General features: G+C 68.4%; 111 protein-coding genes and 1 tRNA gene (1 of these 112 running past the window's edge). 83 read left to right on the top strand and 29 right to left on the bottom strand.

The genetic code is table 11. The annotated features are described in order from the left end of the window. A protein-coding gene (locus FXO18_RS09740; protein WP_149360930.1) for a PH domain-containing protein crosses the window boundary here: on the bottom strand, positions 1–48 show its 5' end (the start). It extends 450 nt beyond the left edge of the window; the window shows 48 of its 498 coding nt (coding positions 1–48); the start codon lies at positions 46–48; its stop codon lies beyond the left edge, outside the window. A 68-nt stretch (positions 49–116) separates the two neighbouring features. Between FXO18_RS09740 and FXO18_RS09735 the strand changes: the two genes are divergently transcribed. From FXO18_RS09735 to FXO18_RS09715, 5 genes are all read left to right on the top strand, one after another. Next, positions 117–2,708 (top strand): bifunctional FO biosynthesis protein CofGH, encoded by a 2,592-nt coding sequence (locus tag FXO18_RS09735; protein WP_235900586.1) that lies wholly within the window; start codon positions 117–119, stop codon positions 2,706–2,708. Between the two features lie 226 nt (positions 2,709–2,934). Next, positions 2,935–3,258, top strand: coding sequence for a ferredoxin (gene fdxA, locus FXO18_RS09730; protein ID WP_149360928.1), 324 nt, complete (start codon positions 2,935–2,937; stop codon positions 3,256–3,258). Position 3,259: 1 nt separating this feature from the next. Continuing rightward, the gene (gene dapC, locus FXO18_RS09725) at positions 3,260–4,363 is read left to right on the top strand and encodes a succinyldiaminopimelate transaminase (protein ID WP_149360927.1); all 1,104 of its coding nucleotides are present in this window, start codon (positions 3,260–3,262) and stop codon (positions 4,361–4,363) included. A gap of 63 nt (positions 4,364–4,426) precedes the next feature. Next, positions 4,427–4,792, top strand: a complete 366-nt coding sequence (locus FXO18_RS09720; protein ID WP_149360926.1) for a hypothetical protein — start codon at positions 4,427–4,429, stop codon at positions 4,790–4,792. Positions 4,793–4,801: 9 nt separating this feature from the next. After that, a complete protein-coding gene (locus tag FXO18_RS09715) occupies positions 4,802–6,211 on the top strand; it encodes an acyl-CoA synthetase (RefSeq protein ID WP_149360925.1) in 1,410 nt (469 codons plus the stop codon). Between the two features lie 208 nt (positions 6,212–6,419). Here the strand turns inward: FXO18_RS09715 and FXO18_RS09710 are convergent, their stop codons facing one another. Then, complete coding sequence (locus FXO18_RS09710) at positions 6,420–7,790, bottom strand: amino acid permease (RefSeq protein ID WP_149360924.1); 1,371 nt, start codon at positions 7,788–7,790, stop codon at positions 6,420–6,422. A 67-nt stretch (positions 7,791–7,857) separates the two neighbouring features. Beyond that, positions 7,858–8,835 carry a 2,3,4,5-tetrahydropyridine-2,6-dicarboxylate N-succinyltransferase gene (gene dapD, locus FXO18_RS09705; protein ID WP_187774290.1) on the bottom strand — a complete coding sequence of 326 codons (978 nt, stop codon included), beginning with the start codon at positions 8,833–8,835 and terminating at the stop codon, positions 7,858–7,860. A gap of 116 nt (positions 8,836–8,951) precedes the next feature. Here dapD and dapE point away from each other — a divergent pair, with 116 nt between their 5' ends. Beyond that, on the top strand, positions 8,952–10,016 hold the full coding sequence (gene dapE / locus FXO18_RS09700) for a succinyl-diaminopimelate desuccinylase (protein WP_149360923.1): 1,065 nt from the start codon (positions 8,952–8,954) through the stop codon (positions 10,014–10,016). On the opposite strand, the gene FXO18_RS09695 is transcribed toward dapE, so the two are convergent. Beyond that, a complete protein-coding gene (locus FXO18_RS09695) occupies positions 10,001–12,181 on the bottom strand; it encodes an MMPL family transporter (protein ID WP_149360922.1) in 2,181 nt (726 codons plus the stop codon). The two genes, dapE and FXO18_RS09695, sit on opposite strands and share 16 nt — an antisense overlap. Before the next feature lie 48 nt (positions 12,182–12,229). On the opposite strand from FXO18_RS09695, the gene FXO18_RS09690 reads away from it, so the two are divergent. The 10 genes from FXO18_RS09690 (at position 12,230) to glgC (ending at position 20,376) form a co-directional block, all read left to right on the top strand. Then, the gene (locus FXO18_RS09690) at positions 12,230–12,667 is read left to right on the top strand and encodes a MarR family winged helix-turn-helix transcriptional regulator (RefSeq protein WP_149360921.1); all 438 of its coding nucleotides are present in this window, start codon (positions 12,230–12,232) and stop codon (positions 12,665–12,667) included. A 48-nt stretch (positions 12,668–12,715) separates the two neighbouring features. After that, positions 12,716–13,582 carry an LOG family protein gene (locus FXO18_RS09685; RefSeq protein ID WP_149360920.1) on the top strand — a complete coding sequence of 289 codons (867 nt, stop codon included), beginning with the start codon at positions 12,716–12,718 and terminating at the stop codon, positions 13,580–13,582. Between the two features lie 20 nt (positions 13,583–13,602). Continuing rightward, positions 13,603–14,127, top strand: coding sequence for an LOG family protein (locus tag FXO18_RS09680; protein WP_149361281.1), 525 nt, complete (start codon positions 13,603–13,605; stop codon positions 14,125–14,127). Positions 14,128–14,180: 53 nt separating this feature from the next. After that, positions 14,181–15,056 carry a dihydropteroate synthase gene (gene folP / locus FXO18_RS09675; protein ID WP_149360919.1) on the top strand — a complete coding sequence of 292 codons (876 nt, stop codon included), beginning with the start codon at positions 14,181–14,183 and terminating at the stop codon, positions 15,054–15,056. Then, positions 15,053–16,006, top strand: a complete 954-nt coding sequence (locus tag FXO18_RS09670; protein WP_149360918.1) for a glucosyl-3-phosphoglycerate synthase — start codon at positions 15,053–15,055, stop codon at positions 16,004–16,006. The genes folP and FXO18_RS09670 overlap by 4 nt, the downstream gene beginning before the upstream one ends. After that, positions 16,003–16,302: a DivIVA domain-containing protein gene (locus FXO18_RS09665; RefSeq protein ID WP_149360917.1), complete on the top strand. Its 300-nt coding sequence runs from the start codon at positions 16,003–16,005 to the stop codon at positions 16,300–16,302. Before FXO18_RS09670 ends, FXO18_RS09665 begins: the two co-directional genes overlap by 4 nt. Before the next feature lie 210 nt (positions 16,303–16,512). Continuing rightward, positions 16,513–16,680 carry a DUF3117 domain-containing protein gene (locus FXO18_RS09660; RefSeq protein ID WP_149360916.1) on the top strand — a complete coding sequence of 56 codons (168 nt, stop codon included), beginning with the start codon at positions 16,513–16,515 and terminating at the stop codon, positions 16,678–16,680. A 133-nt stretch (positions 16,681–16,813) separates the two neighbouring features. Further along, positions 16,814–18,226, top strand: coding sequence for a leucyl aminopeptidase family protein (locus FXO18_RS09655; RefSeq protein ID WP_149360915.1), 1,413 nt, complete (start codon positions 16,814–16,816; stop codon positions 18,224–18,226). Next, entirely contained in the window at positions 18,223–19,128 is a 906-nt protein-coding gene (locus FXO18_RS09650) for a putative RNA methyltransferase (RefSeq protein ID WP_149360914.1), read from the top strand. The genes FXO18_RS09655 and FXO18_RS09650 overlap by 4 nt, the downstream gene beginning before the upstream one ends. A 33-nt stretch (positions 19,129–19,161) precedes the next feature. Then, entirely contained in the window at positions 19,162–20,376 is a 1,215-nt protein-coding gene (glgC, locus tag FXO18_RS09645) for a glucose-1-phosphate adenylyltransferase (RefSeq protein WP_149360913.1), read from the top strand. An 18-nt stretch (positions 20,377–20,394) separates the two neighbouring features. Here the strand turns inward: glgC and FXO18_RS09640 are convergent, their stop codons facing one another. Continuing rightward, on the bottom strand, positions 20,395–21,006 hold the full coding sequence (locus tag FXO18_RS09640) for an O-methyltransferase (protein ID WP_187774330.1): 612 nt from the start codon (positions 21,004–21,006) through the stop codon (positions 20,395–20,397). Positions 21,007–21,290: 284 nt separating this feature from the next. Between FXO18_RS09640 and sigE the strand changes: the two genes are divergently transcribed. The 4 genes from sigE to tatB all read left to right on the top strand — a co-directional run bounded on the left by sigE (position 21,291) and on the right by tatB (position 24,548). After that, entirely contained in the window at positions 21,291–21,962 is a 672-nt protein-coding gene (gene sigE, locus FXO18_RS09635; protein ID WP_149360911.1) for an RNA polymerase sigma factor SigE, read from the top strand. 146 nt (positions 21,963–22,108) lie between these two features. After that, positions 22,109–22,564, top strand: a complete 456-nt coding sequence (locus FXO18_RS09630) for a cupin domain-containing protein (protein ID WP_235900584.1) — start codon at positions 22,109–22,111, stop codon at positions 22,562–22,564. After that, on the top strand, positions 22,561–24,036 hold the full coding sequence (locus tag FXO18_RS09625; protein ID WP_149360910.1) for a S1C family serine protease: 1,476 nt from the start codon (positions 22,561–22,563) through the stop codon (positions 24,034–24,036). Before FXO18_RS09630 ends, FXO18_RS09625 begins: the two co-directional genes overlap by 4 nt. 89 nt (positions 24,037–24,125) lie before the next feature. Beyond that, positions 24,126–24,548, top strand: a complete 423-nt coding sequence (gene tatB, locus FXO18_RS09620) for a Sec-independent protein translocase protein TatB (RefSeq protein WP_149360909.1) — start codon at positions 24,126–24,128, stop codon at positions 24,546–24,548. 420 nt (positions 24,549–24,968) lie between these two features. Here tatB and FXO18_RS09615 read toward each other — a convergent pair whose 3' ends face one another. Together FXO18_RS09615 and FXO18_RS09610 are read right to left on the bottom strand one after the other, a co-directional pair. After that, positions 24,969–26,108, bottom strand: coding sequence for an Mrp/NBP35 family ATP-binding protein (locus FXO18_RS09615; RefSeq protein WP_149360908.1), 1,140 nt, complete (start codon positions 26,106–26,108; stop codon positions 24,969–24,971). A 93-nt stretch (positions 26,109–26,201) separates the two neighbouring features. After that, positions 26,202–27,491, bottom strand: coding sequence for a lytic transglycosylase domain-containing protein (locus tag FXO18_RS09610; protein WP_149360907.1), 1,290 nt, complete (start codon positions 27,489–27,491; stop codon positions 26,202–26,204). A gap of 147 nt (positions 27,492–27,638) precedes the next feature. On the opposite strand from FXO18_RS09610, the gene FXO18_RS09605 reads away from it, so the two are divergent. Both FXO18_RS09605 and FXO18_RS09600 read left to right on the top strand, forming a co-directional pair. Next, the gene (locus FXO18_RS09605) at positions 27,639–28,586 is read left to right on the top strand and encodes an HpcH/HpaI aldolase/citrate lyase family protein (RefSeq protein ID WP_149360906.1); all 948 of its coding nucleotides are present in this window, start codon (positions 27,639–27,641) and stop codon (positions 28,584–28,586) included. A 46-nt stretch (positions 28,587–28,632) separates the two neighbouring features. After that, entirely contained in the window at positions 28,633–29,136 is a 504-nt protein-coding gene (locus FXO18_RS09600) for a DUF2567 domain-containing protein (protein ID WP_149360905.1), read from the top strand. Here the strand turns inward: FXO18_RS09600 and FXO18_RS09595 are convergent. Together FXO18_RS09595 and FXO18_RS09590 are read right to left on the bottom strand one after the other, a co-directional pair. Continuing rightward, entirely contained in the window at positions 29,121–29,774 is a 654-nt protein-coding gene (locus FXO18_RS09595) for a DUF2461 domain-containing protein (RefSeq protein ID WP_149360904.1), read from the bottom strand. The two genes, FXO18_RS09600 and FXO18_RS09595, sit on opposite strands and share 16 nt — an antisense overlap. Positions 29,775–29,892: 118 nt before the next feature. Continuing rightward, complete coding sequence (locus FXO18_RS09590) at positions 29,893–30,612, bottom strand: NUDIX hydrolase (protein WP_149360903.1); 720 nt, start codon at positions 30,610–30,612, stop codon at positions 29,893–29,895. Positions 30,613–30,719: 107 nt separating this feature from the next. Here FXO18_RS09590 and nadA point away from each other — a divergent pair, with 107 nt between their 5' ends. From nadA to FXO18_RS09465, 26 genes are all read left to right on the top strand, one after another. Further along, complete coding sequence (nadA, locus tag FXO18_RS09585) at positions 30,720–31,781, top strand: quinolinate synthase NadA (RefSeq protein ID WP_149360902.1); 1,062 nt, start codon at positions 30,720–30,722, stop codon at positions 31,779–31,781. Then, positions 31,778–33,358: an L-aspartate oxidase gene (gene nadB / locus FXO18_RS09580; RefSeq protein ID WP_149360901.1), complete on the top strand. Its 1,581-nt coding sequence runs from the start codon at positions 31,778–31,780 to the stop codon at positions 33,356–33,358. Before nadA ends, nadB begins: the two co-directional genes overlap by 4 nt. Then, on the top strand, positions 33,351–34,226 hold the full coding sequence (gene nadC / locus FXO18_RS09575) for a carboxylating nicotinate-nucleotide diphosphorylase (RefSeq protein ID WP_149360900.1): 876 nt from the start codon (positions 33,351–33,353) through the stop codon (positions 34,224–34,226). The genes nadB and nadC overlap by 8 nt, the downstream gene beginning before the upstream one ends. Positions 34,227–34,323: 97 nt before the next feature. Continuing rightward, positions 34,324–34,815 (top strand): limonene-1,2-epoxide hydrolase family protein, encoded by a 492-nt coding sequence (locus FXO18_RS09570; protein WP_149360899.1) that lies wholly within the window; start codon positions 34,324–34,326, stop codon positions 34,813–34,815. An 86-nt stretch (positions 34,816–34,901) separates the two neighbouring features. After that, positions 34,902–36,248, top strand: coding sequence for a histidinol dehydrogenase (gene hisD, locus FXO18_RS09565; protein WP_149360898.1), 1,347 nt, complete (start codon positions 34,902–34,904; stop codon positions 36,246–36,248). 8 nt (positions 36,249–36,256) lie between these two features. After that, positions 36,257–37,402: a histidinol-phosphate transaminase gene (locus FXO18_RS09560; protein WP_149360897.1), complete on the top strand. Its 1,146-nt coding sequence runs from the start codon at positions 36,257–36,259 to the stop codon at positions 37,400–37,402. Continuing rightward, positions 37,399–38,013 carry an imidazoleglycerol-phosphate dehydratase HisB gene (gene hisB, locus FXO18_RS09555; RefSeq protein ID WP_149360896.1) on the top strand — a complete coding sequence of 205 codons (615 nt, stop codon included), beginning with the start codon at positions 37,399–37,401 and terminating at the stop codon, positions 38,011–38,013. Before FXO18_RS09560 ends, hisB begins: the two co-directional genes overlap by 4 nt. 13 nt (positions 38,014–38,026) lie before the next feature. Then, the gene (locus FXO18_RS15935) at positions 38,027–38,188 is read left to right on the top strand and encodes a hypothetical protein (protein ID WP_187774289.1); all 162 of its coding nucleotides are present in this window, start codon (positions 38,027–38,029) and stop codon (positions 38,186–38,188) included. Beyond that, a complete protein-coding gene (hisH, locus tag FXO18_RS09550) occupies positions 38,185–38,826 on the top strand; it encodes an imidazole glycerol phosphate synthase subunit HisH (protein ID WP_149360895.1) in 642 nt (213 codons plus the stop codon). The genes FXO18_RS15935 and hisH overlap by 4 nt, the downstream gene beginning before the upstream one ends. Beyond that, positions 38,808–39,092: a hypothetical protein gene (locus FXO18_RS09545; RefSeq protein WP_235900583.1), complete on the top strand. Its 285-nt coding sequence runs from the start codon at positions 38,808–38,810 to the stop codon at positions 39,090–39,092. The genes hisH and FXO18_RS09545 overlap by 19 nt, the downstream gene beginning before the upstream one ends. 11 nt (positions 39,093–39,103) lie before the next feature. Continuing rightward, a complete protein-coding gene (gene priA / locus FXO18_RS09540; RefSeq protein ID WP_149360894.1) occupies positions 39,104–39,838 on the top strand; it encodes a bifunctional 1-(5-phosphoribosyl)-5-((5-phosphoribosylamino)methylideneamino)imidazole-4-carboxamide isomerase/phosphoribosylanthranilate isomerase PriA in 735 nt (244 codons plus the stop codon). An 11-nt stretch (positions 39,839–39,849) separates the two neighbouring features. Continuing rightward, a complete protein-coding gene (locus FXO18_RS09535; protein ID WP_149360893.1) occupies positions 39,850–40,659 on the top strand; it encodes an inositol monophosphatase family protein in 810 nt (269 codons plus the stop codon). A 66-nt stretch (positions 40,660–40,725) separates the two neighbouring features. Then, complete coding sequence (gene hisF / locus FXO18_RS09530) at positions 40,726–41,499, top strand: imidazole glycerol phosphate synthase subunit HisF (protein ID WP_149360892.1); 774 nt, start codon at positions 40,726–40,728, stop codon at positions 41,497–41,499. Further along, positions 41,496–41,876 carry a phosphoribosyl-AMP cyclohydrolase gene (gene hisI, locus FXO18_RS09525; protein ID WP_149360891.1) on the top strand — a complete coding sequence of 127 codons (381 nt, stop codon included), beginning with the start codon at positions 41,496–41,498 and terminating at the stop codon, positions 41,874–41,876. The genes hisF and hisI overlap by 4 nt, the downstream gene beginning before the upstream one ends. 48 nt (positions 41,877–41,924) lie before the next feature. Continuing rightward, entirely contained in the window at positions 41,925–42,104 is a 180-nt protein-coding gene (locus tag FXO18_RS09520; protein WP_149360890.1) for a tautomerase family protein, read from the top strand. A 105-nt stretch (positions 42,105–42,209) separates the two neighbouring features. After that, positions 42,210–42,977 carry a dioxygenase family protein gene (locus FXO18_RS09515; protein ID WP_149361278.1) on the top strand — a complete coding sequence of 256 codons (768 nt, stop codon included), beginning with the start codon at positions 42,210–42,212 and terminating at the stop codon, positions 42,975–42,977. Between the two features lie 78 nt (positions 42,978–43,055). Next, entirely contained in the window at positions 43,056–44,645 is a 1,590-nt protein-coding gene (locus tag FXO18_RS09510; RefSeq protein ID WP_235900582.1) for an anthranilate synthase component I, read from the top strand. Beyond that, the gene (locus FXO18_RS09505) at positions 44,642–45,295 is read left to right on the top strand and encodes a TIGR02234 family membrane protein (RefSeq protein ID WP_149360888.1); all 654 of its coding nucleotides are present in this window, start codon (positions 44,642–44,644) and stop codon (positions 45,293–45,295) included. The genes FXO18_RS09510 and FXO18_RS09505 overlap by 4 nt, the downstream gene beginning before the upstream one ends. 91 nt (positions 45,296–45,386) lie before the next feature. Beyond that, entirely contained in the window at positions 45,387–46,202 is an 816-nt protein-coding gene (trpC, locus tag FXO18_RS09500; protein WP_149360887.1) for an indole-3-glycerol phosphate synthase TrpC, read from the top strand. Between the two features lie 125 nt (positions 46,203–46,327). Further along, positions 46,328–47,590, top strand: a complete 1,263-nt coding sequence (trpB, locus tag FXO18_RS09495; RefSeq protein ID WP_149361277.1) for a tryptophan synthase subunit beta — start codon at positions 46,328–46,330, stop codon at positions 47,588–47,590. Beyond that, positions 47,587–48,417, top strand: coding sequence for a tryptophan synthase subunit alpha (gene trpA / locus FXO18_RS09490; RefSeq protein ID WP_407936458.1), 831 nt, complete (start codon positions 47,587–47,589; stop codon positions 48,415–48,417). Before trpB ends, trpA begins: the two co-directional genes overlap by 4 nt. A gap of 71 nt (positions 48,418–48,488) precedes the next feature. Then, on the top strand, positions 48,489–49,505 hold the full coding sequence (gene lgt, locus FXO18_RS09485; protein WP_149360885.1) for a prolipoprotein diacylglyceryl transferase: 1,017 nt from the start codon (positions 48,489–48,491) through the stop codon (positions 49,503–49,505). A gap of 29 nt (positions 49,506–49,534) precedes the next feature. Beyond that, positions 49,535–49,996, top strand: a complete 462-nt coding sequence (locus FXO18_RS09480; protein WP_149360884.1) for a DUF2752 domain-containing protein — start codon at positions 49,535–49,537, stop codon at positions 49,994–49,996. A gap of 127 nt (positions 49,997–50,123) precedes the next feature. Beyond that, positions 50,124–51,545, top strand: coding sequence for a pyruvate kinase (gene pyk, locus FXO18_RS09475; protein ID WP_149360883.1), 1,422 nt, complete (start codon positions 50,124–50,126; stop codon positions 51,543–51,545). Between the two features lie 229 nt (positions 51,546–51,774). Beyond that, on the top strand, positions 51,775–52,533 hold the full coding sequence (locus FXO18_RS09470) for a potassium channel family protein (RefSeq protein WP_149360882.1): 759 nt from the start codon (positions 51,775–51,777) through the stop codon (positions 52,531–52,533). Between the two features lie 319 nt (positions 52,534–52,852). Then, positions 52,853–53,779, top strand: coding sequence for a hypothetical protein (locus FXO18_RS09465; RefSeq protein ID WP_149360881.1), 927 nt, complete (start codon positions 52,853–52,855; stop codon positions 53,777–53,779). A 16-nt stretch (positions 53,780–53,795) separates the two neighbouring features. Here FXO18_RS09465 and FXO18_RS09460 read toward each other — a convergent pair whose 3' ends face one another. The 4 genes from FXO18_RS09460 to FXO18_RS15930 form a co-directional block, all read right to left on the bottom strand. Next, positions 53,796–54,536, bottom strand: coding sequence for a phage terminase large subunit family protein (locus FXO18_RS09460; protein ID WP_149360880.1), 741 nt, complete (start codon positions 54,534–54,536; stop codon positions 53,796–53,798). Positions 54,537–54,548: 12 nt separating this feature from the next. After that, positions 54,549–55,418, bottom strand: coding sequence for a hypothetical protein (locus FXO18_RS09455; RefSeq protein WP_149360879.1), 870 nt, complete (start codon positions 55,416–55,418; stop codon positions 54,549–54,551). Between the two features lie 833 nt (positions 55,419–56,251). Next, entirely contained in the window at positions 56,252–57,571 is a 1,320-nt protein-coding gene (locus FXO18_RS09450) for a DNA sulfur modification protein DndB (protein WP_187774287.1), read from the bottom strand. A gap of 14 nt (positions 57,572–57,585) precedes the next feature. Beyond that, positions 57,586–58,113: a hypothetical protein gene (locus tag FXO18_RS15930; RefSeq protein ID WP_187774286.1), complete on the bottom strand. Its 528-nt coding sequence runs from the start codon at positions 58,111–58,113 to the stop codon at positions 57,586–57,588. 931 nt (positions 58,114–59,044) lie between these two features. Here FXO18_RS15930 and FXO18_RS09445 point away from each other — a divergent pair. The 3 genes from FXO18_RS09445 to FXO18_RS09435 are packed head-to-tail and all read left to right on the top strand — an operon-like array spanning position 59,045 to position 60,444. After that, positions 59,045–59,233, top strand: coding sequence for a helix-turn-helix domain-containing protein (locus FXO18_RS09445; RefSeq protein WP_149360877.1), 189 nt, complete (start codon positions 59,045–59,047; stop codon positions 59,231–59,233). Further along, on the top strand, positions 59,230–60,102 hold the full coding sequence (locus FXO18_RS09440) for a tyrosine-type recombinase/integrase (protein WP_149360876.1): 873 nt from the start codon (positions 59,230–59,232) through the stop codon (positions 60,100–60,102). Before FXO18_RS09445 ends, FXO18_RS09440 begins: the two co-directional genes overlap by 4 nt. A gap of 21 nt (positions 60,103–60,123) precedes the next feature. Then, the gene (locus FXO18_RS09435) at positions 60,124–60,444 is read left to right on the top strand and encodes a tyrosine-type recombinase/integrase (protein WP_187774285.1); all 321 of its coding nucleotides are present in this window, start codon (positions 60,124–60,126) and stop codon (positions 60,442–60,444) included. Between the two features lie 192 nt (positions 60,445–60,636). Here FXO18_RS09435 and FXO18_RS09430 read toward each other — a convergent pair. Beyond that, positions 60,637–60,710 (bottom strand) — tRNA-Leu (locus FXO18_RS09430). Positions 60,711–60,934: 224 nt separating this feature from the next. Between FXO18_RS09430 and FXO18_RS09425 the strand changes: the two genes are divergently transcribed. Continuing rightward, a complete protein-coding gene (locus FXO18_RS09425) occupies positions 60,935–61,663 on the top strand; it encodes an ANTAR domain-containing response regulator (RefSeq protein ID WP_149360874.1) in 729 nt (242 codons plus the stop codon). 175 nt (positions 61,664–61,838) lie between these two features. After that, positions 61,839–63,149, top strand: coding sequence for an ABC transporter substrate-binding protein (locus FXO18_RS09420; RefSeq protein WP_149360873.1), 1,311 nt, complete (start codon positions 61,839–61,841; stop codon positions 63,147–63,149). A 216-nt stretch (positions 63,150–63,365) separates the two neighbouring features. Here FXO18_RS09420 and FXO18_RS09415 read toward each other — a convergent pair whose 3' ends face one another. From FXO18_RS09415 to FXO18_RS09400, 4 genes are read right to left on the bottom strand one after another with little or no spacing between them, the layout of a single operon-like run. Continuing rightward, positions 63,366–64,187, bottom strand: a complete 822-nt coding sequence (locus tag FXO18_RS09415; RefSeq protein WP_149360872.1) for an ABC transporter ATP-binding protein — start codon at positions 64,185–64,187, stop codon at positions 63,366–63,368. Beyond that, positions 64,184–65,152 (bottom strand): ABC transporter ATP-binding protein, encoded by a 969-nt coding sequence (locus FXO18_RS09410; RefSeq protein ID WP_149360871.1) that lies wholly within the window; start codon positions 65,150–65,152, stop codon positions 64,184–64,186. The genes FXO18_RS09415 and FXO18_RS09410 overlap by 4 nt, the downstream gene beginning before the upstream one ends. Beyond that, a complete protein-coding gene (locus tag FXO18_RS09405) occupies positions 65,145–66,146 on the bottom strand; it encodes a branched-chain amino acid ABC transporter permease (RefSeq protein ID WP_149360870.1) in 1,002 nt (333 codons plus the stop codon). Before FXO18_RS09405 ends, FXO18_RS09410 begins: the two co-directional genes overlap by 8 nt. A 7-nt stretch (positions 66,147–66,153) precedes the next feature. Further along, a complete protein-coding gene (locus FXO18_RS09400) occupies positions 66,154–67,524 on the bottom strand; it encodes a branched-chain amino acid ABC transporter permease (RefSeq protein ID WP_235900581.1) in 1,371 nt (456 codons plus the stop codon). Between the two features lie 248 nt (positions 67,525–67,772). Here FXO18_RS09400 and polA point away from each other — a divergent pair, with 248 nt between their 5' ends. Beyond that, positions 67,773–70,502: a DNA polymerase I gene (polA, locus tag FXO18_RS09395; protein WP_149361275.1), complete on the top strand. Its 2,730-nt coding sequence runs from the start codon at positions 67,773–67,775 to the stop codon at positions 70,500–70,502. A 1-nt stretch (position 70,503) separates the two neighbouring features. Then, a complete protein-coding gene (locus FXO18_RS09390) occupies positions 70,504–71,619 on the top strand; it encodes an NAD(P)/FAD-dependent oxidoreductase (protein ID WP_187774284.1) in 1,116 nt (371 codons plus the stop codon). Here the strand turns inward: FXO18_RS09390 and FXO18_RS09385 are convergent. Next, positions 71,576–72,640: a GlxA family transcriptional regulator gene (locus FXO18_RS09385; RefSeq protein ID WP_149360868.1), complete on the bottom strand. Its 1,065-nt coding sequence runs from the start codon at positions 72,638–72,640 to the stop codon at positions 71,576–71,578. The genes FXO18_RS09390 and FXO18_RS09385 overlap by 44 nt on opposite strands. Before the next feature lie 82 nt (positions 72,641–72,722). Between FXO18_RS09385 and FXO18_RS16170 the strand changes: the two genes are divergently transcribed. After that, the gene (locus FXO18_RS16170; protein WP_268884931.1) at positions 72,723–72,848 is read left to right on the top strand and encodes a hypothetical protein; all 126 of its coding nucleotides are present in this window, start codon (positions 72,723–72,725) and stop codon (positions 72,846–72,848) included. On the opposite strand, the gene FXO18_RS09380 is transcribed toward FXO18_RS16170, so the two are convergent. Further along, positions 72,829–73,488: a 2'-5' RNA ligase family protein gene (locus FXO18_RS09380; protein ID WP_149360867.1), complete on the bottom strand. Its 660-nt coding sequence runs from the start codon at positions 73,486–73,488 to the stop codon at positions 72,829–72,831. The two genes, FXO18_RS16170 and FXO18_RS09380, sit on opposite strands and share 20 nt — an antisense overlap. Here FXO18_RS09380 and FXO18_RS09375 point away from each other — a divergent pair. After that, the gene (locus FXO18_RS09375) at positions 73,459–74,532 is read left to right on the top strand and encodes an isocitrate/isopropylmalate dehydrogenase family protein (protein WP_149360866.1); all 1,074 of its coding nucleotides are present in this window, start codon (positions 73,459–73,461) and stop codon (positions 74,530–74,532) included. The two genes, FXO18_RS09380 and FXO18_RS09375, sit on opposite strands and share 30 nt — an antisense overlap. 90 nt (positions 74,533–74,622) lie before the next feature. Here the strand turns inward: FXO18_RS09375 and trxA are convergent, their stop codons facing one another. Further along, positions 74,623–75,009, bottom strand: coding sequence for a thioredoxin (gene trxA / locus FXO18_RS09370; RefSeq protein WP_149360865.1), 387 nt, complete (start codon positions 75,007–75,009; stop codon positions 74,623–74,625). 114 nt (positions 75,010–75,123) lie between these two features. Here trxA and FXO18_RS09365 point away from each other — a divergent pair, with 114 nt between their 5' ends. Both FXO18_RS09365 and FXO18_RS09360 read left to right on the top strand, forming a co-directional pair. Beyond that, complete coding sequence (locus FXO18_RS09365) at positions 75,124–75,798, top strand: alpha/beta hydrolase family protein (RefSeq protein ID WP_235900580.1); 675 nt, start codon at positions 75,124–75,126, stop codon at positions 75,796–75,798. Continuing rightward, on the top strand, positions 75,791–77,560 hold the full coding sequence (locus FXO18_RS09360; protein WP_149360864.1) for a hypothetical protein: 1,770 nt from the start codon (positions 75,791–75,793) through the stop codon (positions 77,558–77,560). Before FXO18_RS09365 ends, FXO18_RS09360 begins: the two co-directional genes overlap by 8 nt. Before the next feature lie 9 nt (positions 77,561–77,569). Here the strand turns inward: FXO18_RS09360 and FXO18_RS09355 are convergent, their stop codons facing one another. From FXO18_RS09355 to FXO18_RS09345, 3 genes are all read right to left on the bottom strand, one after another. Further along, positions 77,570–78,415 carry a class I SAM-dependent methyltransferase gene (locus FXO18_RS09355; protein WP_149360863.1) on the bottom strand — a complete coding sequence of 282 codons (846 nt, stop codon included), beginning with the start codon at positions 78,413–78,415 and terminating at the stop codon, positions 77,570–77,572. Positions 78,416–78,493: 78 nt separating this feature from the next. Then, positions 78,494–79,450, bottom strand: a complete 957-nt coding sequence (locus tag FXO18_RS09350; RefSeq protein ID WP_149360862.1) for a hypothetical protein — start codon at positions 79,448–79,450, stop codon at positions 78,494–78,496. Further along, positions 79,447–79,788 (bottom strand): PadR family transcriptional regulator, encoded by a 342-nt coding sequence (locus tag FXO18_RS09345; RefSeq protein WP_149360861.1) that lies wholly within the window; start codon positions 79,786–79,788, stop codon positions 79,447–79,449. Before FXO18_RS09345 ends, FXO18_RS09350 begins: the two co-directional genes overlap by 4 nt. Before the next feature lie 393 nt (positions 79,789–80,181). On the opposite strand from FXO18_RS09345, the gene rpsA reads away from it, so the two are divergent. Beyond that, positions 80,182–81,654, top strand: a complete 1,473-nt coding sequence (gene rpsA / locus FXO18_RS09340; protein WP_149360860.1) for a 30S ribosomal protein S1 — start codon at positions 80,182–80,184, stop codon at positions 81,652–81,654. 158 nt (positions 81,655–81,812) lie between these two features. Further along, on the top strand, positions 81,813–82,922 hold the full coding sequence (gene coaE, locus FXO18_RS09335) for a dephospho-CoA kinase (RefSeq protein ID WP_149360859.1): 1,110 nt from the start codon (positions 81,813–81,815) through the stop codon (positions 82,920–82,922). Here the strand turns inward: coaE and FXO18_RS09330 are convergent. Then, positions 82,915–83,457, bottom strand: a complete 543-nt coding sequence (locus FXO18_RS09330) for a DUF402 domain-containing protein (protein WP_149360858.1) — start codon at positions 83,455–83,457, stop codon at positions 82,915–82,917. The two genes, coaE and FXO18_RS09330, sit on opposite strands and share 8 nt — an antisense overlap. Positions 83,458–83,525: 68 nt before the next feature. On the opposite strand from FXO18_RS09330, the gene uvrB reads away from it, so the two are divergent. Next, the gene (uvrB, locus tag FXO18_RS09325) at positions 83,526–85,682 is read left to right on the top strand and encodes an excinuclease ABC subunit UvrB (protein WP_149360857.1); all 2,157 of its coding nucleotides are present in this window, start codon (positions 83,526–83,528) and stop codon (positions 85,680–85,682) included. Positions 85,683–85,872: 190 nt separating this feature from the next. Beyond that, entirely contained in the window at positions 85,873–86,325 is a 453-nt protein-coding gene (locus FXO18_RS09320) for a universal stress protein (protein WP_149360856.1), read from the top strand. A 344-nt stretch (positions 86,326–86,669) separates the two neighbouring features. Here the strand turns inward: FXO18_RS09320 and FXO18_RS09315 are convergent, their stop codons facing one another. The 3 genes from FXO18_RS09315 to FXO18_RS09305 form a co-directional block, all read right to left on the bottom strand. Continuing rightward, positions 86,670–88,922, bottom strand: a complete 2,253-nt coding sequence (locus tag FXO18_RS09315) for a HelD family protein (protein ID WP_149361273.1) — start codon at positions 88,920–88,922, stop codon at positions 86,670–86,672. A gap of 166 nt (positions 88,923–89,088) precedes the next feature. Continuing rightward, positions 89,089–89,895, bottom strand: coding sequence for a DoxX family protein (locus FXO18_RS09310; protein WP_149360855.1), 807 nt, complete (start codon positions 89,893–89,895; stop codon positions 89,089–89,091). 184 nt (positions 89,896–90,079) lie between these two features. After that, complete coding sequence (locus tag FXO18_RS09305) at positions 90,080–90,772, bottom strand: MBL fold metallo-hydrolase (protein ID WP_149360854.1); 693 nt, start codon at positions 90,770–90,772, stop codon at positions 90,080–90,082. 143 nt (positions 90,773–90,915) lie between these two features. Here FXO18_RS09305 and uvrA point away from each other — a divergent pair, with 143 nt between their 5' ends. Further along, on the top strand, positions 90,916–93,777 hold the full coding sequence (uvrA, locus tag FXO18_RS09300; RefSeq protein WP_187774283.1) for an excinuclease ABC subunit UvrA: 2,862 nt from the start codon (positions 90,916–90,918) through the stop codon (positions 93,775–93,777). Positions 93,778–93,936: 159 nt separating this feature from the next. Here the strand turns inward: uvrA and FXO18_RS09295 are convergent, their stop codons facing one another. Continuing rightward, positions 93,937–94,317: a DUF1844 domain-containing protein gene (locus FXO18_RS09295; protein WP_149360852.1), complete on the bottom strand. Its 381-nt coding sequence runs from the start codon at positions 94,315–94,317 to the stop codon at positions 93,937–93,939. Positions 94,318–94,571: 254 nt separating this feature from the next. Here FXO18_RS09295 and infC point away from each other — a divergent pair, with 254 nt between their 5' ends. The 19 genes from infC (at position 94,572) to tyrS (ending at position 115,067) form a co-directional block, all read left to right on the top strand. Continuing rightward, positions 94,572–95,222: a translation initiation factor IF-3 gene (gene infC, locus FXO18_RS09290; protein ID WP_235900621.1), complete on the top strand. Its 651-nt coding sequence runs from the start codon at positions 94,572–94,574 to the stop codon at positions 95,220–95,222. A gap of 146 nt (positions 95,223–95,368) precedes the next feature. Further along, positions 95,369–95,563 (top strand): 50S ribosomal protein L35, encoded by a 195-nt coding sequence (rpmI, locus tag FXO18_RS09285; RefSeq protein WP_149360851.1) that lies wholly within the window; start codon positions 95,369–95,371, stop codon positions 95,561–95,563. Positions 95,564–95,627: 64 nt separating this feature from the next. Beyond that, positions 95,628–96,017: a 50S ribosomal protein L20 gene (gene rplT / locus FXO18_RS09280; RefSeq protein WP_149360850.1), complete on the top strand. Its 390-nt coding sequence runs from the start codon at positions 95,628–95,630 to the stop codon at positions 96,015–96,017. Next, positions 96,014–96,862, top strand: a complete 849-nt coding sequence (locus FXO18_RS09275) for a TrmH family RNA methyltransferase (RefSeq protein WP_149360849.1) — start codon at positions 96,014–96,016, stop codon at positions 96,860–96,862. Before rplT ends, FXO18_RS09275 begins: the two co-directional genes overlap by 4 nt. 196 nt (positions 96,863–97,058) lie before the next feature. Next, on the top strand, positions 97,059–98,084 hold the full coding sequence (gene pheS, locus FXO18_RS09270) for a phenylalanine--tRNA ligase subunit alpha (protein WP_235900620.1): 1,026 nt from the start codon (positions 97,059–97,061) through the stop codon (positions 98,082–98,084). 59 nt (positions 98,085–98,143) lie between these two features. After that, positions 98,144–100,624 (top strand): phenylalanine--tRNA ligase subunit beta, encoded by a 2,481-nt coding sequence (pheT, locus tag FXO18_RS09265; protein WP_149360847.1) that lies wholly within the window; start codon positions 98,144–98,146, stop codon positions 100,622–100,624. A 69-nt stretch (positions 100,625–100,693) separates the two neighbouring features. Further along, positions 100,694–101,182 (top strand): hypothetical protein, encoded by a 489-nt coding sequence (locus FXO18_RS16075; protein ID WP_235900578.1) that lies wholly within the window; start codon positions 100,694–100,696, stop codon positions 101,180–101,182. A gap of 39 nt (positions 101,183–101,221) precedes the next feature. Beyond that, complete coding sequence (gene argC / locus FXO18_RS09255) at positions 101,222–102,259, top strand: N-acetyl-gamma-glutamyl-phosphate reductase (RefSeq protein ID WP_149360846.1); 1,038 nt, start codon at positions 101,222–101,224, stop codon at positions 102,257–102,259. Further along, on the top strand, positions 102,256–103,470 hold the full coding sequence (argJ, locus tag FXO18_RS09250; protein ID WP_149360845.1) for a bifunctional glutamate N-acetyltransferase/amino-acid acetyltransferase ArgJ: 1,215 nt from the start codon (positions 102,256–102,258) through the stop codon (positions 103,468–103,470). Before argC ends, argJ begins: the two co-directional genes overlap by 4 nt. 30 nt (positions 103,471–103,500) lie before the next feature. Beyond that, the gene (gene argB, locus FXO18_RS09245) at positions 103,501–104,463 is read left to right on the top strand and encodes an acetylglutamate kinase (RefSeq protein WP_149360844.1); all 963 of its coding nucleotides are present in this window, start codon (positions 103,501–103,503) and stop codon (positions 104,461–104,463) included. Continuing rightward, positions 104,460–105,653, top strand: a complete 1,194-nt coding sequence (locus FXO18_RS09240; RefSeq protein WP_149360843.1) for an acetylornithine transaminase — start codon at positions 104,460–104,462, stop codon at positions 105,651–105,653. Before argB ends, FXO18_RS09240 begins: the two co-directional genes overlap by 4 nt. Further along, the gene (gene argF, locus FXO18_RS09235) at positions 105,650–106,573 is read left to right on the top strand and encodes an ornithine carbamoyltransferase (RefSeq protein WP_149360842.1); all 924 of its coding nucleotides are present in this window, start codon (positions 105,650–105,652) and stop codon (positions 106,571–106,573) included. The genes FXO18_RS09240 and argF overlap by 4 nt, the downstream gene beginning before the upstream one ends. After that, positions 106,552–107,064: an arginine repressor gene (locus tag FXO18_RS09230; protein WP_149360841.1), complete on the top strand. Its 513-nt coding sequence runs from the start codon at positions 106,552–106,554 to the stop codon at positions 107,062–107,064. Before argF ends, FXO18_RS09230 begins: the two co-directional genes overlap by 22 nt. 78 nt (positions 107,065–107,142) lie before the next feature. Continuing rightward, positions 107,143–108,348, top strand: coding sequence for an argininosuccinate synthase (locus FXO18_RS09225; RefSeq protein ID WP_149360840.1), 1,206 nt, complete (start codon positions 107,143–107,145; stop codon positions 108,346–108,348). A 7-nt stretch (positions 108,349–108,355) separates the two neighbouring features. Beyond that, positions 108,356–109,780: an argininosuccinate lyase gene (gene argH / locus FXO18_RS09220; RefSeq protein ID WP_235900576.1), complete on the top strand. Its 1,425-nt coding sequence runs from the start codon at positions 108,356–108,358 to the stop codon at positions 109,778–109,780. 120 nt (positions 109,781–109,900) lie between these two features. Further along, positions 109,901–112,885: an alpha/beta fold hydrolase gene (locus tag FXO18_RS09215; RefSeq protein WP_149360838.1), complete on the top strand. Its 2,985-nt coding sequence runs from the start codon at positions 109,901–109,903 to the stop codon at positions 112,883–112,885. Between the two features lie 21 nt (positions 112,886–112,906). After that, entirely contained in the window at positions 112,907–113,119 is a 213-nt protein-coding gene (locus tag FXO18_RS09210; RefSeq protein WP_149360837.1) for a Trm112 family protein, read from the top strand. Further along, on the top strand, positions 113,082–113,762 hold the full coding sequence (locus FXO18_RS09205; RefSeq protein ID WP_149360836.1) for a DNA-3-methyladenine glycosylase: 681 nt from the start codon (positions 113,082–113,084) through the stop codon (positions 113,760–113,762). The genes FXO18_RS09210 and FXO18_RS09205 overlap by 38 nt, the downstream gene beginning before the upstream one ends. A gap of 33 nt (positions 113,763–113,795) precedes the next feature. Further along, positions 113,796–115,067 (top strand): tyrosine--tRNA ligase, encoded by a 1,272-nt coding sequence (gene tyrS / locus FXO18_RS09200; RefSeq protein WP_149360835.1) that lies wholly within the window; start codon positions 113,796–113,798, stop codon positions 115,065–115,067. Positions 115,068–115,343: the final 276 nt, after the last annotated feature.

Raw genomic sequence — 115,343 nt, 5'->3', positions numbered from 1 at the left:
GCTGGGCCGCCATGCCGGGTCGGCCAGCTTGCTCGTTGGATCATCCATACTGCGACTTTACGGACGGTAGGCGTTGCCCGCTGGTCGGCATGGCAGGTTTGGAGCATGATCGGGGGGTGACTTCCCACACCCCGAACGCTGTCCCCGCCTCCGCTGTCCGCCGCGTGCTGCGCCGGGCCCGCGACGGTGTGACCCTCAATGAGGCCGAGGCGACGGTCGCGCTGCAGGTGCGGGGTGCTGACCTCGAGGCGTTGTGCGTCGCGGCGGGGCGGGTGCGCGATGCTGGCCTGCGCGCGGCATTCCCCGGCTGGGATGGTCCGCTGCCTGTCTCGTACTCGCGGAAGGTGTTCATCCCGCTGACGCGCCTGTGCCGGGACCGCTGCCACTACTGCACGTTCGTGACGGTGCCAGGCAAGCTGCGCGCGGCGGGGGAAGGGATGTTCCTCGACCCGGACGAGGTGGTGGCGATCGCTCGTCGCGGCGCGGAGCAGGGCTGCAAGGAAGCGCTGTTCACGCTCGGGGATCGCCCCGAGGATCGATGGCCCGAGGCTCGGGAATGGCTCGAGTCGCGCGGCTACCGCTCCACGCTCGACTACGTGCGCGCCATGGCGATCCGGGTGCTCGAGGAGACGGGCCTGCTGCCGCACCTCAATCCCGGGGTGATGTCGTGGGACGAGATCGCGCGGCTCAAGCCGGTCGCGCCGTCGATGGGCATGATGCTCGAGACAACGGCACGCGCCTTGTTCGAGACTCCCGGCGCGTGCCATCACGGCAGCCCGGACAAAGACCCGCAGCGGCGGCTGCAAGTGCTGCGCGATGCTGGCCGCCATGCCGTGCCGTTCACCACGGGGATCCTCGTGGGCATCGGCGAGACCGTGGAGGACCGCGCCGAATCGCTGTTCGCCATCCGCTCGGTGCACCGCGAGCTCGGGCACATCCAGGAAGTGATCGTGCAGAACTTCCGCGCCAAGCCGGATACCGCGATGCGCGCCACCCCTGATGCCGACCTCGAGGAGTTCCTCGCTACCGTCGCGGTGGCCCGGCTCGTGCTTGGCCCCGGCATGCGCATCCAGGCCCCGCCGAACCTGGTCTCGCCCGAGGAGTCGCGGCGCCTGATCGCGGCCGGGATCGACGACTGGGGCGGAGTCTCCCCGGTCACCCCCGATCATGTGAATCCCGAGCGGCCGTGGCCCGAGCTCGAGGCCCTCGCCGCGATCACCTCCGACTGCGGGTACCAGCTCGTCGAGAGGCTGACCGCCCATCCCCGCTACGCGCGCGCCGGGCAGCCCTGGATCGACCCGCGCGTGCGCCCGCACGTCGCGGCGCTGCTCGACCAAGCCACCGGGCTCGCCCGCGACACTCGCCCCGCCGGGCTTCCCTGGCAGGAGCCCGACCCGGACTGGACGTCCTCGGGCCGTACCGATCTGCATGAGGACATCGATCTCGATGGTCGCCGCACGGAGCATCGCAGCGATCTCGACAGCGCTTTCGGTGACTGGGATGTCGTGCGGGGCCGTGCCGATACCAGCGAGGGGAGCAGCCAGGCGCCCGAGCGCCTCGAGGCCGCGGTGCTGCATGCCCTGCGCCGCGCCGAGAATGACCCCGCTGGGCTCTCCGACGATGAGTACCTCGCGCTCGCGCACGCCGATGGGCCAGCCCTGCGGGCGCTGGCCGAGCTCGCCGACGGGATCCGGCGCGACACCGTGGGCGATGAGGTCACCTACGTCGTCAACCGCAACATCAACTTCACCAACATCTGCTACACCGGCTGCCGGTTCTGCGCGTTCGCGCAGCGCAAGGGCGACGCCGATGCCTTCACCCTCTCCAGCGCCGAGGTCGCCGACCGTGCCTGGGAGGCGCATGTCGGCGGCGCCACCGAGGTGTGCATGCAGGGCGGCATTGACCCGGACCTCCCCGTCACCGCGTATGCCGACCTCGTCCGCGCCGTCATCGAGCGGGTCCCCGGGATGCACGTCCATGCCTTCAGCCCCATGGAGATCGTCAACGGCGTCGCGCGATCCGGGCAGCCGCTGCGCGAATGGCTCCGCGAGCTGCGCGCGGCGGGCCTGGGCACGATCCCCGGCACCGCTGCCGAGATCCTCGACGACGATGTCCGCTGGATCCTGACCAAGGGCAAGCTGCCCGCGAGCAGCTGGATCGAGGTCATCACCACCGCGCACGAGGAAGGGCTGCGGTCGAGCTCCACCATGATGTATGGGCACGTCGACAAGCCACGGCACTGGGTCGCCCACCTGCGGGTGCTCCGCGACATCCAGGACCGCACCGGCGGCTTCACCGAGTTCGTGCCCCTGCCGTTCGTGCATCACAGCGCTCCGCTCTACCTCGCCGGTGCTGCTCGTCCCGGGCCCACACCGCGGGAGAACCAGGCCGTGCACGCGCTGGCCCGCATCATGCTCCACGGCCGCATCGACAACATCCAGACCAGCTGGGTCAAGCTCGGCACCGAGGGCACCCGGCTGATGCTCCGCTCCGGCGCCAACGACCTGGGCGGGACCCTGATGGAGGAAACGATCTCCCGCATGGCCGGCTCGCAGCACGGCTCCGCCCGCACCGTCGCCGAGCTCGAGGACATCGCCCACGGCATCGGGCGGCCCCCCCGTCAACGCACCACCACCTACGGGACGGTCGAGCAGACCACGGTCGCGGTGGGCTCCCGGGATTTCGAGCGGGACGCTGGGTGCCGGTAGGCTAGGAAGTGCTTGCGGCCCTGGGCGGCGCGCGCCGGGGTGAGGGAACCCTGGCATGATCGGGTGCCCGCGGTTGCGTGATAATGATGCACGTGGGCCGTTCGGCATGGCTGATCGTGCTCGGCCCAGTGTTGCGCAGGCATCGCGTTCCGCACAGCCCGCGGGACGTGTCACCACAATGGCGGCCATACCATGACGGCCAGGCGAGTAGGACAGGAGAACTGCAGTGACGTATGTCATCGCAGAGCCGTGTGTCGACGTCCTCGACAAGGCATGCATCGAGGAATGCCCTGTCGACTGCATCTACGAGGGCGAGCGGATGCTCTACATCCACCCCGACGAGTGCGTGGATTGCGGCGCGTGCGAGCCTGTGTGCCCGGTCGAGGCGATCTTCTACGAGGATGACGTTCCCGATGAGTGGGACGACTACGTCGCGGCCAATGTTGACTTCTTCGACGAGCTCGGCTCGCCGGGCGGCGCGGCGAAGGTTGGCAAGAAGGCGTTCGATCCCGCGTTCATCAAGGAACTGCCCCCGATGAACGAGGAGTGACGTGCATCGCACTCCTGTGGCGCGCGTGCTTCCTGACTTCCCCTGGGACTCGCTCGCAGGCGCCAAGAAGCTCGCGCAATCCCACAGCGACGGCATCGTCGACCTGTCCGTCGGTACACCGGTGGATCCCGTAGCGCCGATGATCCAGGAGGCGCTCGCCTCGGTCGCCGCCCAGCCCGGATACCCCACCACGCACGGCACGGCCGAGTTCCGCGAGGCCGCGGCCGGATCGATGGCTCGGCGCTACGGCATCAGCGGCATCGATCCAGGCGCGGTGCTGCCCGCGATCGGGACGAAGGAACTGATCGCCTGGCTGCCCCGCCTGCTCGCCGTGGGCGCCGGGGATACCGTCGTCATCCCCGAGCTGGCCTACCCCACCTACGAGGTGGGCGCGCTGCTCGCCGGTGCCGGGGTGCTCCGCGCCGACAGCACCGTAGCGATCGGCCCGCAGCGCGTGCCGCTGCTATTCATCAACTCGCCCTCCAACCCGACCGGGCGCGTGCTCGGTGTGGATCACCTGCGCAAGGTCGTCGAGTGGGCACGGCAGCGCGGCACCATCGTGGCCTCGGACGAGTGCTACCTCGGCCTCGGCTGGGACGCCGAGCCCGTGTCGATCCTCGATGAGCGCGTGTGCGGCGGCAACCACGAGGGCCTGCTCGCGGTGCACTCGCTGTCGAAGACCTCCAACCTCGCCTCCTACCGGGCGGGCTTCATCACCGGGGATCCCGAGCTCGTGGGAGACCTCCTCGCGGTGCGCAAGCACGCAGGCATGATGGTGCCCCTGCCCATCCAGGCCGCCGCCTCAGCAGCGATGTCCTCGGACACCCATGAGCAGGAGCAGAAGGAGCGCTACCGGCAGCGTCGTGACGTGCTCCGTCCTGCTCTGCTCGCGGCAGGGTTCCGCATCGACCATTCCGAAGCAGGGCTGTACTTGTGGGCAACGCGCGGTGAACATGGTCGCGATACTGTCCAGTGGCTCGCCGAGCGCGGTATCCTTGCCGCGCCGGGTGAGTTCTACGGGCCGACAGGCACGCAGCATGTGCGGATCGCGCTGACAGCAACGGACGAGCGCATCGCGGCCGCAGCGCGGCGGCTAGCACCCTAGCCACCGCCAGCACGTGGCGGGCTCCAGCACCCAGTCGTGCCCAATGTGAGAGGAGAACCGCAGATGCCAATTCCACTAGTTCCGATCGCGGTCGGCGTGGGCGTCGCGGCGTTCGGAGCGGGCCGCAAGTTCCTGAAGAACCTCGAGGTCACCCGCGAGGCAGATGAGGCCAAGGCGCGAGCACGCGGCGCATACCTGCAGCTCGCCTTCGCCGTCGATACCATCCGCGCCGACAATGATGAGGTCGCTGCCGGGCACCTGGCCCAGGCCAAGGACAGCCTGGACAACGCGCGCGTGATGCTCAACGTCGCCACCACCGCTGAAGCCGCCGACGCGGCCGAGGAAGTCATCAACGAGGGCTTCGACCACATCGAGCGTGCCTGCACGGCACTGGGCATCGAGCCGCCCCAACGATTCTCCGATGTCTGACCGGCCCTGATGGCCCCCTCACTGCTTGCTTCTCTTCATGCCTCGCCCGCTAGCGAGGCAGTCTCGCCCGCGGTCACCATCGGCGGCACCACCTTCACGCGCGAATCCCTGATGGGTGCAGCGTCTGCTGTGGTTCCGCGCATCCGCGGTGCCCGGGTCGTCGCCGTGCATGCCCGGCCAAGCCTCGAGACGGTCGTGGCCGTCGTCGGCGCGCTGACCGCCGGGGTCACTGTGGTGCCGGTTCCGCCCGATGCCGGGCCGGACGAGATCACCCACATGCTCACCGACTCCGGGGCGCAAGCCTGGCTCGGCACCCCTCCCGAGCATGATGCCGCTGCGCGATTGCCGCGCATCCCTGTGCGGGTCCACGCCCGTGACTGGCACCATCATCCCGAGCCTGCCGCGCACAGCACCGCGTTCATCATCTACACCTCGGGCACCACCGGTCGGCCCAAGGGTGTCATCCTGAGCCGCCGCGCCATCGCTGCGGGGATCGACGCGCTCGCCGATGCCTGGGGCTGGACCGCCCGCGACACGCTGGTGCATGGCCTGCCCCTGTTCCACGTCCACGGGCTCGTCCTGGGCCTCATCGGCCCGCTGCGCATCGGCAGCCCCCTCATCCACACCGGCCGGCCCACTCCGCAGGCCTATGCGGAGGCCGCCGGAACCCTCTACTTCGGCGTTCCCACCGTGTGGCATCGCCTCGCGGGCGAGCCCGAGCACGCCCGCGCGCTCGCTAGCGCCCGCCTGCTCGTCTCCGGCAGCGCGCCCCTGCCCGCCACCGTGTTCGCGGCGATCAAGGAGCTCAGCGGCCACGAGATCGTCGAGCGCTACGGCATGACCGAGACCCTGATTACCCTCAGCGCGCGAGCGGCCGGGCCACGGCGACCCGGTCACGTAGGCACCCCCTTGCCGGGCCTGTCCACTCGCATCGTCGATAGCGCCGGTCACGAGCTGCCCCGGGACGGCGCCAGCATCGGGGTGCTCCATGTGCGCGGCCCCATGCTCGGCGACGGCTATCTCGGCAACGCGGCCGCCACGGCAGCGAGCTGGACCAGCGAAGGATGGTTCGTCACCGGGGACATCGCCGCCATCGAGCCGGACGGGACGCATCGCATCGTGGGCCGCGAATCCACCGACCTCATCAAGTCGGGCGGCTACCGCATCGGAGCGGGCGAGATCGAGAACATCCTGCTCGATCATCCTGCCGTTGATGAGGTCGCGGTGGTGGGCGTGCCCGATGATGACCTCGGGCAGCGCATCGTCGCGCACGTCGTGGGCAGTGACGCCGACCCCGACGAACTGATCGATTGGGTGGGTCAGCGGGTGTCCGCGCACAAGCGGCCCCGCGAGGTGCGGATCGTGCCCAGCCTTCCCCGCAATGCTATGGGCAAGGTGCAGAAGAAGCGGCTGGGCTAGTCGCGAGCCTCCGGCCGCGCGGAATCCGGCACCGCGATTTCGGCCTCCTGCCACCCTTGGCCGGTTCTGACCACCCTTGAGTGCTAGCGACCACCCAAATATCGGTGGCAGCTGTGCGTAGCCGTGGCAGGTGCTCGCGAAGGATGGCAGCTGCAACCCGACCGCCACATCCAGCCTCGGCGTGCCCAGCAACACGCCTTCCAGCGAGCTATGCCGCGCGCGCCCGCCGGTGGTTGAGCATGCCGAGCGCGGTGAGCAGCAGGCAGAAGATCGCTGTGGAGATCAACTGATCGCGGGCATCAGCATCGGTGAGCATCAGGACGATGAGTCCTGCCAGCATCGCTAGCGCCAGCCACGTCAGGTACGGGAACAGCCACATGCGCACGGCGAGCGGGCCCTGCGCCTCCAGCCGGCGGCGCAAGCGCAGCTGCGCGATCGCGATGAAGATCCAGATCACCAGCAACGAGGCGCCCACGGCGTTGAGCAGGATCCCGAGCAGGGTGCCCGGCAGCCACCAGATCAGCGCGACGCTGATGAAGCTGAGGAAGACCGACAGCAGGATCGCGAACAGGGGCACGTCGTTGCGGGTGAGGCGAGTAAGGATGCGGGGGCCATCGCCGCGGCTCGACAGCGAGTATGCCATCCGCGAGGTGGCGTACATCTGAGCGTTGTAGGCAGATAGCAGCGCCGCGACCACAACGAACTCCATGAACCCGGCCACGTACGGGATGTTGGCGAGGTTGAGCACCGAGACGAACGGGCTCTGCGCGATGGTCTCGGAGTCCCACGGCAGCAGCAGCACCATGATGGCCACGGACCCGATGTAGAACAGGCTGATGCGCCAGATGACGCTGCGCACCGCGAAGCCGATGCTGCGCTCCGGGTCGCGGGATTCGGCGGCGGCGATGGTGACGATCTCGATGCCGCCGAACGCGAACGCCACGATCAGCAGGCCCGCCGCGATGCCCCCGATGCCGTTGGGCAGGAATCCGCCGTGCTCGGTGAGGTTGACCAGGCCGACAGGATCGGTGCCAGGCAGCAGGCCGAGGACGAGTCCCGCGCCGAGGATGAGGAACGCCACGATGACGGCAACCTTGATCAGCGCGAACCAGAACTCGAACTCGCCGAAGTTGCCCACGCTCGAGAGGTTCACCGCCGCGAAGAAGGCCACGATCACCGCTGCGATCGCCCATTGCGGCACGTCGGGCAGCCACGAGTGGAGGATCGCCGATGCGCCGGTGATCTCCGCGCCGATGACCATGACGAGCAGCGACCAGTACAGCCAGCCCATCACGAATCCCGCGACCGGACCGATGCCGATGCGCGCGTAGTGGGAGAACGATCCGCTCGCAGGGATCGCGGCGCCCATCTCGCCGAGCATGCGCATCACCAGGATCACGATGAAGCCGGCGATGCAGTAGGAGACAAGGATGCCCGGGCCCGCCGTGGAGATGCCCGCGCCGGTGCCGAGGAACAGGCCCGCGCCGATGGCGGAGCCGAGGCCCATCATCGTGAGGTGGCGGACCTTCAGCCCATGGCCGAGGTTGCCGGACTCGGTGGCGGGCGATGCTGTGCTCATGGGCGCGGGCTTTCTGCGTGGACGCATCGCCCTGGGAAAAAAGCCAGGGCGATGCGGCAGGTGGTGGCTAGTCGTTCGCGTGCAGCGCGGCGTTGAGCTCGACGCCGGTGCCCTCGCGGGGAACGACCTCGACCGCGCCGGAGACCGAATTGCGGCGGAACAGCAGCCCGTTGCGGCCACTGAGCTCGCGCGCTTTGACGGTGGTGGACTGGCCCTCGGCGATCACGGTCACCTTCGTGCCCGCGGTGACGTAGAGCCCGGCCTCGATGACGCAATCATCGCCGAGGGAGATGCCGAGCCCGGCGTTGGCCCCGAGCAGGCAGCGCTCGCCGACGACGATGGTTTCCTTGCCGCCGCCGGAGAGGGTGCCCATGATCGAGGCGCCACCACCGACGTCGGATCCGTCGCCCACCACGACGCCGGCGGAGATGCGGCCCTCGACCATGGAGGAGCCGAGCGTTCCGGCGTTGAAGTTGACGAACCCCTCGTGCATCACGGTGGTGCCGGGGGCGAGGTGCGCGCCGAGGCGCACGCGGTCAGCGTCGGCGATGCGCACGCCGCGGGGCACGACGTAGTCGACCATGCGGGGGAACTTGTCGATGCTGTAGACGGTGACGGGGCCGTGGCGGCGCAGCAGCGCCCGCACCTTCTCGAAGCCGTCCACCGCGCAGGGACCGTAGTTGGTCCACACGACGTTGGCGAGCAGGCCGAACTGGCCGTCGAGGCTCAGCCCGTGCGGTGCGACCATGCAGTGCGACAGCAGATGCAGGCGCAGGTAGACGTCATGGGGATCGAGGGGGGCGTCGCTCAGCTTGGCGAGCGTGGTGCGCACGGCGACCTTGCGGACGCCACGGTCGTCATCGGCGCCGACGAGGCCGATCAGCTCGGAAGGGGTGTCAGCCGTGTTGAGCACCTCGGTGCCTGCCGGGCCGAAATCACCGAGCATCGGTTCGGGGAACCAGGTGTCGAGCACGGCCCCGTCGTTGGTGATGCTGGCGATGCCGACCGCTTGGGCGCCGGTGGAGGATTTCACTGGAGTACTCACGAGCACAAAGGTTACATTCCGGCGGGTCCCCGGTCACGGGCTCGTGCGGGTGAGAGATGGCGCACTGTCGCCGCAAACGGTCGAGGCGGTCCGGGGCGTGTGATTAACCTGGAAAAATGAGCCTCGACTTGCGCGCAGACCCGATCGATCTCACCGCCGCCCTCGTGGACGTCCCGAGCGAGTCCCACCACGAGAAGCGACTGACGGACATGGTGGAGATCGCGCTGCGCGAGCAGGCTCCCGCCTTCGAGATCGAGCGCACGGGCAACGTGGTGCTCGCGCGCACCAACCGGGGCATGGCGCAGCGGGTGATCCTCGCCGGGCACCTCGATACCGTGCCCATCGCCGACAACGTGCCCTCGCGACGGGAAGGCGGCATCCTGCATGGCTGCGGCACGGTGGACATGAAGTCCGGCGATGCGGTGTTCCTGCATCTTGCCGCGACGCTGGAGAACCCGCGGTTCGATCTGACGCTGATCTTCTACGACTGCGAGGAGATCGCGGCCGAGCACAATGGCCTCGCCCGGATCGAGCGGGACATGCCGGAATGGCTCGAGGCGGATGTGGCGATCCTCGGTGAGCCCACGGCCGGGGTGATCGAGGCTGGCTGCCAGGGCACGCTGCGGGTCAATCTCGCCGCCACGGGCACGCGCTCGCACACCGCGCGCGCCTGGATGGGGGAGAACGCCATCCATCGCCTCGCCCCGGTGCTGGAGCGGCTCGCGGCCTACGAGCCCCGGTCGGTCGACATCGATGGCTGTGTCTACCGCGAGGGCTTGTCGGCCGTGCGCATCGACGGTGGCGTCGCCGGCAACGTCGTGCCCGATGCGGCGTCGGTGGATGTGAACTTCCGGTTCGCCCCGGACCGCTCCGGCGAGCAGGCCCTCGACCATGTGCGCGAGGTGTTCGACGGCATCGACCTGGAATGGACGCTCACCGACATGTCCCCGGGCGCGCTGCCTGGCTTGTCCAATCCTGCTGCGGCTGAGCTGGTGCGGGCGGCGGGCTCGGTGCGCGCCAAGTACGGCTGGACCGATGTGTCCCGGTTCGCCGCGCGCGGCGTGCCCGCGGTGAACCTGGGACCCGGGGACCCGAACCTGGCGCACCGGCGCGACGAGCATGTGCCGGTGCACCAGATCACGGATGTGTGCGAGACGCTGCGGGCCTACTTGAGCAGCTGATCCACCGTCACCTTGTCGCTGCCCTCCTCGTAGCGGTGACGGCCGCCCTCGTGCCGGTCCGGGGAGCCCGGCCACCAGATCCGCGGCCCGGCCTCGCGCACCACGGCGGGCACGAGCAGCGAGCGCACGATCAGCGCGTCGAGCAGCACGCCGAACGCGACGATGAACGCGATCTGCGCGAGGAACAGCAAGGGGATCACCGAGAGCGCGGCGAACGTCGCGGCGAGCACGATGCCAGCTGAGGTGATGACGCCGCCGGTGACGACGAGCGCGCGCAGCACGCCGTCCCGGGTGCCGATGCGTCCTGCCTCCTCCCGCGCCCGGGTCATGAGGAAGATGTTGTAGTCGATGCCGAGCGCGACGAGGAACACGAACGCGAACAGCGGGATGGCGGGGTCGGCTCCCGGGAAGCCGAGCACGTGGTTGAACACCAGCGCGCTCGCGCCGAGCGTGGCGGCGAAGGACAGCACCACCGTGGCCATCAGGAACAACGGGGTGAGCAGCGAGCGCAGCAGCAGCGCGAGGATGACGAACACCACGAGGATCACCATCGGGATGATGACGGTGCGATCGCGGGCGGAGGTGTCGTTGGTGTCGAGCTGCAGTGCTGTCTGCCCTCCGACGAGCGTGTCCGCGCCGTCGACCTGCCCGAGCTCGGAGCGCAGGTCACGGACCGTGCTCTCGGCCGCCGCGGAATCCGCCGCGTCGATGAGGGTGGCCTCGATCCGCACGAGCCCGTCGCGGACCATCGGCTGGCCGGTCGCGGGGTCGGTGGTCGCGGAGGCGTCGGAGATGCCGTCGATGCGGGTGGCGGCGAGAACCGGATCGAAGGCCTCGGCATTGGCGATGATGATGACCGGGGATCCGGTTCCCGCGTCGAAGTGCTGCTCGAGCACCTCCTGGCCCTGCTGCGAGTCCACGGGAAGCAGGAAGAAGTCCGATTGCGCCACGCCATCGGCGCGCAGGGTGGGCAGGAACGCGGCGAGCGCGAGCAGGCCGATCAGCGGCACGACCCAGTAGCGGCGCGGGCGAGCTTCGATCCGGCGGGCCAGCTTCGCCCACACCGACCGGGACTCATCGCTTCCGCCAGCGGCGCTCGTGGGCTCGAGGCGTGGCCGGTAGGGCCAGAACGCCGAACGCCCGAGCAGGGCGAGGACAGCGGCGAGGAACGTCATGGTCGCGACGAACGAGGCGACGATGCCCAGAGCGGCAACGGGCCCGAGGCCGCGGTTGGAGTTGAGATCGGAAAGCAGCAGGCAGAGAACGCCAGCGATGACGGTGCCCGCGGACGCGGCGATCGGCGGCAGCGCGGCCTTCCAGGCCCGGGCCATCGCGGCGAACCGGTCCTCGTGGTGGTGCAGCTCCTCCCGGTAGCGGGCGACGAGCAGCAGCGCGTAGTCGGTCGCGGCGCCGAAGACGAGGATGAACAGGATGCCCTGGCTCTGCCCGTTGAGGGTGAGCGTCCCGGCATCCGCGAGCAGGTAGACGAGGAAGCTGGCGAGGCTCAGCGCGAGGATGGCGCTGGTGACCACGATGAAGGGCAGCAGCGGGCTGCGGTAGACGACGACGAGGATGATGATGACGACGATGGCGGCGACGCCGAGCAGCAGGCCATCGATGCCAGCGAACGCCTCGCCGAGGTCGGCGGCTTGCCCGCCGGGGCCGGTGACGAGGACGGTGAGGCCATCGGGCGCGCGGGCAAGGTTGTCGCGTAGCTGCTCGACGGTGTCGGCGACGTCGATGCTGGTGTCGAGGGGCACGATCACCTGCAATGCCTCGCCGTCCTGAGAGGGGATCGGGGGCGAGGGGGGAGCGGCGTAGCCGGGCTGCCCAGCGGCTCCAGCAGTGGTTTCCTGGAGGAAGGCGGTGTCCTCGGCAGTGATGCCGCTGGAGCGCTCGGCGATAATGATCGCGGGCAGGGCCTCGTTGTTGGTGAACAGGGCCTGGAGCTGCTGGACCTCGGTGGATTCGGCGGACGCAGGCAGGAAGGATGCGGAATCGTTGACCTGCACCTCGCTAAGCTTGCCCGCGAAGGGACCAGCGACTCCGCCGAGCGCGAGCCAGCCGATGAGGAGAAGCGCGGGCAAAAGCCACCGAGCGCGGCCGCGCGCGCGGGGCGAATCCGGTCCGGGGGGTTCTGGGGAGGGGGTGTCGGTGAGCGCCATGATCACATTATTGTTCAGCACGCTGAACAATGCACGGGGAGGAACGGAATGAACGACGACGATCTCGCTGACTGGCCCACTGGTCGGCTGCTCTCCGTCGCCGCGCGCCGCCTCGAGCACGCCTGGGAGCAGGTGCTCGCCGAGCATGGCCTCACCCATGCCGGGCTCATCGCGCTGCACTGCTTGGCCGATGAGCCGCAGTACCAGCGCGAGATCGCGCGCCGCTGCCGCGTCACCGACCAGACCATGAGCCGCACGCTCGACAGGCTCGCCGAGCTCGGCTGCATCACCCGCCACCGCGACGCCGCCGACCAGCGCCGCACCCAGGTGCGCATCACCGAGACCGGGCGGCAGCGGTACCAAGCGGTCGTGCAGCAGGAACGCAGCGACCCGCGGCTGATCGCGGGCCTCGACGATCAGAGCGAGCTGCGCCGCCACCTGCTCGCCCTCATCGCCCACCTCGAGCGCTCCGGTCCCAGCCACTGACGGGTCCCCGCCGTCGAGCGTTGCCGGGCGTCCCGATACTCTCGCCGCATGGCGCCCGACGACACGCGAGACGACGCACACCACCCCCGCCACACCTGGGACCAGCAGCGCGGGCCCGTCCGGCTGCGCCGCGACATCGACTGCGACGACTCCACGACCGACCAGCGACTCCTCGATCAGCGAGGCCCCAGCGACTGGGTGCACACCGATCCGTGGCGAGTGATGCGCATCCAGGCCGAGTTCGTCGAGGGCTTCGGCGCGCTCGCCGAGATGCCCCGCGCCGTATCCGTGTTCGGCTCGGCGCGCACCGCGCCAGGAACCGGCGAGTACGAGTCAGCCCGCCAGATCGGTGCAGCGCTCGCCGCCGCCGGCTATGCCGTGATCACCGGTGGCGGCCCGGGCGTGATGGAGGGCGCCAACAAGGGCGCGAGCGAGGCAGGGGGGCTCTCGGTCGGGCTGGGCATCGAGCTGCCGTTCGAGCAGGGCCTCAACGACTGGGTGGACCTCGGCATCGATTTCCGCTACTTCTTCGTCCGCAAGACGATGTTCGTCAAGTACGCGCAAGCCTTCATCTGCCTGCCGGGCGGCTTCGGCACGCTCGACGAGCTGTTCGAGGCTCTGACGCTGGTGCAGACCCGCAAGGTCACGAGGTTCCCGATCATCCTGTTCGGCACGCGCTTCTGGGGCGGCCTGGTGCAGTGGATCAAGGACCAGCTGCTCGAGAACGGCAAGATCTCGCCCCACGACGTGGCCCTGATCCACGTCACCGACAGCGTCGCCGAGGCGATCGCGATCATCGATGCGGCGCAGGACCACATCCATGAGGCCCTCGCCGCCCCGCGCGCCGCGAACGTGCCCGCCCCGCGCGCAGCGGATGGATCTGCCCCGCGCGCAGCGGATAGGCCGGTGCCGTGAGCGGGGCGCGGGGCCAGCGCATGGTCGCGGTGTATTGCGCCTCGGGCCCGGTGCCCGAGGAGCACCTGCAGCTTGCTTCCGAGGTCGGTGAGGCGCTCGGAGATCGCGGCTGGGGCCTCGTCTCGGGAGGCGGCAACGTGTCGATGATGGGTGCCGTCGCCACGGCGGCGCGGGCGGCAGGCGCCTGGACAGTGGGTGTCATCCCGAAGGCGCTGGTGCATCGCGAGGTCGCCGATACCGAGGCCGATGAGCTGATCGTCACCGACACGATGCGCCAGCGCAAGAAGCACATGGAGCAGCGCGCGGATGCCTTCCTGGTGCTTCCGGGCGGCATTGGCACGCTCGAGGAGTTCACCGAGGCATGGACGGCGGGCTATCTCGGCATGCATGACAAGCCCGTGGTCATCCTCGACCCGGGCGGTCACTACGACGGGTTCTTCGACTGGCTGGAGTCGCTGCGCCCGAGCGGCTTCGTCGGGGACGCCGCGCTCGCGCGGATCTCACGCGTCCGTTCTCTCGGGGAGGCTCTGGACCGCTGCGGATAGCTGTTCACCTGCCGGTACGGCATGCGTGGGAGAGATCGTGCCACGATGGAAGCATGCAAACCGGTGAGGCGTCGACGCTGTGTGGCCGGCCCGTGGCCGCGGATCGGGCCCTGGTCATGGCGATCGTCAACCGCACGCCCGACTCGTTCTACGACCGTGGCGCCCATTTCCGCGACGACGCCGCGATGAGCCTGGTGGATCGCGCGGTCGAGGAGGGCGCGGACATCATCGACATCGGTGGCGTCAAGGCTGGTCCCGGTTCGCTCGTCGATGCAACGGAGGAACGGCGGCGCGTGGTGCCCTTCGTCGAGGCCGTGCGGGCTGCCCACCCGGGAATCATCATCAGCGTCGACACCTGGCGGTCGGAGGTCGCGCGCGAGGCATGCGGGGCCGGTGCCGACCTGATCAACGACACCTGGGCCGGGCATGATCCAGGCCTGGTGCATGTCGCTGCGGAGCACGGCGCGGGCATCGTCTGCTCCCACACCGGCGGGGCACAGCCGCGAACGAGGCCGCACCGCGTGCGCTACCGCGATATCGTCGCCGAGGTGGCCGAGGAGCTGCAGCAGGCAGCGCAGCGGGCGAGCGCAGCGGGGGTGCGACCGGACGGCATCCTCATCGATCCGACGCACGATTTCGGCAAGAACACCTTCCACGGCCTCGCTTTGTTGCGTCGGCTAGACGTTCTCGTGAAGACTCCATGGCCTGTATTGATGGCGCTCAGCAACAAGGATTTCATTGGTGAAACCCTGGATGCGAGCCTCACGGAGCGATTGGAGGGCACGTTGGCCGCGACAGCTATAGCCGCATGGTCCGGCGCCCGGGTGTTCCGGGTGCATGAGGTGGCGCAGACCCGCCGCGTGCTCGACATGGTCGCCGCGATCGCAGGCACGAGGCAGCCCGCCCGCACGGTGAGGGGACTGGCGTGACCATCACCCCCCTGCGCCACGAATGGCTGCGCACCCATAGCTGGGACTCCATCCCATGGTCGATCCCCGAACTAGTGGCCGCCAAGCGGGGACGCACCATCTCGGTCGTGCTGCCCGCCCTCGACGAGGAAGCCACCGTGGGCTCGGTGGTCCGCTCGATCACACCGCTCCTCGGATCGCTCGTCGATGAGCTGATCGTGCTGGACTCCGGCTGCACCGATGCCACGGCAGCCCGGGCACGAGCCGCTGGCGCGACAGTCATCAGCCGCGAGGAGGCATTGCCGGGGATCGTGCCGGTCGCGGGCAAGGGCGAGGCGCTGTGGCGCGGCGTGGCAGCGAGCCGGGGCGATCTCATCGTTTTCGTTGACTCGGACCTGATCGATCCCGATCCCATGTTCGTCCCCGGCCTGGTCGGCCCGCTGCTGATGCGCCACGGCGTGGAACTCGTCAAGGGCTACTACCGCCGGCCCCTCAACGATGGCTCCGGGGTGGACGAGCACGGCGGCGGCCGGGTCACCGAGCTGGTGGCGCGCCCCCTGCTGACGGCGCTGCGCCCGGAGCTCGCCGCGGTCTTCCAGCCGCTCGGCGGCGAGTACGCCGGAACCCGTGACCTGCTGGCCGCCATCCCGTTCGCGCCCGGCTACGGCGTGGAGATCGGCATCCTGCTCGATGCGTACCAGCGCCACGGCATGCCAGGGATCGCGCAGGTCAACCTGGGTGTCAGGCAGCATCGCAACCGGCCACTGAGCGACCTCGGCTTCATGAGCCGCCAGATCCTCGCGACAGCGCTGGATCGGCTCGGCATCGCGGACTCGGGAACGCCACTCACCCAGTACATGCCGTCCCCCGAGGGCCTGCGCTCGCGCACCGAGCCGGTGCAGCTCGAGGACCGCCCGCCGCTCACCGGGCTCGCGAGCGGCGTGCTCGAGGAGGAGCGCAAGCGGGCATGATCACGTTGCTGCTGTATGTCCTGGGCATCGTCGGGGTGGCGGTGGTGCTGTTCGTCCTCGCCGCGCTGGCATTCGGGCGGGGCGAGGATGTACCACCGGTAGCACCGGGAACCACCCCCACCTGGCTGCCTCGTGACGAAGTGACCGGGGCGGACGTGCAGGCAGTACGGTTCCAGCAGGTGCTGCGTGGCTACAAGGCTGCCGAGGTCGATTGGGTGCTCGACAGGCTCGCGCGCGAGATCGATGAGCTCCGCGAGCAGGTGCGCGACCTTGAGCGGACAACCGGGAGGGGCTAGGGGCGGATCGCCCGGGCCCGTGGATACGCGGAAACTGGTGTCGTGGCCGGTGTTCGAGCGTGTCGCGGGGGATAATCGGAACGTGCTGCTTGGCGTGCCGCCCCTTGTGGGTGGATGGGACGGTCTGCCGTCGCGCGGACTAGACTGAGATGCCTGGCATCGGCAGCCCCGGATCCGCTGGGGCAGGCACGAGTTTTGGAGGGAGCAGAGATGGCGGCGATGAAGCCCCGGACTGGTGACGGTCCTCTCGAGGCAACCAAGGAGGGCCGCGGCATCGTGATGCGCGTGCCGCTCGAGGGGGGAGGGCGCCTCGTCGTGGAACTCACTCCGCAGGAAGCCGCTGATCTCGGCGATGCGCTGAAGGACGTCACGGGCTAGCGCGCGAGGGCGGCGGAGCATTCCCCGTCCGGCCCGGGCAACCGGGCGACCTCTGTACGATTCGAGCCCCGTGCGGGCCGACGACCTTCGGCCGTGGCAGCGCGGGGCTCGCCCCTGCACCGCAAGGAGCCACATGCCCCATCCCGCGATACCCACCAGACTGACCGCTGTCCGGCAGGGGCACGAGGATCTTTCCGAGTCGAGCCCCAATGTTGCCCGCGCGGTCATCGCTGATCGTGGGGCGTCGCGATGGCGGTGCCCGGTCGAGATCGATGCGCGGGACGGCACGCGGTGGACGGTGCGGGTAGATGAGCCGACCGACGACGAGGATAGCGGCAGGCGATGGCGCGCGGCCGGTGCGGCTCTCGCCCGGGCGGGCCGGGAGTGGGGAGCGGAGCTCGGCATCGATGTCGTGGCTGTCGAGCTGCCGCCCGGCACGACCGAGGGCGACGTTCACGCCCTGACGATCGGCATCGTCGCTGGTTCCCATGAGCTGACGCTTGCGAGCACGCCGACATCGCCGCTGTGCCAGGTCATCCTGCAGCATGATGAGGATGTCAGCGCGACGATCCGGCACGCGGAGGCGCTCGCCCGCGGAACCGCGCTCGCCCGGGATCTCGCGACGATGCCCTCCAACCTCAAGCCGCCGCGCGTCCTCGCGCGAATGATCGAGCAGGCCCTCCCTCCAGGCCTCGAAGTCACGATCAGGGACGAGAACTGGCTGCGCCAGCACGGGTTCGGCGGGGTCCTCGCCGTCGGCGGCGGGTCATGCGAGCCGCCCCGCCTCACCGAGATCCGTTGGCGGCCCGCCGGGGCGAGCGCTCATGTGGTGCTCGTCGGCAAGGGCATCACTTTCGATACCGGCGGAATCTCGGTCAAGCCGGCGGCGAACATGCACCTGATGAAGACCGACATGGCTGGAGCCGCGGCAGTGGCCGGCGCGATGGCGGCCATCGCGGAGCTCGGCCTTCCGATCGCGGTCACCGCGCTGCTGCCCTCGGCGGAGAACATGTTGTCTGGCAGCGCCTACCGGCCGGGCGACGTCGTCACCCACTACGGGGGCATAACCTCGGAGGTCACCAATACTGATGCGGAGGGCCGGATGGTCCTCGCGGACGCTCTCGCCTATGCCGTCGCCACCCTCGAGCCCGATCTCATCATCGACGCCGCCACGCTCACCGGTGCCATGAAGATCGCCCTCGGCATGCGTACTGGTGCCGTCCTCACGGAGTCCGACGACCTCGCGCAGCGCATCGCGCGGGCCGGGGCCACCGTGGGGGAGAAGTGGTGGCGGCTGCCACTGTCGGCCGAGTACCGCGATGCTGTCGAATCATCGATCGCTGATGTCCGGCAGGCACCCGCGGGCCCGGGCGCGATCACTGCGGCCCTGTTCCTGCGCGAGTTCGTCAGCGACGTCCCGTGGGCGCATCTCGATATCGCTGGCCCCGCGCGCGCCGACGAGGCCTACGACGAGGTGAATCCGGTGGCGTCGGGCTTCGCGGCGCGGACGCTCGCCACGGTCATCGAGCAGCTCGCGTCCCCATGATCGATCGCATCGTCGAATGGCTGCGCTGCCCGCAATGCGCCATGCCGCTGCAGCGGGCGGAGCAGTCGTTGCGATGCGACCGTGGGCATTCCTTCGATATCGCGCGGCAAGGCTACGTGTCGCTGCTGCGAGGAGGCCGCAATCCCATCCAGGGGGACGACGCGGGCATGATCGCCGCGCGGGAGGAACTGTTCGCCCGCGGCCATTATCGAGTGATCGAGCAGGCCATCGCGGGGATCGCTGCCCGGGCATGCCAGAGCCGGCGGGATCCGCTGATCGTCGACATCGGCGCGGGCATCGGCAACTACCTCGCAGCCGCTCTCGAGCATCTTCCCGCTGGTCTGGGCATCGGCATCGACGTGTCCAAGCCCGCCGCCCGGCGCCTAGGTCGCGCCCACCCTCGCGCTGGGGCAATCATCGCCGACGTGTGGTCGGGCCTCCCGCTCGCTGACCAATGCGCGGACGTCGCCCTGACCGTCTTCGCGCCGCGCAACGCCGCCGAGATCGCCCGCATCCTCCGGCCCGGGGGGACCTGGCTGATCGCGACGCCCGCCGCGCACCACCTCGCGGAGCTCGCGCGCATCGAGGGCGTGCTCAGCGTCGACGAGCGCAAGGGCGAGCGGCTCGCCGCGACCGTGGGGGAGAGCTTCGTCCAGCGAGAGAACCATCATGTGCGGGCCACCATCGAGGTGACGAAGGACGAGGCGGAACGGGTGCTCGCCATGGGCCCCACGGCCTGGCATCTCGACCGGGATCAGCGTGCCCGTGCCGTCGAGTCGGCGTTCGCGGCAGTGGAAGCCACCACCAGAATGCCCCTGACCCTGTCAGTGGACATCACCGAGTACCAGCTGGCGAGCTCGCCGGGGAGCGAACCGCGGAGCCAGGCACGGCCATTCGGCTAGCCGCCGGGGCCTGTCAACGATAGGTTGAGAACCGTGAGGAGTCAGCCACACGTACTCGGGATCGTGCTCGCCGGCGGGGAGGGCAAGCGCCTCCACCCCCTGACCGCGGACCGGGCCAAGCCCGCGGTTCCCTTCGGGGGCGCCTACCGGCTGATCGACTTCGTGCTCAGCAACCTCGTCAACGCCGGATACCTGAAGATCTGCGTGCTCACCCAGTACAAGTCACACTCGCTCGATCGCCACATCTCGCAGAGCTGGCGGCTCTCTGGCCTCGCGGGCGAGTACATCACCCCGGTCCCGGCCCAGCAGCGGCTCGGGCCGCGCTGGTACACCGGCAGCGCCGATGCGATCTTCCAATCCATGAACCTCATCGTCGATGAGGACCCCGAGTACATCGTCGTGTTCGGTGCCGACCATGTGTACCGGATGGATCCGCAGCAGATGGTCGAGCAGCACATCGAGTCCGGGGCGGGCGCGACGGTCGCGGGGATCCGGGTGCCCCGCCAGGAGGCCACCGCTTTCGGCTGCATCGACGCCGACGAGAACGGCAGGATCACCCAGTTCCTCGAGAAGCCCTCCGACCCGCCCGGCACCGCCGATGACCCCGAGGTAACGTTCGCCTCCATGGGCAACTACGTGTTCACTACCAAAGCACTGGTGGAGGCACTGCGGGAGGACGCGGCAAACCAGGACTCCGATCACGACATGGGTGGCGACATCATCCCCATGCTGGTCGCGCGCGGGGAGGCCAGCGTCTATGACTTCGACGACAATCACGTGCCGGGTGCCACGGAGCGCGACCGCGGCTACTGGCGCGACGTCGGCACGATCGACGCCTTCTACGAGGCGCACATGGATCTAGTATCGCCGCAGCCGGTATTCAACCTCTACAACCGCAAGTGGCCCATTCGCGGGGCTGTGGAGAACCTCGCGCCCGCCAAGTTCATCGAGGGTGGTCTCGCGCAGGAGTCCGTGGTGGGCGCGGGCAGCGTCATCTCGGGCGCGGTGGTCCGCCATTCGGTGATCAGCTCCAATGTGCTCGTCGATGCGGGAGCGACGGTGGAGGGCAGCGTGATCATGCCTGGTGCGCGAATCGGCCGTGGTGCGATCGTGCGGCATGCCATCCTCGACAAGAACGTGGTCGTCGGGGAGGGCGCGATGATCGGTGTCGATCCCGAGCAGGACCGCGAGCGCTTCGCGGTCAGCGCTGGCGGTGTCGTCTCGGTCGGCAAGGGAGTGTGGGTCTAGGCCGCCGGATCCGCGTGCTCAGGAGCGGATCGCGCAGAGCACGCCTTCGCCCAGTGGCACGATCAGCTCGGTCAGCGACTCATCCTCGGTGATCATTGCCGTGGCCTCGCGCGCGCTGAGGGCCGCCTGGTCCTGCTGGCTGTGATCGCTGGCCCGTCCGCCGAGCAGGGCCGCGTTGATGATGAGGACTCCGCCCTGCCGGAGCAGTCGCGTGCTCGCTGCGACATAGGACGGCTGATCGATGACGTTCGCATCGACGAAGATGAGGTCGTAGGCGCCGTCGGCGAGGCGGGGAAGCACCTCGAGGGCGCGGCCGTTGATCAGCCGGGTACGGGTGGTAGCCACTCCCGCATCCCGGAATGCCCGGCGGGCGGCGCGCAGGTGCTCGGTGTCGGTGTCGATGGTGGTGAGGACACCGTCCTGCGCCATCCCGCGCAGCAGGTAGAGGCCGCTCACCCCGGCTCCGGTGCCGATCTCCACCACCGCGCGGGCGGAGGCGAGCCGGGCGAGGAAGGCGAGCAGGGCACCGGTAGCGGGCGTGACCGCCCGGGCACCAAGATCGTCGGAGAACTCGCGGGCGGCGCGGAACGTATCGTCCTCCGCCACGGAGGTCTCGGAATGGGAAAGCATCAGGTCGGCATTGGCAAGCACAACTGCGAGGTTATCCTTCCACTGGGGCGCTTTGGCGTGAGGCACGCGGAAGGCGCTCTATGGCGTCCCTGGCATTCTCAGCAGAAACTCAGCGTGATCATAGTACCGGCACACTCGGATCAGCGACAGTAGAGATGCACGGAAGTACCGGTATGGCGTACCTGCCGAACGATAGCTGGGGGGGAATGTTCTTGCTCCCCACGGTGTTGCCACGAAGTGGATGTATCAGCAGGAGTCTTGACGGGGAGGCGGCACGAGGCTTGATGTGGTTCTCGGGACCAGAAACACGCGAGTCATTGCAGTCCAGCGGTGACGCGACCAGTAATGATGCCGCGATGACGACGATGAACGGGACCGCCGCGTTCGATACGAGTGACGGTGCTGTTCCGCTGCCCAGCTGGGACGAGATCGTCCGTGAGCACGCGGATCGCGTCTACCGCCTGGCCTATCGCTTGTCCGGCAACGCGCACGATGCCGAGGACCTGACGCAGGAGACCTTCATCCGGGTCTTCAAGTCCTTGTCGTCGTACCAGCCCGGCGTGTTCGAGGGCTGGCTGCATCGCATCACCACGAACCTGTTCCTCGATATGGTGCGGCGCCGCAGCCGGATCCGGATGGAAGCGTTGCCCGAGGACTATGACCGGGTACCGTCCGATACTCCGGACCCGCAGCAGGTCTATCACGACACCCACCTCGACCCGCACGTCCAGCGCGCCCTGGATTCCCTCGCCCCGGAGTACCGCGCCGCGGTGGTCCTGTGCGATATCGAGGGACTGTCCTACGAGGAGATAGCCGCGACGCTCGGCGTCAAGCTCGGCACGGTGCGCAGCCGCATCCACCGCGGCCGGCAGGCGCTGCGCGATAGCCTCGAGCGCATGGGAGTGCTCGGCTCCGGAGGCATCGAGCATGCCACGCCGGGCCATGCGGTCCGCTGAGCAGGCCGGTTCGAGCTCGCGCGCGGGATCTGGCACGGCCACCCGCGCCCCCGCGCCGGCCCCGGTAGACTCGTCAAGCGCGCCGCCTCTCGCGCAAGTGGCGTAGCGTGGAAACCGGTCAGATACGCAGCAGGGGAGGTGTGACGATGGTGTCGGGACGAGGTGGCGGCGGATGGCGGTTCGCGGCTTTCGGCGCGTGGAGCATCTTCCCGCATGGCACTGAGGACCGCGACAGCGTGTCCCGCGCGCAGCCAGCACCAGGAAACCTCGATGAGCGATTCCTGCCCGCCGGTCCGCGCCGGACATTCCCCTCCACCGAGCACTTGTCGCCGGAAGCGGTCGCCGCGTACGTCGACGGCGAGCTCGCGATGGGCCCGCACCTGCGGGCCAGCGCTCACATCGCGCAATGCTGCGAGTGCCGCGAGCAGATCAACGCGCAGGGCCAGGCCCGTGCCGCGCTGCGCCGCGCTGATCCGGTAGGAGCGCCTGCCTCGCTGCTGAGCGCGCTCGCCCGGATCCCCACGAACGATCAGGGCGCCGCGCCCGGGTTCCCGGTAGCGGCGCCGAGCCCGCAGAGGAAGCGACGCCGGAAGCGCCCGTGAACCACGAAGACCCCACAGGGCCGCCACGCCTCGAGCCCCGGCCCATCCAGCGACCCTCGATCGATGCCGCGACCTCCCGCGCGTTCGGTCGGCCACCGGGCATCGATGGCCCCTTCGCTAGCGACAGCCGCCATGAGGCCGGCAACGATCCACGGATCACCGTTCGCGAGCCCGATCCCATCCTCGCCGAGGCGTTCGGGCGCCCAGCCGGGTCGAGCGATGTGCTGCAGCGCGATCCCCGTGATGCGCAACGCTCCCCGCAGCCCGAAGCCGCGCCCGCGGACCCATGGCGGGATCCTGCGGCTCCGGTCACCCTCGGCGGCCCGGTAGAGGAAACCGCCGGGCCCGCCGCCGCGACGCCCACGACCGCGTTGCCCCCGCTGACGACCCGGGAGGTCCTGCTCGGTGGGCGTGTCTCGTGGCGGGCTCTCGCGACCCTCGGCCTCGTGGCCGTCCTGATCGGAGTCGCTGGTGGCCTCATCGGCCGCGTCACCGCCGAGGTCTACGAATCGCGGACCAGCACCGAGGTCACCGTCGCGCAGGTAGCGGGCGAGGACGGCGATGCGCCTCGCGGAGAGGTCGTCGAGGTGGCCCGCGCCGTTACGCCCGCGGTCGTGTCGATCCGCGTCCGCGTCGGCAACCAGGCCACCACGGGTTCCGGCGTCATCATCGATGAGGCCGGCTACATCGTCACCAACAACCACGTCATCTCGATCGGGGCGCGCAACTCCGATGCCGAGATCGAGCTGCTGTTCTTCGACGGATCCCGGGCCAGCGCCACCATCGTCGGCCGCGATACCCGCACGGACCTAGCGGTGCTGCGCACCGACGCCGACAACCTGACCGTGGCCGAGTTCGGCATGTCCAACGAGGTGCAGGTCGGTGAGGAAGTGATCGCCATCGGCGCGCCCCTCGGCCTCGACCGCACCGTCACCACCGGCATCGTCAGTGCCCTCAACCGGGCGGTGCCGCTGTCCGGCCCTGGCAGCGACACTGATGGGGTCATCGATGCCATCCAGACCGACGCCTCGATCAACCCGGGCAACTCTGGCGGCCCCCTCGTCGATCTCGCCGGCCGGATCATCGGCATCAACACCGCCATCCAGTCGAGCACCGGTGGCTCCATCGGGCTCGGCTTCGCCATCCCCTCGGATACCGCGGCGCGCATCGTGCAGGAACTCATCCAGAATGGCCGCGTCGACCACCCCGGCATCGGCGTCACCGCGCGCACTGTCGTCAACGAAGCGGTGGCGGGAGCCCAGATCGCCAATGTCGCCGCCGGCAGCCCAGCGGAGGAGGCAGGCCTGCGCGAGGGGGATGTGGTGACCAAGGTCGGGGACCGCGAGGTGTTCGGCAGCGACGAGCTCACGGTGGCGATCGGCGAGCTTCCCGTCGGCGAATCCGTGACGCTGGAGGTGCGGCGACAGGGCCGCCCCATCCAGATCCAGGTGACCCCCCGCAACCTGTCCTGAACGAGTTGCGGCGCATGCGCCGTGCGACACCGCGACGATGCGCGGGCCGACACTGTGCCGCCGACGGCGAATCAACGTAGTCTAATGGCGTGTTCAGCAACATCGGTTGGGGCGAGATCTTTGTTCTCATGGTCGCCGCGCTTGTCATCCTCGGGCCCGAGCGCCTGCCCGGCGCCGCCATGTGGCTTGGCCGGACTGCCCGGCAGGCCCGCGACTACGTCAGCGGAGCCAGCAAGCAGCTCCAGGATGAGTTCGGCGCCGATCTCGACGAGTTCCGCAAGCCGCTCTCCGAGCTGCAGAAGCTCCGGGGGATGAATCCGCGATCGGTGGTGACGAGGCACCTGCTCGACGGGGATGATTCGTTCTTCACCGGCAATTTTGATGATCAGCCTGGTCGCGGCGGTACCGGCTCGAGCGGCAGCGGAGCCAATCCGGGCCGCCCGCACCTCAACCCGGAGCGCGCGCCGCTGGGAATGGACGAGAAGCCCCCCATCGATCCCGACGCCACCTAGCCTGCTCGAGGACGCCACCTAGCCTGCTCGAGGACGCCACCTAGCCTGCTCGAGGACGAAGGAGGACAACGATGAACGATGGTGGACCCGACAAGATCATGATCGTCTGGGCGGTCCTTATCTCGCTGCTCGTGATCCTGTCGGTCGTGTCATTCTTCGTCAACAACTAGGCCGCTCATAGCGCCTGGCGCCGTGGGTTCGCTGGGGCGAGGCCAGCGTGAGCGACGCTGGGTGGCTCGCGCTCGCCGCTCGGGTGGCCGACGCTCGCCGCTAGGGCCAAAAGCACCGGAAACGGCCAAACGCGATAGAAGCTGCCCCGGATTCTCCGCAGCTTCTATCGCGTTTGCCGCTATGAACCTTGGGCTAGCCCCGCCAGAAGCCCCTGGCCCCGCCAGCCGCACGGCCGACTGCGGTCCAGTGCTAGCGCAGGTGGCGCGTGGTGTCGATGCCCAGTGACATCCCGGCGAGGCCGCGTTGCCGCACCGCGAGCTTGTCGGCGATGGCCGTCAAGGCTTGCGCGGCCGGGGATTCCGGGTTGGACAGCACGATCGGCATGCCCGCGTCGCCGCCCTCGCGGACGGTCGGGTCGAGCGGGACCTGGCCGAGCAGTGGAACGTCCGCACCGATCGACTTGGTGAGGCGATCCGCGACCACTGCGCCGCCGCCCTCGCCGAAGATGTCCATGCGGGTGCCGTCGGGCAGCTCGAGCCAGGACATGTTCTCGATGACACCGGCGACGCGCTGGCGGGTCTGCAGGGCGATCGCACCGGCACGCTCAGCGACCTCGGCCGCTGCCTGCTGCGGCGTGGTGACCACGAGGATCTCCGCGGTGGGGATCAGCTGCGCCACCGAGATGGCGATATCACCGGTGCCGGGCGGTAGGTCGAGGAGCAGGATGTCGAGATCGCCCCAGAACACGTCGGCGAGGAACTGCTGCAGCGCGCGGTGCAGCATGGGGCCGCGCCACACCACGGGAACGTTGCCCGTGGTGAATTGCGCGATGGAGATCAGCTTCACCTCGTGCGAGATAGGCGGCAGGATCATCCGGTCCACCTGCGTGGGCTTGGCATCGGTGCCGAGCATGCGGGGGATCGAGTGGCCGTAGATGTCGGCATCGAGCACGCCGACGCTCAGCCCGCGAGCGGCGAGCGAGGCCGCGAGGTTCACGGTCACGCTGGACTTGCCGACACCGCCCTTGCCGGACGCCACCGCGAAGACGCGGGTGAGCGAGCCGGGTTGCGCGAACGGGATGACAGGCTCGTTCGAGTCACCACGAAGCTTGGTGCGGAGCTCGGTGCGCTGCTCGTCATTCATCACATCGAGGGTGACGGTGACGGCGCCCGCTCCGGGCACGTCGGCCGCTGCGGCCTGCACCCGATCATGGATCTCGGTGCGCATCGGGCATCCCGACACCGTCAGGTAGATGGCGATGTCGACGTCGCCATTGTCGGCGATGTCGATGCTCTTCACCATGCCTAGCTCGGTGATGGGCTTGCGTATCTCTGGATCCTGGACGCGCGCGAGCGCGGACCGGATGGCTGACTCACTTGGTGCGGACATCACTGTCGATCATAGGCCCTGCGGCGAGCAGGCCACGAATCCCTCCCACGAGCAGGCCTTGTTGCCAGGTCAGCGCGTGGGAGGGGCCGGGTTCTAGAAGGGCAGCTGGATCTCGCCCACGCCAGGGATGACGATCGGCGGCGGGCCGCTCGGTGCCGGGGCTGGTTGCTCCGGGGAGGGAGCGGGTGCAGGCTGCTCGGGCGCGGGAGCCGGCTGGCCGGGCGGCGGGCAGAAGATCACGCACGGCAGGGTCGGCGGCGGCGGCAGCAGCTCGGCGAGATCGTCGAGCGGTGTGCGGGGCGCCTCGGGCTCGGTCGCTTCCTCGGCCGCATCGGTCTCGAGGCCTTCGCCCTCGCGCTGGGCGAGGAGCTCCGCGGCGAGGGTGCGCGCCGATTCATCGGTGTCGCTGCCGGGAGCGCCGGGGGCGGGAAGCTCCCAGGGCAGGATGCCGGCCGGGGGAAGGTCGGTCGGCGTGGGGAGCACCCCGGTGGCGTAGGCAGTGGCCCAGTTGCGGACATTGTGCAGGTAGCTGCGGGACTGGTTGTACCGCAGGATCGCCCGCTCCTGGTTCGCCGGGACAGTGAGGTCACCGCCGGCATCGCACAGGTACTTCGCTGCGGCGAGGGTCGCGTCGTAGACATTGTGGGGATCGGAGGTGCCATCGCCGTTGCCGTCCGAGGCGTACATCGCCCACGTGCTGGGGATGAACTGCATCGCTCCGATGGCCCGGTCGAACTGGTCATCACCGTCGATCTGGCCACCATCGGTGTCGCGGATGGTGGCGGTGTTTGGTGTGGTGCCGTCGAGGCGAGGACCAAGGATGGGGCGCAGCGTGCGGCCATTGATGTCGACGGCGCCGTTGCTGGCATGGCCGGACTCGACCCGGCCGATGCCCCCGAGCAGCGTCCAGGATAGCCCGCAGCCGGGACGGGTATCCACCATGTTCGCAGCGGCGCGCTTGTAGGCGTCGACCATCACTGCGGGCACGGAGAACGCGCCGAGGTTGACCGCGACGTTCTCCAGCGCGGAGCCGATGGCATGGTCTAGCTGGGTAAGCGCCTCGTCGGGATCGATCCCGGCCGCTCGGGCGGCATCGTCGACAGCGATGGAGCGCGCGCTGCGCAGTGGTGGCGGGGTGCGCAGTTCCGGGGTCACGATGCCCACGACGGCGGCCTCGTTCGTGGATGTCGCGGCATGGCGGATCGCTACATCAGCGAGGGCAGTGGCCTGCGCCTGCTCAGCGACGGTATCGGCATGCTCGAGGTCCGAGCCTGCGGCGATGCCGAACAATCCCACGGGGAGCAGTGCGGCCAGCGCGAGAATGCTGGTGGGGTTGTGGCCCGGTTGCGTCGACCGTGACCGGGTGCGGGGAAGCTTCGGCACTGGCTGGTTCCTCACCTTCGTCGTCAAAACGTGACTTACTTTACAGTCTTGTTGCAACCGCTCGCGTGCCGAATGGGTGGTATTGGAGCAGTGGCGCGGAAACTCTCAGGAAACGTCGGCGGGGATGAGCCGCCAAGGAGGCGCGGGATGACCAAGGAACGATCCGCTCGGCGCACCATTCTTGCTGTTCCGGGTAGCAATCCGCGGATGATCGACAAGGCGCGGGCCCTCCCGTGCGATGCGGTCCTGCTGGACCTCGAGGATGCTGTGGCGCAGGGCGCGAAGGAGTCCGCGCGCGGCCAGGTGGTCGAGGCGCTGGTGTCGGGCAGCTGGGGCGGCCGCGCGCGGACGGTGCGCGTCAACGCCTGGACGACGCCCTGGACGCATCGGGATGTCATCGACATCGTGGCGGGGGCGGGCAGCGAGGTCGACGCTCTGGTGCTGCCCAAGGCGGATCACCCTGGCCACGTCCACGCGCTGTCCCTGCTGCTCGATCAGCTCGAGGCCTTGCATGGGCTGCCGCCCGGCCGCATCGGCATCGAGGCGCAGATCGAGTCCGCGGCCGCGCTGCGGAGGGTCGACGAGATCGCTGCCGCCAGCCCTCGGCTGGTGTCCCTGGTCCTCGGCCCGGCGGACCTGATGGCCAGCCTGGGGATCCGGACCTTGAGGGTCGGTGACCAGCCGCCGGGCTACGCGCCTGGTGATGCCTACCATCACGCGCTGATGAGCATCCTCATCGCGGCCCGGGCCCACGGCTTGCAGGCCATCGATGGGCCGTTCGTCGATATCGGTGATCCCGAGGCGTTCGATCGGGCGGCGCGGCGGACCGCGGCACTGGGCTATGACGGCAAGTGGGTCATCCATCCCTCGCAGATCGAGCGCGGGAACGCGGCGTTCACGCCCTCCGGGGAGGAGCTCGAGCGGGCGCAGCGCCTGCTCGACGCATACGAGACGGCCACCTCTCTCGAGGGCGGCGCGCGCGGGGCGATCATGCTGGACGGGGAAATGGTGGACGAGGCGGGCCGCGCGCTCGCGCGGTCCATCGTGGCGCGCTCGGTGGTTTCCCGGGACGAGGGGGGCGAAGGCCGCTCCTAGTGGTGCTCGCGCGCGAAAATCTCGCCAGCTCGCGTACCGTGGGACCGTGGCACGAATCCTCTTCCTGGGCGTGATCGTTGGTCTCGGCTCGGCCGCCGTGTGGGCCGTGGTGGCGCCGTCGGTGCCGACGGTCGTCGCGGATCAGGGCACGGCGACCCTTCCGGGCGAGAGCACTACCGTCTTCGACGCCGTGATGTACTTCGCCGGCATCTCCGTGATCGCGGGGATCGTGCTGGGCGTCGGGGCGTGGCTGGTCGTTGCTGCGCGTGGTCCGCTCGCGGTGGTGATGCTGGCGGCGACGGCGGGCCTCGGCGCATGGATCACCGCGAGCCTGGGCACACTGCTCGCGGGCCTGCGGAGCCAGGATGCCGTGCCCCTCGAGGATCTGACACTGGTATCGGTGCCCCCGGAGATGTCACTGTGGCAGGCGCTGCTCATCCAGCCGATGGTCGCGGTGTTCGTGTATTTCATCGCGGCGGGGATGAGCGATGATCCCGGTCTTGGTGTGGAGGCGCGGTCGCAGCGCCGACGCGATCACGTGCGCGCGTGATCAGCGTGCCCGGTGTTGCGGGTGAGCCACTCGACGAGGGGCCGTAGCTCCCGCCATGTCCCGCGGACGCGGTCGAGTGCTTCGGGGGTGCTCAGCCATGCCGGGGATACATGACGCTGACCGACTGTGATCGATTTATGCCGTAGCAGCGCGATCCGCGGGTGGTCCGGCGCGAAGCCGCGTGGCTTGGTCTTGAGCTGTTCCCCGCCGATCTCGTAGTCCGCGCGCAGGCTGCCGATGATCGTCTCGAGCTCTGGTCCAGTCGTGGCATCGTCGACGGCGCGCCGGTATGCGGCGATCTCGGTGGCGGATCCACCGTAGAAGCCAGCACCGATGAAGATTCCCGCCGCGTCGATCTGGACGTACCAGCCGGCGCTCTGGCCCGAGCCCACGTACGCCCCCTGGTGCGTCTTGTACGGGGCTTTGTCCCGCGAGAAGCGCACGTCCCGGTAGGGCCGGAAGAGCTTCGCTGGGCCGAACTCCTCCTCGAGGAGGCCGAGCATCGCGAGCATCGGCCGTTTCACGGCTTCGTCATAGATGTGCTTGCTCGACGCCCAGAACTGTTTCGAGTTGTCGGCCTCGAGGTCCTCGTAGAAGTCCAGCGCGGCGACGGGGAAACCAGTGAACTCGTTCAACATCGGTCCTCGCGATCGGGGTTGTCGTCGGGGACGCCGCATTGCTGCCGCGCCGCATCATTGCCGCGACGTTCCCACGGTACCGCTGGCTCGATCGCGCGCGCTGTGATTCACCCGCTGGCTAGGAGGGCGGTCGAAGCGCCGCGAACTCATCGGTGACCCGGAAGTCGGTGTCGGCGTAGCGGTAGAGGGCAGCGGGACGCCCGCCCGTGCGCCCGGATCGCGCGGTGGTCCCGGTGGGGGTGATCACGCCGCGCCGACCGAGGACGCGCTGCAGGTTGGTCGCATCCACGGGGTAGCCGAGGGCCGCGCTGTAGATGGTGCGGAGCGTGGAGATGGTGAACTCGCCGGGCGCGAGGGCGAACCCGATATTGGTGTAGGACAGCTTGGCGGCGAGCCTGCTGCGCGCGTGATCGACCACGATGCGGTGGTCGAACGCCATCCCGGGCAAGCGCGCGACGGGATGCCAGCTGGTGTCGGCCGGAAGCTCGGGCTCGGACTGGCAGGGGATGAGCCCGAGGAACGTCGAGGCGATCACGCGTCGTCCGGGCACGCGGCACGGATCGCTGAAGACGGACAGCTGCTCGAGGTGGGCGAGCTCGCGGACGTCGACCTTCTCGGCAAGCTGGCGGCGGGCGGAGGTGGGCAGGTCCTCGTCATCGCGGAGCCTGCCGCCGGGCAGCGACCACGCACCAGGCATCGGGGGGAGCGCCCGCTGCCAGAGCAGGACGCACAGCTCGGGCGCCGCGGCCGATGGCCTCGTCTCCGGATGCCCCGGGCTGGGGCGCACCTGGAACACGGCTACCAGTACTTCGTGCGCGGTGATAGTATTGACATTCACGTTTTCGATTGTAAGTCGAAAACTGATGCGAGGGGGCGGACCACGCCGTTCCCGCGCAACGCTCCGGGCATCGGCCCCGGAAGAACCAGATCGTGAGGAGACCGGCCATGACGACCGCAGTGACAACGCCGCTGTATTTGACCGACACCACGGTGCGGCTGCTCGGCCAGCTCACCGACGGTCCCACCGGCTACGGCGGAGTAGCCGCAACCCCGGAATGGGCGCAGGAGGTCCGGCGCCTCGCGCGCGAGCGCAACGCCACCATTCTCGCGCACAACTACCAGCTGCCCGAGATCCAGGACGTCGCCGACCACGTCGGTGATTCCCTCGCGCTCTCGCGCCTCGCCGCCGAGGCCAGCGAGGGCACCATCGTCTTCTGCGGCGTGCACTTCATGGCGGAGACCGCCAAGATCCTCTCGCCGGAGAAGACCGTCCTCATCCCGGACCAGCGCGCGGGCTGCTCCCTCGCCGACTCCATCTCCGCCGATGATCTGCGCGAATGGAAGGCCGACCACCCCGAAGCGATGGTCGTCTCCTACGTCAACACCACCGCAGAGGTCAAGGCGCTCACCGACATCTGCTGCACCTCCTCCAACGCAGTGGACGTCGTCAACTCGATCGACCCCGGCACCGAGGTGCTCTTCCTTCCCGACCAGTTCCTTGGTGCGCACGTCAAGCGAGTCACCGGCCGCCAGAACATGCACATCTGGGCGGGGGAGTGCCACGTCCACGCCGGGATCAACGGCGACGAGCTCGCCGAGCAGGCGCGCAACCACCCGGATGCCGACCTGTACGTCCACCCGGAGTGCGGCTGCGCCACCTCGGCGCTGTACCTGGCCGGGGAGGGGGCCGTCCCGTCGGACCGCGTGAAGATCCTCTCCACCGGAGGCATGCTCGACGCTGCCCGATCGACAGGCAAGCGCGAGATCCTCGTCGCCACCGAGGTAGGCATGCTCCACCAGCTGCGCCGGGCCGCGCCCGACGTGGACTTCCGCGCCGTCAACGATCGCGCCTCGTGCAAGTACATGAAGATGATCACGCCCGCCGCGCTGCTGCGCAGCCTCGTCGAGGGCACCGATGAGGTGCACGTCGACCCAGAGATGGCGGCGGCCGGGCGCAAGTCCGTGCAGCGCATGATCGAGATCGGCAGCCCGGGCGGCGGCGAGTGAGGAACCACTCCGCGCAGGAGTGGGAATGCGCGGCGGATGTCGTCGTGGTGGGAGCGGGGATCGCCGGTCTCACCACGGCGCTCGGCCTGCGGGCGCGCGGCCTAAGGGTGATGGTCGTCGCGGCATCAACGCGCCTCACAGCCACGGCCCTCGCCCAGGGAGGCGTCGCCGTGGTCGACGGCGGCGACCCGCTCGATAGCCCGGCCCTGCACGTCGCGGACACCGTTGCTGCCGGTGCCGGGCTCGTCGAGCCCAGAGCGGCCCAGCTAGTGGTGGCCCACGGCGCTGCAGCCGTCGCGACCCTCATCCAGCGCGGTGCCCGCTTCGACCACGACGAGAACGGCACTCTCCGGCGGACCATGGAAGGCGGTCACTCCCGCCCGCGCATCATTCACGCCGGGGGCGACGCCACGGGCGCCGAGATCCAGCGCGCCCTCGTTCGCGCCGCCGGCCACGAGCACCCTGGCATCGTCGTGCTCGATGGCTCCACCGTCACGGATCTGGCCGTGCAGGCCGGCGCGGTGGTCGGCGCGCGGGTCATCGACGAGGCGGGCGCCACCGGGATCATCCACGCTCCTGCCGTCGTGCTCGCCACCGGTGGACTAGGGCAGCTGTACGAGGTGACCACTAACCCGGCTGGCGCGCGCGGCGACGGGATCGAGCTAGCGCTGCGCGCCGGAGCGACAGTGGCGGACATGGAGTTCGTGCAGTTCCACCCCACGATGCTCTACCTGCCGCATGCGAGCGGAACGAGTCCCTTGATCAGTGAAGCTGTTCGCGGCGAGGGAGCGATCCTGCTCGATCATGACGGCCAGCGCGTCACCGATCCGGGTGACGGCGGCGACCTCGCCCCCCGTGACATCGTTGCCCGTGCGATCGCTCGCCGCATGGCACGGGCTGGCACGAACCACGTCTACCTCGATGCCCGCCATCTCCCCGGCTTCGCGCAGCGGTTCCCCACGATCACCAGGCTGTGCCGGGCCGAAGGGATCGAGCCCGCTCATGACCTCATCCCCGTGGCACCCGGCGCGCACTATCACTGCGGTGGCATCAGCACCGACGCATGGGGGCGCACGACCGTGCCGGGCCTCTACGCGGTCGGGGAGGTAGCGCGCACCGGGCTGCACGGCGCGAACCGGCTCGCCTCCAACAGCCTCCTCGAGGCAGCGGTGATGGGGGACCGGGCCGCCCGTGCGATCACTGCGGACGACTGGCCGCGAAACCGGGCCAGCCTCGACCAGGACAGCTTCGATGCGCCCGCGCTCGAGCCGAGCGCGGTCCCGCGCGACGCTACCGAGGCGGACGACCTCCCGGGCCTCATGAGCCAGCACGCCGGCGTGGTGCGCGATGAGAGCGGCCTCGAGCGGCTAGCAGGCATCCTCGCGGGATCGTGGACAGGGCCCGCGCTGGTGGCTCGCGCTATCGTCCACGGTGCCCTGCACCGGCGCGAGACCCGCGGCTGCCACACCCGCACCGACCATCCCCGCAGCGATCCCGCGGCGGCGCGGAGCACGTCGCTCCGTCTTGCGCACGGCGCGCTCATCCCCGAGGACCTGGAGGTTCCCGTCCATGCCTGACACTGCCATCGCGCTCGCCCCCGAGGAGCGCGAGAACGCGCTCGCAGTGGTCCGCGCCGCGCTCGACGAGGATCTGCGCTACGGGCCCGACATCACCTCGGAGGCGACCATCGCCGCCGGGGCGCGCCTGCGCGCCGACATCACGACCCGCGCCCACGGCGTGATCGCCGGCACCGGGATCGCCGGGCTCGTGCTCGACGAGGTCATCGGCACGGGCAACTACGACCTCGATATCCGCGCTGGCGATGGGGCACGCGTCGCGCCCGGTGACATCGTCCTCTCCATCGAGGCGCCCGCGCGCGGGCTGCTCACCGCCGAGCGCACCATGCTCAACCTGATCTGCCACCTGTCGGGCATCGCCACCGAGACCGCCCGCTGGGTCGACGCCATCGAGGGCACCAGCGCGCGGATCCGCGATACCCGCAAGACCCTGCCCGGCCTCAGGCTGCTGCAGAAGTACGCCGTCCGGGCCGGAGGCGGCGAGAACCACCGCATGGGACTCGGCGACGCCGCATTGATCAAGGACAATCACGTCGCAGCGACGGGATCGGTCGTCGCGGCTCTCGACGCGGTCCGCGCGCGCTATCCCGGCGTGCCGTGCGAGGTGGAAGTCGATTCGCTCGACCAGCTCGACGAGGTCCTCGCGGCAGGCGCGGAGCTCGTGCTGCTCGATAACTTCCCCGTCTGGCAGACGCAGATCGCCGTGCAGCGCCGCGACCGCAGCGCCCCCGCCACCAAGCTCGAGTCCTCCGGTGGCCTGAGCATCGACGTGGCCCGCGACTACGCCGGGACCGGGGTCGACTACCTCGCCATCGGCGCGCTCACCCACTCGGTATCGGTCCTCGACCTCGGGCTCGACATCCCCTGATCCGGCGATGCCCGGATCATGGCCTTGGTCACGTTGAGGGCCCCGGAGCGGGCTGGCCCCTTGTCGCTCCCGTTGCCGAGGGGTACCTTCCGCAGGCATGGACACTTCACGCCGCGCCAGTCGCCTGCCCCAGCTGCGAGGCACGAGCGTGCCCGCGGTCGCTGGGGATGACGCCATCGCGGTGGTGCGCGCCTTCCTCGGCGCGCTCGAGCGTGGCGATGTCGATGCGGCGGCCCAGGGCTTGCACCCCCAGGTCGAGCTGCGCATCGTGCCGTTCCGGCCCATCGAGGGGATCGCGCCAGTGCTCCGGCAGCTCCGCAAGGCTGCCTCGCTGATCAGCAGCATGGACATCACGATCCACAGCATCGCTGCCAATGGCGAGACCGTGCTCACCGAGCGCACCCATCGCATCGCGCTCCTCGGTTCCATCGAGCTCGAGTTCTGGATGTGCGGGACCTTCGAGCTCGCGGACGGCGCCATCGCGGTGTGGCGCGACCGCTTCGATCTCGCCGAGATGACAGCCTCGATGATCCGTGGCGTCGGCACCGCGCTGTCCCGCCTGCAGATCGAGCAATCACCCCGGAGGTAGGCAGCGCCTGGCCCTGCCACGATTGCCGCCGGACTGCTAGGTACCCGTATCCTGGTGGGGTAAGCGACCCTTCAGGAAGGACCCGCATGTCACCCCGTGCCGATCTGCGCCGCGTTGATCTCCGTGGCCGGATGCCCTCCACCGTCGAGCTGCGCGCGGCCCTGCCGCGCGGGGGCGTGGACGTGGACGCGGTGCTCCATCAGGTCCGGCCAGTGGTCGACGATGTGCGTGCCCGGGGCGTCGAGGCCGCGCTGGAGCTGAGCGAGAAGTTCGATCGCGTGCGCCCGGATCAGGTAAGGGTTCCAGGCGCGGAGCTGCGGCGTGCCCTCGAGGAGCTCGATCCCGCGGTGCGCGCGGCGCTCGAGGTCGCGATCGATCGCGCCCGCCTGGTCCACGCGGACCAGCGGCGCACCGATGCCACCACCCGGGTAGTGCCGGGCGGGACGGTCACCGAGCGCTGGGTGCCGATCGAGCGGGTGGGTCTTTATGTTCCCGGGGGCAACGCGGTGTACCCGTCGAGCGTGGTGATGAACGTCGTCCCCGCGCAGGAGGCCGGTGTGGGATCGCTGGTGGTGGCGTCGCCGCCGCAGGCCGATTTCGGAGGACTGCCGCACCCGACGATCCTGGCGGCCGCGGCGCTGCTCGGCGTCGAGGAGGCCTGGGCTGTCGGCGGCGCCCAGGCGGTGGCCCTGCTCACCCACGGCGGCACCGATACCACTGGCGAGGAGCTTGTGCCGGTGGACATGATCACCGGGCCGGGCAACATCTATGTGACCGCGGCGAAGCGCCTGTGCCGCAGCCTCGTGGGCATCGATGCCGAGGCCGGCCCGACGGAGATCGCCATCCTTGCTGATGACACCGCGGACGCGGCCCACGTGGCGGCGGACCTGATCAGCCAGGCCGAGCACGATGTGCTCGCGGCGAGCGTGCTCGTCACCACGAGCGCGGAGCTCGCCGATGCCGTGGACGAGCAGGTCAACGAGCAGCTCGCGGCCACCAAGCACCAGGAGCGCATCGCGACCGCGCTGAGCGGCGAGCAGTCCGGGATCGTCCTGGTCTCCACTCTCGATGACGGGATCGCGGTGGTCGATGCCTATGCGGCCGAGCACCTCGAGATCCAGACCCGCGACGCAGCCACGGTCGCGGGCAGGGTCCGCAACGCGGGCGCGATCTTCGTCGGCGCCTACTCGCCGGTGAGCCTCGGCGACTACTGCGCGGGCTCGAACCATGTGCTGCCCACCGCTGGCAGCGCGCGTCATTCCTCGGGGCTGTCGGTGCAGACGTTCCTCAAGGGCATGCACGTCGTCGAGTACAGCGCCGAGGCGCTGCGCGAGGTGGCGCCGCATGTGGTCGCGCTGGCCTCGGCGGAGGACCTGCCCGCGCACGGGCAGGCCGTGCAGCGCCGCTTTCCCGGCAAGGCCGCGGGCGAGTGACCCCGCGGATGAACGCGCCTGGTAGTGCCATCACGATCGCTGACCTGCCGCTGCGCGAGAACCTGCGGGGCAAGTCCCCCTATGGCGCGCCGCAGCTACAGGTGCCCGTGCAGCTCAATACGAACGAGAACCCGCATCCGCCGTCCGCGGCGCTCATCGCGGATGTAGCCGAGTCGGTGCGGCAGGCGGCGGCCGAGCTGCACCGCTATCCCGATCGGGATGCGACGGCCCTGCGACGGGAGCTCGCCGACTACGTGACCCGGCAGACCGGCGTCGCGGTCACCGTGGCGAACCTGTGGGCGGCGAACGGCTCCAACGAGATCCTCCAGCAGATCCTGCAGGCGTTCGGTGGTCCGGGCCGCACGGCGCTGGGCTTCACGCCGTCCTACTCGATGCATCCGATCATCTCCACCGGTACCCAGACGCTGTGGCTCGAGTCGCCGCGGCGAGCTGACTTCTCCCTCGACGTGGACGCGGCAGTGCGGGCGATCGCCGAGCACCGGCCCGATGTGGTGTTCGTGACGAGCCCCAACAACCCGACCGGGCACAGCATCCCGCTGGCCGGCTTGCGGCGCATCCTCGAGGCCGCGCCCGGGGTCGTCGTGGTCGACGAGGCCTATGGGGAGTTCTCTGCCGTGCCGAGCGCCGTGGGCCTCATCGAGGACCATCCGGCCAAGCTCGTGGTCAGCCGCACGATGAGCAAGGCGTTCGCGTTCGCCGGTGGGCGGCTCGGGTACCTCGTTGCCGCGCCCGCCATGGTGGACGCGATGCTGCTCGTCCGGCTTCCCTACCACTTGTCGGTGGTGACGCAGGCCGCGGCGCGGGCCGCCTTGCGCCATGCCGACGAGACGCTCGCGAGCGTGCACCATCTCGCCGCGGAGCGTGACCGGGTCGCTGCGGCACTGACGGGGTGGGGCTTCGATGTAGTGCCCAGCGATGCCAACTTCATCCTCTTCGGCCGCTTCCGCGACAGTGCGGCGAGCTGGCAGCGCTACCTCGACCAGGGGGTGCTGATCCGGGACGTGGGCATCCCCGGCCATCTTCGTGCGACCATTGGCCTCGATGCCGAGAACGATGCGTTCCTCGAGGCGAGCGCGCAGCTCGCGGCGAGCGAGCTCGTGCCCGGTAGCACGCCACGGGAAGGAACATCATGACCCCACGGATCGGTCGCGCGGAACGCACCACGCGCGAGTCCAGCATCACGGTGGAATGGAACCTCGACGGCTCGGGCCGCACGGACATCTCCACCGGAGTGCCGTTCTTCGACCACATGCTCACCGCGCTCGGCGCGCACGGCAGCTTCGACCTGTCGGTCCGGGCCACCGGCGACATCGAGATCGAGGCGCACCACACGGTGGAGGACACCGCCATCGTGCTCGGGCAGGCGCTCGGGCAGGCGCTCGGCGACAAGAAGGGCATCCGGCGCTTCGGTGATTGCTACATCCCGATGGACGAGACCCTCGCGCATGCCGTCGTGGACGTCTCGGGCCGGCCGTACTGCGTGCACACCGGCGAGCCCGAGCACATGCTCCACACCATCATTCCCGGTCACGCGAGCGCGCCCTACTCCACGGTGATCAACCGTCATGTCTTCGAGTCCCTCGCGATGAACGCCCGCATCGCCCTGCACGTGCGGGTGCTCTATGGCCGCGACCCGCACCACATCACCGAGGCCGAGTACAAGGCCGTGGCGCGGGCGCTGCGCGCTGCCGTGGAGCCCGATCCGCGCGTCGGTGGCATCCCGTCCACGAAGGGCGCGCTGTGAGGGCGGGACCGCGATGAGTGGCACGTTGATGTACCTGTTGTTCATGGCCGCGGGCTTCCTCCTTGGAGGCGCCATCGCGCTGTGGCGGACCAACCGCTTCCTCTCCGGCGTGCTCGCCGCGACAGCGGTGATCTGCGGCGCGGGCGCGGCACTGCGATTGCTGGAGGTCCTATGACAACCGCCGCTCCGAGCGTGGCGATCCTCGACTACGGCTCGGGCAACCTGCGGTCCGCGCAGCGCGCGCTCGACCGGGTGGGCGCGCGCACCGTCGTGACGACCGACGCGAGCGAGGCACTGGATGCCGATGGCCTCGTCGTGCCCGGCGTCGGTGCGTTCGCCGCCTGCATGGAGGGACTGAAGGCCGTGCGGGGCGATCGCCTCATCGGGCGCCGCCTGGCCGGTGGCCGACCGGTCCTCGGCATTTGCGTCGGCATGCAGGTGCTGTTCGAGCGTGGCATCGAGTTCGGCATCGAGGCCGAGGGATGCGGGGAATGGCCCGGCACCGTCGACCGCTTGCACGCCGATGTGCTGCCGCACATGGGCTGGAACACCGTCGAGGCCGCCCGTGGCAGCATCCTGCTCGAGGGGCTGCCCGCGGACACTCGCTTCTACTTCGTGCACACCTATGCGGCGCAGTCCTGGGAGATGGAGCCCTCCGATGTGATCGCGCCACCGAAGCTCACCTGGGGCGACTACGGGGGCCGGTTCCTCGCGGCCGTGGAGAACGGGCCGCTCTCGGCGACGCAGTTCCATCCGGAGAAGTCCGGCGATGCCGGGGCGCACCTGCTGGAGAATTGGGTGAGATCCCTGTGACCAGCGGCGAGGAGCCCGTCGGCGAGTTCTCGATGGCCAGGCTCGCGCTGTTCTCCCTCGGTGCCGGCTCGCTGGTGCTGCTCGGGGCGGCCGCGATCATCCTGCTGGCGCAGCCCGCTCCGTTGGTCGGCCTGGTCATCGGGCTGGCCGGGCTGGGATTGTCGGTCGCGGCAGTGGGCATCGTGTCGACCACGATGACGCGCCGCGCGCTCGGGCCGCACGGTCCGGAGCAGCGAGGTTCGGTGAAATCCGGGCCGAGAGACTAAGGTTGTCGCCCGTGAGTCTTGTGTTGTTGCCCGCGGTGGATGTCGCGGATGGTCAGGCTGTCCGGCTCGTGCAGGGAGAGGCGGGGAGCGAGACGAGCTATGGCTCTCCCCGCGAGGCCGCCCTGCAGTGGCAGAACGATGGTGCCGAGTGGGTGCACCTGGTGGATCTGGACGCGGCATTCGGCCGGGGATCCAACCGCGAGCTGCTCGCCGATGTGGTGGGCGAGCTCGACGTGAAGGTGGAGCTCTCCGGCGGCATCCGGGATGATGCCTCCCTCGCCGCCGCGCTGGCCACAGGATGCGCCCGGGTCAACCTGGGCACTGCGGCGATCGAGGATCCCGAGTGGTGCGCCCGCGCCATCGCCGAGCATGGCGAGCGCATCGCGGTCGGCCTGGACGTGAAGCTCATCGAGGGGCAGTGGCGCCTGCGCGGCCGCGGCTGGGTCAGCGATGGCGGTGATCTCTGGGAGGTCCTCGAGCGGCTCGACCGCGATGGGTGCAGCCGCTACGTCGTCACCGATGTGACCAAGGACGGAACATTGACCGGCCCGAACCTGGATCTGCTGCGGCAGGTCTGCGCCGCGACCGACGCTCCCGTCATCGCCTCGGGTGGCGTCTCGACCATCGCGGACCTCGAGGCCATCGCAACGCTCGTCGAGGCCGGGGTCGAGGGCTCGATCGTGGGCAAGGCCCTGTACGCGGGCCGGTTCACGCTGCCCGAGGCGCTGCGCGCCGTCTCCCGGTAGCGCGCTTACCCATGGCCTCGCTGGATACCACCACGCTCGATCGCCTCGCGGTCGAGGCGTGCCAGGTCCTCGACGAGGCGTGGCCGCGGTTCCTGGCCGGGCATGGCGCGCCGAGCGCCGTGGCGAAGGGTGATCGCGATTTCGCTACCGAGATCGATCTCGACCTCGAGCGATTCGTCGCCGCGGAGCTCGATCGCCGTACCGGCATCGGCACCCACGGCGAGGAGTTCGGCGGCGACAGCCTGAGCGCGGGACCAGTGTGGGTGCTCGACCCCATCGACGGGACGATGAATTATTCCCTGGGCCTGCCCTACGCGGGGATGCTTCTCGCGCTGCTCGACGAGGGCCAGCCGGTGATCGGCCTGACCTGGCTGCCGCACCTTGGCGAGCGGATCTGGGCAGTCGTGGGCGGGGCACTGATGCGCAACGGCGAGCCCCAGCCCCGGCTCGAGCCGCGCTCGCTGCATCACAGCATGGTGGCCGTCGGATCGTTCAACCTCGATAGCACGCAGGGACTATCCGGCCGCTACCGCCTCGACCTGATCGGTGAGATCAGCCGCCGCAGCTCGCGGGTGCGCATGCTCGGCGCGACGGGCGTGGACCTCGCCTACACCGCGGCAGGCACGCTGGGCGCGACCATCAGCTTCGGGCATCATGTCTGGGACCACGCGGCGGGAGTGGCGCTGGTCCGGGCGGCCGGGGGCATTGTGACGGATCTGGCAGGCAAGCCCTGGACGGTACTCTCGAGGTCGGTTCTCGCTGCCGCGCCGGGCGCGCACGAGGAACTGGTCCGCCTCGCGGCAGCCGTCCCCCGGCAATGATGGCCCGCGGAACATGAAGGGCTGTGGCGCGGCATCGCGGACGATGAATGTGGTGAAGGAGAGCGGATGAGCCTGGCAGTGCGTGTCATTCCATGCCTGGATGTCGACAATGGTCGCGTCGTCAAGGGCGTGAACTTCCAGAACCTGCGTGATGCCGGTGATCCCGTGGAGCTCGCCGCGGCCTATGACGCCCAGGGCGCCGATGAGCTGACGTTCCTCGACGTCACCGCGTCCACCGGTGACCGCGGCACGATGATCGACGTGGTGCGCCGCACCGCCGAGCAGGTTTTCATCCCCCTGACCGTTGGTGGCGGCGTGCGCTCGGTGGAGGATGTGAACCAGCTCCTGCGGGCCGGGGCCGACAAGGTCAGCGTGAACACCGCGGCGATCCGTCGCCCGGAGCTGCTGCGCGAGCTATCCACGCGGTTCGGCTCGCAGTGCATCGTGCTGTCGGTCGATGCGCGGACGGTGCCGGATGGGCAGGATGACACCCCGTCGGGCTGGGAGGTGACCACCCACGGTGGCAAGAAGGGCACCGGGATCGATGCGGTCGAGTGGGCGGTGCGCGGCGCGGAGCTCGGGGTGGGGGAGATCCTGCTCAACTCGATGGATGCCGATGGCACGAAGGCTGGCTTCGATCTGCCGATGATCCGTGCGGTGCGGGCCGCGGTGGACATCCCGGTGATCGCGTCCGGTGGCGCGGGCACGGCGCGGCATTTCCCGCCCGCGGTGAAGGCGGGAGCGGACGCGGTGCTCGCGGCGAGCGTCTTCCACTTCGGGGACATGACTGTTGGTGACGTCAAGGACGCGATGCGCGCGGATGGGATCGTGGTGCGATGAGCAGCAGCGAGATCGCGGCGGCGCGGCTCGATCCGGCGATCGCGGCGCGGCTGAAGCGCAACGCGGATGGCCTGGTGGCCGCGGTGGCGCAGGAGCGGGGGACCGGGGATGTGCTGATGCTGGCGTGGATGGACGACCATGCGCTCGCCCACACCCTCGCGACCCGCAAGGGCACATACTTCTCGCGCAGCCGGGGCGAGTACTGGGTGAAGGGGGAGACCTCGGGCCACACCCAGCATGTGCACGAGGCGCGCATCGACTGCGACGGCGATACCGTGCTGCTCGTGGTCGATCAGGTGGGGCCGGCCTGCCATACGGGCGTGCACACGTGCTTCACCGGTGATGAGCGGGTGCTGCTGCCGCTCGATGAGGGCTAGGGGCTACTAGCCGCGCTCCGGCGACGGCCGTGGGGCACACTGGATGCCATGCCGTTGATCCAGATCTCCCAGACCCCTGGCCTGACCGATGAGCAGAAGCGTGCCGCGATCGAGGCGGTGACCCAGGCCTACTGCGCCGCGACCGGCAAGAGCGAGAGCGCTGTGTGGGTCGTGATGACCGATGTGCCGCGCGCGAGCTGGGGCGTGGGCGGCGTTCCGCTGGGCTGAGACTGATGGCCCGGTTCGTGTGATCCGGGAAATAGTTGCTGGACTTCCGCTACCCCCAGGCGTGATAATTGCGCGAGCAACTATTTAGGAGATCCGATGGCCGCGATGCCCGTCCTGTTCCTCAGCCACGGTGCGCCACCACTGGTCGATGACGCTCGCTGGGTCGGTCAGCTCCAGCGCTGGGCCCGCGGGCTGCCGCGCCCTACCAGCATCCTCATCGTCTCCGCGCACTGGGAATCCGCCCCGCTGACCATCGGCGCGACCGCCGACGCGGTCCCCCTCGTCTATGACTTCTGGGGGTTCCCGCAGCGCTTCTACGACGTGACCTACCCGTCGCCCGGCGCCCCCGGGCTCGCTGATCTCATCGCATCGCTCGCTCCCGATGAGCACGAGGTGATCCGCCAGCCCCACCGCGGCCTCGACCACGGCGCCTACGTGCCGCTGACCGTCATGTACCCCGAGGCCGACATTCCCGTGCTGCAGATCTCGCTGCCCACCCTCGAGCCCCACGCGCTGCTCTCCCTCGGCGAGCGGCTCCGGCCCCTGCGCGAGCAAGGAGTGCTCATCATCGGCTCCGGCTTCACCACCCACGGGCTGCCCTACCTCACCGACCCCACCGCCGGTGCCACCCCGCCCGGATGGTCCAGCGAGTTCGACCACTGGACCGCCGAGACGCTCGCGCGCGCCGACCTCGACACCCTTCTCGACTTCCGCCACGCCGCCCCGGGGATGCCCTACGCGCACCCCAGTACCGAGCATTTCGCGCCGCTGTTCGTCGCGCTCGGCGCCTCCAGCGACCCCGAGCAGGTCCCCGATCAGGTGATCGACGGATACTGGATGGGCCTGGCCAAGCGATCCATCCAGCTCTCCTGAGCCTTGCCGCACCCCTGCGGCATGCCCCCGGGCTCCACCGGGTGTGACGCGCGCGGCCCGTCCTGCAAGGATGGGGGCATGCACGATTCGACGACCACGCGGGAACAATTCCATCACCTGGCGGCCGAGCACAGGGTCGTGCCCGTGACCCGCAAGGTCCTCGCCGACGCCGAGACCCCCGTCTCCGCCTACCGGAAGCTCGCGGGCAACCGGGCCGGAACGTTCCTGCTCGAGTCCGCCGAGAATGGCCGATCCTGGTCGCGCTGGTCGTTCATCGGCGCCGCGAGCACCTGCGCCCTCACAGTGCGCGATGGCGACGCCGTGTGGATCGGCGGAGCACCGCAGGGCGCCCCCTCCGGCGGCGATCCCATCGCGGCCCTGCGCGACACCCTCGCCCTGCTCGAGAGCGAGCACATCGACGGCATGCCACCACTGACCGGTGGGCTCGTCGGCTACCTCGGCTACGACATCGTGCGACGCCTGGAGAAGCTGCCCGAGCACACCACCGACGACCTGCGCGTCCCCGAGATGGTCATGCTGCTCGCCACCGACTTCGCGGCGTTCGACCACCACGAGGGCAGCATCACGCTGATCGCCAACGCCGTCAACTGGGACGGCACCGCCGAGCGCGCGGACGAGGCCTATGACGCCGCGGTGGCCAGGCTCGACGCGATGACCGCCGCCCTCGGCGCCCCCGCTGCCTCGACCGTCTCGACCTTCAGCCGCCCCGAGCCAGATTTCGTGCGGCAGCGCACCAGCGAGGAGTTCGGCGCAGCGGTGACCCAGGTCGTCCACGAGATCGAGGAGGGCGAGGCCTTCCAGGTGGTGCTCTCGCAGCGCTTCGAGATGGACACCGATGCGGATGGGCTCGACGTCTATCGCATGCTGCGGGCCTCCAACCCGAGCCCCTACATGTACCTGATGCGCGTACCGGCCGACCCGGGCGCGGGCGCTACCGCCGAGGGGCTGCCCGACGAGACCGCCTTCACGATCGTGGGCTCGAGCCCCGAGGCCCTGGTGACCGTCCAGGAGGGCGTCGCCACCACCCATCCGATCGCGGGGACCCGCTGGCGCGGCGCGAGCGACGAGGACGACATTCTTCTGGAGAAGGACCTCCTCGCCGACGAGAAGGAGAACGCCGAGCACCTCATGCTTGTCGATCTCGGCCGCAACGACCTCGGCCGGGTCTGCCGCCCCGGCACCGTCAAGGTGTCCGACTATCGCCACATCGAGCGATACAGCCATGTGATGCACATGGTGTCGACCGTGTCCGGGCAGCTCACGGAGGGACGGACCGCTCTTGACGCGATCACCGCCTGCTTCCCGGCCGGCACCTTGTCCGGCGCGCCGAAGGTCCGCGCCATGGAGCTGATCGACGAGCTCGAGCTGACCCGGCGCGGGCTTTACGGCGGCATCGTCGGCTACCTCGATTTCACTGGCAACGCCGATACCGCCATCGCGATCCGCACCGCGCTGCTCAAGGACGGCAAGGCGTATGTGCAGGCTGGTGGTGGCATCGTCGCCGACTCGCAGCCCGAGTACGAGGACAACGAATCTCGCAGCAAGGCGATGGCAGTGTTGAAGGCTGTCGCTGCGGCGGGCACCATCGAGCCCATGCCCGCCCCTGCACCTGTAACCCCTGCACCTGGAACCCCTGAGCCCTCATGAGCGCGACGGAAGGCGGGAAGTCCCGGCGGCGCGCGCTGCTGCTCGCGCTGCTCGGTGCCGCGCTGCTCTGGGCGTCATCGCGGTTGTCCTGGGTGTCCTACACCGTGGTCGATGGCCTGCGGCCGCCCTATGACGCCACGATCGTGGGTGCTGATTGGGCGGCCGCGCTCGCCCCGCTCTCCCTCGCGATCGGGGCGGCGCTGCTCGTCGCCCTCGTGGCCCGCGGCCGCGCGCAGCCGGTCCTCGCTCTCGCGATCGGCATCCTCTCCGCCCTCGCGCTCATCGAGCCGGCCCGGATGGTCCTGGGCGGGCTCGACGCGGATCGCGTGGCACGGCTCGCCGAGCTGCCCGCGCGGGCGGAGGCCACCGGGATCGAGGGCAATCCCGTGGCGCCTCTCGTTGCTGTTGCCGCTGCCGCGCTGGGGCTCGCCGCCGCAGTGCTGCTGGCGCGTGCTCCGCGACCGGGAGCCAAGCTGGACAACGCGTACACGACGCCGGCGGTGCGCAAGGAGAACGCCCGGACGGGCCTGGCGACCGGGCCGATTTCGGCGCGGGAAGGGTCAGGCATACCATTGAGCGATCGGTTGCTCTGGGACGCGCTCGACGCGGGCGAGGACCCGACCACCGATGGCCCTGAGCCAAGGCCCTAGACGACAACGAGCAATGACGGTGCTTCGTGATGAATGATCGACCGCGCAGCGCGGGATGCACTCGTCGACGGAAAGGACACGTGGGGGCAGGATGACCGTTCTCGACTCCATACTCGACGGCGTGCGTGCGGATGTCGCGGCCAGGGAGTCCGCCCTTGACCTCGCGGCGGTGAAGAAGCTGGCCAAGGCGGCACCGGATCCACTCGATGCGGCGGCAGCGCTGCGCGAGCCCGGCATCGCAGTGATCGCCGAGGTCAAGCGGGCGAGCCCGTCGAAGGGCGCGCTGGCCAACATCCCCGATCCTGCTGTCCTCGCTCACGAGTACGAGCTCGGTGGTGCCCGCGTGATCAGCGTCCTCACCGAGGAGCGCCGCTTCCAGGGATCCCTCGCAGATCTCGACGCCGTCCGTGCCGCGGTGCGCATCCCGGTGCTCCGCAAGGATTTCGTCGTCGGCCCCTACCAGGTCCATGAAGCACGTGCCCATGGCGCCGACCTGATCCTGCTGATCGTTGCCGCGCTCGAGCAGGACGTGCTCGTCTCGCTGCTCGACAGGACCGAGTCGCTGGGAATGACCGCGCTCGTGGAGGTGCATACCGAGGCGGAGGCGGACCGGGCGCTCGAGGCCGGTGCCAGCGTGATCGGTGTGAATGCTCGCGATCTGAAGACGCTCGAGGTCGACCGGGACTGCTTCGCGCGGATCGCGCCCGGCCTGCCCAGCAATGTCATCAAGATCGCGGAGTCCGGCGTTCGCGGCCCGGCCGATCTGCTGGCCTACGCTGGCGCCGGTGCTGACGCCGTTCTGGTCGGGGAGGGCCTCGTGACCAGTGGCGATCCGCGAGCGGCCGTGTCCGATCTCGTGACCGCGGGCACGCACCCCTCCTGCCCGAAGCCAGCGCGCAAGGGATGAACCGCGACGCGGCGGGGCCAGCCACCGACATGGGAACAGGAAGTAGCGAAGTGGGGCAGACTGGCGGCATGACGCCGTTCGAAACTGTTGATCTCAAGGCAGCCGCGCAGCCAGGCGGGCAGCACATGCCCCGGGCCAGTGCCGGGCTCACCGAGCGCAGTCCGTCCGACCCCGACGCTGGCGGGCACTTCGGGGCCTTCGGAGGCCGGTACGTGCCCGAGGCCCTGATGGCCGTGATCGAGGAGACCACAGCGGAGTACGAGAAGGCCCGCGCCGACGAGGGCTTCCTCAACGAGCTTGATCGCCTGCAGCGCGACTACTCCGGGCGGCCCTCCCCGCTCTACGAGGCGAAGCGGCTCAGCGAGCATGCCGGGGGAGCGAGGATCTTTCTCAAGCGGGAGGATCTCAACCACACCGGCTCGCACAAGATCAACAACGTGCTCGGCCAGGCCCTCCTCGCCCAGCGCATGGGCAAGACCCGCGTCATCGCCGAGACCGGCGCCGGGCAGCACGGCGTGGCCACCGCCACGGCCTGCGCCCTGCTCGGCCTCGACTGCGTGATCTACATGGGCAAGGTGGATACCGACCGGCAGGCCCTCAACGTGGCCCGCATGCGACTCCTCGGCGCAGAAGTCGTCGCCGTGGAGACCGGCTCGAAGACCCTCAAGGACGCCATCAACGAGGCCCTGCGCGACTGGGTCGCTCATGCCGACGACACCTACTACTGCTTCGGCACCGTCGCCGGCCCCCACCCCTTCCCGCTGATGGTGCGGGACTTCCAGCGCATCATCGGGCTCGAGGCCCGCGTCCAGATCCAGGCGCTCGCCGGTCGGCTTCCCGATGCCGCCGTGGCTTGCGTCGGCGGCGGCTCCAACGCCATCGGATTGTTCCACGCCTTCATCGGTGACCCTGGGGTCCGGCTCATCGGCATCGAGGCCGGCGGCGACGGCGTCGATACCGGGCGCCACGCGGCCACGATCGGTGGCGGCACGCCCGGTGCCCTGCATGGTGCCTACTCGTACCTGCTTCAGGACGACGACGGCCAGACCATCGAATCGCACTCGATCTCCGCGGGCCTCGACTACCCCGGAGTCGGCCCGGAGCATTCCTACCTCAACGACATCGGTCGCGCTGAGTACCGCTCGGCCACCGATACTGAAGCCATGGATGCCTTCGCGCTGCTATGCCGCACCGAGGGGATCATTCCGGCCATCGAGTCCGCGCACGCCATCGCCGGGGCGCTCGTGCTCGGTCGCGAGCTCGGCGAGAAAGCGATCATCGTGGTGAACCTCTCGGGACGCGGGGACAAGGACGTCGCCACCGCAGCGCAATGGTTCGAGCTCGCTCCCGCCAGCGCCACCGAGACCGAAGGGGAGACCGCGCCGTGACCGCACCCATCAGCTCCAGCGATCCATCGACATCCCGCCTCGCGCCGATCTTCGCGCGCTGCAAGGCCGAGGGGCGCTCCGCTCTCGTCGGGTACCTCCCCGCCGGCTACCCCGACAAGGCGACCTCCCTCGAGCTCTTCGCCGCGCTCGTCGAGGCAGGCTGCGACCTCATCGAGGTCGGCGTCCCGTACTCCGATCCCGTCATGGACGGCCCCACCATCCAGAACGCCGCCGGGACCGCCCGGCGCAACGGCTTCCGGGTCCGGGATGTGTTCGATTCGGTCGCGCACATCAAGGCGCTCGGTGGCAACGCCGTGGTCATGTCCTACTGGAACCCGGTGCTCAAGTATGGCGTGGATGCGTTCGCCCGCGATCTCGCCGCAGCGGGCGGGCTCGGGCTCATCACACCGGACCTGATCCCCGACGAGGCGCACGACTGGATCGCCGCATCCACCGAGCATGGCCTTGACCGGATCTTCCTCGTCGCCCCGTCCTCCACCGAGGAGCGGCTCGCCACCACCCTCGACCAGTGCCGTGGCTTCGTCTACGCCGCATCCACCATGGGCGTCACCGGCGCACGGGATGCCGTGTCCCACTCCGCGCCCGACCTCGTGGCCCGCATCCGCCAGCACAGCGACATCCCCATCGGGATCGGGCTCGGCGTGCGCGACCGTGCCCAGGCTGCCGAGATCGCCCGCTACGCCGATGCGGTCATCGTGGGCTCCGCACTCGTCAGCGCCGCCGAGGACAGCATCGACGCGGTCTCGGTGCTCACGCGCGAGCTTGCTGCCGGAGTACGCGAGCCGCACGCTTCCGCTACCGTGTGAAGTGGTCCACCTGCTCGGGGAGACACGCGCTCCCCGCGGCGTCCCATGCCTAGCCAATCGAGGGGAAAGCTGTGAACCAGGGCTCTCCAGCCGCTACAACGGTTGATCTGCTCGCGTACATCCCGAGCCCGCCGCAGGGCGTGTGGTACATCGGTCCGTTCGCGCTGCGCGCCTACGCGCTGTTCATCATCGTCGGCATCATCGTCGCCATCACCTGGGGCGATCGGCGCTGGCAGGCACGCGGCGGCGAGCCCGGCACCGTGCTCGACATCGCGCTGTGGGCCATCCCGTTCGGCTTCGTCGGTGGCCGCGCGTACCACGTGATGACCGACTGGCAGAAGTACTTCGGCGAGGGCGCCAACCCGATCGATGCGCTGAAGGTCTGGCAGGGCGGTCTCGGCATCTGGGGCGCTGTCGCGTTCGGTGCCCTCGGCGCGTGGATCGGCTGCCGGGCCAAGGGAGTGCCGCTGCCAGCATTCGGCGATGCCGTCGCGCCGGGCATCCTCCTCGCCCAGGGCATCGGTCGCCTCGGCAACTACTTCAACCAAGAGCTCTACGGCCGCAGCACCGACCTTCCGTGGGGCCTGGAGATCTACACCCGCCTCGACGCCGAGGGCCGCATCGACAACCTCAATGGCGTGTCCACCGGCCAGCTCGTGGACGTGGTGCATCCGACGTTCCTCTACGAGCTTCTCTGGAACGTCTTCTTCGTCGTGGTGCTCGTGCTGATCGACCGCAAGCTCCGCATCGGCCACGGCCGGTTGTTCGCGCTCTACGTCGCTGGCTACAGCTTCGGCAGGTTCTGGGTCGAGCTGATGCGTGCCGACCCGGCCAACGAGTTCTTCGGCATCCGCATCAACTCCTACACCTCCGCCATCGTGTTCACCGGCGCGATCATCTACGTCCTGCTCGCGCGCAAGGGCCGGGAGGATCCCGCGACGCTCCAGCCCGCGGGAAGACACCCCGATGCAGGCACGGGCGCTGATGCTTCCGACGGCGATGCCGCACCCGTGGGGGCCGGCGAGCACACCGAGGATGGGGAACAGCGCGATCCCGACAGCGGCGACAGCGCGTCGGGCTCCCGCTGACCCCGAGCGAGCGATAGGGAGGCAGACCCATGGCAGGCCAGTCCGGGAGGAGCCCGGTTCCGCATGCGGAACCGCACCACTCCGGCTGCAGCCACGGGCCTGGCCCGCGCAACAAGGTGCACGCGGTCGCCCTCGCCGCCCTGCTCGGCGGAGGGTGCCTCTACCTCTGGGCGTTCAGCCCCCACGACAGCTCCTCGGTATACCCGATCTGCCCGACCAAGCTACTGACTGGCCTGGACTGCCCCGGCTGCGGCGCGCTGCGCATGGGGCACGACCTGCTCCGCGGCGATCTCGTGGCCGCCGCGCATGACAATGCGTTCCTCCTCGGACTCGCGCCGGTGCTCCTCGGCTACGGCGGCTGGCTCGCCTGGCAACGCTCCCGGGGCCGCGCGACGCGAGTACCGTGGCGGGCCGTCATCGCTATCACAGCGCTCGCGATCATCTGGGGGATCGTCCGCAACATCCCTGGCTTTCCGCTCGTGCCGGGCTAGCCGATGCCGGGCCACGGCGCGCTGGGACAGCTAGTAGACAGTCGTGAGCGGCCGGGAGCGAGAATTCCTTGCCCGTTCATTCCGTGCGATGCAGACACTCCCAACCCGGGCGACTATGTTGGTGACTGTGAAACGTCGAGCGAAGATCGTGTGCACCCTGGGGCCCGCCACCGGCACCGAGGAGATGGTGAAGCAGCTCATCGACAGCGGCATGAACGTCGCGCGCCTCAACATGAGCCACGGCGACCATGCCACCCATGAGCAGAACTACCAGCATGTCCGCGCTGCGGCCGAGGCCGCTGGCCGCAACGTGGGCATCCTTGCTGACCTCCAGGGGCCCAAGATCCGGCTCGGGCGGTTCGAGGACGGCGGCGCCACACACTGGGCGAGCGGCGAGGAAGTCCGCATCAGCATCGAGGACTGCCCCGGCACCCACGATCGTGTATCGACCACCTACAAGGGCCTCGCCGAGGACGCGCGCGCCGGTGATCGGCTGCTCATCGACGACGGCAAGGTCGGCCTCGTGGTCACCGCCGTCGAGGGCCCGGACGTAGTGTGCCGTGTCGTCGAGGGCGGGCCCGTCAGCAACAACAAGGGCATCTCGCTGCCCGGCATGAACGTCTCGGTGCCCGCGCTCTCCGAGAAGGACATCGAGGACCTCGAGTTCGCGCTGCGCCTCGGCGTGGACCTGATCGCCCTGTCGTTCGTGCGGTCACCGTCCGACATCGAGCTCGTCCACGACGTCATGGATCGGGTGGGCCGCCGCGTCCCGGTCATCGCGAAGCTCGAGAAGCCCGAGGCGATCGCCAACCTCGAGGCGATCGTCCTCGCCTTCGATGCCATCATGGTCGCCCGTGGCGACCTCGGCGTCGAGATGCCCCTCGAGCAGGTGCCGGTCGTGCAGAAGCGCGTGATCCAGGTGGCGCGCGAGAACGCCAAGCCCGTGATCGTCGCGACGCAGATGCTCGAATCAATGATCACCAACGCCCGCCCCACCAGGGCAGAGGCATCCGATGTGGCCAATGCCGTGCTCGACGGCGCGGACGCGCTGATGCTGTCGGGCGAGACGTCGGTGGGCCAGTACGCGCTCGAGGCGGTTCGCACCATGGCGCGGATCATCACCGCCGTCGAGGCCGAATCCACCGTCGTGCCACCGCTGACGCATGTGCCGCGCACCAAGCGGGGCGTGATCTCCTACGCGGCGCGCGACATCGGCGAGCGGCTCGAGGCGAAGGCCCTCGTCGCGTTCACCCAGTCCGGTGACACGGTGCGGCGCCTTGCCCGGCTGCACACCTCGCTGCCGCTGGTCGCCCTCACGCCGGTCCCCGCCGTGCACAACCAGTTGTCACTGACGTGGGGCACCGAGACGTTCACGGTGCCCTACGTGGAGAGCACCGATGAGATGATCCGCCAGGTGGATGAGGCATTGCTCTCGGTCGGTGGCTACGAGCGCGGCGACCGTGTGGTGATCGTCGCCGGGGCTCCTCCCGGCACCGTCGGCTCGACGAACCTCATCCAGGTGCATCGCATCGGCGAGGACGACCACTAGCGCGCGGTAGTGGGCGTCGGGCAGGGGCAGGCCGGGCACCGCTTGGCCCGGGCGGGCCCTCGGCGGGGCCAACCGCGCGCATTAGTGGAAACTTTTCCTCCCCTGAGCGGGAAAAGTTTCCACTCGCGCCCGCCAATGGTTGCAGCCAGGCAATGGTCCCAGCGCGCTGGAACGGTCAAAGCGCCAGGACTTTTTCGCCATCGAACCCTCGCCGTGGCACCATTCCTGGATGATCCGCCGCATTCCCGATCCACGATCCGTGCTGCCTCCGACCGAGTGGCCGATGGTGGGCGCCGCGATCGTCTACATCGTCGCCTACAGCGTCTCGGTGCTGCGGCCGGAGCCGGGAGTGCGCGCGGCCACCGAACTGATCATGGTGGGCGTATGGGTGGTCTTCGCTATCGACTACCTCGTGCGCTTCGTCGCGGCGGAGCGGAAGCTGCGATGGTTCCTGACCCACCCGCTGGAGCTCGCGATCGTGGCGCTGCCGATGCTGCGGCCGTTGCGGCTGCTGCGTGTGGTTATCGTCGTGCAGAAGCTCCATGCCTCGGTGGGCCGCACGCTGCATGGCCGGGTGGGCATCTATGCGGCGGCCTCGGCGACGCTGCTGATCTACATGGCATCGCTCGCGGTGCTCGACGCCGAGCGCAACGCCGCGGGCACGCAGATCACGAACTTCGGCGATGCTGTGTGGTGGTCCATCGTCACGGTCACGACCGTGGGCTACGGCGACATCGTGCTCGTCACGACAGTGGGTCGGATCATTGCGGTGCTGCTGATGTTCGGCGGCATCAGCATCATCGGTGTCATCACGGGCACCATCGCGTCGGTGATCGTCAATAGGGTCGCCGAGAACGATGAGACACAGGAAGCAGCGACGCGCGCGCAGGTGAACGCCCTCGACGAGCACATCGGCAAGCTGGAGGATCGGATCGCGGAGCTCGCGGAGCTGCTCTCGGACCAGGAGCGGGGACCGGGGCGGGGCTAGGTCACGAGGGGCTTGCCCGTTGGGGACCGGGCCGTACAAAGACCGGGCCGCAGTGGGACCGGGCCGCGCGGAATGGGTCCAGGGCGGGCCCGGCAGGAAGTGCCCTCGGTGAGACTCGAACTCTAGCGGCACCCCAGGTCAGCGGCTCGGAAACTGCCTTTTACCTGTGAAAAGGTGTATCGATGTAATTCGGTTTTCATAGGCTCTATCCCTGGTTCATAGGCGCAAATGTGGCCACGATGTGGCCGGTTTGGGCCACTGTGTGGCCACGCCGCGAGGCGATACCCGTCGAAGGGTGTGAGCCTGACAAGATCGAACCGTGCCGACAGACTCCGATCACGACGGGAACTCGCCCTCTGACCCAGACCTGCTGACTGCGCTCACGAACGCGGGCTGGCTTCTGGAACAGACAGTTGCGCATGTCCTCGCCGATGCGGATTGCCATCCCCGTCTCGGTTGGGCCTTTCAGGACGTCGATGACCCGAACAAGTCACGCGAGCTCGATGTCTACGGGTACCGCCAAGTGCTCCGAGACGAAGACGCACAGGTGATTGTCGCCACCAAGTTCCTCGTCGAGTGCAAGCAATCGACCATGCCCTACGTCGCTGTCGGTCGGACACTCCCCGCTTGGCAATTTAAGCGGCAACCGACTCAGCACAAGATTCCCGTCGAGGAATTGCGGTTCAAGATTCCTGACAGCAAGTCCTCCAGGCTGAAACCGGCCTGGGAGGTGCTTGGATTCGCCGACATCGCAAGGCAATGCGGTGAGGACTACTTCCGGGCGACTCAGTTAACTCGGCTTGAACGCGAGAGTGCCAACTGGTCCGCGACCAACAACGGCATCTTCACTTCGCTCGTGCATCCGTTGGCGAAAGCCATCCGCGCAGCACAACGCGACTACAAGGGATTAGCGAACTTCTCGTCCGTGGGTAAGCGAAAGAGGTTCGTGTACTTCGATCTCATCTTCCCCGTTGTAGTTACGAGCGCTGAGATCATTGTCGTGGACACGACATCAAGGGAGCCTGTCGTGTTGCGGCCGAAGTGGACGACAGCTCGACGACAGCTTGAAACCGAGTCAATCAAAGGCGTGTTCGACTTCGACGTCGTTAACGAAGCATCGTTCAGTGAGTGCGTGGCCGACCGCCTCGGGTTCGCCGACGCAATCGCCGCTGCCGTCGCCTCAGATCCACTCAGGTACACCGGAGAGACCTGGGAGCCTCCGATGCTAGAAGCCTCAGACCTGTAGAGGACGCCCTTCGCGGCTAGCGAACCGAAGTGCCGAAGCCTCCCGCAGAGAGGTAACCGGCGGCCTGTCTTGGGTCACTGGCCGCCTCGATTGCGGCTCGGTCGGGTCCGACCGTGCTCGCTTGCCAGCGGTTCGGCGACATTGGGGACGGGCGTCCGGTGATCGGTGCGGACGACGGTATGGCGATCGAGCCGAGGCCGCCACGGCGTCCGGCCAGATGATCGAAGCCCACCACAGCGGCGGCCACTCGGTCCGGTTGGTGTTTGCCGGAGAGCCACGTCGTCGCGGCCGCCTCGAACGTGGTCAGCTCGCCGACGATGCGGAACCGGCCGATCTCGGCGGCGTTGCGCAGACCGGCGGCCCGTTGCAAGGCGTCACCTCTGCCGCGCCACATCTTCACGCGCACCGGCCAGCGAAGGGCGATTGAGGCGTCAGACAGGATGCGCTGATAGGTCGTGCCGGTCGCGTAACCCTCGACGACGATCGCGGTGGCCTTGTGGGTGCGGGCAGCCTCGACGGCTCGGCGTGCCGATTGGTCGCTCGTCATCTGCCCGCTGTGGTCGGCGAGGAGGTACACGACGCCGTCGGGATCGAGCCCGAGGACGACGATCCCCGACTCATCGCCGTGGCCGGAGTCGGCCGGGTCCACAGCGACGATCGTGCGCAGCCGAAGAGGTGTGGTCGAGATCTGGTGATCGTCGAACCACGCGCGCTTGAACAGGCCACCTTCCGCCGGGACCGGGTCGCCTTGGTGCATCGTCTGCCACGTCTAGCTCGGTGTCGTGGACTTGATCGCCTCCCAGTCGCGGACACCTCGGGCGCTGTCCAATGGCGTACCCGGCTCGCGTTTGAGCGAGTCGAGGAGGCCCGGCTCGGCGATCGCCGGGAAGTTGAGCCGCTGCCACGCCTTCTGGCCGAGGAGGTACGTCTGAATGTCACCGACGCCGAAGCGAGTGCCGATACTCACCACACGACCGCCGGGGGAGAGACGTTGCCTGATCGCGGTCTCCCACACGGTGCGGAGCTTGCGCTGCCCGGTGCGGGACTCCGCCGACTCGGCTCCGCTGTGGAGGTCGTCGAGGATCAGTAGATCCGCCGAGATGCCGGGGAGGGCGGACTTGACGGCGAGGGCGGTCACGCCACCTCGACGTCCGGCCAGAGTCCAACGACCGGCGGCGGTCTTGTCGCCGAGTCCGATACCGAGGCGGTCCGGCAAGAGTGATCCGGTTTGCGCGTCCTTGGCGCCGGTTCCGTACTGCGAGATGATCGCCCGGATGCGCTCGGAGTGCGCGCGAGCCAGCTCCTCGCTGTGGGTGAAAATCACGATCCGTCGATCGGGGTCGAGAACGAGGCACCACACCGCAAACCAGATCACGCGCTGGCTCTTACCCCCCTGGCTTGGTGCCGAGACGAGCAGTCGAGCGCCGTCGGTCTCCGCGACCCAGACGAGGCCGAGTTCGAGCTTGCGCAGCCACCCCACTTGGCGGTTCGTAGGGTCGAGGGCGACGGCCAGATCGCCCGGCGTCACGTGGTCGCGCAAGCACCCGGCGCGGGCGATCTCTTGCGCGGCGATCGCCCTGCGCGCAGGATCTCCGGCGGCCAGCTCGGCTAGCCGGTCGAGCGTGCGGTTGTCGGTCACGGGCTACACCAATCCGGCGTCAACCATCGAGGCGAAAAGCGCGCTCGGCGAGTGACGATTCGGTGCCGAGCTATCTACGCAGTCGGAGTCGGTCAGGGTAAGGCGAGCTCGGCGGTATTAGGGACAGTTGGGCGATGTTCATGTGCACGACTACGGTCGGTCAAGATCGCTCAGAAGTAGATTGGCGGATTCCTAGGACAGATCACCCTTGGCGTTGCGCAGAACGCGCATACATCGGAGGTAATGCGGCCCGGTCGCGCGCCTGCCGTCGGCGCGGATCGTCGAGGGGGGCACCTAGGGATGTGTTGGCGGCGACTTGGTGCCGGAGGTTGTCGTTCTTGGGCACAACCTCGACCTTAAGAGTCGACGGTGCATGCGCTGCCAGCAGCGCCGCAGGTGTGCGCCGGGGATAGCGACAAACGGAATGACCAGCGATCGTCACTCGAGCAGCGCACGCCGTAGGACTCCATCTTCATCACGCCGAGGCTAGTCCTGGGCGCACCTGCGTTCGACGAACTGCGCGCCGAGTTGGGCGCGCGATGCGTGAACTTGCCGCGACGGCCAGGTGGGCAGCCAGGGCGTTCTAACCCTGTGTAGACGACATCGAGCGGGCCGTATCCGGAACTAAGGATGGACCCGACAATCGGGCCGTGGTGGCTGCCCTTGGCCGCGTCAGTGTGGAACTGGCCTGTCCTATGCCTGCCGATCCACGTGTTGCGCCGACCGGGGTTCGAAAGGTGTCCCCCCCGCCCAGGGGTATAGCGCAGGGCGATTGTCGCTCCAAGCGCGACTAGCCACCCCCGTGGTGGAGGCGGCTAGTCGGTTCCTGCCTGTTACTGCGAGTCATCGGTTGGGAGGCCGATGATCTTATTGAGATAGTGGTAGGCAGCGTCGCGGGTTTGCCGCGTGCTGCTTAGTGACCATCCCTTGGGTTCGCCGGTCTTTGCGTCGAACGTTTCGATGAAAATCCTGCCCTGCCAGTCGGTGTTGGCGCGGTCCATGACAGCTCCCTTCCAACCGTCGCTGGCTGTAGTGTTTCCGGCGAGCTTGGCGATCGCCTTCGTCCACGTCTTTTTGGACTCCTCGTCATTCCATCGCTTCTTCTCGCCGCGGAACCGATCCCACATCTCGATGATCAGCCGGAACATCGGGAAGTAAATGATGTTCGCGGTGGCCAGCGAGGTCTTGCGAGACTCGATGCGTCCCTTGGCGTTCGGCTTAAAGACCTCGAAGTGGTTCGACCACTCCTCGTAGAACGCGTTGAAGAAGTCGACGAGGTCCTGGTATGACGCCGCGTCGTTCTTCTCGAGATCGGACAGCTTCTTGCGGTACGGGTTGATGGCCCGGACCAGCGTCGAGGTCGTCGTGAGCTTCTGGGACTGTTCGGCGATGCTGGTGGATCGCACCTCCAGTTGGTCGCGCTCGAAGATTGAACTCTCGTCCATCAACTTCTTGATGAAGCGTCGCTCCGGGTCTTTCGCCCAGTTCATGTCGAGTTCGACAGCCGCGGAAGGCTTCTTGGAATCGGCGTTGAACTCGTCGAACAACCAACCTTCCTTCACTGCATCGATGGAGTAGATGTCGCAATACACCTGATGCTCGTTCTTGTTCCTGAGGTTGAGGCGCTCGACCCAATCCCGGATGCGGTCCCCCTCGATGAGATCACCGTCGACGTCGACGGATTTGGGGATCTTTTCTGGGTGGTGGAACCAATCGCCCAGCAAGTAGTAGGCGAAGTGCCGGTGACCGGAGTCCGGAACGGTGATCACAGAGTGAACCGTGAGCAACTGCCCTTTCTCGTCATACGTCACCGAATCTTCTTGGTCACCGGCTCCCTCGATGCGGGCGTTCCAGATGACGTCAGCATTGAACAGATGCTTGTCGTCTTCGTCGTTGTAGGCCATGAGGTATTTGACCGCCATGGCTGCCGCCCGCTTGGGATCGATCTGCAGCGTCGGGTCGGTGATGGGAAGCAGGACGTCGTAGTCCGAATCCTTCATCTCACCAGCGAACCTCGACTTGAACCCCCGCTGGTAGCGCGGTGCGTAACGCACCACGCTCCGTCGCAGTTGCTCGTACAGATCATGGATGGGAATTATCGCCCGGTACACGTATCCGATGCCGGGCCGTTTGATGCGAGTGACCCCGGACACCGTCGTTCCTGAATTTATGACAGACATGGAAAATCTTTCTTGTTGTTGTCTTTCTTTGTCGTGGCTGACGCCGCCCGATGGCGTGCGGCGGCAGCCGTGCGGAGTGCGCGATCGTGGACGTAGTCCAGATTCGCTTTCTTCCACACCTCGATGCGCTGTTTGGACCCTTCGGCCAAACGGTGCAAATGTGCTTCGCGGTGCTCGATCTCCCGTTCGATGGCCGAGTCGGTTGCCCCGTCTCGCCACATTCCACGTCGGATCTCTTCGTCCTGCAGCAAGACGATGCCTACTGCTGGTGAGATGGATTCCAGGACGAAGATCGACCCTTGGCGGGTCTTCTTGCCTTCGGTCACGATCACCTCGATGGCCGCAACGGGAATGTCGCAGCCCAGCAAGGAATCCTTCAGAAGCCACACCCCGTCGGTGGGGAACTCGGTCGAATACTGCCGACGAATGCTGTGGCCCAAGGCTTTGCCTGCTTCCAAGAACATGTCTTGTGCTTGCCGGTGTCCTGGTCTCACGGTGACTTCTCCGTTCTTCATTGCCGCCAATTCGGCACATCTTCAGCGAATGTGACGCGTGTCACGGTGCTCTTATCGTCGGGTTCATGCCCGTTGTCCTTCCTGTTCGGTCTGCGTCCGGGGCCGCTCTCTTGGAAGTGCGGATCAGGGGCTGTGCATCTTCGTTGCCACGTTTCCGCTCCTTGCTGGTGTCGGGCGCGTTTGTCGGGTGGGGTGTAAACCCCGCCAGGTCACGGAGTTCGGATCATCATCTCTATTCACCTTCTCTTCATTGATGCTTCGTCGTAGTACTTGCAGTACTTCGTTGTAAGGAACTGGATGGTTCGTTGGGCTTCATGCTGGCTGAGAGTAGCACGTGACGCGACGAAAAGGCAACGAAGAGTGCATAAACTACACGTAGAGTACCACTCGTGCGAGCTGATGCACACCGCCATGAGCCTAGAAGTTTAGCCTGACGTGCACTTTTGGGCAGATCGATAGCGGTTCTTGCGTACGCGCATCTGGCACGCACACGTGTCGCTCAGCCTGGACTGGTGTCTCGGTGACGTCCCAGATGGCCGAGAATTTCGCTTCGCCGGCCGAACCCCCTTGTCCCGAGCGGGTCGCCTGGTTTCGGGGAGGCTGCTGCGCTCCCTGGGTCCGGACACGACCTGGGGAGGGCTACGCGCAGGCCAAGAGTCAGGCCAGTTCGTGCGGGAAACCGGACTACTACCTGGCCGGAACTGCGGCAACCTTCCCACCCGCCAGTCGCAGTTTCAGCGATCGATCCGAACATCAGTTTTTGGAGCCACCGGGCAAGTCAGTCCCGTCACAGTCGGTCCTTGGGTACCCGCCCCGGCCTCCATGACGTCATCGACGGTGAAGCCGGGGAAGGCACCACCGCGGTGCGAACTTCGAGAACGTTGTCGAGGACGCCGCTCCCGCACCACCGCCCACAGTGACGGAGGAGGGGTTGGCCGACTCGATCGCGGCGCTCGACGCCGCTCGAGCTGCGGTCAAAGGCGCCGAGGAGCGTCGCGATCGAGCTGTGGTCGCGATGATCGCGGCCGGACGGTCACAGCGCGAGGTCGCTGCCATGCTCGGCGTGAGTCAGCCCGCGATCTTCAAGATCGTTCGCAAGGTGCAGGAGGCCAGCAAGTGACAACTCCAGTTATCAAGGTGTCGGCCTCGGCCTACCGCGTCTGCAAAGACTGCGAGACCTTCACGGGAACCTTCGAGGCCGATCTCGCGAAAGATCGCAAGCGCGGCCCGGGTCGCGGTCGCCACTTCCAATGGCGCGCCCGGTTCACCCTCAACGGCAAGCGGACCGGCAAACGCGGTTTCGCGACCGAGGCCGAGGCTCCCGCCGCCGAGGTCGTGACGCTTGCTCCCACGGTCGGCCACCTCGGCCACGACTGGCTGCTCGCCAAGCCGAAGATCAAGCCTTCGACGCTGTCCGTCTATCGCAAGGCGCTCGATAACCACGTGCTGCCTCGGTGGGAATCCACGCGCGTGGACGAGATCCGCGCGTGCGAGGTGCAGCGGTGGGTTACGGACATGGCCCGGATGCAGTCGGTGACCTCGGTGCTGCGGAATCACAACATGCTCTCTCAGATCCTCGACCGAGCGGTCCTCGACGAGGTGATCCCCAAGAATCCCGCAAAGGCGCGGTCCAAGACCGGTGCGGGGATCGAGCTGCCACGCAAAGAGCACGCGTCAACGGCGACGATCACCGAGGACGGTGACCGTCTGGAACGCGGCTACCTCAACGCCGACCAAGTCCGGGCACTGGCTCGCGAGTCGGGGAGCAAGGCCGCGATCGTCTTGGTCCTGGCCTATGTGGGCATCAGGTGGGGCGAGTTGGCCGGGCTTCACGTCGGCGACGTCGATCTCCTCCGGCGGCGTGTGCACATCGGGCGCAACACGACCGTGGTGGACGGCAAGGCCGCCGTCGGCACGCCGAAGGGTTGGGAGTGCCGCTCGATCGTGTTCCCGAAGTTCCTCGTGCCGATGTTCGAGGCGGCGATCTAGGGCAAGGGGCGCGAGGACATCGTGTTTCCGAACGCGGTCGGCGGGTACGCCAAGCCTCCGGGCAAGCGGTCGTGGCTAGAGGGCGCGGTGGCCCGCTGCATGGCCGCTGACGAGTACTTTCCCCGGGTGACCGCGCACAGCTTGCGGCACACTGCGGCGTCGCTAGCGATCTCTCGCGGCGCCAACGTGATGCACGTGCGCAAGATGCTCGGTCACAAGTCGGCGGCCATGACGCTCGACATCTACTCGGACTTGTTCGGCGAGGACGAGGCCGACGTGGCCGAGGCTCACGAGCGGGCTGAGGGCGGCAAGGTTGCCGCGTTGTGGGCCGAGGTGGGCTGACTTCCGGACCGCTCGACACGCCCGTCTGCCGACCTCAGCAGGCGGGCGTTGTGCACAGTGCCCGCGAGAGCGTCGTCGAGGGCGCTGACGCGGCGCAAGTGTGGCCACGGGCGAGCATATTGTGGCCACAAGGGGAGAATGACATACGGAGCTGAGATCAACTCTGCAGCTCAGGCAGTATGCACAGCGAAGTGCCCTCGGTGAGACTCGAACTCACACTGTACGGGTTTTGAATCCGTTGCCTCTGCCAATTGGGCTACGAGGGCGGGCCGCGCGCATCGGTTGTAGGGCGTGTAACCGAGCGATGCGCGGACAACAGTGCATGCTACCCGAACGTGGATGCTGCACGCACGTCCCGGGATCGGGCGTGGTGGGGCTCGCTGGATGATCGCGCGCGGGCCACCTGCGGCGGTAGGCTCTTGCTGCGGAGCGAATACAATACAACGCGGTCGAGAACGTGTTCGGCGGCAGGTGAGGGGAACGGGTGTCGATGAAGGACTCCGAGGCGTTGCAGGATCAGTCCGGCGGCATTGGCGCGCCAGGGGGCGCTGGCGCATCGGACGTCGCGGGCGTGATCGCGTCGGAGGCGAAGGACGCGGCCGGGGAGCGGGATTCCAGGTCGGCGTGGCCGGTCCGTCGCGTGCTCGTGGCCGAGGACGAGACGCTGATCCGGCTCGATCTGACCGAGATGCTCCGCGAGGAGGGCTACGACGTCGTCGGGGAAGCTGGTGATGGGCAGCGCGCGGTGGAGCTCGCCGAGGAGCTGACACCGGACCTGGTCATCATGGATGTGAAGATGCCGGTGCGCGATGGTATCGATGCCGCATCCGAGATCGCGGCCAAGCGTATTTCCCCGGTGGTCATCCTCACGGCTTTCAGCCAGCGCGAGCTCGTGGAGCGCGCACGGGACGCGGGCGCGATGGCATACCTGGTGAAGCCGTTCTCGCAGGGCGATCTGGTTCCGGCGATCGAGCTGGCCACGAGCCGCTTCGCTGAGCTGAAGGCGCTGGAGCGGGAGGTCGGCGAGCTCACTGATCGGCTGGAGACGCGCAAGCTCATCGATCGGGCGAAGGGCGCGCTGATGAAGGCGCACGGCATGACGGAGCCGGAGGCGTTCCGCTGGATCCAGCGGGCGGCGATGGATCGTCGCACGACGATGAAGGTTGTCGCGCAGGTCGTGATCGATACGCTTTCCATGAAACCCAAAACCGGAAAGTAGAATACTGAACCATTGTGGAAACTCTTCGTTTCCACTATTGCGGGATGGTGACATGCGGCGAGTCGGCCGAGCGATTGGTCGTAATTGCCGCTATGTTCCTCACAAGGACGCCTGGGATCCGCTCGCGCGCGAGCGAGCGGCTGCACCCGGGCCCGATCTTTGAGGAGACTTCCCTATGGCGCAACCACACTGGATCCGCCTCGCAGCCATCGCGGGTGCCACCTCGCTGCTGCTGACCGCGTGCGGTGGTTCCGACGATTCGGCCGACGAGGTGCAGCTCGCTGACACCGACTGCGACCCGCCCCAGGCACAGGCCACCGGCAACCCGTCCACCGAGCCGCTGAAGTTCGGTGGCCTGCTGCCGCAGACCGGTGACCTTGCCTTCCTCGGGCCCCCGGAGATCGCGGGCTCCGAGCTTGCCGTCCAGGAGATCAACGACGCCGGTGGAGTGCTGGGCAATCCCGTCACCATCAACCAGGGTGATTCGGGCGACACCACCACCAACATCGCCAACCAGACCGTTGACCGGCTGCTCGCCGATGGCGTCCAGGTGATCATCGGTGCGGCATCCTCCGGCGTATCGCTCAGCGTGATCGACAAGGTCGTTGATGCTGGCGTCGTCATGTTCTCGCCGGCGAACACCTCCGACCAGTTCGTGTGCTACCCGGACAAGGGCCTGTACTTCCGTACCGCCCCCACCGATGTGCTCCAGGCGCAGGCGCTGGTCCAGCTGATGGCCAACGATGGCGTGCAGCGAGTGTCCGTGCTCGCCCGCAACGATCCCTACGGCGCGGGGCTGGGTCGCAACACTGAGCGGTTCCTCCAGGAAGCGGGCATCGCTGAGGACCAGATCCAGGTCATCATCTATGACCCGAACGCCCAGTCGTTCAACGCCGAGCTCGATGAGATCGCGCAGTTCGATCCCGACGGCATCGCCGTGATCGGGTTCGACGAGAGCAAGCGGATCATCACTCGCATGTCCGAGATCGGCATCGGGCCACAGGACAAGAACGTCTACGGCACCGACGGCAACATGGGCAACGCGCTCGGCGAGGGCATGGACTCCGGCATTCTCGAGGGAATGAAGGGAACGGCCCCCCAGTCGCCGATGAGCAGTGACTTCGAGCAGCGCGTGCGCGCGGCGGGCGAGGCTTCCGGCCTGAGCTTGTCAGACCTGCAGTACTCCGCCGAGGCATATGACGCGGTGATCATCTCCGCGCTCGCCGCCGAGGCCGCGGGTTCCACCAACGGCACCGATATCGCCTCCGAGGTCAACGCCATCACCAGCGGTGGCGAGGATTGCGCATCGTTCGCCGAGTGCCGCGATCTGATCGCAGCGGGCGAGGATGTTGACTACAACGGCGTCACTGGTGACCTCGAGTTCGCCCCGGCGGGCGAGCCCGGTGTCGGATCCTACGGTGTGCTGGAGTTTGGCCCGGCGAACGCGCTCCTCCCCGTCGAGGACTACATCGTCGTCGGTGACTGACCTGGCACAGCTCGACAAGCACTAGCGGGGCGGCGCTCACATCGAGCGCCGCCCCGTTGCTGTTGGTCGCGCGGTGGCGGGCGTGGCATTTCCGCAAACGCACCGGCCGCTTCCGCAAACGCACCGGAAAACGCCAAACGCGATAGAAGCTGCCCGGGGTTGTCGGCAGTTTCTATCGCGTTTGCAGCTTCGGCCAGTTCGGCAAGCAGCCGCCCGCTAGCCGCGGGCCTCGTTGCTGCCCGCGAGGGTGCCGAGGTATAGCTCGATCACCTTCGGATCATGCAGTAGGTTCGCTCCGGTATCGGTGTAGGCATTGCGCCCCTGGTCGAGGACGTAGCCGCGGTCGCAGATCTGCAAGCAGCGGCGGGCGTTCTGCTCCACCATGATGATCGACACCCCGGAGGCGTTGATCTTCTTGCACCGCACGAAGACCTCGTCCTGGAACATCGGCGACAGCCCCGCCGAGGGCTCGTCGAGCAGCAGGACGCTGGGATCCATCATCAGCGCCCGTCCCATGGCGACCATCTGCCGCTCACCGCCCGAGAGGGCGCCGGCCTTGGTGTTCTTGCGCTGCCGCAGCATCGGGAACAGCTCGGAGACGGTGTCGAAGCGTTCGGCGAAGAGGCGTGGCCGCAGGTAGATGCCCATCTGGAGGTTTTCCTCGATGGTCAGGCTGGGGAAGACGTTGTTGGTCTGGGGCACGTAGCCGACGCCGAGGGTGACGAGCGTGTGGGCCTGCGCCGAGGTGATGCTGGAGCCGCGCAGGGCGACGGTGCCGCCGCGGACGGGGATCAGTCCGAACAGCGACTTCAGCAGGGTTGATTTCCCGGCGCCGTTGGGGCCGATGATGCCGACGATCTCGCCCTCGCGCAGGTAGAAGTTGCAACGGTCGAGGATGTTGACGCCGGGCAGGTAGCCGGCGGTGAGGTCATCGGCGCGCAGCAGGGCGCCCTCGGCGAGACGGGCGTGCTCGGCGGGCGTTGCCGCGAGCTGCGCGGGGGAAAGATCCCCGGATGATGATCCGGCAGGGGTGCTCATCGGCTGGTTCCCTTCTCGGGCTCTCGAGCGTCGGAGATGCTCTGGCCGCTCTGGACCCGCTGGGCGAGCTGAGCTTCCATTTCCTCGACCATGCGTGCCGTCTCGCCGACGGGATTGCCATGCTCGTCGAACTCGAGCGGCTTGTCGTGGTGGCTACCGAGGTAGGCGTCGACGACTGCTGGGTTGCTCGAGAGCTCGCTCGGTGGTCCTTCCGCGATGATCTCGCCCTGTGCCATCACAACGACCCAGTCGGAGACGTCGCGGATGACGTCCATATCGTGCTCGACGAACACCACGGTCGTGCCGTCGTCGCGCAGGGACTTGATGTGCCCGAGGAGGCTCTGGGTCAGCGCGGGGTTCACTCCGGCCATGGGCTCGTCGAGCATCACGACCTTCGGATCGGTCATCAACGCTCGTGCCATCTCGAGGAGCTTGCGCTGCCCGCCGGAGAGCGAGCCAGCCATGTCGCTGGCCTTCGCGTCGAGCTTGAACCGCGCGAGCATCGCGTGGGCGCGCTCGGTGATCTCGGCTTCCTGCGCGCGCCAGGACCACGGCATCAGGGCGCCGATCATGCTCTCGCCGGTCTGGCCCGTCGCGCCGAGGCGCACGTTGTCGAGCACGGTGAGGCGGGAGAGCGCCTTGGTGAGCTGGAAGGTGCGGACCATGCCGCTGCGCGCCACCCGGTAGGCGGGCCTCGAGGAGATCGTCGTGCCGTCGAGCGACCACGTGCCGCTGTTGGCGCGGTCGAACCCGGTGAGCAGGTTGAACAGGGTGGTCTTGCCTGCTCCGTTCGGCCCGATGAGCCCGGTGATGGTGCCGCGCTCGATCTCGAGGTGCTCGACGTTGACCGCTCGCACGCCGCCGAACGAGCGTGTGACGTGGTCGGCGATGATGATCGGGTCGGGCTTGGGGCTGCCGGGCACGCGCTCGACCCCGGTGAACGGGTCACTGGTGGTATTAGGCATTGAGCTGCACCTCCTCCTTGCGTCCGAGGATGCCTTGGGGGCGGTAGATGATGAGCACCGCGAGCAGGATGCCGACCAGCATGATCTGCACGGCGCCGACCTGCTGCGCGGAGATGGGCAGCACCGAGTCGGGGCCGGTGGCGAGCTGGCGGAGCACGTTGTCGATGAGGGAGAACACGAACCAGAACACCATCGCGCCGACGACCGGCCCGAGCACCGTGGCTGCACCGCCGAGGATCATGGCGGTCCAGGCGAAGAAGGTTTGCTGGGTGGAGAAGAAGTCGGGATTCAGCGCCTGTGTCATGGCGATGAAGATGCCGGCGAGGCCACCGAAGAAGCCACCGAGGACGAGCGCCTGCATGCGGTACATGAAGACGTTCTTTCCGAGCGCGCGGGCCGCGTCCTCGTCCTCGCGAACGGCCTTGAGCGCGCGCCCCCACGGGCTGCGCACCAGCAGCCATACGACCACGACGAGGACAGCGATCAGCGCCCAGCCGACGGTCATCGACCACAGGGTGGAGCCAAGGAACTTCACCCCTAGGATGGTGTACTCGCGGCCCGAGTCGTAGGGGTTGATCGACTGGAACGCGAAGTTCTGCCCCTGGATGCCGCGCGTGCCGCGGGTGATGTCATCGGAGGCGGTGGAGCGGGCGGCGAGCCGCAGGATCTCGGATGCGGCGATGGTGACGATGGCGAGGTAATCGGCCCTCAGGCGCAGCGTCGGAACGCCGAGCAGGAGCGCGAGCACCACCGATGCGCCCATGCCCACGATCAGTCCGAGCCACATCGGCTGGTCATAGACCACCACGGTGATGCCCACCCCGTAGGCGCTGACGAGCGCGAAGCCGATCTGCCCGAAGTTCAGCAGGCCGGTATAGCCGAAGTGGATGTTCAGCCCGATCGCGAGGAGCGCGAAGAAGATTGCTTGCGGGCCGACGAACTGGGCGAGCGCGTTGCTCAGCACCACGCCGGCGTCGATTCCGAGGATGTTCATCGGTGCCTCACCCCACCCTCGTCCGGGAACCGAGGATTCCCTGCGGGCGCAGCACGAGCACGAGGATGAGCACCAGCAGGCCTCCTGTGTACTTCAGGTCGGGATTGATCACGAGCGTGGACAACTGCACGAGGAGTCCGAGCAGCACGCAGCCGAGGAGAGCGCCGTAGGCGGTGCCGAGCCCGCCGAGGATGATGCCGGCGAACATGAGGAGCAGCAGCTTGAAGCCCATCTCGAACTGCACGGTGCCGTTGAGCTCCGAGATCGCGAACAGCACCCCGCCGAGCGCGGCGAGGCCACCACCGAGCGCCCAGACGAACGCGATTACGCGCTCCACATTGATGCCGGACGAGGCCGCGAGATCTTTGTTATCGGCGACGGCGCGCATTGCCTTGCCGATGCGGGTCATCTTGAACATCAGCGCGACCGCGACGAGCACCACCAGGCTGACCGCCATGGTGCCGAGGTTGACCGGGGTGATCGCGACCGGGCCGAGCTCGATCTGCCGCTGCGCCTGGTAGGTGGTGAACGCTTGCGAGCGGTCGGAGAAGAACAACAGGATCGCGGCGCGCAGGGCGAGCGCGAGGCCGATGGAGACCACGAGCTGCGCGACGAGGCTGGCCCCGCGGCGGCGCAAGGGCCGCCAGATCACCGAGTTGTTGAGCAGCCCGACGATGATGCCGACGATGACCGCGATGATCGTGGCAATGCCGAGGTTCGCGGCGAGGCTGAGGTTCGCGCCCCATGAGGTGCCGTCGCCGAAACGGAACACTTCGCCGAGCAGCAGGTTCGCGACCCATGCGGCCACTGCCCCGATGGTGACGAGCTCGCCGTGGGCGAAGTTCGTCAGGCCCGTGGTGCCGAAGATCAGGCTCAGTCCCACTGCGGTGATGGCGATGACCAGGCCGAATCGGAGCCCTTCGATGGTCAATCGCAGCAGCTTCTCGCCCAGCGAGATGTCGAGGCCGCTGCGGATGTCGCCGAAGGTGTAGATCACGGAGGCGACGCGGTCCGCGCGGACGGTGACGGTGCGCTCGCTGGTCTGCACGAGCACGTCCGGTGGCAGGGATGCCTCGACGAGGGTGATCGTGTAGGTGCCGGGCGGGAGCATCATCGACCAGCGGCCACGCTCGTTGGAGGTGGCCTCGGCCACCTCGTCGCCCGACTCGTCGATGGCGGTGAGCGTTGCCCCGGCCACCTGGGTGCCCGCGTTGACCAGGGTCCCCTGCACGGTGCCGGTGGCGGCAGGATCATCGCCGGGCGGATCCTGGGCGTGGGCGAATCCGCTCGCGAGGAGTGCCGAGAGCAGCGCGAGCAGCAGCGTCGCGAGCGCGGCCGCCCCGAGCGATGCGCCGCGCCGGCTAGCAGTGTTTATCACGTGTCCTCCTCCCGGTCGCGCGAGCGCGGTGCCGGGGCCGGTCGGAATCGCGTGCTTCCGCGATTTGTCCGTTTGATCTTCTCAGCTGTGGAACCTTACGTCCGTTTCGTTTCGGATGCGCACGTCGGCGTGTTGCGCCAGTGTTTCCCCCGCCGTTTTGCCGGGCCGCGAATCGAGCGACACGTCGATGCCGCCGAGTGTCGGGGCTCCTCTCTAGACTGTGTCGCGTGAGTTCCCCCGCAGCGAAGATCCCCGCGTCCTCCACATCCGCCTCGCCCGAGGGCGGCGGTCGCCCGCGCCTGCTGCTGCTCGATGGGCATTCGTTGGCCTACCGGGCCTTCTTCGCGCTGCCCGCGGACAAGTTCCAGACCTCGAGCGGGCAGACCACCAACGCCGTGTATGGCTTCACGTCGATGCTGATCAACCTCCTGCGGGACGAGCGGCCAACCCACGTGGCGGCAGCGTTCGACGTCTCGCGCCAGACCTTCCGCAGCGAGAAGTTCCCCGAGTACAAGGCGAACCGCGCCAAGACCCCCGATGAGTTCAAGGGGCAGGTGGAGATCACCAAGGACGTGCTCGCCGCGCTGGGCATCCCGGTGATGGCCGAGGCCGGGTTCGAGGCCGATGACATCATCGCCACGCTCGCCACCGCCGCCGCTGGGCAGGGATTCGAGGTGCTCGTCTGCACCGGCGACCGGGACTCCCTGCAACTCGTCACCGACGATGTGACGGTGCTGTACCCGAAGCGGGGCGTCTCCGATCTCACCCGGTACACCCCGGAAGCGGTGGAGGAGAAGTACGGGCTCACGCCGCCGCAGTACCCGGACTTCGCCGCGCTGCGCGGGGATCCGAGCGACAACTTGCCCGGCATCCCGGGGGTGGGGGAGAAGACCGCCGCGAAATGGATCCGCGAGTACGGCTCGCTCGATGGCCTCGTCGAGAACGTCGACAAGGTGCGCGGCAAGGTCGGCGACTCGCTCCGCGAGAACCTCTCCGCGGTGCTGCTCAACCGGGACCTCACCGAGATGGTGCGCGACATGGCGCTGCCCTACCAGCCCGCGGACCTCGAGCTGCGGGCGTGGGACAGGGAACGCATCCATGGGCTCTTCGACGACCTCGAGTTCCGGGTGCTGCGTGATCGCTTGTTCGATTCGCTCTCCTCCACCGAGCCCGAGGCGGACAGCGGGTTCGACATCCACGGCGCCGTTCTCGAGCCCGGCACGGTCCGCGACTGGCTTGCCACTCACGCCACCGCCGGTGACCGGCATGGCGTCGAGGTCGTCAGCGTCCACCGCGTTCATGATGCCGACGCCACTGCGATCGCTCTTGCTGCCGCGGACGGAACGGGTGCCTATCTCGCCACCGAGCAGCTCGGCTCCGATGATGAGGCCGCGCTCGGTGAGTGGTTCGCGAGCCCCGATCATCTCAAGGCCGTGCACGACGTCAAGTGGGCCATCCATGCGCTGCGCGGACGCGGCTGGACCCTCGAGGGGGTGGGCAGCGATACCGCGCTCGCGGCCTACCTCGTGCGGCCCGGGCAGCGCACATTCAAGCTCGACGACCTCTCGCTGCGCTACCTCGGCCGCGAGCTGCGCATCGACGAGGACGAGACCGAGCAGCTGTCGTTGCTCGATGATGCCGATGACACCGACGAGAAGCAGGCCCGGGCAGCGATGCTGCGGGCCCGCGCGGTGGCGGACCTCGCCAATGCCCTCGACGCCGAGCTCGACGGAATAGAGTCGCGCACCCTGCTCACGGAGATGGAGCTGCCGCTCGCTTTTGTTCTCGCCAGCCTGGAGGCGGCGGGCATCGCGGTCGACACCGGCATGCTCGAGGACCTGCGCAAGGAGTTCGCCAGCCACGTCCATGACGCTGCCGAGGCCGCCTACGGGGAGATCGGCAAGCAGATCAACCTCGGCTCGCCGAAGCAGCTGCAGGTCGTGCTGTTCGATGAGCTCGACATGCCCAAGACCAAGCGCACCAAGACCGGCTACACCACCGACGCCGAGGCGCTCGTGGGGCTCTACGAGAAGACGCAGCATCCCTTCCTGCAGCATCTGCTCTCGCACCGCGACGCCACCAAGCTGAAGACCACCGTCGAGGGCCTGCTCAAGACCGTCGCCGACGATGGACGCATCCACACCACCTTCAACCAGACCATCGCCGCGACCGGGCGGCTCTCCTCGACCGAGCCAAACCTGCAGAACATCCCCATCCGCACCGATGCGGGCCGACGCATCCGCGAGGCCTTCGTGGTCGGCCACTCGGGCGAGACCACCTATGACACGCTGCTCACCGCGGACTACTCGCAGATCGAGATGCGGATCATGGCGCACCTGTCCGGTGACGAGGGGCTCATCGGCGCGTTCAATGCCGGCGAGGACCTGCACAGCTTCGTCGGCTCGCAAGCCTTCGGCGTGCCGCTCGACGAAGTGACCCCCGAGCTGCGGCGGCGCGTCAAGGCGATGTCCTACGGCCTGGTGTACGGGTTGTCCGCCTATGGCCTCGCGCAGCAGCTCAAGATCTCCAACGACGAAGCGAAGTCGCAGATGGAGGCCTACTTCGCGCGGTTCGGCGCGGTCCGCGACTACCTGCACGAGGTGGTGGAGCAGGCCCGCAAGGACGGCTACACCTCGACGGTGTTCGGCCGTCGCCGCTACCTACCCGATCTCAACAGCGACAACCGGCAGCGCCGCGAGGTGGCCGAGCGCGCCGCGCTCAACGCCCCCATCCAGGGAAGCGCCGCCGACATCATCAAGGTCGCCATGCTGCGCGTGCACAAAGCACTCGCCAAGGAGCAGCTTCGCTCCCGCATGCTGCTGCAGGTCCATGACGAGCTTGTTCTCGAAGTGCGTAGCGACGAGCGGGAAACCGTGGAACAGTTGGTGCGTACGGAGATGGAAGGGGCATACACGTTGTCCGTGCCGCTCGATGTATCGATGGGCGCGGGAACTTCGTGGGAGAGCGCGGGGCATTGATATGAGCGAGACCTGGGATGTTGTCGTCATCGGTGGCGGCATGGCGGGCGCGTCCATCGCCTACGAGCTAGCCGGTGAATCCCGCGTTCTGCTCCTCGAGGGCGAATCGATGCTCGCCGCCCACTCGACCGGACGCTCCGCCGCGATGTACCTGCCCTCCTACGGCGGGGACGTGGTGCGGGCCCTCACCGTGGCCAGTGGCCCCATATTCGACTCCCTTGCCGAGCAGTGGGGGGACACGCACCCGCTGACCCCGCGCGAGCTGTTGTGGACAGCGTTCGACGACGAGAGCGACGCCGCATTGACATCGATCCTCGCCGCGCAGGAAGGCAGCGTCGACAAGCTCGATGCCCCTGCGGCACTGGCGAAGTCAGCACTGCTGAAGCCGGAGACGCTGCGCTGGTGCGTGCTCGACGGCGGTGGTCAGGACATCGACGTGCTCGCCGTCCACCAGATGTATGTGCGGGGGTTCAAGTCGCGCGGCGGCACCACTCGCACCGGGGCGCGCGTCACTGGCCTGGAGCGGACAGGCGATGCTTGGCGCATCACCACAGCGTCGGAGACCGTCGAGGCCGGGCTGGTCATCGACGCGGCGGGAGCGTGGGCCGATGCGATCGCCGAGATGGCGGGTGCGCGGCCCCTCGGGCTGGTGCCCAAGCGCCGCACCCTGTTCCTCAGCCCCGCGAGCGTGCCGGTCGATCCGCACGGTCCCACCATTGGCGACCCGGCCGAGCGCTGGTACTTCAAGCCCGAGGGCGACGGCATCCTCGCCTCGCCCGCCGACGCCGACCCCGTCGATGCTGGCGATGCCAAGGCCTCGGAACTGAACATCGCCCGCGCCATGGAGGAGATCAACGACGCCACCACCCTCGGCTTGCGCACGGTTCGCCGCTCCTGGGGCGGGCTGCGCACCTTCGCGCCCGACGGTGCACCGGTAGCCGGGCTGGTACCGGATCTCCCCGGCTTTGGCTTCCTCGCCGGGCAGGGCGGCTATGGCATCCAGATGGCGCCCGCGCTCGCGGTCGCGGCGGCAGCACTGCTCACCGGCAACGCCATCCCGGACACCATTCCCGTCAGCGCCGAGGACCTCGGGCCGCAACGGTTGTGGGCCGCCTAGCCGTGGTTCCTGGCTCCGCCAGCATCTGGGCGCCACCCCTCGGTGCGGCGAACGTGCGCCGATACTCCAGCGGGGTGACCTGGCGCAGCCGGAGGAAATGCGCGCGCAGCGACGCCGCGGACGAGAAGCCCACGAGCGAGGCGATCCGCTCCATCGAATACGTCGACGACTCCAGCAGGTGCTGCGCCGCGAGGACGCGCTGATCGGTCAACCACCGGTGCGGGGGCACGCCTGTCTCGTCGACGAAGCGCCGCGCGAAGGTTCGCGGGGACATGCGAGACCGACGCGCCAGTGCCGCCACCGAATGATCCTCCGCGAGATGGGCGCGCATCCATTCCCGCACCGCCGCGAGCGAATCGCCGCCGTCCTCGGGAATCGGCTGATCGACGAACTGGGCCTGCCCGCCCTCGCGATGCGGCGGCACCACCATGCGCCGCGCGATGACATTGGCCACGCGAGGCCCATCGAGCTGGCGCACCAGGTGCAGGCACAGATCGATCGAGGCAGCCGTGCCCGCGCTCGTGAACACCGGCGGATCCTCGACATACAGCACGGAGGGGTCGACACGGGCGCGCGGGAACCTGCGCTGCAGCTCCGCCGCGTGGCGCCAATGCGTGGTGCAGCGGCGCCCATCGAGCATCCCCGCGGCGCCAAGGATGAACGCGCCCGTGCAGAGCGAGGCGACTGGTATTCCGCGCCGCTCGGCCCTGCGCAGCGCATCGAGCGCCGGGCCGAGCGGGCCCGGGTCCTCGCTCACGCAGGTAGAGCCGTCCGGATTGAGCCCGTTGCCGCCGGCGTTGACGATGATGAGCCCGGCGCGGTCGAGCACCTCGAGATCATGCTCGGCGGGGATGCTGTAGCCGTAGCGGGTGGATACTGGCCCCGGCTCGGCGGCCACGAGATCGAGTCGGTAGAGCGGCAGCCCGTCATCGCGGCGGTCGACGCCGAACACCTCGCAGGCAACGCCGAGCTCGAAGGTCTCGGTCTGCGCGGGCAGCAGCACGGCAACGCGGAGCACCATGCCAGCAGTATGGCAGGAATGTGTTGCGGAATGGCATTCCCGCCACTGTCGCGCGGACGATCACCGGCGCAGAGTGGAAGCCATGACAGTGCTTGTGGTGTTCGCGGGAGTCCTGGTCCTTCTCAACCTGCTCGCGCTCGCGGGGGTCGGCGCGGATACCCACCAGGAGATCCTTCCGCACGGCTCGCTCAACTGGTGGGGCCAGTGATCGGTGGGCCACCGCTGGACTCATCGGTTCCCGCGACGAGCCATTCCCGATGCTCCTCGCCGTCCCAGCGGCGCGCCGCGATGATGTGGCCATGCAGGTCGCGGCGCCGCGCGACAGTTTCGATGGCGGTGCCGCATTCCGCGACGGGCACACGCTTGGCGAGCGTCGCGTGCGGGGTCCACTCACCCGGCGCCGTATGGCGTGGCTGGCCGGGGCAGTCGTGCATCGCGGCCCACACCGCCTGGTGTGCCTCGACGAGCTCCGGAGACATGGTGACCGCGCGCGCGATCACCACCCGGCCCGTCCCGAACACGAGCAGGCCGCCCAGCGTCACGGGGATCGGCAGCATCGCCAGTGCCCGGGCGAGGGCCTTGTCGATGCGAGGATAGATCTCGCTCGCCACGCCGATGGTGATATGCGGCCGGTGGTGCGGGCGCAACGCGCGGATACCCCGCGCGGACAGAGCCTCCCAGTCCGCGCGCACCGCGGCATCGAGGCCGGGATCAAGGAGCAGCTCGACCGATTGCACCATCGGTCCATTATCGCGCGGCATGGTCGGCGCGCGCTGCCCGGTCGCGAGCGGCTTGCCGCGATGCGCGAGGATGGACGCATGGGTGATATCGAGCTCGGAGTCCTGCACGGTGACGGCATCGGTGCCGAGATCGTGCCCGCCACGGTGAAGGTCGTGGATGCGGCGCTGGCAGCGGCGGGCGCGCGGCCCATCGGCTGGCACGAGCTGCCCTACGGCCGGGCAGCCATCGATACCCACGGTGATGCACTGCCCGCCGAGACCGTGGACGCGCTCGCCACCATGCCGGGCTGGATCCTCGGCCCGCACGACAACGCTGGCTACCCCGCCGAGCATCGGGCCCGCACGGCGCCCGGGGGTCGCATCCGCAAGCAGTTCGGCCTCTACGCGAACATCCGGCCCGCCGCAGCGCTTCCCGGCATCCGTGCGCTGCGCCCGGACCTTGACGTCGTGATCGTCCGGGAGAACACCGAAGGCTTCTACGCCGACCGCAACATGGCGGTCGGATCGGGCGAGTTCAAGCCGACCAACGATGTCGCGCTCGCCGTGGGGGTGTTCACCCGGCCAGCGTGCGAGCGCATTGCCCGCGTCGCGTGCGAGCTCGCGATGACACGGCGCAAGCGGCTGACCATCGTGCACAAGGCGAACGTGCTACCGCTGTCCATGGGGATGTTCCTTGACGCGTGCCGTGAGGTGGCGAGCGAGCATCCAGGGCTGCACGTCGATGATGAGCACGTCGATGCGATGGCCGCGCACCTGGTGCGCGGCGGTGACTTCGACGTCATCGTCGCGGAGAACATGCTCGGCGACATCTTGTCCGACCTCGCAGGGGAGCTGTCAGGCTCGCTGGGCCTCGCGGCCTCGCTCAACGCCTCGGACACCCAGGCGATGGCCCAGGCGGCGCACGGTGCCGCGCCCGGTATAGCCGGGCGCAACCGCGCGAACCCGACCGCGTTGTTCCTCTCCGCGGCCTTGCTGCTCGAGTGGCTGGCAGGACAGCGCGCCGACCACCGCCTGAACGACGCCGCGCACCGCATCCGCCACGCCATCTCCACCACCCTCGCCAGTGGTGTGGCCACTGCCGACCTCGGCGGGCTGGCATCGACGAGCGAGTTCACCGAACTGGTGCTGGCGCGCGTGGGGCGCCGGGGCTGATCGCGCTCGAAGGGCTTTCGGATGCAGCACGGGGAGGCAGTTCTTCACTGCCTCCCCGGTCGCGATCGGCTCGCGTGGAGCTCGAGCCTGCTACTGAGCGTTCTCCTGCGCGGGGTTCTCTTGCTGCGCGGCGATCTGCTGGCGAACCTCGTCCATGTCGAGATCCTTGACCTGCGTGATCAGGCTCTCGAGCGCGTCGGACGGCAGGGCGCCGGGCTGCGCGAAAACGAGGATTCCCTCGCGGAACGCCATCACGGTCGGGATCGACTGGATTCCCGCGGCCGCCGCGAGCTGCTGCTCGGCCTCGGTGTCAACCTTGGCGTGGACCACATCGGGGTGCTTCTCCGAGGATGCCTCGAACGTGGGGGCGAAGGACTTGCAGGGGCCGCACCATTCGGCCCAGAAGTCCACCAGGACCACGTCGTTATCAGTGATCGTGGACTCGAAATCGGTGTGGGTGAGGGCCTTAGTCGCCACTGTTATTCCTAACGTTGATCGTTTGCCGGGGTGGTGGCCCGGCTCGGTCTACCCTACGTAACCAGATCGCGTCGCGAAATGTTCCAGCCGGGCCCGTCCGCTACCGTCGTCGGCATGTATTCCGTGCCGGCACCTCCCGTGGTTCCTGTTGCGCTCACCGACGGCGATGCTTCGGTGACCGGCTTGCTCCATGAGTGCAGCGCCCCGCGCGCGGCCCTCGCGCTCGCCCACGGCGCGGGCAGCGACGCCACGAGCCCGCTGCTTGTGGAGATCGCCAGCCAGCTCGCCCGCAAGGGCGTCCTTGTCCTTCGCTTCAATCTTCCGTTCCGGGTCCGGCGACCGGCCGGGCCTCCGCACCGCGCGCATGCGGGCGTCGATCGCGCGGGCATCGCGCTCGCGGCACGGATGCTGCGCGAGCGCACGGACGCCCCGGTCTTCCTCGGTGGTCATTCCTATGGTGGTCGCCAGGCGAGCATGCTCTGCGCGGACGAGCCTGGTCTCGCGCATGGCTTGCTGTTGCTCTCGTACCCGTTTCATCCGCCCGGCAAGCCAGACCGGATGCGTACCGAGCATTTTCCCGCGATCACTGGGCCGACGATGTTCGTGCACGGGGAGCGAGATCCATTCGGCACGCCCGACGAGGCCACCGCCGCGCTGCGCGGGATCACCGCTCCGTCCCGGCTCGTGATCGTGGAGAAGGCCCGCCACGATCTCGGCGGTGGTGCCCGTCCCGCGATGAACGAGACGATCATTGCCGCGGCGCTGGATCTCCTGGTTCCTGATGCGTGATCAGCGGCGCTCGGTGCTCCTTCGCTGGGCGCTAGCGATCATGGCGGTGGCGCTTCTGCTGCGTGGCTGGGGGCTGCACGAGGGCTACTTCTACTGGGACGATTTCGTCCTCGCGAGCCGTGCTTCCCGCGAGGCGCCCTGGTCGGCTGATCTGCTCCTGGCCAGCCACGATGGCCATGTGATGCCGCTGGCGTTCCTGGTGACGTGGATCGTCACCTCGGCCAGCCCGCTCGGGTGGGGGCTCGCGGCGGCATCGGTGCTGCTGCTCCAGGCAGTAGTTCTCCTGGCGGTGCTGCGCATGCTGGTCATCCTCGTCGGGTGGCGGCCCGTGCTGCTCGTGCCGCTCGCTTGGTTCGCGCTCGGGCCGTTGACGCTGCCGGCGATGGCATGGTGGTCCGCCGCCCTGAACGCGCTACCGCTGCAAGCCGCGATGGCCTGGGTGGTAGGCGATGCGGTGCTCTATGCGCGGACCGGCCGGCGACGGTGGCTGGTGAGCAGCGTGGCGGTGCTGGTGGTGGGTCTCGGCTTCTTCGAGAAGGCCATCGTGGTTCCGGCGGTCGCGCTGGCCGCGCTGCTGTTGTGGTCGCGGGTGACCGGCGCCGCACCGGGGATGCTGCGCCGCACATGGCCGATGTGGCTGGCGCACGGCCTCGTACTGGTGGCGTGGCTGCCCTTCTACTACCTGGCCGGGGCCCGCGATGCCTCCTGGGACGGGGTGGCCAGCTATCCGCGATTCCTCGCGCGCGCGGTCGTTGATGGAGTGGTGCCTGCTCTCGTCGGCGGGCCCTGGCGATGGGAGCGGTGGCAGCCCTCGACGCCGTGGGCGGACCCGCCGCTCGTGCTGGCGGTGGTGGCCCTAGCCGTGGTGGCCGGGGGAATCGTGCTCGTGGGGAGGCGCAAGCGGCATTCGTTGCTCGTCCTGGGAGCAGCGATGCTGTATGTCGCGGTCACCCTGGTGCCGGTCGCGGCCGTGCGCGGAGGCAGTGGCACGGCCATCGAGATCGTTCTGTCGCTGCGCTATCTCGCTGACTCCGCCGTGGTCATCGCGATCGCGATCGCCCTGGTGCTCGTTGCGCCGTGCCGTGATCCACGCAGGGTGCCGCCGTTGATGCTGCGGCCGGTGTCGCTGGCCGTGGCGGGCGCGGTGCTCGTCGCCGGCAGCACCTGGACGACCATCGCGTTCTCCCACTCTTGGTCGGACTCCCCGGCGCGCTCCTACATGGAGGGCATCCGGGCAGCCACGGGAGCTGGCACCGTGGAGCTCCTCGAGCAGGAAGTGCCGTGGACGGTGCTCGGGCCCGTCTCCTATCCCATGAATCTCGCGAGCGAGTTCCTCGCTCCGCTGCGTGACCGCATCGTCGTGAGGGATTCGGTCACGGACCTGCGGATGATCACTGACGAGGGAGCGATCGTGCCCGCCGAGGTGTGGTGGAACCGGCGCATCCTGCCCGGGCCCGTGCCGGACTGCGGGCACCGGATCACCGATAGTGCCCCGCGCCGGGTCCCGCTCGACGGCGCCATGATCGAGCATGGGTGGACCGCCCAGCTGAACTACTTCGCCTCGGGCCCGGGCAATGCCACGATCCGCTTCGATGGCGAGCCTGCCCGCGAGGTCGTGTTCCCGGTGGAGCCGGGGCTCAACACCGTGCATGTCCGCATCGTGGGGGGCGGGGACACCCTCCTGCTCCGCACCCTGGATCCGGGACTCGAGATGTGCGTGGGCACCGGGCCGGTGGGGGTTGCCGTGCACGCGGGGGAGTAGCTGCCGCGATCAGGCCGCGGGCTTGCGCGTGCAGAAGATCGCGGTGCCGGGGAAGTGCCAGCCCCGCAGCGGGCTCCATTGGCCCCATTCCCGATCGAGCCACTCCGGCCATTCCGGCTCGATGACATCCTCGAGCACGAGCCCAGCAGCAACGATCTCGCGGACGCGATCGCCCATCGTGCGGTGATGCTCGACGTACGCGGGGATGCCGTTGCGATCCACCTCCACGTACGGGCTGCGGTCGAAGTAGGAGGAAACGACTGTCAAGCCGCGGGGGCCGGGATCGTCGGGGAACATCCAGCGCATCGGGTGGTTGATCGAGAACACCCAGGGCGCGCCTGGTCGAAGCACCCGCGCGACCTCCCGCATGACGCGGGCGGAATCAGCGACGAATGGCACGCCACCGAACGCGGAGCAGGCCGCGTCGAACGTCTCGCTGGCGAATGGCAGCCGTTCCGCGGAGGCCTGCACCAGGGGAACCTGCGGTCCGCCCCGCGCCATGACGCCACGGGCGCGATCCAGCATGCCCGTGGAGATGTCCAGCCCGATCGCGGTGGCTCCATTGCTGGTGAGCCACCGCGAGCATGGCGCGGAGCCGCACCCGATCTCGAGGATGCGCTTGCCGCTGATGTCGCCGAGCAGGCGCATATCGCCTTCGTGCAGGGACTCGGGGCACCAGATGAACTCGCCAGCGGGGGAGTCGACGCCGAGGAAGTCCGCGTGCTCGTCGTGGTACGCGGCGGCATCGTGATCCCACCAGGCGCGGTTGGCGGCGTCGCTCTCGGGCGAGGTCACGCGACGCTGCGAGACGGTCGTGTGCTCGGGGTCGGGCTCGTGCGGTGGATGGGGGCTCATGCTTCCTGCCACTGGTTGATCGGGAAGCCACCAGCTTAGCCATGGGCCCGGGCCGTGCAGCGGGCCCTTCCAGCGTGGCTAGGCGGCCCGTGCCTTGCGCAAGCCCTCCGCGCTGTCCCAGATCGCGATCACGGCGATGACCAGGATGATCAGCCACGGATTGATGGTGGGCACGGAATCCCACTGGGCCCGGTCGGCGATGGTCGCTAGCAGATCGGGGTTGATGAGATCGTCCGAGCTGGCCAGCCAGCCGACGATAGCGAGGAATGCCACGTTCGCCGCGGTGTTCGCGATCGCGAGGGGATAGTCCCAGCGGCCGCGAACGAGCTTGGCGACCTCGATCACCAGCGAGAGGACAAGGACGGCGATGATGACCTGCATCCAGCCGTTCCATAGCTCGGGGTCGAGGATCGGCACGCGGGCATCGTCGAGGGTGGAGAACGGTGAGCGCAGGTGCTGCCAGAAGAGGAAACCAATGGCGATGAGGAGGAATGCTATTCCCGAGACTGCCTCGCCGCGCGAGATCGTGGTCGCGCCGGCAGGGTCCGGCAGGGAATTCGGGTCCCAGTCCTCATGCTCGATCACGTCCTCCTGGCGCCCGGACCGCTCGATGATCGCGAAGACCAGCGTCACCCAGAACACGAGCTGCACAGCGGTCTCGAAGGTGACGCCGATCGCTGAGCCCAGCACGCTGCTGATCGGGGCGTTCTCGAGCAGCTTGACCGCGACGATCACCACGGCGATGACGGGGAGGACGATCGAGGCGAGCAGCTGCACGAGCCTGAGGTAGTCGGGGAAGAGCTCGGGCCCGATCAGGTACTGGGGCCGGTCGCGGTACTTCCCGGCCAGGGCTCGTGGTTCGCCCAGCTCGATCAGTGCCGCGCGCTCGGCGTCGGGCAAGGGCTGGCCAGCGTCGGTGCGCGCGTCGATCATGTCGCTGATCGCGACGGTGAGCTCCGCGGCGATGTCTCCGCGCTGCTTCTCGGGAAGGCGCCGGACGACGTCCCCCACATAGCGCTCGGTCAAGGTAGTCATTCGATTGCTCCTTGTGCCAGTGCCTCGATGGATGAATTGAGGGTCCGCCACTCCTCGGTCAGTTCCCCGAGGAGTGCGGTTCCGAGCTCGCTGATGCGATAGAACTTGCGGGGCCGTGGCTCCTCGGTGTTCCACTCGCTGTCGAGCAGGCCCTGCTTGTCGAGGCGCCGCAGGAGTGGATAGAGGGTGTTGCCGTCTACATCGAGGCCTGCCGCTCGCAGGGTCTCGAGCAGTGCATAGCCGTACCGGGGCTCGGAGAGCGTCGCGAGGCAGGCCAGTGCGACGGTGCCCCTGCGTAGCTCCTGGATGTGCCCTGCTAGCAGTTCTTCCCGCGTCATGGGTCCTACTATACTGTGCGACACACAGTAATGTACAGCGGCTCGCTCTGACGGTTATCAGCCGGGTGCTGGCGGGGCGATCGATGGCAGGGCGAGGGGGCGAGAACGGCACTGTTCGCCGGTCGGTCGAGCGGCCCCGAGCATCGACGAGGAATCGACTGTTGTTGCTGCGGGTCGGGTTTGCCGCGCAACAGTCTGATCACGTAGTCTATTCGTGCTGTGCCGTGTGCACGGTAGGGTTTTGCGTGTGCCTGAGGGTGCTCGAGGGCTGCCAGGGAGAGCCTCCCGGCGAACTCGTTCTGCGGTGTCTTCCAGCAGGGGCGCTCGAGGTGCCGCGCGGGCCTGCACCTGTCCATGTAACTTTGAGTCCAAATGTCCGGAGCACCTCACCTAATGCCCACCACAACCTCGACCTCGCCGCAGGTAGCCATCAATGATATTGGCTCCGCCGAGGACTTCCTCGCCGCCGTCGACGCAACCATCAAGTACTTCAACGACGGCGACATCGTTGAAGGGATCATCGTCAAGGTCGATCGCGACGAGGTCCTGCTCGACATCGGCTACAAGACCGAGGGTGTCATCCCGTCCCGCGAGCTGTCGATCAAGCACGATGTCGACCCCAGCGAGGTAGTCACGGTCGGTGACGCTGTCGAGGCACTCGTCCTCACCAAGGAAGACAAGGACGGGCGCCTGATCCTGTCCAAGAAGCGCGCGCAGTACGAGCGCGCCTGGGGCACCATCGAGGCGCTCAAGGAGAAGGACGAGGCCGTCAAGGGCACCGTTATCGAGGTTGTCAAGGGTGGACTTATCCTCGACATCGGCCTCCGTGGCTTCCTTCCGGCCTCCCTCGTCGAGATGCGCCGCGTCCGCGACCTCCAGCCCTATGTCGGCAAGGAGATCGAGGCCAAGATCATCGAGCTCGACAAGAACCGCAACAATGTGGTCCTGTCCCGCCGCGCATGGCTCGAGCAGACCCAGTCCGAGGTTCGCAGCGAGTTCCTGCACCAGCTCCAGAAGGGCCAGGTCCGCAAGGGCGTCGTGTCCTCCATCGTCAACTTCGGCGCCTTCGTCGATCTTGGCGGGGTCGACGGCCTCGTGCACGTCTCCGAGCTGTCCTGGAAGCACATCGATCACCCCTCCGAGGTCGTGCAGGTCGGCGACGAGGTCACCGTCGAGGTCCTCGATGTCGACATGGACCGCGAGCGTGTCTCCCTGTCGCTCAAGGCGACCCAGGAAGATCCGTGGCGCCAGTTCGCCCGCACCCACGCCATCGGCCAGATCGTGCCCGGCAAGGTCACCAAGCTCGTTCCGTTCGGTGCGTTCGTGCGCGTCGAAGAGGGGATCGAGGGCCTCGTGCACATCTCCGAGCTCGCCGAGCGCCACGTCGAGGTGCCGGACCAGGTCGTCAGCGTCAACGACGATGCCATGGTCAAGGTCATCGACATCGACCTCGAGCGTCGCCGGATCTCGCTGAGCCTCAAGCAGGCCAACGAGGAGTACACCGAGGAGTTCGACCCCGCCAAGTACGGCATGGCCGATTCCTACGACGAGGCTGGCAACTACATCTTCCCCGAGGGCTTCGATCCCGAGACCAACGAATGGCTCGAGGGCTTCGAGAAGCAGCGCGAGGAGTGGGAGGCCCGCTACGCCGAGGCCGAGCGTCGCCACAAGATGCACACCGCTCAGATGGAGAAGTTCGCCAAGGTCGAGGCAGAAGCCGCCGAGGCCGCACCGAGCAACTACTCCTCCGACAGTGGCGTCGCCGAGGCAGTCGCCGCGCCGAGCACCACCAGTTCCGGTGGGACCCTCGCCAGCGACGAGCAGCTCGCCGCGCTCCGCGAGAAGCTCTCCGGCAACAACGGCTGATCCAGCCCAACAGCTGATCAGTCCAGCATCGCCCACCGAGCCCCGGCCTTCCTTCGAAGGCCGGGGCTCGGCCCGTTGCCAGAGCGCGCGCTACGGCTGAGATCGCCAGGAACGGCCACCGGGAACTAGCACCCACACGGTATGGCAGACTCGACCGCGTGCTACGCGTAGGCCTCACCGGCGGCATCGGAGCCGGAAAATCCACTGTCTCGACCAGGCTCGCTGAGCTCGGCGCCACCATCGTTGATGCCGACAAGATCGCGCGCGAGGTCGTCGAGCCCGGAACTCCCGGCCTTGCCGAGCTCGTCGAGGCATTCGGCCCCGACATCCTCACCAGCGACGGCACCCTCGACCGGCCCGCGCTCGCCGCCGTCGCCTTCAGCGACGATCAATCCCGCGCCACCCTCAACGGCATCGTGCATCCCCGCGTGGGAGCCCGCACCGCCGAGCTCATCGCCGCCGCCCCGCCCGACGGCATCATCATCCACGACATCCCGCTGCTCATCGAGAATGGCCTCGCGCCCACCTGCCACCTCGTCCTGGTCGTGCACGCGGAGGAGGACCAGCGCGTCCACCGCCTCACCAGCAGCCGCGGCATGCCCGAGTCCGACGCCCGCGCCCGCATCGCGGCCCAGGCCACCGATGAGCAGCGCCGCGCCGCCGCCGATATCTGGCTCGACAACACCGAGGATCGCGAGCACCTGCTCCAGCAGGTCACCGCGGCCTGGCACGACCGGCTCGTCCCGTTCGCGCACAACCTGCGCGCCCGCACCCCTGCCCCGGCCCCGGTAACGCCGATCGAGCCGGATCCCCGATGGCCGGAGCAGGCTGCCCGGCTCGTGGCGAGGCTGCGGCTGGCTTGCGCCGGCACGGGGGCCACCGTCGAGCACATCGGCCCCACCTCCGTACCTGGGCTTCCCGCGCCCGACACCATCGATATCCAGATCGCCGTGGCGGAGCAGGGCCAGGCCGACGAGCTCGCGGACCGCCTCGCCGAAGCTGGGTTCCCCGCGGCAGGGACCGCCACACCGGACAGCGACGATGCTATCCACGAGGTGCTCGGGCGTCACGCCAATGCTGACCCGGGGCGGCCCGCCACGGTCCACCTCCAGCTAGCTGGCTCACCCGGCCAAAGGCTCGCGCTCGAGCTGAGAGACCTCCTGCGCGCGGACCCGGCAGCTCGCGACGAGTATGTGGAACTGCGCGGCCGAGGTGAAGAGATCGCGCTCGACGAGTGGCTCGAGCAGGCCCGCGCCCGGCTCAGCTAGCGGGGGAGCGCCACTGCAGGGCAATGCCGTGGGCAGCGAGCCATTTCTTCAGCGAATGCTCGTGCGCGGCGATTCCGCTCATCACGGTGGTCGCGGTCAGCACTGCCGCCGAGGCCGCCTCGACGGACAGGAGCCCCGCCTGGTGGGCGGCGAGCAGCTCGTCCACATCCTCGAGATAGGCGTCGCGGCCCTCGCGCACGATGATGTCGAGATAGTGATCCACGGACCTCCAGGAATCCTCGCTGGCAGTGAACTCACCGATATCGATGTAGTAGTCCTGGTCCCGCTCGTGGCCGGGGTTGAAGTGGAAGATCGTGACGCGGATCCGCAAGCTGGGCAGCAGCCACGATTCCATGTAGTGGAACTGGCGGTGGTCAGCCGGGCGGCCCATGTACAGGCCCCACGGCTCGGCACGGTAGATATCGACCGAGCGCACGAAACCCTTCGGATCGATGTTCGTGCCCGCCGCGACATCGAACGTCTCGATTTTCGGGGGATGGATGCCTTGATGGGCCGGGACGTGGTGCTCGGGCATGATCCCACCGTACTGCCCGCCCGCGACCGTCGTGGGAATTGTCGTCCCCTCTCACTACCCTGTTGCCTATGGCGTTCGCGACCGAGCAAGACCACGACCCCTCCGGCATCCCCGATGCCGTGCTCGCTCATTCGGAGTACCGGCCGATCCACGAGGTGGAGCGCACTTCCGGACAGTTCACGGTGGTCAGCGACCACAAGCCCGCCGGTGACCAGCCAGCGGCGATCGCGGGGCTCGAGCGGCGGTTGCGGGCCGGGGAGAAGGACATCGTGCTGCTGGGCGCGACGGGCACCGGCAAGTCCGCGACCACGGCCTGGCTCATCGAGAAGATGCAGCGGCCAACGCTGGTCATGGCGCCGAACAAGACGCTCGCCGCCCAGCTCGCCAACGAGCTCTCGGAGATGTTCCCGCACAATGCCGTCGAGTACTTCGTCTCCTACTACGACTACTACCAGCCCGAGGCATACATCGCGCAGACCGATACCTACATCGAGAAGGACTCGTCGATCAACGATGACGTGGAGCGGCTGCGCCACCGTGCCACCTCCAGCCTGCTCTCCCGGCGCGATGTGATCGTCGTGTCCTCGGTGTCGTGCATCTACGGGCTCGGTACGCCCCAGTCCTACCTCGACAGGTCGATCACCGCGTCCGTCGGCGAGGAGGTCTCCCGCGAGCGTTTGCTGCGCCTGCTCGTGGATATCCAGTACACCCGGAATGACATGGCCTTCACGCGGGGAGCGTTCCGGGTGCGCGGCGACACGCTCGACATCATCCCTGCCTACGAGGAGCTCGCCGTCCGCATCGAGTTCTTCGGCGATGAGATCGACTCCCTCTACTACATCCACCCGCTCACCGGTGATGTCGTCGAGCAGGTCGAATCGGTGCGTATTTTCCCCGCCACGCACTATGTCGCGGGGCCGGACCGGATGGAGAAGGCCATCCGCGGGATCGAGCAGGAGCTCGAGACGCGGCTCGCGGACCTCGAGAACCGGGGCAAGCTGCTCGAGGCCCAGCGCCTGCGCATGCGCACCTCCTATGACATGGAGATGATCCGGCAGGTGGGGTTCTGCTCGGGAATCGAGAACTACTCGCGCCACGTCGACGACCGCGCGGCCGGCACCCCGCCGGCAACCTTGCTCGACTATTTCCCCGATGACTTCCTGCTCGTGATCGACGAGTCCCACGTCACCGTTCCGCAGATCGGCGGCATGTACGAGGGTGATATGTCGCGCAAGCGCAACCTCGTCGAGTTCGGCTTCCGCCTGCCCTCCGCGATGGATAACCGGCCACTGACCTGGGAGGAGTTCAGCGCCCGCGTCGGCCAGACCGTGTACCTGTCCGCCACGCCAGGACCCTATGAGCTCGGGCGCACCGGCGGACAGTTCGTCGAGCAAGTCATCCGCCCGACCGGCCTCGTCGATCCGAAGGTCGTGGTCAAGCCCACCAAGGGCCAGATCGACGATCTCGTTCACGAGATCCGGGCACGCGTGGAGAAGAACGAGCGCATCCTCGTCACCACGCTGACCAAGAAGATGGCCGAGGACCTCACCGACTACCTGCTCGAGCTCGACATCAAGGTGCGCTACCTGCACTCCGACATCGATACGCTGCGCCGCGTCGAGCTGCTCCGCCAGCTCCGCCTCGGCCATTTCGACGTGCTTGTTGGCATCAACCTGCTGCGCGAGGGACTCGATCTGCCCGAGGTCTCCCTCGTCGCGATCCTCGACGCCGACAAGGAAGGCTTCCTGCGCAGCTCCACCAGCCTCATCCAGACCATCGGGCGCGCCGCCCGCAACGTCTCCGGCGAGGTCCACATGTATGCCGATCGCATCACCGACTCGATGCAGCACGCCATCGAGGAGACTGACCGGCGCCGCGCCAAGCAGGTCGCCTACAACACCGAGCGCGGGATCGAGCCCGCCCCGCTGCGCCGCAAGATCGCCGACATCCTCGACCAGGTATACGAGGAGGCCAGCGACACCGAGCGCAGCGGCGCCCGCGGCAAGCGGGGCGAAGCGGCATCCCACACCACGGCAGGCATCCGCGAGGGCCATGACGCCAAGTCCATGCCCCGGGCCGAGCTCGCTGATCTCATCGACCAGCTCACCGAGCAAATGGTGGCAGCTGCCCGCGATCTCCAGTTCGAGCTCGCGGCCCGGCTGCGGGACGAGATCGCTGATTTGAAGAAAGAACTCCGCGGAATGGATGCCGCCGGATTGTCCTAGAAAGCACGACACACCCGGAGTGTGAGGAACATCGCGGTCCAAGATCGTGGCAGTTTGGTGTTTTCCCCCCGAAACTTGCCGTGGGGGGGCAGTGATACCGCTAGTGTTTCCGCTAGTAGTGTTTTGATGCACGCACTCACTAGTGCAAGCTGTGAGGCCCCGAGCGCAGGCAAGATCATGGGAGGAACGAATGACCGCCTACCGCACGATTGTCGTCGGTACCGATGGTTCCGAGTCATCACTGAAGGCTGTCGAGAAGGCGGGCTCACTCGCTGGTGACGAGAACGCCCGCCTCGTGCTGGCGTGCGCCTATTACCCGACGGACCCGAAGGAGCTCGGCGACGCCGCGGACGTCCTCAAGGAGGACGCCTACCAGATCACGGGTGCCGCGCCCACCTATGAGATCCTCCGCAGCGCACGCGAGCGTGCCGCATCCGTCGGAGCCAAGAACATCGTCGAGCGCGCCGTCGTCGGTGCCCCCGTGGACTCGCTCCTCGCCCTCGTCGAGGAAGTCGATGCCGATCTGCTCGTCGTGGGCAACCGGGGGCTCAACACCATCACCGGCCGCCTGCTGGGCTCCGTGCCATCAGACGTGGCACGCAAGTCCGCCAGCGACGTGCTGATCGTCCACACCACCCGCTGACACAGCATCCGCTCGCAGCAGTGTAGAGCGGAAGGTGCTTAGCTTGAGCAATGCCCGCTCCGGATATCCGGGGCGGGCATTGCTGTTCGCGGGGCCGTGTCCAGCGCGGCGTCGATCCCCGGTGCCCGTTGTCTCCGGTGCCTGCGGAATTCGGCGTCCGTGATCCCCGGTGCCCGCGTGTTCCGGCGCCCGCTAAACGCGATAGAAACGGCCCCGGAATCGGTGTGGTTTCTATCGCGTTTGGCTGGTTCCGGTGCTTTTGCCGCCGCGCGACCTGTCGCTGCTGGGCCTGGCACAGAGCCGCGCGACCTGTCGCTGCTGGGCCTGGCACAGAGCCGCGCGACCTACCGCACCGACGCTGCCTGTTCCAGGCTGGCGGGCATGGGGGCGTGGTGGATGATCGCGAGGCGCTGCGTGGCACGAGTGATGGCCACATACAGATCGCTCATCCCGCGCGTCGATTGGGTGGCGATCGCGCCCGGCTCGACGATCAGCACCGAATCGAACTCGAGTCCCTTCGCCTCCCGCACGGACAGCACGGTGGCATCGGTGCTGCCACTACCTTCGGACGCAGCTTCGCGCACTTGCTCGACCAGTGCATCGGGGGCGAGGATCACGCTGGTGCCGGGCTCCTCGCGCCACTTCTCCAGGTGCTCCCACGCGGCCAGCGCGAGATCATCGGCGCCGACGTGCTCGATCACGGGCTCATGGCCCGAGTGCCGGATCGACCGGGGCGCGTCGAGGCCAGGAGCGAACTCGGCGAGCACATCGCTGGCGACGTCCATGATCTCCGCAGGCGTGCGGTAGTTGACGCTGAGGCCTTGCAAGCGCCAGCGCTGCGCCACGTAGGGCCCCAGCGCATCGCTCCAGGAACCAGCCGAGGCGGGGCTGCCGGTTTGCGCGGGGTCGCCCACGATGGTCATCCACCGGTTCGGGGTCCGTCGCATCACCATGCGCCAGGCCATGGGGGAGAGTTCCTGGGCCTCATCGATGATGGTGTGGCCGTAGGTCCATTGGCGGTCCGCGGCGGCCCGCTCGGCAGTGGTGCGGTACTGGCGGTGCTGCTGCCGCTCGGCGAGGGTCTCGGCGTCGATCAGGTCGTAGGCCATCAGGATCTCGGGGTCGAGATCATCCTCGAGGTCCTGGGGCGCTGAGCCGGTGAGGATGTCGAGGGCATCCTGGGCCTCGGCGATGCGAGCCCGCCACTGCGCGCGGGCCGCCTCGTCATCGTCGTCGTTGTCGATGCCGATCAGTTCCGCGAGCTCGTCGAGCAGCGGCGCATCGGTATCGGAGAACAGCGCGGCGCGGGCGCGGAGCACCGTTTCCTGCTCGTCCTTCGCGAGCAGGTCGCCGCTCGCGGACCGGAGCCGGTCGGGGTCACTGAGCAGCTCCATGAGCACTTGCTGGGGAGTGAGCATCGGCCACAGCGAGTCCAGAACGCCGCGCACCGCGGGGTCGGCCCGCAGCTCGTCGCGGATATCAGCGAGGTCATCGCGGTCGAGCAGATCGTGGCCGCCGTCGATGCCGGCGCTGAGCACCTTGCGGTACTGGGTGGCGAGCAGGTCCACGGCTGTGCTGACGAAGATCTCCCGCGCCTTGTTGTGCGGGCGCCGGGAGGAGCGGGCGCGGCCTCGGGCCCGGGTAGCGAGCGCCTTGTCCACCTGCAGGGTGTAGGTATCGAACGGCACTTCGATCGGTGTGCCCGGCACGGTCTGCCAGTCGCGCACGGCGGTCTTGAGGACATCGACCATGCGCATCGATCCCTTGATGGCCGCGACGTCGTCGGCGTCGTGGATGCGCGCGGTGACTCCGGGGTAGAGGTCACCGACGGTGGAGAGGACGACGCCCGTCTCGCCGAGGGAGGGGAGCACCTGGCTGATGTAGTCGAGGAAGGTCGAGTTCGGCCCGATGATCAGTACCCCGGATCGCTCGAGCTGCTCGCGGAAGGTGTAGAGCAGGTAGGCGACGCGGTGCAGCGCCACAGCAGTCTTGCCCGTTCCGGGCCCGCCCTCGACGACGAGCACGCCACGATGGTGCGAGCGGATGATGACGTCCTGCTCGCGCTGGATGGTCGAGACGATGTCGGTCATGTGTCCGGTGCGGGCGGCACTGATCGCGGCGAGCAGCGCGCTCTCCCCAGCGACTCCCTCGCTCACGGTCTCGGCGCTGCCGTCCTCGCTCGCGGTGAGGGTGTCCGCGGCATCGGGGTCGAGGATCTCGTCGTGCAGCGCGGTGACCACGCGGCCACGTGTGCGGAGGTGCCGCCGCCGGGCAACGCCGTCTGGCGAGGCGGGGGTCGCGAGATAGAACGCGCGGGCGAGCGGGGCCCGCCAGTCCAGCAGGAGTGGTTCGCTATCGACCTCGTCGTCCCACATGCCGATGCGACCGATGTAGCGGACGGACTCGTCGACATCGTCGATGCGGCCGAAGCACAGGCCATTCTCGGCAGCGGTGTACTTGGCGAGCTTGTCGGTATACAGGGCATTGTAGGACTCGCGCTCGGAGACCTCCTGGGGGTTCTCCTCGCGCATGCGCAGGACGTCGCGGATGCGAGTGCGGGTTTGCTCGCGCAGCGCATCGAGCCGCCCGTACAGCATCGAGACATACTCCTGCTCGCGGTCGATCTCGCGTTGCTCCACCCAGACTCCTTCGACTCCGCCACCAGGGCGTGGGCCGGCGCTTCCCGCCCTCGGGACAGCGCTCGGGCCCACCACCCTAATGCAGCATCAACGTGGAGTCGAAGAACGTTGTTCCCGGGCCGTCCTAGCGATGGCGCAGGCGGGAACGGACCTCTGCGGTGCCTCCGCGGGCGGCGTCCGCGGCGTGGTGGGCGGCCTCGGTCGTGCGCTCGGCGGCCTTGTGGTAGAGCTCGCCCCCACGATCAGCCGCGGCCTCGTAGATCCCTGGGGCGCGCTCCGCCGCGGTGCCGTACCAGCGGGAGGTCGTGTCGGCGGCGTCCTCCACGACGTCCTTGGTGCGGTCGGCGAGGGTGGAGAATCCGTCGGCGGCGCGCTCGGCGACGGTCGACCAGCCTTCCGCGAGCTTGTCCTTGGTGGTCGATCCCGATGACGACGCGACAGATCCGATCACGGGCAGCGCGGCGGAGATGGTCCCGGATGCGCGCGTCGCGAAGCGCCGGGCCCACCAGCCCACGGAGGGGCGGCCCTCGGTATCGGCCGCGGCGATCAGCAAGCCACCGAGCAGGCCAACGTTCTTGAGGAAGTGCTGGCGCTGGTTGGCGCGGGCCGCGGCATCGGTCTCGGCCCAGAATGGATGCTGGATGACAGTCGTCGGGATGAGGCTGGTGGCCAGCACTCCGGAGGCCAGCCGGGGCGCGCGGCCCCAGGCGAGCAGTCCCGCCGCACCGATCTGCGCTGCGGCGTTGATCCGGGCGAGCGTGACGGGATCCTGGGGGAGCTTGCTGGATACTTCTGGTGGCAGGGTGCCGTGCGCGTAGTCGATGAACGGTGCTGCCTTGTCTGCTACCTCGTTGGGCTGGCGCAGCGTGCTGATGCCGTTGGCGATGAAAACGCCGGCGATCATGGGGCGCGCGATTCTCCGGAGGATCATGACTGGCCTTTCGCTGGGGGTTTCCGTTCACCAAGTTACCCAGATTCGCTGCTTGTGAACGTCCATCGGCCGAAACGCGGTGAATGTCCTGTGCGGCGGCCGGTCCGGGCCAGGCCGGACCAGCCGCCGGGCGCTGCTTGCCGCCCCCCGGCCCGCGCGCACGTGCTGGTGGCTTTCGCTGCCTCTACCAGCCGCGGGCCCGCCACTCGGCGAGATGGGGGCGCTCCGCGCGGAGCGTGGTGTCCTTGCCGTGCCCTGGATAGACGATCGTCTCGTCAGGAAGCTGCCCGAAGACCTTGTTCTCGAGGTCGTTCATGAGGGATGCGAATTGCTCCGGTCGTGTCGTCTTTCCCGGTCCGCCCGGAAAGAGGTTGTCCGCCGAGAAGAGGTGGTTCTGGCTTCCGTCGCGGAGAACAAGTGCGATCGAGCCCGGGGTGTGCCCGCGCAGGTGCATCACTCGCAGCGAGAGGTCGCCGATAGTGATGGTGTCATCGTCGGCGAGCAGGCGGTCGGGCCGCAGGGGCAGGTGCTCGGCATCGATGGCGTGAGCGGCGGTCGGGGCGCCGGTGGCGGTGGCGACCTCGGCGAGGGCCTGCCAGTGGTCCTGGTGACGGTGCGTGGTGACGATCAGCGCGAGCCGCTCGCATGCTTGCTCAGCGAGGGAGAGGATGCGCCGGGGCTCGTTGGCGGCGTCGATCAGCAGTCCCTCGCGTGTGCTCTCGCACACCACGAGGTAGGCATTGTTATCCATCGGGCCCACGGCGAGCTTGTAGATCGAGGCGGTGGGGGTCCGCAAGCACTGGGCGGGCCCGCCGACTGTGGTGGCGCCGGTGTAGTGGTCGTCGATCGGGACGGGGATGCCTGCTTCGTCTGCCATGGCCCCACGCTAGCGGCTTCCGGATGACGACGTGCGGAGTGCTCTCTACCAGCGAAAACGGCGAAGTGTCAGTAGGGGGTCGTAGCATGTTCCGTGCACAGTGGCCGCCGGGTGGCCGGGCCTGGGCTCGAGAAGGGATGAACGTGACCGATCGTTTGATTGTGCGTGGTGCCAGGGAGCACAACCTCCGTGGTGTTGATATTGATCTGCCGCGCGACAGCCTGATCGTGTTCACCGGGCTCTCCGGCTCGGGCAAGTCCAGCCTCGCGTTCGACACGATCTTCGCGGAGGGGCAGCGGCGCTATGTGGAGTCCCTCTCTGCCTACGCGCGGCAGTTCCTCGGCCAGATGGACAAGCCTGATGTTGATTTCATCGAGGGGCTCTCCCCGGCAGTGTCGATCGACCAGAAGTCCACCAATCGCAATCCGCGCTCCACCGTCGGCACGATCACCGAGGTCTATGACTACCTGCGCCTGTTGTTCGCCCGCGCCGGCACGCCGTACTGCCCGGTGTGCGACGCGCGCATCGCCAAGCAGACGCCCCAGCAGATCGTTGATCAGGTGCTCGACATGGAGGAAGGCACCCGGTTCCAGGTCCTCTCCCCGGTGGTGCGCACTCGCAAGGGCGAGTTCGTGGATCTGTTCTCCCAGCTCAGCGCCCAGGGATTCGCGCGCGTCCGCGTCGATGGCGTGGTGCATCCGCTGTCCTCCCCGCCGACGCTGAAGAAGCAGGAGAAGCATGACATCGAGGTCGTGGTGGACCGGCTGGTGGTCAAGCCCTCGGCCAAGCAGCGTTTGACTGATTCGGTGGAGACGGCGCTGCGGCTCGCTGACGGGATCGTTGTGCTCGATTTCGTCGACATGCCCGAGGATTCCCTGGAGCGGGAGCGGCGCTTCTCCGAGCGGCTCGCTTGCCCGAACGGCCACGCGCTCGCCGTGGACGACCTGGAGCCGCGCTCGTTCTCGTTCAACTCGCCCTATGGCGCCTGCCCGGAGTGCCACGGGCTCGGCATCCGCAAGGAGGTCGATCCTGATCTGGTGGTTCCGGATCCGGAGAAGTCCCTCGCGGAGGGGGCCATCGCGCCCTGGTCGACGGGCCAGTCAGCGGAGTACTTCCAGCGGTTGCTGCAGGGCCTCGGCGATGCCCTGGGATTCCGGCTCGATACGCCCTGGCAGAAGCTTCCCGCGAAGGCCCGTCGTGCCATTCTCGAGGGCTCGCCCCAGCAGGTCCATGTCACCTACACCAACCGCTACGGGCGCAGCCGCGCCTACTACGCCGAGTTCGAGGGCGTGATGCCGTTCCTGCACCGGCGCCTCGATCAGACCGAGTCCGACCAGATGAAGGACCGCTACGAAGGCTTCATGCGGGATACGCCGTGCCCCGCCTGCCAGGGCGCGCGGCTGCGCCCAGAAATCCTCTCCGTGCGCATCTCGGGCGGCGATGGCAGCGCCCGGTCCATCGCGGATATCGCCGCGCTCTCCATCGCCGACTGCGCGAAGTTCCTCACCGATCTGCGGCTCGGCGCCCGGGAGGCCGCGATCGCGGGGCGGGTGCTCAAGGAGGTGCAGGCCAGGCTTGGGTTCCTGCTCGATGTGGGGCTCGACTATCTCTCCCTCGACCGTGCGGCTGGCACCCTCTCGGGTGGCGAGGCGCAGCGGATCCGGCTCGCGACGCAGATCGGGGCGGGCCTCGTCGGCGTGCTCTATGTGCTCGACGAGCCATCGATCGGCCTGCACCAGCGGGACAATCGTCGCCTCATCGACACCCTCACCCGCCTGCGCGATCTCGGGAACACCCTCATCGTGGTCGAGCATGACGAGGACACCATCCGTGCCTCCGACTGGATCGTCGACATCGGGCCGCGAGCGGGCGAGCATGGCGGACAAGTGGTGCATAGCGGCAGCTTCGAGGGGCTGCTGGCCAACGAGGAATCGCTCACCGGTGCCTATCTCGCCGGCAGGCTGTCCATCGAGATGCCCGAGCAGCGGCGTGCCATCGATTCGCAGCGCCGGATCAAGATCGTGGGCGCGCGGGAGCACAATCTCAAGAACGTCAGCGTCGAGTTCCCGCTCGGCACGCTGACCGCGATCACGGGGGTCTCGGGCTCGGGCAAGTCCACCCTCGTCAACGAGATCCTCGCCAAGGCGCTCGCGAACAAGCTCAACAAGGCCCGGCACGTCCCCGGCCGCCATACGCGCATCAATGGCGTGGACCTGCTCGACAAGCTGGTGCAGGTGGACCAGTCACCGATCGGTCGCACGCCACGCTCCAACCCGGCCACCTACACCGGGGTGTTCGACAAGATCCGCACCCTGTTCGCCGCCACCACCGAGGCAAAGGTGCGCGGTTACCAGCCCGGGAGGTTCTCGTTCAACGTCAAGGGCGGTCGCTGCGAGGCCTGCACGGGCGACGGCACCATCAAGATCGAGATGAACTTCCTGCCCGATGTGTACGTCCCGTGCGAGGTGTGCCACGGGGCGCGCTACAACCGCGAGACCCTCGAGGTGCACTACAAGGGCAAGAACATCGCCGAGGTGCTCGACATGCCCATCGAGGAGGCCGCCGTCTTCTTCGAGCCCATCAAGTCGATCCACCGCTACCTCGACACGCTCGTGGACGTTGGGCTTGGCTATGTGCGGCTCGGGCAGTCCGCGCCGACCCTCTCCGGTGGCGAGGCGCAACGCGTCAAGCTCGCCGCCGAGCTGCAGAAGCGCTCCACCGGACGCACCGTCTACATCCTCGATGAGCCGACCACGGGCCTGCACTTCGAGGACATCCGCAAGCTGCTGCGGGTTATCAATGGTCTCGTCGACAAGGGCAACACCGTCATCGTGATCGAGCACAACCTCGACGTCATCAAGACCGCCGACTGGATCATCGATATGGGTCCGGAAGGTGGTTCGGGCGGCGGGACCGTGGTCGCCGAGGGCACTCCAGAGACCATCGCGGCGGCTCCGCATAGCCATACCGGCCAGTTCCTGCGCGGCATCCTCGCCCCAGCCTGACCGGTGCAGCCTGTGCGGCCCGGGGCCAGCGGATCGCCGCCCAGGGGACACGCCGCCCAGTGGAAGCTTCTCACCGCTGAGGCGGGAAAAGCTTCCGCTGGACGGGCCCTCAGGACGCTCTCGCGGCAGGGAAGGCCGCGCCCTTGTGGACCGGGCCTCCTAGTGGACGGGGCCGGTGTACTTCTCGCCGGGCCCCTGCCCGGGCGGGTCGGGGTAGGCGGAGGCCTCGCGGAACGCCCGTTGCAGGGCTTGCAGTCCGTCGCGGAGCGGCCCTGCGTGGGGGCCGAGGTACTCGGCGGAGGCCGTGATAAGGCCAGCGAGGGCGGTGATGATGCGCCGTGCTTCATCGAGGTCGAAGTACTCGCTGTCGGAGGGGTTCTCCGCGGAGAGGCCAAGCTTCTCCGCGGCGGAGCTCATGAGCATGACCGCCGCGCGGGAGACTACTTCGATGGCCGGGATCGCGGCGAGCTCGCGCACGGGCAGCTCGGCGTCCGGGGAAGTCGTCGCGTCCGCGGCCACCCGGTAGGAATCGTCTGTCATGCCTGGTACGATGTCATACGCGACCGTCCTCGAGCATATCGGGGGCATCAAGTGGAGCCCAAGCTCCCACCGCTGCACCAGCATTGCTTGAACGGTGTCCAGTGGTCCGGTCCCGTGGTACCAAGCCTGTACAGGGCTGGGTGAGCGTAGGCAATGCCCAGTGGGCACGGCTTTTGCGCGCGGGCCGGTCGGCAATTGGGCCCCTGGCATTGATCCATGATGGATCCGGCGCTAGGGGCATTCTTGTTGGGGCACTGGGTTCGCTGTCGCACCGCAGCAGATTCGACCTAGGAGGCCCCATCAGCACCGAGACCCGCATCAATGACCGCATCCGCGTTCCCGAGGTCCGCCTCGTCGGCCCCAACGGGGAACAGGTAGGAATCGTGCGGATCGAGGATGCACTGCGCCTAGCGATCGACGCGGACATGGATCTCGTGGAAGTCGCCCCTGATGCACGCCCGCCGGTGTGCAAGATCATGGACTACGGCAAGTTCAAGTACGAGGCCGCGCAGAAGGCCCGCGAGTCCCGCAAGAACCAGCAGCAGACTGTCATCAAGGAGCAGAAGCTGCGCCCGAAGATCGATGATCATGACTACGAGACCAAGAAGCGCAATGTTGCCCGGTTCCTCGACGCCGGCAACAAGGTGAAGGTGACGATCATGTTCCGTGGCCGCGAGCAGTCGCGTCCGGAGCTCGGTTTCCGCCTCTTGCAGCGCCTCTCCGCCGATGTGGCGGAGCTGGGCTTCGTGGAGACCACCGCGCGCCAGGACGGTCGCAACATGACGATGGTGCTTGCTCCGCATCGCGGCCAGAAGACCAAGCTCAAGGCACAGCAGGCCCCTGCGCGTGAGCGCGAGCAGGATGACGCGGCGGGAGAGGGCCAGGACGCCCCCGCGGCCAGCTGATCCAGGATCCATCGCTGCCCGGCGGCACGGCCGGGCAGGGTGATCGGCGTGCATGCTGCCGGACCACGCCGTTCCGCAAGGACGTGCAGTGCCCAGCCGCGCGAGCGGCGAGCACTGCGAACACTCGACAGAACTGAGGACATCCAATGCCGAAGAACAAGACCCACAGCGGCGCCTCCAAGCGCTTCAAGGTGACGGGCCGTGGCAAGCTGCTCCGCGAGCAGGCCAACCGTCGCCACCTCTTCGTTCACAAGCCCAGTGACCGCACCCGCCGCCTCGAGGGCGTCACCGAGGTCGCCAAGAGCGACCAGAAGCGCGTCAAGCGCATGCTCGGCATCTGACCCGAGCCCGAGACAGCCAGACCAGCCGGGTCGATGACCCCCGAAAAGTGACAGGACGACAACAGTGGCACGCGTGAAAAGAGCGGTAAACGCTCAGAAGAAGCGTCGGACAGTTCTTGAGAGCACCAAGGGCTACCGCGGACAGCGCTCGCGCCTGTACCGCAAGGCCAAGGAGCAGATGCTCCACTCGATGAACTACTCCTACCGGGACCGCCGTGCCCGCAAGGGTGACTTCCGCAAGCTGTGGATCACCCGCATCAACGCGGCCGCACGGTCCAACGACATCACCTACAACCGGTTCATCCAGGGTCTCAAGGCTGCCGGTATCGAGGTGGACCGCAAGAACCTCGCCGAGATCGCCGTCTCCGACGCCGAGGCATTCACCGCCCTCGTCGCCGCCGCGAAGGCAGCGCTCCCGGCTGACGTGAACGCTCCGTCCGAGGACGCGGCCTGACCAGCACAGGCGCAGCACAGCAACGACCCGGGGAACCGATTTCCGATCGCAACCCCCGGGTCGTTTCTGCGTTGAAGCTCGTCAAGCCCGCGGAGCGCCGCAAGGGCGGCAGGTTCCTCGCCGAGGGCCCGAATGCTGTTTCCGCGGCGCTCGCGCATGACGTGGTGATCGAGCTTTTCGTGACCAGCAAGGCCCTCGAGCGCAACGCGGAGATCATCGGCGGCGCCCGTTGCCCCGTGTGGATCGTGTCCGAGCGCACTGCCAAGGGGCTCTCCGAGACCGTGACCCCGCAGGGCCTCGTCGCGGTGTGCGAGGTCCGCGGCACGGAGCTTGGAGAAGCTCTCGCGCAGGTCCCGCCGGACGGCTTCATCGCGGTGGTCGTTGATGTGAACGAGCCCGGCAATGCGGGGACGATCATTCGTGTCGCGGATGCAGCGGGTGCTGCTGCGGTGATCATCGCCGGGGCGAGCGTGGACCCGCTCAATGGCAAGGTGATCCGCGCCGCGGCCGGAAGCAGCTTCCATCTGCCCATCGTGCGCGCCGCGAGCGCCGCGGATGTGATCGACGAGCTGCTGGGCGCGGGCTTCCGTGTCCTCGCTACGAGCGCGCGGGGCGAGATCTCGCTCTTTGACGCCAGTGGGGCGCTCTCGGGCGCACGCGTGGCCTGGTTGTTCGGCAACGAGGCGCATGGCCTGCCGGAGGCGATCCTTGAGCGCGCGACGCACGCGGTGAGCATCCCGATCCGCGGCGAGGCCGAGAGCCTCAATCTCGCCTCCGCGGCAACCTTGTGCCTTTATGAAAGCGCGCGGAGCCTCCACGAGAGCGCTCGGGCGCGGGCGGGCTAGGTGCGGGGCCGCAGCGTCGCATAACATCGGCGGGGCACGCTCTCGCGCGGAATGTGCACACGCGGAACTTGCCCGCGCGATCGCGCGGGCCTATGGGCATGGGATTCGAGGAGTGGAACGGATAGTGGCTGACAATTCGGCGCAGCACGGACCCGGCAGCACGAGCAGCCCAGCGGGCGAGCAGGAAGGCGCTTCCTTGCTCGGCGAGGAGCACCTCGCCGCATCGGCCGCGCAGGCGCGGGAGGCTTTCGACAGCGCTGCTGATCTCGAGGAGCTCGCGCGCGCGAAGACCGCGCATCTCGGGGACAAGGCGCCCATCGCTCTCGCGCGGCGTGCCCTCGGCAGCCTGCCGAAGGCCGAGCGCGCCGATGCAGGCAAGCGGGTCAATGTCTACCGCTCGCAGGTGCAGCAGGCCTTCGAGGAGCGCAGCGCCGTCCTGCACGCGGAGCGTGATGCCGCGGTGCTCGTCGCCGAATCCATCGATGTGACACTGCCGGCGGGGCGTGCTCCCCAGGGCGCGCGGCATCCCATCACCACGATTTCCGAGCAGATCTGCGACGTGTTCGTCGCGATGGGCTGGGAGGTCGCCGAGGGCCCCGAGGTCGAGACGGAGCACGCGAACTTCGATGCGTTGAACTTCCTCCCGGACCACCCCGCCCGCACCATGCAGGACACGTTCCATATTGCCCCCGAGGGTTCCCGGCAGGTGCTGCGCACGCACACCTCTCCGGTGCAGGTCCGCAGCATGCTCACCCGCGAGGTGCCCATCTATGTGGTGTGCCCGGGCCGCACGTTCCGCACTGATGAGCTCGATGCCACGCATACGCCGGTGTTCTCGCAGATCGAGGGCCTCGCGGTCGATGAGGGCCTGACGATGGCGAACCTGAAGGGCACCCTTGATGCCCTCGCCCGTGGCCTGTTCGGCCCTGGCGCGCGGACCCGCATGCGCGCCAACTACTTCCCGTTCACCGAGCCGTCCGCCGAGGTGGATGTGTGGTTCGAGCGCAAGAAGGGCGGCGCGGGCTGGGTCGAGTGGGGCGGATGCGGAATGGTGCATCCCAACGTCCTGCGCGCAAACGGCATCGATCCGGAGGTGTACTCGGGCTTCGCGTTCGGCATGGGACTCGAGCGCACCCTCCAGTTCCGCAACGGCATCCCGGACATGCGCGACATCGTCGAGGGTGACATCCGATTCACCTTGCCGTTCGGCGTGCAGGGCTAGCCAGAGTTTTTCTTTGCTGTTGATTTTCGTGAACACGTGATTCGAGGGAGCGAGCACCCGTGCGAGTAGCGCAGTCCTGGCTGACAGACATCATCCAGCGTGCCAATCCAGGCTGGAGCATCTCCGCCGAGGAGCTCGACGCCGGCTTCGTCGGCGTGGGCCTCGAGGTGGAGGACGTGACCAGGCCCGGACCCGTGGTGGGTCCGCTGCGGGTCGGTCGCGTCTCGTCGATCGAGGAGCTCACCGAGTTCAAGAAGCCCATCCGGTTCTGCCTCGTCGATGTCGGGGCCGCCGATCCCCAGGGGATCGTGTGCGGTGCCCGCAACTTCGCCGAGGGCGACCTCGTGGTCGTGGCGCTCCCCGGGGCCGTGCTGCCCGGTGACTTCACCATCGCCTCCCGCAAGACCTACGGCCGAGTCTCCGACGGCATGATCTGCTCGGTGCGCGAGCTCGGGCTCGGCCGGGACCATGCGGGGATCCTCGTGCTGCCGCCCGGCACGGCCTCGCCGGGCGATGACGCCCACGAGCTGCTGGGGCTGAACGACACCGTCATCGAGCTCGCGGTGACACCGGATCGTGGCTACTGCCTCTCGGTCCGCGGCTTGTCGCGGGAGCTGTGCTGCGGGTTCGACCTTTCCTTCGCGGACCCGGCCGAAGGGCCTGACCACGGTGCGGAGGGCCCAGCCTGGGGCGTCAGCGTCGAGGCGGAGGCCGATGCGGCACGGTTCGCGGTGCGTCGCGTGACGGGCATCGACACGCAGGCCATCACCCCGTGGTGGATGCAGCTGCGCCTCATGCTGTCGGGCATCCGGCCGATCTCGCCGGCGGTGGACGTCACCAACTACGTGATGCTCGAGCTCGGCCAGCCGATGCATGCGTTCGACGCGGCGCGCGTCTCCGGCGATCTCGTGGTCCGGCGCGCCCGGTCGGGGGAGCGGCTGGTCACGCTCGACGAGGTCGAGCGCGCCCTCGATCCCGAGGATGTGGTCATCGCGGATGATTCCGGCGTTGTCTCGCTCGCCGGGGTGATGGGCGGTGCGAGCACCGAGGTCTCGGGCGAGACCACCGAGGTGCTGCTCGAGGCGGCCTGCTGGCATCCGCTGGCGATATTCCGGACGGCGCGGCGCCACAAGCTCTCGAGCGAGGCGAGCCGTCGCTTCGAGCGTGCTGTCGATCCCGCGGTGACTGTGGCCGCGCTCGACCGCGCCGCGGCCCTCCTCGCGGAGATCACTGGCGGCGATGTGGAGCCCGGGCTCACGGATATCGGCGCGGTGCCCGAGCGTGTGATGATCCGCATCGATTCCCGGCTGCCGGACAAGGTCGCGGGCGTGGAGTACGCGGCGGGCGCGGCCCAGCATCGGCTGGAGCAGATTGGTGCCACGGTCCTTGAGGAGACGGTGGGCGAGTCCACGCAGCTGCTGGTGACCCCGCCATCGTGGCGGCCGGATCTCACGCAGCCCGCCGACCTCGTGGAAGAGGTGCTGCGGCTCGAGGGGCTCGATCTCATTCCTTCGGTGCTGCCGACCGCGCCGGCTGGCTCGGGCCTCACTGCTCTGCAGCGGCGACGGCGCTCGGTGAGCCGGGCCCTGGCACATTCGGGATTCGTGGAGGTGCAGCCGTCACCCTTCATCTCGCCGAAGGTGTTCGACCAGTTCCGGCTCGCGGAGGACGATCCGCGGCGGAAGGCCATGCGGGTGCTGAACCCGCTGGATAGCGAGCGCGCGAGCCTGGCGACGACCTTGCTGCCGGGAATGCTGGACGTGCTGGCGCGCAATGTCGCGCGGGGCCAGCACGACGTCTCGCTGTTCACGATCGGCCAGGTGGTGCTGCCCACGAGCGGGACCCGTCCGGTGCCGATGCTTCCGGTGGATCGGCGCCCGACGCCCGAGCAGGTGGATGAGCTCTTCGCCTCGCTGCCTGATCAACCGGTACGCGTGGGCATCGTGCTCTCCGGGGCGCGGCTGCCGCGCGGGCCGTGGGGGCCGGGCCGCGCCGCGGACGCCGTGGATGCGTTCGAGGCAGCGGATGCCGTCGCGAGCGCAGCGGGCGTGGCGGTCGAGCGCCGCGCGGCCCAGGAGCTTCCGTGGCATCCCGGGCGCTGCGCGGAGCTAGTCGTGGATGGCCATGTCATCGGCCATGCGGGCGAGCTGCATCCCGCGGTCGTCGAGGAGATGGGACTGCCGTCGCGGACCTGCGTGGTCGAGATGGAGCTCGACGCGTTGCCGGTGCGCGAGAACCTTCCTGCGCCGCGGCTGTCGGTCTTTCCCGCAGTGCTCCAGGATGTTGCCGTCGTCGTCGCCGAGGATGTTCCCGCCGCGTCGGTGGAATCCGCGTTGCGCGAAGGCGCTGGCGAGCTGCTCGAGAGCATCGAGCTGTTCGCGGTCTTCGCGGGCGAGCAGCTTGGCGAGGGCCAGAAATCCTTGACGTATTCGCTGCGGTTCCGTGCCGCGGACCGTACGTTGACTGAAGAGGAGGCGTCGGCTGCTCGTGACGCTGCGGTCGAGCGGGCCACAGGAGCCGTCGGGGCCCGATTGCGCTAGCCATGTGGCCGTGCTGGCCCGGCAGCGCGACGTATCCTGGAAGCACACGCCCGAAGGGAGCTCGTCGTCGTGGAGAAGAAGCAGTCGTCGATCGAGTCATTGTCACGCGCGTTGTCCGTGCTGGGCGACGCGCAGCTATGCGAGGTAGTGTCCGCAGCGACCGTCGGTCGCGAGGATCTGCGCGCGCTCCATCAGGTTGCGCAGTTGTCTCTGGTCGCGGGCCCAGCATCGGGCGAGGAGCTCTCGGGAGCTACTCTGTCGGCCGCCGGCGGGGTGGTGCGCGCCGGTGACGTGGAGGACCTGCCTGTGGGCGAGGTCCCGCCGCTGGGCAGGCCTGGTGGCTCCGGTTCCGGGGACGACGAGGGATGGACCAGTGATGGCATCCCCACGTTCAGCAAGGTCCGGGATCGGATCGCCGCGAAGTTCGCGGTGGCGATCGGTGCTCCGGAGACGGATGTGGAGCGTGCCGAGAGCTTGTCGCTGGAGCAGCAGTGGGAGAACCGTGCGCGGGCGGCCCGGGAGCGCCTGGAGCAGATCAAGGGAATCATGCGCAAATAGCGTTTGAATATTGTTGCAATGGAGCGCATAATCAGTCGCATGACTCTTCGGATCGCCGTCGCAGGTGCCAGCGGATACGCCGGGGGAGAAGTCCTCCGGCTTCTCCTCAACCATCCCGGCGTGCTCGACGGAAGCATCGAGATCGGCGCGCTCACCGCGGGAAGCAGCGCCGGGACCACGCTCGCCGAGCATCACCCGAACCTCCTGCCGCTCGCCGATCGCATCCTCGGCGATACCAGCCCGGAAACCCTCGCCGGACATGATGTCGTGTTCCTCGGCCTGCCCCACGGGCACTCGGCCAAGCTGGCCGAGCAGCTACCCGAGAGCACGCTGATCATCGATTGCGGCGCCGACTTCCGCCTGAGCGACCCCGCCGACTGGGAGAAGTTCTACGGCACGCCGCACGCCGGAACCTGGCCCTATGGCATGCCCGAGCTGCCTGGGGCGCGCGAGAAGCTGCGCTCCGCCACGCGCATCGCGGTGCCCGGCTGCTACCCGACCGGAACGTCGCTAGCGCTCGCCCCCGCCGTGGCCGCGGGCATCATCGAGCCACGGATCACCATCGTCGCGGTCACCGGAGCATCCGGAGCGGGCCGGTCGCTGCGCACCGATCTGCTCGGCGCCGAGGTCATGGGCTCCGCGCGCGCGTACGGCGTCGGGGGAGTCCACCGGCACAACCCGGAGATCACCCAGAACCTCCAGGCGCTCACCACGCGGCCGGTCACCGTATCGTTCACCCCGATCCTCGCGCCCATGGCCCGCGGCATCCTCGCCACCTGCGTGGCGCCGACGACAGCCACCGCGGCCGAGGCCCGGGAGACCTACCTCGCCGCGTACCGCGATGAGCCCTTCGTCCACGTCCTGCCCGAGGGCCAGCTGCCCCAGACCAGCGCCGTGCTCGGCTCCAACGCCGTGCACCTGAGCGTCCACGTCGATGCCAATGCTGGTTCCCTGGTCGTGGTCTCGGCCATCGACAACCTCACCAAGGGCACCGCGGGCGGCGCGATCCAGTCCATGAACATCGCGCTCGGGCTCCCCGAGGCCGCCGGGCTCTCCACAGTCGGGGTGGCCCCATGACATCGCGCCTCCCCGGCGCGCGCATCGACCGGGCCCTGGGCGTGACCGCGCCGGCCGGGTTCACGGCCACAGGCATCGCCGCGGGCATCAAGCCCACCGGAGAGCCAGACCTCGCGCTCGTGGTGAACTCCGGCGAGGACCGCCCAGCAGCCGGAGTGCTCACCACCAACAAGGTCAAGGCCGCGCCCGTGCTCTGGTCCCAGCAGGTCCTCACCATGGGAGAGCTGCGTGCCGTCGTGCTCAACTCCGGCTGCGCCAACTGCTGCACTGGCCCGCGCGGATTCGCCGACACGCACCACACGGCCGAGGAGGTCGCACGAGCGCTGACCGCATCCGGGTGCGAGACCGGCGCCGTGGAGGTCGCGGTGTGCTCGACCGGCAGCATGGGTGAGTTGCTGCCCATGCCCGCCGTTCTGGCGGGAATCGGCCAAGCCGTCGCCGCGCTCGGCAGCTCGACCGAATCAGCCACGTCCGCGGCCCGGGCGATCATGTCCACCGACACTGTTCCCAAGCAGGCATCGCTCGCTGCTCCGGGTGGCTGGACCGTCGGAGGAATGGCCAAGGGCGCGGGGATGCTCGCGCCATCGCTGGCCACCATGCTGTGCGTGCTCACCACCGATGCGCGCGCGACCGCGGAGCAACTCGACCGCGTGCTCCGCCATGCCGTGCGGTACACGTTCGATCGCCTCGACGTCGACGGCGCCACCTCCACCAACGACACCGTGCTGCTCCTCGCGTCGGGAGCATCCGGCATCGGTGCTAGCGATGATGAGCTCACCGCGGCCGTGCAGGCAGTATGCGACGACCTCGCCGAGCAGATCATGGCCGATGCCGAGGGCGCCACGAAGCGAGTGCTGATCACCGTCAGCGGAGCGGCCAACGAGAGCGAGGCACTGGCCGGGGCCCGCACGATCGCGCGCGACACCCTGGTCAAGACCGCGCTTTTCGGCTCGGACCCCTGCTGGGGCCAGGTCCTCGCGGCCATTGGCAGCGCACCGATCATGCTCGACCCCGACCGGGCCAGCGTGTTCTTCAACGGATATCCGGCCTGCCGCGATGGGGTCGCTGTGGCCGAGGCGAGGTCGATCGATCTCAGTGGTGCCGATGTCGACGTGCGCATCGAGCTGGGCATCGGAAGCGGAGAGGCAACGATCCGTACCGCCGACCTCTCGCACAGCTACGTCACCGCGAACTCCGCCCGCTCATCCTGATCCAGCTTCCCGGAGGAAGGCCACTGCTCCATGCCCGATGACCCGAATGACGTCCCCGCCGAGACACGGCTCGAGGCCCTGACCGCGCTCGACAAAGCTCATGTGCTCGCCGAGGCCCTGCCCTGGCTGCAGAAGTTCCACGGCAAGACGATCGTCGTCAAGTACGGCGGCAACGCCATGGTCGATGACCAGCTCAAGCGTGCCTTCGCCGCGGACATGGTCTTCCTGCGCACGTGCGGCATCCACCCCATCGTCGTGCACGGCGGCGGCCCGCAGATCACCCGCATGCTGTCGCGGCTCGGCATGCAGGGCGAGTTCCGGGGCGGCTTCCGCGTCACCACGCACGAGGTCATGGACATCGTGCGCATGGTGCTGTTCGGCCAGGTCGGGCGCGAGCTCGTGGGCCTGATCAACGAGTACGGGCCGTACGCGGTGGGCATTTCCGGCGAGGACGCGCACCTGTTCACCGCGGAGAAGCGCGAGGCCGTGATCGATGGCGAGCTCGTGGACATCGGGCTCGTTGGTGACGTCTCCGAGGTCAATCCCACCGCTGTGCTCGATCTCGTCGCGACGGGGCGCATCCCGGTGGTCTCCACCATCGCGCCTGATCGCGCCGGGGTGGTCCACAACATCAACGCCGATACCGCTGCTGCCGCCCTCGCCGAGGGCATCGGGGCGGAGAAGCTGATCGTGCTCACCGACGTCGAGGGCCTCTACACGGCCTGGCCCGATACCAGCTCCCTGGTGAGCACCATTGATTCCGCCGCGCTCGAGCAGCTCCTGCCCTCCCTCGCGAGCGGCATGATCCCCAAGATGGAGGCCTGCCTGCGGGCCGTGCGCGGCGGGGTCCCGTCGGCCCACGTCATCGACGGCCGGGTCCCGCATGCGGTGCTGCTCGAGATCTTCACCAAGGAAGGCATCGGCACCATGGTCACCCCAGCGGGCACCGGAGCGGTCGAGCCTTCCCCAGCCACCCCCGGAGAACCTGCATGAACACTGTCACCGCGCAGCTCCAGCAACGCTGGTCCGCCTCCCTCATGGACACCTACGGCGTGCCCAAGGTCGCCCTCGTCGCGGGGCAGGGCGCCACCGTCACCGACGCGGACGGCCGCGAGTACCTCGACCTGCTGGCCGGCATCGCGGTCAATGCCCTTGGCCACGCCCACCCGGCGATCCGGGAAGCAGTGGACAAGCAGCTCAGCACCCTCGGGCATGTCTCCAACCTGTACGCGAGCCCGCCGACGATCGAGCTTGCCGAGGCACTGCTCCACAAGCTCGGCGTGCCCGGGCGGGTGTTCTTCGCCAACTCGGGCGCCGAGGCCAACGAAGCGGCGTTCAAGCTCACCCGCCGCACGGGCCGCACAGCTGTCGTCGCCGCCGAGATGTCCTTCCACGGCCGGACCATGGGCTCGCTGGCCCTCACTGGCCAGGCACCCAAGCGGGCACCGTTCGAGCCGCTCGTGCCGGATGTGCGGCACGTGCCCTACGGCGACATCGAAGCCTTGCGCGCCGCTGTGGACGACACCACCGCAGCAGTGTTCCTCGAGCCCATCATGGGCGAGGCAGGCGTCGTCGTGCCGCCCGAGGGCTACCTCGCGGCTGCCCGCGACATCACCGCGGAGCACGGGGCTCTCCTCGTGCTCGATGAGGTGCAGACCGGAGTCGGCCGCACCGGCTGGTTCTACGCGCACCAGGCCACGGGCATCGTGCCGGACGTCATCACCCTCGCCAAGGGCCTCGGCGGCGGGCTGCCGATCGGGGCGTGCATCGCCACGGGCGCGGCGGCCGAGCTTCTCGCTCCCGGCATGCACGGATCGACCTTCGGCGGCAATCCGGTCTGCGCGGCCGCCGCGCTCGCGGTGCTGCGGACCATCGACGAGCAAGACCTGCTCAGTCATGCCGATGCGCTGGGCAAGACGATCCGGACCGGTATCGAGGACCTCGGGCACCCTCTGGTCGACCATGTGCGCGGGGCCGGGCTGCTGCTCGGTATTGTGCTCACCGAGCCCCGCGCAGCGGCGGCGGAGACGGCGGCCCGCGATGCTGGCTTCCTGCTGAATGCCGCGCAGGCCGATGTGCTCCGCATCGCCCCGCCGCTCATTCTCACCGAGGAGGAGGCGGCACGGTTCGTGGAGTCACTGCCCTCGATCCTGAACACCGCCCTCGACGAAGGACCGTCATGACACGCCACTTCCTGCGCGACGATGCCCTGGACCCTGCTGAGCAGGCGGAGGTCCTCGCGCTCGCGGCGGAGCTGAAGCGCGATCCGTTCCTGCGCCGCCCGCTCGAGGGGCCACACGGAGTCGCGGTCATCTTCGACAAGAACTCCACGCGCACACGCTTCTCCTTCGAGCTCGGGATCGCCCAGCTCGGCGGCCACGCCGTGGTCGTCGAGTCACGATCTACCCAGCTAGGCCGGGACGAGACCCTCCAGGACACCGGGCAGGTGCTGTCCCGGTATGTCGATGCGATCGTCTGGCGCACCTTCGGCCAGGAGCGGCTCGAGGCGATGGCCGAGACCGCTACGGTTCCGATCGTCAATGCGCTGTCCGACTCGTTCCACCCCTGCCAGGTCCTCGCCGACCTGCAGACCATCGCGGAGCACAAGGGCCGGCTCGCGGGCCTGCGCATAACCTATCTCGGCGACGGTGCCAACAACATGGCCCACTCGTTGCTGCTCGGCGGCGCGACCGCGGGCCTGCACGTGACGGTGGCCGCTCCCGAGGGATTCCAGCCCGAGGAGCAGGTCGTGCAGGCAGCGAGGAAGCGGGCCGGGGAGACCGGAGGGTCCATCACCATCACCCAGGACCCTGCCGCGGCAGCCGATGGCGCGGACGTCCTCGTCACCGATACCTGGGTCTCGATGGGCCATGAGGCAGACGGCCGCGACCGGCGCGCCCCGTTCTGGCCGTATCAGATCAACGAGGAACTGCTCGCCCGCGCAGCCGGGGATGCCCTCGTGCTGCACTGCCTGCCGGCGCATCGCGGCGAGGAGATCACCGACGCCGTCATCGATGGCCCCCGCAGCGTCGTCTGGGACGAGGCCGAGAACCGGCTCCACGCACAGAAGGCCCTGCTCGTATGGTTGCTGGAGCACCAGTGACCGAGCCCGGGCGGGTCACCGGAACGAGCCGCGCGCGCCGGCAGGCCCGCATCGTGGAGCTGCTCGCGGCCCACCAGGTGCACAGCCAGACCGAGCTGGCCCAGCTCCTCGCCGACGAGGGCATCGATGCCACGCAGGCTACGCTGTCACGTGATCTCGAGGAGCTCGGGGCGCTCAAGCTCCGGGCCGCCGACGGCGGTAGCGGCGTCTACGTCGTCCCCGAGGACGGCACGACCATCCGGGGCGTCACCGGTGGCACCGAGCGGGTCTCGCGGCTCCTCGCCGAGCTGCTGGTCTCGGTCGAGGCCAGCGGAAACCTCGCGGTGCTGCGCACGCCCCCGGGCGCGGCGCAGTTCCTCGCGAGCGCGCTCGACCGTGCCGCCCTGGCACAGGTTTCGGGAACCATAGCGGGGGATGACACGATCATGGTGGTGGCCCGGCCTCCCCACGATGGGTTGTCCCTCGTGGCGATGCTCAGCGAGCTGGCCTGAGAGGCTGAGCGAGGCCAGCGAGGGCCAATGAACGATAGCGAACACTAGGCACCAGGAACGACAAGGAGAAGCAACACCATGGCAGAACGTGTGATCCTCGCCTATTCCGGCGGGCTCGATACATCGGTCGCGATCAGCTGGATCGCCAAGGAGACTGGCGCGGAGGTCGTGGCCCTGGCCATCGATCTCGGCCAGGGCGGCGAGGACATGGAGGTGGTCCGCCAGCGCGCCCTCGATTGCGGCGCCGTCGAGTCCATCTGCGTCGACGCCCGCGACGAGTTCGCCGACGACTACTGCCTGCCCACCGTGCAGGCCAACGCCCTCTACATGGATCGCTACCCGCTGGTCTCCGCGATCTCCCGGCCCCTGATCGTCAAGCACCTCGTGGAGGCGGCCAAGGAGCACGGCGGCACCACGGTGGCGCACGGCTGCACCGGCAAGGGCAACGACCAGGTCCGCTTCGAGGTCGGCATCGGCGCCCTCGCCCCTGACCTCAGCGTGATCGCGCCCGTCCGTGACTACGCCTGGACGCGCGAGAAGGCCATCGCCTTCGCCGAGGAGAACGCGATCCCGATCACGGTCTCCAAGAAGTCGCCCTTCTCGATCGACCAGAACGTGTGGGGACGCGCCGTGGAGACCGGCTTCCTCGAGGACCTGTGGAACGCCCCCACCAAGGACGTCTACGACTACACCGAGGACCCCACTGCGCACTGGCAGGCCCCCGATGAGCTGATCATCTCCTTCGACAAGGGCAAGCCCGTCGCGATCGACGGGCGCCCCGTCACGATGCTCGAGGCCATCGTCGAGCTCAATGAGCGCGCGGGCAAGCACGGCGTCGGTCGCCTCGACATGGTCGAGGACCGGCTCGTGGGCATCAAGAGCCGCGAGGTGTACGAGGCACCCGGCGCGATGGTGCTCATCACTGCCCACCAGGAGCTCGAGGCCCTCACCAACGAGCGCGAGCTGGCACGCTTCAAGCGGCAGGTCGAGCAGCGCTGGGGCGAGCTGGTCTACGACGGCCTGTGGTTCTCCCCGCTGAAGTACGCCCTCGACTCGTTCGTCCAGCACACCCAGGAGCACGTGACCGGCGATATCCGGCTCACCCTCCACGCGGGCAATGTCGTCGTCAACGGGCGTCGCAGCACCACGTCGCTCTATGACTTCAACCTCGCCACCTACGACGAGGGCGACAGCTTCGACCAGTCCGCGGCCAAGGGCTTCGTCCAGCTGCATGGCCTCTCGTCGAAGATCGCCGCCCGTCGCGATCTCAACCAGCAAGGATGATGACTGCGTGACCACCCAGCATGGCACCAACCAGGGCGCGCTGTGGGGCGGCCGGTTCGCATCCGGGCCGGCCGCCGCGATGGCGGCCCTGAGCAAGTCCACGCACTTCGACTGGGCGCTCGCGCCCTACGACGTGCAGGCATCGAAGGCGCACGCCCGCGTGCTCAGCAAGGCCGGGCTCCTCGCTGATGCCGATCTCGAGATCATGATCGACGGCCTCGATGGGCTCGCCGCCGATGTCGCCTCGGGAGCCTTCCAGCCAGCCGAGAGCGACGAGGACGTCCACGGCGCGCTCGAGCGGGGCCTCATCGAGCGCGTCGGCCCCGAGGTGGGCGGGCGCCTGCGGGCAGGGCGGTCGCGCAATGACCAGGTGGCCACGCTGTTCCGCATGTGGCTGCGCGACGCCGCCCGGCGCATCGCTCTCGGGCTGCTTGACGTGGTCGATGCGATCGTCGCCCAGGCCGCAGCGCACCCGGATGCCGTGATGCCCGGCAAGACGCACCTGCAGGCCGCGCAGCCCGTCCTGCTCGCGCATCACCTCCTCGCGCACGCGCACCCGTTGCTGCGTGATGTCGAGCGGCTGCGCGACTTCGACGCGCGGGCCGCGGTATCGCCCTACGGGTCCGGAGCGCTCGCGGGATCCTCCCTCGGCCTCGACCCCGATGCCATCGCCGCGGACCTCGGCTTCGATCGCGCCGCGGACAACTCGATCGATGCCACGTCCTCGCGCGATTTCGCCGCCGAGGCCGCGTTCGTCCTCGCGATGATCGGTGTCGATCTCTCCCGCATGGCCGAGGAGATCATCATCTGGACCACTCCCGAGTTCCGCTACGCCACGCTCGCCGACGAGTGGTCCACGGGCAGCTCGATCATGCCGCAGAAGAAGAACCCGGATGTCTCCGAGCTCACCAGGGGCAAGTCCGGGCGGCTCATCGGCAACCTCACCGGGCTGCTCGCCACCCTCAAGGCACAACCGCTGGCCTACAACCGGGACCTGCAGGAGGACAAGGAGCCGGTCTTCGATTCGGTTCTGCAGCTCGAGCTGCTGCTGCCCGCGATCGTTGGGCTCGTCTCGACCCTGGAGTTCCACGAGGACCGGATGGCCGAGCTTGCCCCGGCGGGATTCACCCTGGCCACCGACATCGCGGAATGGCTGGTGCGCCAGGGCGTGCCCTTCCGGGTCGCCCACGAGGCCGCGGGTGCGTGCGTGCGGGTCGCCGAGGCGCGCGGAGTCGGTCTCGATGAGCTCACCGATGCGGAGTTCGCCGCCATCGATCCCGCCCTCACGGGAGAGGTGCGCGCCGTGCTCACCGTGGCGGGCTCGATCGCCTCGCGGAATGCTCGCGGCGGCACGGCTGGGGCGCGGGTCGAGGAGCAGCGCGGTCGCGTCGCCGAGGCATCCGCCGCATTGCGCGCGTGGGCTGTGAGATAGCCAACAACCACCGCCATGCACGGTAAATGGGAGCCCGTGTAGCAGAAACCGTGCTGGGGGATGTGCGAAGATTCAGGAAGAGCGCACATCCCCGGCACCGGGCCACGGTGGCGGGCGAGGATGGAGGTCCCCGTGAAGTTCACTGCCCGAACCCTCACGTCGCCGGTGCATCGAGTCCTCGCCACTGCGCAGAACGGTCTCGAAGTGATCCGCTTCGGAGGGCTCGACACCGGCGAGGAGGCTTCGCCGTTCGCGGTGATGGAGCGGCGCCCGATGTTCCGGCTGCGCCGGTACTTCCCGGCCGCCGACGATCTCGACGAGCGGGCCCCGGTCATTCTCGTCCCGCCCCTGATGGTGGCCACCGACATCTATGACGTCACCCGTGACCAGGGCGCGGTGGGGATTCTCCACGACAACGGCCTCGACCCGTGGGTCGTCGACTTCGGCGCCCCGGACCGCGAGGTCGGCGGCATGGCCCGTAACCTCGCTGACCACGTCGTGGCAGTCAGCGATGTCGTCGACATCGTCCGCGAGCACACGGGCAAGGACGTCCACCTCGCCGGGTACTCGCAGGGCGGCATGTTCTGCTACCAGACCGCCGCCTACCGGCGCTCCCGCGGCATCAAGAGCCTCATCACCTTCGGCTCGCCCACCGATGCGGTCGCGCTGCCCATGGGCATCACGGTGGGATTCGCCTCGAAGGGCGCGGACTTCCTCGCCGACCACGTCTTCAATCGCCTCGCCATCCCGGGCTGGATGGTCCGTACCGGCTTCCAGATGCTCGACCCCGTGAAGACGGTCAAGTCCCGCCTCGACTTCCTCATGCAGCTCCACGACCGGGAGGCGCTGCTGCCGCGCGAGAAGCAGCGCCGCTTCCTCGAGGTCGATGGATGGGTCGCGTGGTCCGGGCCCGCGATCGCTGAGCTGCTCAAGCAGTTCGTCGTGCACAACCGGATGATGACCGGCGGCTTCGTCATCGATGATCGCCTCATCAGCCTCGCCGAGATCGTCTGCCCGGTGCTGGCGTTCGTGGGGACGACCGACGATATCGGCCTGCCGCGCGCCGTCCGCGGGATCCGCCGCGCAGCGCCCCGGGCCGACGTCTACGAGGCAACCCTCAAGGCGGGCCATTTCGGTCTCGTGGTGGGCAGCAGCGCCGGCACCCTCACCTGGCCCACCGTCGCCCAATGGGTCCGCTGGAACGAGGGCAACGCCGAGCGCCCCGAGGTCGCCAAGCCCATGACCGACGAGGACCAGCCCGCCGCCGATGGCGACTACACCGTCATGTCGCGGCTCGTCAACAGCGCCAGCCAGGCCGCCGAGATCGGCTTCGGCGTCGCGCAGGACTTCGTCGACGCCACCGTCGGCGCGGCCAAGACGACCAAGGAGATCGCCGGGGAGGCTGCCCGGACACTGCCGCGACTCGCAAGGCTCGGCGTCATGCAGGCCCATACCCGCATGTCGCTCGGCCTGCTCCTCGAGGAACAGGGCAGGCGGGCCCCGCTCGGAGAATGCTTCCTCTTCGATGACCGCGTCCACACCAACGCCGCGGTCAACGAGCGCATCGACAACGTCGTGCGCGGCCTGATCTCGGTCGGGGTCCGGCAGGGCACCCACGTCGCGGTGCTTATGGAAACGCGCCCGAGCGCCCTGGCGACCATCGCCGCGCTCTCCCGGCTTGGCGCCGTCAGCGTGCTGCTGCAACCGGGCACCAACCTCGAGGACGCGCTCCGTCTGAGCGAAGCGACCGGCATCGTCACCGACCCACAGAACATGGACGACGCCATCGCGACCGGTGGACAGGTCTACGTGCTGGGCGGTGGCGATATCCGCGACCTAGGTGTCGATGGCCACCCCAACGTCACCGACCTGGAGAAGATCGATCCGGAAGCAGTCGAGCTGCCCGCGTGGTACCGGCCCAACCCGGGCATCGCTAGCGACCTCGCGTTCATCGTCTTCACTCGTTCACGCGGCCACATCGAGCCCCAGCTCATCACCAACCACCGCTGGGCACTGTCGGCGTTCGGTACCGCGTCCGCCGCCTCGCTGACCGCCAGCGATACCGTCTACTGCCTCACCCCGCTGCACCATCCCTCCGGCCTGCTGATGACCCTCGGTGGTGCCGTTGCCGGCGGCGCCCGCATCGCGCTGACGCGCACTTTCGACTCCTCCCAGTTCGCCGAGGAGGTCCACCGCTACGGCGTGACCGTCGTGTCCTACACCTGGACGCTGCTGCGCGAGCTCGTCGAGGACGAGGACCTGCAGATCCAGCGGCACCATCCCATCCGGCTCTTCATGGGCTCCGGGATGCCCCGGAGCCTGTGGCAGCGTGTCACCGAGCGGTTCGCGCCCGCCAGCGTCGTCGAGTTCTACGCCTCCACCGAGGGCGAGGCAGTCCTCGCGAACATCACCGGCGCCAAGCCCGGCGCGAAGGGGCGGCCCATACCCGGATCCGCGACGATCAAGCTCGCGGCATTCGATGTGGAGAGCAATCGCTTCATCGAGGACGAGAGAGGCTTTGTCCGCGAGGTGGAGGACGACGACACCGGCCTGCTGCTCGCCCACCCGCGCACCGGGGTCGAGCACAGCTCCAACGTCATCCGCGGGGTATTCAAGCCCGGCGACATCTGGATCCCGACCGACCATCTCTTCCGCCGCGACACCGATGGCGACTACTGGATGGTCGATAACCGCAACAGCGTGATGCGCACCGAGCGCGGGATCGTGTACTCGTTGCCCATCGAGGACGCGCTTGCCGACGTCGAGGTGCTCGATCTCGCCGTTGTATATGGCGTGGAGCACGAAGGGCGCGTATTCGTCATCGCTTCGGTATCCCGCCGCAGCGACGAGCCTGGCCGGGAGTTCACCCCGGAGCAATTCGATCGCGCGCTCGCCGTGCTGCCGGGCACCCAGCGCCCCGATATCATCCACGAGGTGCGGGAACTCCCCATGACCACCTGGTACCGCCCAAAGACACGCCTGCTCGCCCAGCAGGGTCTCCCCGCGGCGGATAGCCACGCGTGGTACTACGACACCACCACGCACAAGTACATGCGGCTGACCGAGGCTGCCCGCAAGCGCATCATCAAGCGCAAGCAACCCTGAATCCAGATAAGGTAGACCACCGTGCCACTAGACCCAGTACTGCTCGACATCCTCGCCTGCCCCGAGGATCGCGGATTACTCATCCTCATCGAGGACGAGGCGCTCTACAACCCGCGGCTGCGCAAGGCCTATCCGATCGAGAACGGCATCCCGGTCCTGCTGGTCGACGAGGCCCGCGATGTCGATGACGAGACCCATGCGCGGTACATCGCGGCGGGAACGCCCAGCGAATAGGGGAGAGGACCTGCGCTCCGCGCTCCGGTCGAGCCTTCCTTGCGAGGCGGCCAGGCTCCTGCTTGGCTGCACGATCGAGCATGGCCCGGTACGGCTGCGGATCGTCGAGACCGAAGCCTATGGCGGTCCGCCCGACGGCCCCTGGCCAGACCCCGCGGCCCACTCCTACCGCGGCCCCACCGCGCGCAACCAGGTGATGTTCGGTCCGCCCGGGCACCTGTACATCTACCGCATCTACGGGATGCACCAGTGCCTCAACATCACCTACGGCCCCGCGGGCCGCGCGGGCGGAGTGCTGCTCCGAGCCGGCGAGATCCTCGGCGGCATCAGTGCTGCCCGAGCCCGCCGGGGCATGGACCGCGCCGCGCATCAGCTCGCGCGCGGCCCGGCCAACCTCGCCGCCTCGCTCGGCATCCCCTGGGAACTGCGTGGTAGTGATGTGCTCGCCGCTGGGGCACCGGTCCGGCTCGGGCATCGCGCCGACGATCACGAGGAGCCCATCCGTGCAGGGCCACGCGTCGGGGTGCGGTTCGCCGCCGATCGCCCGTGGAGGTTCTGGCTGCACGGTCATCCAGCAGTATCCGCGTACCGGCGCCACCCGGCAGCCACGGACGCAGCCGGGCGCGTTGGCCTGGGGCATTAGCCTGGGCGCCGCGCATGAGGAATGATCGGGTGCGTGACGATCGACATCCTCGAAGAACTGACCTGGCGTGGCCTGATCGCGCAATCCACTGATGCTGACGCGCTGCGCGAGCAACTCTCATCCGGCATGACGACGGTCTATGCCGGGTTCGATCCCACCGCGCCGAGCCTGCACGCTGGCCATCTCATCCCGCTGCTGGTGCTGCACCGCATGCAGCGCGCCGGGCACCGGCCCATCGTGCTCGCGGGCGGAGCCACCGGACTGATCGGTGACCCGCGCGACGTCGGCGAGCGCAGCATGAACGACGAGGATCTCGTTGCGGAATGGGCCGACCGCATCAAGGGCCAGCTCGAGCGCTTCGTCGAGTTCGAGGATGCCCCTAACGCCGCAATCATCGAGAACAACATCACCTGGACGGCGAACCAGTCCGCGATCTCTTTCCTGCGCGATATCGGCAAGCACTTCTCGGTCAACGTCATGCTGGCGCGGGAGACGGTGAAGCGACGCCTCGAGGGCGACGGGATCTCCTACGCGGAGTTCTCGTACATGCTTCTCCAGGCCCAGGACTTCGTGCAGCTGCATCGCAAGCACGATTGCACCGTGCAGGTCGGCGGATCGGACCAGTGGGGCAACATCATCGCCGGGGTCGATCTCGTGCGCAGGCTCGATGGCGCGCACGTGCACGGCTTCACCGTGCCGCTGGTCACCTCGGCGGACGGCAAGAAGTTCGGTAAGTCCACGGGCGGTGGCAGCCTCTGGCTCGACCCAGAGATGACGAGCCCCTACGCCTGGTACCAGTACTTCATCAACACCGGCGACGCTGACGTCATCAAGTACCTGCGGTGGTTCACTTTCCTTTCCCAGGGCGAGCTCGATGAGCTCGAGGCCGAGACGAGGGAGCGGCCGCACCTGCGTACCGCGCAGAAGCGCCTCGCGCAGGAGATGACCACCCTGGTCCACGGCGAGGACAACACGCGTTCCGTCGAGCTCGCCAGCCAGGCCCTGTTCGGCCGCGGGGAGATCACGGGCCTCGATCGCTCGACCCTCGCCGCTGCCCTGACCGAGGCCTCGGTCGCGGAGCTGCGTGACGGCGAGCCGCGCACCATCGTTGATCTGCTCGTGGCGAGCGGCTTGTGCGAGAGCAAGGGCGCGGCCCGGCGAACCATCCGCGAGGGCGGCGCCTCGATCAACAACAACAGGATCAGCGACGAGGCCTGGGAGCCGGGCGAAGGTGACTGGCTGCATGGGGAATGGCTGGTCATCCGCCGTGGCAAGCGGAACTTCGCCGGGATCCGACGCGTCTAGGGCTCGCTCTCCTCCGAGAGCGCGCTGCCTGGTGTTGATGACCTGTTGGGGTCCTCGCCACCAGGGCGTGGCGGGGGATTTGTGTTCGGACGAGCGGGTGTGTAACTTTCTTGGAGCCAGCCGGTGCGCGGGCCCCGCTCCAAGCGGGGGACGGGCACGAGGCGGAACCGGATCGCGGAGGGGCGTTGTTGCCTCCCGGGGCGCGGGGATGCTAGAGTGGCTGGCTGTGCCTGGGGGAGCTTCCCCGCCGTGTTCGGCGGGGTGCCTGGTGGGCGT

Origin of the sequence: Lolliginicoccus suaedae (genome assembly GCF_008312885.1) — a bacterium.
GTDB classification, from domain to species: domain Bacteria; phylum Actinomycetota; class Actinomycetes; order Mycobacteriales; family Mycobacteriaceae; genus Lolliginicoccus; species Lolliginicoccus suaedae.
This window is presented reverse-complemented; position numbering and strand designations above follow the sequence as displayed.

Coding starts and splice junctions, on each gene's coding strand:
- FXO18_RS09720 (WP_149360926.1), top strand. CDS start 4,427: ATGCCAATTCCACTAGTTCCGATCGCGGTCGGCGTGGGCGTCGCGGCG.
- FXO18_RS09715 (WP_149360925.1), top strand. CDS start 4,802: ATGGCCCCCTCACTGCTTGCTTCTCTTCATGCCTCGCCCGCTAGCGAG.
- FXO18_RS09710 (WP_149360924.1), bottom strand. CDS start 7,790: ATGAGCACAGCATCGCCCGCCACCGAGTCCGGCAACCTCGGCCATGGG.
- dapE (WP_149360923.1), top strand. CDS start 8,952: ATGAGCCTCGACTTGCGCGCAGACCCGATCGATCTCACCGCCGCCCTC.
- FXO18_RS09695 (WP_149360922.1), bottom strand. CDS start 12,181: ATGGCGCTCACCGACACCCCCTCCCCAGAACCCCCCGGACCGGATTCG.
- FXO18_RS09690 (WP_149360921.1), top strand. CDS start 12,230: ATGAACGACGACGATCTCGCTGACTGGCCCACTGGTCGGCTGCTCTCC.
- FXO18_RS09685 (WP_149360920.1), top strand. CDS start 12,716: ATGGCGCCCGACGACACGCGAGACGACGCACACCACCCCCGCCACACC.
- FXO18_RS09680 (WP_149361281.1), top strand. CDS start 13,603: ATGGTCGCGGTGTATTGCGCCTCGGGCCCGGTGCCCGAGGAGCACCTG.
- folP (WP_149360919.1), top strand. CDS start 14,181: ATGCAAACCGGTGAGGCGTCGACGCTGTGTGGCCGGCCCGTGGCCGCG.
- FXO18_RS09665 (WP_149360917.1), top strand. CDS start 16,003: ATGATCACGTTGCTGCTGTATGTCCTGGGCATCGTCGGGGTGGCGGTG.
- FXO18_RS09660 (WP_149360916.1), top strand. CDS start 16,513: ATGGCGGCGATGAAGCCCCGGACTGGTGACGGTCCTCTCGAGGCAACC.
- FXO18_RS09655 (WP_149360915.1), top strand. CDS start 16,814: ATGCCCCATCCCGCGATACCCACCAGACTGACCGCTGTCCGGCAGGGG.
- FXO18_RS09650 (WP_149360914.1), top strand. CDS start 18,223: ATGATCGATCGCATCGTCGAATGGCTGCGCTGCCCGCAATGCGCCATG.
- FXO18_RS09640 (WP_187774330.1), bottom strand. CDS start 21,006: ATGCTTTCCCATTCCGAGACCTCCGTGGCGGAGGACGATACGTTCCGC.
- sigE (WP_149360911.1), top strand. CDS start 21,291: ATGTGGTTCTCGGGACCAGAAACACGCGAGTCATTGCAGTCCAGCGGT.
- FXO18_RS09630 (WP_235900584.1), top strand. CDS start 22,109: ATGGTGTCGGGACGAGGTGGCGGCGGATGGCGGTTCGCGGCTTTCGGC.
- FXO18_RS09615 (WP_149360908.1), bottom strand. CDS start 26,108: ATGTCCGCACCAAGTGAGTCAGCCATCCGGTCCGCGCTCGCGCGCGTC.
- FXO18_RS09605 (WP_149360906.1), top strand. CDS start 27,639: ATGACCAAGGAACGATCCGCTCGGCGCACCATTCTTGCTGTTCCGGGT.
- FXO18_RS09595 (WP_149360904.1), bottom strand. CDS start 29,774: ATGTTGAACGAGTTCACTGGTTTCCCCGTCGCCGCGCTGGACTTCTAC.
- nadA (WP_149360902.1), top strand. CDS start 30,720: ATGACGACCGCAGTGACAACGCCGCTGTATTTGACCGACACCACGGTG.
- nadC (WP_149360900.1), top strand. CDS start 33,351: ATGCCTGACACTGCCATCGCGCTCGCCCCCGAGGAGCGCGAGAACGCG.
- FXO18_RS09570 (WP_149360899.1), top strand. CDS start 34,324: ATGGACACTTCACGCCGCGCCAGTCGCCTGCCCCAGCTGCGAGGCACG.
- hisD (WP_149360898.1), top strand. CDS start 34,902: ATGTCACCCCGTGCCGATCTGCGCCGCGTTGATCTCCGTGGCCGGATG.
- FXO18_RS09560 (WP_149360897.1), top strand. CDS start 36,257: ATGAACGCGCCTGGTAGTGCCATCACGATCGCTGACCTGCCGCTGCGC.
- hisB (WP_149360896.1), top strand. CDS start 37,399: ATGACCCCACGGATCGGTCGCGCGGAACGCACCACGCGCGAGTCCAGC.
- FXO18_RS15935 (WP_187774289.1), top strand. CDS start 38,027: ATGAGTGGCACGTTGATGTACCTGTTGTTCATGGCCGCGGGCTTCCTC.
- hisH (WP_149360895.1), top strand. CDS start 38,185: ATGACAACCGCCGCTCCGAGCGTGGCGATCCTCGACTACGGCTCGGGC.
- FXO18_RS09535 (WP_149360893.1), top strand. CDS start 39,850: ATGGCCTCGCTGGATACCACCACGCTCGATCGCCTCGCGGTCGAGGCG.
- hisF (WP_149360892.1), top strand. CDS start 40,726: ATGAGCCTGGCAGTGCGTGTCATTCCATGCCTGGATGTCGACAATGGT.
- hisI (WP_149360891.1), top strand. CDS start 41,496: ATGAGCAGCAGCGAGATCGCGGCGGCGCGGCTCGATCCGGCGATCGCG.
- FXO18_RS09520 (WP_149360890.1), top strand. CDS start 41,925: ATGCCGTTGATCCAGATCTCCCAGACCCCTGGCCTGACCGATGAGCAG.
- FXO18_RS09515 (WP_149361278.1), top strand. CDS start 42,210: ATGCCCGTCCTGTTCCTCAGCCACGGTGCGCCACCACTGGTCGATGAC.
- FXO18_RS09510 (WP_235900582.1), top strand. CDS start 43,056: ATGCACGATTCGACGACCACGCGGGAACAATTCCATCACCTGGCGGCC.
- FXO18_RS09505 (WP_149360888.1), top strand. CDS start 44,642: ATGAGCGCGACGGAAGGCGGGAAGTCCCGGCGGCGCGCGCTGCTGCTC.
- trpC (WP_149360887.1), top strand. CDS start 45,387: ATGACCGTTCTCGACTCCATACTCGACGGCGTGCGTGCGGATGTCGCG.
- trpB (WP_149361277.1), top strand. CDS start 46,328: ATGCCCCGGGCCAGTGCCGGGCTCACCGAGCGCAGTCCGTCCGACCCC.
- FXO18_RS09480 (WP_149360884.1), top strand. CDS start 49,535: ATGGCAGGCCAGTCCGGGAGGAGCCCGGTTCCGCATGCGGAACCGCAC.
- FXO18_RS09470 (WP_149360882.1), top strand. CDS start 51,775: ATGATCCGCCGCATTCCCGATCCACGATCCGTGCTGCCTCCGACCGAG.
- FXO18_RS09460 (WP_149360880.1), bottom strand. CDS start 54,536: ATGCACCAAGGCGACCCGGTCCCGGCGGAAGGTGGCCTGTTCAAGCGC.
- FXO18_RS15930 (WP_187774286.1), bottom strand. CDS start 58,113: ATGAAGAACGGAGAAGTCACCGTGAGACCAGGACACCGGCAAGCACAA.
- FXO18_RS09425 (WP_149360874.1), top strand. CDS start 60,935: ATGAAGGACTCCGAGGCGTTGCAGGATCAGTCCGGCGGCATTGGCGCG.
- FXO18_RS09420 (WP_149360873.1), top strand. CDS start 61,839: ATGGCGCAACCACACTGGATCCGCCTCGCAGCCATCGCGGGTGCCACC.
- FXO18_RS09415 (WP_149360872.1), bottom strand. CDS start 64,187: ATGAGCACCCCTGCCGGATCATCATCCGGGGATCTTTCCCCCGCGCAG.
- FXO18_RS09410 (WP_149360871.1), bottom strand. CDS start 65,152: ATGCCTAATACCACCAGTGACCCGTTCACCGGGGTCGAGCGCGTGCCC.
- FXO18_RS09405 (WP_149360870.1), bottom strand. CDS start 66,146: ATGAACATCCTCGGAATCGACGCCGGCGTGGTGCTGAGCAACGCGCTC.
- FXO18_RS09390 (WP_187774284.1), top strand. CDS start 70,504: ATGAGCGAGACCTGGGATGTTGTCGTCATCGGTGGCGGCATGGCGGGC.
- FXO18_RS09385 (WP_149360868.1), bottom strand. CDS start 72,640: ATGGTGCTCCGCGTTGCCGTGCTGCTGCCCGCGCAGACCGAGACCTTC.
- FXO18_RS16170 (WP_268884931.1), top strand. CDS start 72,723: ATGACAGTGCTTGTGGTGTTCGCGGGAGTCCTGGTCCTTCTCAACCTG.
- FXO18_RS09375 (WP_149360866.1), top strand. CDS start 73,459: ATGGGTGATATCGAGCTCGGAGTCCTGCACGGTGACGGCATCGGTGCC.
- FXO18_RS09365 (WP_235900580.1), top strand. CDS start 75,124: ATGTATTCCGTGCCGGCACCTCCCGTGGTTCCTGTTGCGCTCACCGAC.
- FXO18_RS09360 (WP_149360864.1), top strand. CDS start 75,791: ATGCGTGATCAGCGGCGCTCGGTGCTCCTTCGCTGGGCGCTAGCGATC.
- FXO18_RS09355 (WP_149360863.1), bottom strand. CDS start 78,415: ATGAGCCCCCATCCACCGCACGAGCCCGACCCCGAGCACACGACCGTC.
- FXO18_RS09350 (WP_149360862.1), bottom strand. CDS start 79,450: ATGACTACCTTGACCGAGCGCTATGTGGGGGACGTCGTCCGGCGCCTT.
- FXO18_RS09345 (WP_149360861.1), bottom strand. CDS start 79,788: ATGACGCGGGAAGAACTGCTAGCAGGGCACATCCAGGAGCTACGCAGG.
- rpsA (WP_149360860.1), top strand. CDS start 80,182: ATGCCCACCACAACCTCGACCTCGCCGCAGGTAGCCATCAATGATATT.
- FXO18_RS09330 (WP_149360858.1), bottom strand. CDS start 83,457: ATGCCCGAGCACCACGTCCCGGCCCATCAAGGCATCCATCCCCCGAAA.
- uvrB (WP_149360857.1), top strand. CDS start 83,526: ATGGCGTTCGCGACCGAGCAAGACCACGACCCCTCCGGCATCCCCGAT.
- FXO18_RS09320 (WP_149360856.1), top strand. CDS start 85,873: ATGACCGCCTACCGCACGATTGTCGTCGGTACCGATGGTTCCGAGTCA.
- FXO18_RS09315 (WP_149361273.1), bottom strand. CDS start 88,922: ATGCTGTACGGGCGGCTCGATGCGCTGCGCGAGCAAACCCGCACTCGC.
- FXO18_RS09310 (WP_149360855.1), bottom strand. CDS start 89,895: ATGATCCTCCGGAGAATCGCGCGCCCCATGATCGCCGGCGTTTTCATC.
- FXO18_RS09305 (WP_149360854.1), bottom strand. CDS start 90,772: ATGGCAGACGAAGCAGGCATCCCCGTCCCGATCGACGACCACTACACC.
- FXO18_RS09295 (WP_149360852.1), bottom strand. CDS start 94,317: ATGACAGACGATTCCTACCGGGTGGCCGCGGACGCGACGACTTCCCCG.
- rpmI (WP_149360851.1), top strand. CDS start 95,369: ATGCCGAAGAACAAGACCCACAGCGGCGCCTCCAAGCGCTTCAAGGTG.
- argC (WP_149360846.1), top strand. CDS start 101,222: ATGACTCTTCGGATCGCCGTCGCAGGTGCCAGCGGATACGCCGGGGGA.
- argJ (WP_149360845.1), top strand. CDS start 102,256: ATGACATCGCGCCTCCCCGGCGCGCGCATCGACCGGGCCCTGGGCGTG.
- argB (WP_149360844.1), top strand. CDS start 103,501: ATGCCCGATGACCCGAATGACGTCCCCGCCGAGACACGGCTCGAGGCC.
- FXO18_RS09240 (WP_149360843.1), top strand. CDS start 104,460: ATGAACACTGTCACCGCGCAGCTCCAGCAACGCTGGTCCGCCTCCCTC.
- argF (WP_149360842.1), top strand. CDS start 105,650: ATGACACGCCACTTCCTGCGCGACGATGCCCTGGACCCTGCTGAGCAG.
- FXO18_RS09230 (WP_149360841.1), top strand. CDS start 106,552: ATGGTTGCTGGAGCACCAGTGACCGAGCCCGGGCGGGTCACCGGAACG.
- FXO18_RS09225 (WP_149360840.1), top strand. CDS start 107,143: ATGGCAGAACGTGTGATCCTCGCCTATTCCGGCGGGCTCGATACATCG.
- FXO18_RS09215 (WP_149360838.1), top strand. CDS start 109,901: ATGGAGGTCCCCGTGAAGTTCACTGCCCGAACCCTCACGTCGCCGGTG.
- FXO18_RS09205 (WP_149360836.1), top strand. CDS start 113,082: ATGCGCGGTACATCGCGGCGGGAACGCCCAGCGAATAGGGGAGAGGAC.